The sequence below is a fragment of the Bacillus sp. FSL M8-0071 genome, from assembly GCF_037975455.1.
In the GTDB taxonomy this organism is placed as follows: domain Bacteria; phylum Bacillota; class Bacilli; order Bacillales; family Bacillaceae; genus Bacillus; species Bacillus subtilis.
This window is the reverse complement of sequence record NZ_CP150256.1, coordinates 2,092,812-2,204,012: the sequence shown is the minus strand read 5'-3', so window position 1 is coordinate 2,204,012 and position 111,201 is coordinate 2,092,812. Positions and strand designations below refer to the sequence as shown.

Annotated in this window: 129 protein-coding genes, 1 other RNA gene, 2 pseudogenes and 1 riboswitch (2 of these 133 running past the window's edge); of the genes and pseudogenes, 95 read left to right on the top strand and 37 right to left on the bottom strand. The window is 42.9% G+C overall.

Going from position 1 to position 111,201, the window contains the following annotated elements; genetic code table 11:
• Positions 1-324: the 3' portion of an endonuclease III gene (gene nth, locus MKX71_RS11085; RefSeq protein ID WP_339231068.1), read on the top strand. 336 nt of this gene lie to the left of the window's left edge; 324 of the gene's 660 nt are visible here — the last part of the coding sequence; its start codon lies off the left edge, out of view; its stop codon occupies positions 322-324.
• Positions 321-815, top strand: a complete 495-nt coding sequence (locus MKX71_RS11080; protein ID WP_009967579.1) for a YpoC family protein — start codon at positions 321-323, stop codon at positions 813-815. The genes nth and MKX71_RS11080 overlap by 4 nt, the downstream gene beginning before the upstream one ends.
• Before the next feature lie 75 nt (positions 816-890).
• Here the strand turns inward: MKX71_RS11080 and MKX71_RS11075 are convergent, their stop codons facing one another.
• Positions 891-3,635, bottom strand: a complete 2,745-nt coding sequence (locus MKX71_RS11075) for a PBP1A family penicillin-binding protein (protein WP_004398589.1) — start codon at positions 3,633-3,635, stop codon at positions 891-893.
• Between the two features lie 21 nt (positions 3,636-3,656).
• Positions 3,657-4,277: a Holliday junction resolvase RecU gene (gene recU / locus MKX71_RS11070; RefSeq protein WP_004399067.1), complete on the bottom strand. Its 621-nt coding sequence runs from the start codon at positions 4,275-4,277 to the stop codon at positions 3,657-3,659.
• A gap of 40 nt (positions 4,278-4,317) precedes the next feature.
• Here recU and MKX71_RS11065 point away from each other — a divergent pair, with 40 nt between their 5' ends.
• Positions 4,318-5,280 (top strand): DUF2515 domain-containing protein, encoded by a 963-nt coding sequence (locus MKX71_RS11065; RefSeq protein ID WP_080529462.1) that lies wholly within the window; start codon positions 4,318-4,320, stop codon positions 5,278-5,280.
• A 24-nt stretch (positions 5,281-5,304) separates the two neighbouring features.
• Here MKX71_RS11065 and sspM read toward each other — a convergent pair whose 3' ends face one another.
• Complete coding sequence (gene sspM / locus MKX71_RS11060) at positions 5,305-5,409, bottom strand: acid-soluble spore protein SspM (RefSeq protein ID WP_003225606.1); 105 nt, start codon at positions 5,407-5,409, stop codon at positions 5,305-5,307.
• 198 nt (positions 5,410-5,607) lie between these two features.
• On the opposite strand from sspM, the gene MKX71_RS11055 reads away from it, so the two are divergent.
• Both MKX71_RS11055 and MKX71_RS11050 read left to right on the top strand, forming a co-directional pair.
• Positions 5,608-5,853 (top strand): YppD family protein, encoded by a 246-nt coding sequence (locus tag MKX71_RS11055; protein ID WP_004398488.1) that lies wholly within the window; start codon positions 5,608-5,610, stop codon positions 5,851-5,853.
• 45 nt (positions 5,854-5,898) lie between these two features.
• A complete protein-coding gene (locus tag MKX71_RS11050) occupies positions 5,899-6,270 on the top strand; it encodes a YppE family protein (RefSeq protein ID WP_003246080.1) in 372 nt (123 codons plus the stop codon).
• A 38-nt stretch (positions 6,271-6,308) separates the two neighbouring features.
• Here MKX71_RS11050 and MKX71_RS11045 read toward each other — a convergent pair whose 3' ends face one another.
• On the bottom strand, positions 6,309-6,497 hold the full coding sequence (locus MKX71_RS11045; RefSeq protein ID WP_003230690.1) for a YppF family protein: 189 nt from the start codon (positions 6,495-6,497) through the stop codon (positions 6,309-6,311).
• A 187-nt stretch (positions 6,498-6,684) separates the two neighbouring features.
• Between MKX71_RS11045 and MKX71_RS11040 the strand changes: the two genes are divergently transcribed.
• Complete coding sequence (locus tag MKX71_RS11040; RefSeq protein ID WP_339231065.1) at positions 6,685-7,062, top strand: YppG family protein; 378 nt, start codon at positions 6,685-6,687, stop codon at positions 7,060-7,062.
• A 20-nt stretch (positions 7,063-7,082) separates the two neighbouring features.
• Here the strand turns inward: MKX71_RS11040 and MKX71_RS11035 are convergent, their stop codons facing one another.
• Positions 7,083-7,502 carry an Hsp20/alpha crystallin family protein gene (locus MKX71_RS11035; protein WP_339231062.1) on the bottom strand — a complete coding sequence of 140 codons (420 nt, stop codon included), beginning with the start codon at positions 7,500-7,502 and terminating at the stop codon, positions 7,083-7,085.
• A 137-nt stretch (positions 7,503-7,639) separates the two neighbouring features.
• Here MKX71_RS11035 and MKX71_RS11030 point away from each other — a divergent pair, with 137 nt between their 5' ends.
• The 9 genes from MKX71_RS11030 (at position 7,640) to MKX71_RS10990 (ending at position 15,006) form a co-directional block, all read left to right on the top strand.
• Entirely contained in the window at positions 7,640-8,146 is a 507-nt protein-coding gene (locus MKX71_RS11030) for a PTS glucose transporter subunit IIA (RefSeq protein WP_029317998.1), read from the top strand.
• 102 nt (positions 8,147-8,248) lie between these two features.
• On the top strand, positions 8,249-10,498 hold the full coding sequence (gene mrfA, locus MKX71_RS11025; RefSeq protein ID WP_339231058.1) for an ATP-dependent helicase MrfA: 2,250 nt from the start codon (positions 8,249-8,251) through the stop codon (positions 10,496-10,498).
• A 15-nt stretch (positions 10,499-10,513) separates the two neighbouring features.
• Positions 10,514-11,755 (top strand): metal-dependent exonucleaseMrfB, encoded by a 1,242-nt coding sequence (gene mrfB, locus MKX71_RS11020; protein WP_047182788.1) that lies wholly within the window; start codon positions 10,514-10,516, stop codon positions 11,753-11,755.
• Positions 11,756-11,855: 100 nt separating this feature from the next.
• Entirely contained in the window at positions 11,856-11,984 is a 129-nt protein-coding gene (locus MKX71_RS11015) for a hypothetical protein (protein WP_003230707.1), read from the top strand.
• Positions 11,985-12,067: 83 nt separating this feature from the next.
• Positions 12,068-12,295: a spore coat protein CotD gene (gene cotD / locus MKX71_RS11010; protein ID WP_010886551.1), complete on the top strand. Its 228-nt coding sequence runs from the start codon at positions 12,068-12,070 to the stop codon at positions 12,293-12,295.
• An 88-nt stretch (positions 12,296-12,383) separates the two neighbouring features.
• Entirely contained in the window at positions 12,384-12,929 is a 546-nt protein-coding gene (locus MKX71_RS11005) for a DUF1273 domain-containing protein (RefSeq protein ID WP_339232039.1), read from the top strand.
• 75 nt (positions 12,930-13,004) lie between these two features.
• A complete protein-coding gene (gpsB, locus tag MKX71_RS11000; protein WP_003225629.1) occupies positions 13,005-13,301 on the top strand; it encodes a cell division regulator GpsB in 297 nt (98 codons plus the stop codon).
• 65 nt (positions 13,302-13,366) lie between these two features.
• Positions 13,367-13,748, top strand: an RNA gene (gene rnpB / locus MKX71_RS10995) — RNase P RNA component class B.
• A 100-nt stretch (positions 13,749-13,848) separates the two neighbouring features.
• Positions 13,849-15,006 (top strand): class I SAM-dependent RNA methyltransferase, encoded by a 1,158-nt coding sequence (locus MKX71_RS10990; protein ID WP_339231055.1) that lies wholly within the window; start codon positions 13,849-13,851, stop codon positions 15,004-15,006.
• Positions 15,007-15,058: 52 nt separating this feature from the next.
• Here the strand turns inward: MKX71_RS10990 and MKX71_RS10985 are convergent, their stop codons facing one another.
• Positions 15,059-15,211 carry a YpzG family protein gene (locus tag MKX71_RS10985; protein ID WP_010327933.1) on the bottom strand — a complete coding sequence of 51 codons (153 nt, stop codon included), beginning with the start codon at positions 15,209-15,211 and terminating at the stop codon, positions 15,059-15,061.
• Between the two features lie 163 nt (positions 15,212-15,374).
• Between MKX71_RS10985 and MKX71_RS10980 the strand changes: the two genes are divergently transcribed.
• Entirely contained in the window at positions 15,375-15,566 is a 192-nt protein-coding gene (locus MKX71_RS10980; protein ID WP_003246090.1) for a hypothetical protein, read from the top strand.
• Positions 15,567-15,668: 102 nt separating this feature from the next.
• Entirely contained in the window at positions 15,669-17,594 is a 1,926-nt protein-coding gene (locus tag MKX71_RS10975) for an ATP-dependent DNA helicase (protein ID WP_015251842.1), read from the top strand.
• A 41-nt stretch (positions 17,595-17,635) separates the two neighbouring features.
• On the opposite strand, the gene kduD is transcribed toward MKX71_RS10975, so the two are convergent.
• Positions 17,636-18,400 (bottom strand): 2-dehydro-3-deoxy-D-gluconate 5-dehydrogenase KduD, encoded by a 765-nt coding sequence (kduD, locus tag MKX71_RS10970; protein ID WP_077671375.1) that lies wholly within the window; start codon positions 18,398-18,400, stop codon positions 17,636-17,638.
• A 1-nt stretch (position 18,401) separates the two neighbouring features.
• A complete protein-coding gene (kduI, locus tag MKX71_RS10965; protein ID WP_339231051.1) occupies positions 18,402-19,229 on the bottom strand; it encodes a 5-dehydro-4-deoxy-D-glucuronate isomerase in 828 nt (275 codons plus the stop codon).
• A gap of 221 nt (positions 19,230-19,450) precedes the next feature.
• Here kduI and kdgR point away from each other — a divergent pair, with 221 nt between their 5' ends.
• The 14 genes from kdgR to exnP all read left to right on the top strand — a co-directional run bounded on the left by kdgR (position 19,451) and on the right by exnP (position 34,086).
• A complete protein-coding gene (gene kdgR, locus MKX71_RS10960) occupies positions 19,451-20,470 on the top strand; it encodes a pectin utilization transcriptional regulator KdgR (RefSeq protein ID WP_174222970.1) in 1,020 nt (339 codons plus the stop codon).
• A gap of 37 nt (positions 20,471-20,507) precedes the next feature.
• The gene (gene kdgK, locus MKX71_RS10955; RefSeq protein WP_015383934.1) at positions 20,508-21,482 is read left to right on the top strand and encodes a 2-dehydro-3-deoxygluconokinase; all 975 of its coding nucleotides are present in this window, start codon (positions 20,508-20,510) and stop codon (positions 21,480-21,482) included.
• A gap of 1 nt (position 21,483) precedes the next feature.
• Positions 21,484-22,074: a bifunctional 4-hydroxy-2-oxoglutarate aldolase/2-dehydro-3-deoxy-phosphogluconate aldolase gene (gene eda / locus MKX71_RS10950; RefSeq protein WP_029726795.1), complete on the top strand. Its 591-nt coding sequence runs from the start codon at positions 21,484-21,486 to the stop codon at positions 22,072-22,074.
• A gap of 44 nt (positions 22,075-22,118) precedes the next feature.
• Positions 22,119-23,111: a 2-keto-3-deoxygluconate transporter gene (gene kdgT, locus MKX71_RS10945; protein WP_014477146.1), complete on the top strand. Its 993-nt coding sequence runs from the start codon at positions 22,119-22,121 to the stop codon at positions 23,109-23,111.
• 111 nt (positions 23,112-23,222) lie between these two features.
• On the top strand, positions 23,223-24,728 hold the full coding sequence (ypwA, locus tag MKX71_RS10940) for a carboxypeptidase (protein ID WP_046160506.1): 1,506 nt from the start codon (positions 23,223-23,225) through the stop codon (positions 24,726-24,728).
• A 140-nt stretch (positions 24,729-24,868) separates the two neighbouring features.
• A riboswitch (purine riboswitch) is annotated at positions 24,869-24,968 on the top strand.
• A gap of 89 nt (positions 24,969-25,057) precedes the next feature.
• Entirely contained in the window at positions 25,058-25,642 is a 585-nt protein-coding gene (gene xpt, locus MKX71_RS10935) for a xanthine phosphoribosyltransferase (RefSeq protein ID WP_024572344.1), read from the top strand.
• Positions 25,639-26,955, top strand: a complete 1,317-nt coding sequence (gene pbuX, locus MKX71_RS10930; RefSeq protein ID WP_339231046.1) for a xanthine permease PbuX — start codon at positions 25,639-25,641, stop codon at positions 26,953-26,955. The genes xpt and pbuX overlap by 4 nt, the downstream gene beginning before the upstream one ends.
• Positions 26,956-27,027: 72 nt before the next feature.
• Positions 27,028-28,125: a type III polyketide synthase gene (gene bpsA, locus MKX71_RS10925; RefSeq protein ID WP_230488220.1), complete on the top strand. Its 1,098-nt coding sequence runs from the start codon at positions 27,028-27,030 to the stop codon at positions 28,123-28,125.
• A gap of 3 nt (positions 28,126-28,128) precedes the next feature.
• A complete protein-coding gene (gene bpsB / locus MKX71_RS10920) occupies positions 28,129-28,635 on the top strand; it encodes an alkylpyrone methyltransferase (protein WP_004398552.1) in 507 nt (168 codons plus the stop codon).
• 70 nt (positions 28,636-28,705) lie between these two features.
• Positions 28,706-28,795 (top strand): Fur-regulated basic protein FbpC, encoded by a 90-nt coding sequence (gene fbpC, locus MKX71_RS10915; protein ID WP_100069434.1) that lies wholly within the window; start codon positions 28,706-28,708, stop codon positions 28,793-28,795.
• A 175-nt stretch (positions 28,796-28,970) separates the two neighbouring features.
• The gene (dynA, locus tag MKX71_RS10910) at positions 28,971-32,552 is read left to right on the top strand and encodes a dynamin GTPase (protein ID WP_339231041.1); all 3,582 of its coding nucleotides are present in this window, start codon (positions 28,971-28,973) and stop codon (positions 32,550-32,552) included.
• Positions 32,553-32,616: 64 nt separating this feature from the next.
• Positions 32,617-32,874: a YpbS family protein gene (locus MKX71_RS10905; protein ID WP_003230757.1), complete on the top strand. Its 258-nt coding sequence runs from the start codon at positions 32,617-32,619 to the stop codon at positions 32,872-32,874.
• A 74-nt stretch (positions 32,875-32,948) separates the two neighbouring features.
• Positions 32,949-33,095, top strand: a complete 147-nt coding sequence (locus tag MKX71_RS10900; protein ID WP_003230761.1) for a hypothetical protein — start codon at positions 32,949-32,951, stop codon at positions 33,093-33,095.
• 100 nt (positions 33,096-33,195) lie between these two features.
• On the top strand, positions 33,196-34,086 hold the full coding sequence (exnP, locus tag MKX71_RS10895) for a 5'-3' exonuclease ExnP (protein ID WP_003230763.1): 891 nt from the start codon (positions 33,196-33,198) through the stop codon (positions 34,084-34,086).
• 7 nt (positions 34,087-34,093) lie between these two features.
• Here the strand turns inward: exnP and sspL are convergent, their stop codons facing one another.
• From sspL to MKX71_RS10880, 3 genes are read right to left on the bottom strand one after another with little or no spacing between them, the layout of a single operon-like run.
• Positions 34,094-34,222 (bottom strand): small, acid-soluble spore protein L, encoded by a 129-nt coding sequence (gene sspL / locus MKX71_RS10890; RefSeq protein ID WP_033884785.1) that lies wholly within the window; start codon positions 34,220-34,222, stop codon positions 34,094-34,096.
• A gap of 41 nt (positions 34,223-34,263) precedes the next feature.
• Positions 34,264-34,662, bottom strand: coding sequence for a reverse transcriptase-like protein (locus tag MKX71_RS10885; RefSeq protein ID WP_336154343.1), 399 nt, complete (start codon positions 34,660-34,662; stop codon positions 34,264-34,266).
• Positions 34,662-35,351 (bottom strand): queuosine precursor transporter, encoded by a 690-nt coding sequence (locus MKX71_RS10880; protein WP_014477139.1) that lies wholly within the window; start codon positions 35,349-35,351, stop codon positions 34,662-34,664. The genes MKX71_RS10885 and MKX71_RS10880 overlap by 1 nt, the downstream gene beginning before the upstream one ends.
• Before the next feature lie 82 nt (positions 35,352-35,433).
• Here MKX71_RS10880 and MKX71_RS10875 point away from each other — a divergent pair, with 82 nt between their 5' ends.
• Together MKX71_RS10875 and MKX71_RS10870 are read left to right on the top strand one after the other, a co-directional pair.
• Entirely contained in the window at positions 35,434-36,114 is a 681-nt protein-coding gene (locus tag MKX71_RS10875; RefSeq protein ID WP_212060678.1) for a ribonuclease H family protein, read from the top strand.
• Positions 36,107-36,289: a zinc-finger domain-containing protein gene (locus tag MKX71_RS10870; protein WP_339231036.1), complete on the top strand. Its 183-nt coding sequence runs from the start codon at positions 36,107-36,109 to the stop codon at positions 36,287-36,289. The genes MKX71_RS10875 and MKX71_RS10870 overlap by 8 nt, the downstream gene beginning before the upstream one ends.
• A 27-nt stretch (positions 36,290-36,316) precedes the next feature.
• On the opposite strand, the gene MKX71_RS10865 is transcribed toward MKX71_RS10870, so the two are convergent.
• Positions 36,317-36,586 (bottom strand): DUF2564 family protein, encoded by a 270-nt coding sequence (locus MKX71_RS10865; RefSeq protein WP_015251856.1) that lies wholly within the window; start codon positions 36,584-36,586, stop codon positions 36,317-36,319.
• A gap of 155 nt (positions 36,587-36,741) precedes the next feature.
• Here MKX71_RS10865 and degR point away from each other — a divergent pair, with 155 nt between their 5' ends.
• Positions 36,742-36,924, top strand: a complete 183-nt coding sequence (gene degR / locus MKX71_RS10860; protein WP_003230774.1) for a transcriptional regulator DegR — start codon at positions 36,742-36,744, stop codon at positions 36,922-36,924.
• A 51-nt stretch (positions 36,925-36,975) separates the two neighbouring features.
• Here degR and cspD read toward each other — a convergent pair whose 3' ends face one another.
• The 4 genes from cspD to metA form a co-directional block, all read right to left on the bottom strand.
• Complete coding sequence (gene cspD / locus MKX71_RS10855) at positions 36,976-37,176, bottom strand: cold-shock protein CspD (RefSeq protein ID WP_003230776.1); 201 nt, start codon at positions 37,174-37,176, stop codon at positions 36,976-36,978.
• A gap of 30 nt (positions 37,177-37,206) precedes the next feature.
• The gene (locus MKX71_RS10850; protein ID WP_125121253.1) at positions 37,207-37,338 is read right to left on the bottom strand and encodes a hypothetical protein; all 132 of its coding nucleotides are present in this window, start codon (positions 37,336-37,338) and stop codon (positions 37,207-37,209) included.
• Positions 37,339-37,418: 80 nt separating this feature from the next.
• Entirely contained in the window at positions 37,419-38,567 is a 1,149-nt protein-coding gene (locus MKX71_RS10845; protein WP_015483359.1) for a diglucosyl diacylglycerol synthase, read from the bottom strand.
• A gap of 230 nt (positions 38,568-38,797) precedes the next feature.
• Positions 38,798-39,703 carry a homoserine O-succinyltransferase gene (gene metA, locus MKX71_RS10840; protein ID WP_004398721.1) on the bottom strand — a complete coding sequence of 302 codons (906 nt, stop codon included), beginning with the start codon at positions 39,701-39,703 and terminating at the stop codon, positions 38,798-38,800.
• 342 nt (positions 39,704-40,045) lie between these two features.
• On the opposite strand from metA, the gene MKX71_RS10835 reads away from it, so the two are divergent.
• The 11 genes from MKX71_RS10835 (at position 40,046) to MKX71_RS10785 (ending at position 49,099) form a co-directional block, all read left to right on the top strand.
• Entirely contained in the window at positions 40,046-40,528 is a 483-nt protein-coding gene (locus MKX71_RS10835; RefSeq protein WP_339231032.1) for a glutathione peroxidase, read from the top strand.
• A gap of 15 nt (positions 40,529-40,543) precedes the next feature.
• Entirely contained in the window at positions 40,544-41,161 is a 618-nt protein-coding gene (hdhQ, locus tag MKX71_RS10830) for an Mn(2+)-dependent (deoxy)ribonucleoside pyrophosphohydrolase (RefSeq protein WP_339231029.1), read from the top strand.
• Between the two features lie 59 nt (positions 41,162-41,220).
• Positions 41,221-42,354 (top strand): conserved virulence factor C family protein, encoded by a 1,134-nt coding sequence (locus MKX71_RS10825; RefSeq protein ID WP_032722021.1) that lies wholly within the window; start codon positions 41,221-41,223, stop codon positions 42,352-42,354.
• 288 nt (positions 42,355-42,642) lie between these two features.
• Positions 42,643-44,319 carry a dihydroxy-acid dehydratase gene (gene ilvD / locus MKX71_RS10820; RefSeq protein WP_009967560.1) on the top strand — a complete coding sequence of 559 codons (1,677 nt, stop codon included), beginning with the start codon at positions 42,643-42,645 and terminating at the stop codon, positions 44,317-44,319.
• Between the two features lie 106 nt (positions 44,320-44,425).
• The gene (gene brxA, locus MKX71_RS10815; protein WP_003230794.1) at positions 44,426-44,860 is read left to right on the top strand and encodes a bacilliredoxin BrxA; all 435 of its coding nucleotides are present in this window, start codon (positions 44,426-44,428) and stop codon (positions 44,858-44,860) included.
• Positions 44,861-44,901: 41 nt separating this feature from the next.
• Positions 44,902-45,675, top strand: coding sequence for a class I SAM-dependent methyltransferase (locus MKX71_RS10810; protein ID WP_042976327.1), 774 nt, complete (start codon positions 44,902-44,904; stop codon positions 45,673-45,675).
• A gap of 259 nt (positions 45,676-45,934) precedes the next feature.
• On the top strand, positions 45,935-46,546 hold the full coding sequence (locus tag MKX71_RS10805) for a YpjP family protein (protein WP_009967559.1): 612 nt from the start codon (positions 45,935-45,937) through the stop codon (positions 46,544-46,546).
• Positions 46,547-46,563: 17 nt separating this feature from the next.
• Positions 46,564-47,097, top strand: a complete 534-nt coding sequence (locus MKX71_RS10800; RefSeq protein WP_087961595.1) for a phosphatidylglycerophosphatase A — start codon at positions 46,564-46,566, stop codon at positions 47,095-47,097.
• An 83-nt stretch (positions 47,098-47,180) separates the two neighbouring features.
• Complete coding sequence (locus MKX71_RS10795; RefSeq protein ID WP_024572096.1) at positions 47,181-47,975, top strand: thymidylate synthase; 795 nt, start codon at positions 47,181-47,183, stop codon at positions 47,973-47,975.
• Complete coding sequence (gene dfrA / locus MKX71_RS10790; protein WP_088326321.1) at positions 47,972-48,478, top strand: dihydrofolate reductase DfrA; 507 nt, start codon at positions 47,972-47,974, stop codon at positions 48,476-48,478. The genes MKX71_RS10795 and dfrA overlap by 4 nt, the downstream gene beginning before the upstream one ends.
• Positions 48,479-49,099 carry a 1-acyl-sn-glycerol-3-phosphate acyltransferase gene (locus tag MKX71_RS10785; RefSeq protein WP_339231026.1) on the top strand — a complete coding sequence of 207 codons (621 nt, stop codon included), beginning with the start codon at positions 48,479-48,481 and terminating at the stop codon, positions 49,097-49,099.
• A 39-nt stretch (positions 49,100-49,138) separates the two neighbouring features.
• Here the strand turns inward: MKX71_RS10785 and MKX71_RS10780 are convergent, their stop codons facing one another.
• Together MKX71_RS10780 and MKX71_RS10775 are read right to left on the bottom strand one after the other, a co-directional pair.
• Positions 49,139-49,780 (bottom strand): hemolysin III family protein, encoded by a 642-nt coding sequence (locus MKX71_RS10780; protein ID WP_004398522.1) that lies wholly within the window; start codon positions 49,778-49,780, stop codon positions 49,139-49,141.
• A 20-nt stretch (positions 49,781-49,800) separates the two neighbouring features.
• A complete protein-coding gene (locus MKX71_RS10775) occupies positions 49,801-50,796 on the bottom strand; it encodes a sigma-54-dependent transcriptional regulator (RefSeq protein WP_033884735.1) in 996 nt (331 codons plus the stop codon).
• A 248-nt stretch (positions 50,797-51,044) separates the two neighbouring features.
• Between MKX71_RS10775 and ilvA the strand changes: the two genes are divergently transcribed.
• From ilvA to MKX71_RS10740, 7 genes are all read left to right on the top strand, one after another.
• Positions 51,045-52,313, top strand: a complete 1,269-nt coding sequence (ilvA, locus tag MKX71_RS10770) for a threonine ammonia-lyase IlvA (RefSeq protein ID WP_014480067.1) — start codon at positions 51,045-51,047, stop codon at positions 52,311-52,313.
• 85 nt (positions 52,314-52,398) lie between these two features.
• Positions 52,399-52,650, top strand: coding sequence for a DUF2535 family protein (locus MKX71_RS10765; RefSeq protein WP_004399020.1), 252 nt, complete (start codon positions 52,399-52,401; stop codon positions 52,648-52,650).
• A gap of 146 nt (positions 52,651-52,796) precedes the next feature.
• Positions 52,797-53,378 carry a cytochrome c oxidase assembly accessory protein ScuA gene (gene scuA / locus MKX71_RS10760; RefSeq protein WP_326237227.1) on the top strand — a complete coding sequence of 194 codons (582 nt, stop codon included), beginning with the start codon at positions 52,797-52,799 and terminating at the stop codon, positions 53,376-53,378.
• A gap of 77 nt (positions 53,379-53,455) precedes the next feature.
• Positions 53,456-54,223, top strand: coding sequence for an SGNH/GDSL hydrolase family protein (locus tag MKX71_RS10755; RefSeq protein ID WP_003245956.1), 768 nt, complete (start codon positions 53,456-53,458; stop codon positions 54,221-54,223).
• A gap of 9 nt (positions 54,224-54,232) precedes the next feature.
• Complete coding sequence (locus tag MKX71_RS10750) at positions 54,233-54,796, top strand: YpmS family protein (protein ID WP_015251867.1); 564 nt, start codon at positions 54,233-54,235, stop codon at positions 54,794-54,796.
• Positions 54,797-54,808: 12 nt separating this feature from the next.
• Positions 54,809-55,003 carry a protein YpmT gene (gene ypmT / locus MKX71_RS10745; RefSeq protein WP_003230808.1) on the top strand — a complete coding sequence of 65 codons (195 nt, stop codon included), beginning with the start codon at positions 54,809-54,811 and terminating at the stop codon, positions 55,001-55,003.
• Between the two features lie 71 nt (positions 55,004-55,074).
• Positions 55,075-56,412: an MATE family efflux transporter gene (locus tag MKX71_RS10740; RefSeq protein ID WP_038429191.1), complete on the top strand. Its 1,338-nt coding sequence runs from the start codon at positions 55,075-55,077 to the stop codon at positions 56,410-56,412.
• 49 nt (positions 56,413-56,461) lie between these two features.
• On the opposite strand, the gene MKX71_RS10735 is transcribed toward MKX71_RS10740, so the two are convergent.
• Positions 56,462-56,887: a MarR family transcriptional regulator gene (locus MKX71_RS10735; protein ID WP_004398634.1), complete on the bottom strand. Its 426-nt coding sequence runs from the start codon at positions 56,885-56,887 to the stop codon at positions 56,462-56,464.
• Positions 56,888-57,018: 131 nt separating this feature from the next.
• On the opposite strand from MKX71_RS10735, the gene msrA reads away from it, so the two are divergent.
• Both msrA and msrB read left to right on the top strand, forming a co-directional pair.
• The gene (msrA, locus tag MKX71_RS10730) at positions 57,019-57,552 is read left to right on the top strand and encodes a peptide-methionine (S)-S-oxide reductase MsrA (protein ID WP_003230812.1); all 534 of its coding nucleotides are present in this window, start codon (positions 57,019-57,021) and stop codon (positions 57,550-57,552) included.
• On the top strand, positions 57,553-57,987 hold the full coding sequence (gene msrB, locus MKX71_RS10725; RefSeq protein WP_014480061.1) for a peptide-methionine (R)-S-oxide reductase MsrB: 435 nt from the start codon (positions 57,553-57,555) through the stop codon (positions 57,985-57,987).
• Between the two features lie 43 nt (positions 57,988-58,030).
• Here the strand turns inward: msrB and MKX71_RS10720 are convergent, their stop codons facing one another.
• Positions 58,031-59,056, bottom strand: coding sequence for a nucleoside-diphosphate sugar epimerase/dehydratase (locus MKX71_RS10720; protein ID WP_003230816.1), 1,026 nt, complete (start codon positions 59,054-59,056; stop codon positions 58,031-58,033).
• A gap of 370 nt (positions 59,057-59,426) precedes the next feature.
• On the opposite strand from MKX71_RS10720, the gene MKX71_RS10715 reads away from it, so the two are divergent.
• Positions 59,427-60,575: a phytase gene (locus MKX71_RS10715; protein ID WP_128480799.1), complete on the top strand. Its 1,149-nt coding sequence runs from the start codon at positions 59,427-59,429 to the stop codon at positions 60,573-60,575.
• Positions 60,576-60,645: 70 nt separating this feature from the next.
• Here MKX71_RS10715 and cgeB read toward each other — a convergent pair whose 3' ends face one another.
• Positions 60,646-61,599: a spore maturation protein CgeB gene (cgeB, locus tag MKX71_RS10710; protein ID WP_015251872.1), complete on the bottom strand. Its 954-nt coding sequence runs from the start codon at positions 61,597-61,599 to the stop codon at positions 60,646-60,648.
• 6 nt (positions 61,600-61,605) lie between these two features.
• A complete protein-coding gene (gene cgeA / locus MKX71_RS10705; RefSeq protein ID WP_003230824.1) occupies positions 61,606-62,007 on the bottom strand; it encodes a spore crust protein CgeA in 402 nt (133 codons plus the stop codon).
• Between the two features lie 204 nt (positions 62,008-62,211).
• Here cgeA and cgeC point away from each other — a divergent pair, with 204 nt between their 5' ends.
• From cgeC to MKX71_RS10635, 14 genes are all read left to right on the top strand, one after another.
• A complete protein-coding gene (cgeC, locus tag MKX71_RS10700) occupies positions 62,212-62,517 on the top strand; it encodes a spore maturation protein CgeC (protein ID WP_003230826.1) in 306 nt (101 codons plus the stop codon).
• Positions 62,518-62,581: 64 nt separating this feature from the next.
• Positions 62,582-63,862, top strand: a complete 1,281-nt coding sequence (gene cgeD / locus MKX71_RS10695) for a spore maturation glycosyltransferase CgeD (protein ID WP_339231021.1) — start codon at positions 62,582-62,584, stop codon at positions 63,860-63,862.
• Positions 63,863-63,890: 28 nt separating this feature from the next.
• Complete coding sequence (gene cgeE, locus MKX71_RS10690) at positions 63,891-64,670, top strand: spore maturation N-acetyltransferase CgeE (RefSeq protein WP_038429179.1); 780 nt, start codon at positions 63,891-63,893, stop codon at positions 64,668-64,670.
• Between the two features lie 79 nt (positions 64,671-64,749).
• Complete coding sequence (gene yoyG, locus MKX71_RS10685; protein ID WP_003218179.1) at positions 64,750-64,863, top strand: YhzE/YjcZ family sporulation protein YoyG; 114 nt, start codon at positions 64,750-64,752, stop codon at positions 64,861-64,863.
• The gene (locus MKX71_RS10680) at positions 64,857-65,012 is read left to right on the top strand and encodes a hypothetical protein (protein ID WP_003230835.1); all 156 of its coding nucleotides are present in this window, start codon (positions 64,857-64,859) and stop codon (positions 65,010-65,012) included. The genes yoyG and MKX71_RS10680 overlap by 7 nt, the downstream gene beginning before the upstream one ends.
• The gene (locus tag MKX71_RS10675; protein WP_273796641.1) at positions 64,993-66,327 is read left to right on the top strand and encodes an aspartate aminotransferase family protein; all 1,335 of its coding nucleotides are present in this window, start codon (positions 64,993-64,995) and stop codon (positions 66,325-66,327) included. Before MKX71_RS10680 ends, MKX71_RS10675 begins: the two co-directional genes overlap by 20 nt.
• Positions 66,328-66,333: 6 nt before the next feature.
• Complete coding sequence (locus MKX71_RS10670) at positions 66,334-67,023, top strand: CoA transferase subunit A (RefSeq protein ID WP_029318023.1); 690 nt, start codon at positions 66,334-66,336, stop codon at positions 67,021-67,023.
• The gene (locus MKX71_RS10665) at positions 67,008-67,661 is read left to right on the top strand and encodes a 3-oxoacid CoA-transferase subunit B (protein ID WP_116316637.1); all 654 of its coding nucleotides are present in this window, start codon (positions 67,008-67,010) and stop codon (positions 67,659-67,661) included. Before MKX71_RS10670 ends, MKX71_RS10665 begins: the two co-directional genes overlap by 16 nt.
• 8 nt (positions 67,662-67,669) lie before the next feature.
• Positions 67,670-68,980 carry a peptidase gene (locus tag MKX71_RS10660; RefSeq protein WP_116316638.1) on the top strand — a complete coding sequence of 437 codons (1,311 nt, stop codon included), beginning with the start codon at positions 67,670-67,672 and terminating at the stop codon, positions 68,978-68,980.
• Positions 68,958-69,785: a putative beta-lysine N-acetyltransferase gene (gene ablB, locus MKX71_RS10655; protein ID WP_015251880.1), complete on the top strand. Its 828-nt coding sequence runs from the start codon at positions 68,958-68,960 to the stop codon at positions 69,783-69,785. The genes MKX71_RS10660 and ablB overlap by 23 nt, the downstream gene beginning before the upstream one ends.
• A 28-nt stretch (positions 69,786-69,813) precedes the next feature.
• Positions 69,814-71,229 (top strand): lysine 2,3-aminomutase, encoded by a 1,416-nt coding sequence (ablA, locus tag MKX71_RS10650; protein ID WP_326132166.1) that lies wholly within the window; start codon positions 69,814-69,816, stop codon positions 71,227-71,229.
• Positions 71,226-71,504 (top strand): YokU family protein, encoded by a 279-nt coding sequence (locus MKX71_RS10645; RefSeq protein ID WP_004399539.1) that lies wholly within the window; start codon positions 71,226-71,228, stop codon positions 71,502-71,504. Before ablA ends, MKX71_RS10645 begins: the two co-directional genes overlap by 4 nt.
• 86 nt (positions 71,505-71,590) lie before the next feature.
• On the top strand, positions 71,591-71,815 hold the full coding sequence (locus MKX71_RS10640) for a YozE family protein (protein ID WP_003231160.1): 225 nt from the start codon (positions 71,591-71,593) through the stop codon (positions 71,813-71,815).
• A gap of 147 nt (positions 71,816-71,962) precedes the next feature.
• Positions 71,963-72,643: a hypothetical protein gene (locus MKX71_RS10635; RefSeq protein ID WP_014477102.1), complete on the top strand. Its 681-nt coding sequence runs from the start codon at positions 71,963-71,965 to the stop codon at positions 72,641-72,643.
• Here MKX71_RS10635 and MKX71_RS10630 read toward each other — a convergent pair.
• Positions 72,640-72,783 carry a hypothetical protein gene (locus MKX71_RS10630; RefSeq protein WP_003231164.1) on the bottom strand — a complete coding sequence of 48 codons (144 nt, stop codon included), beginning with the start codon at positions 72,781-72,783 and terminating at the stop codon, positions 72,640-72,642. The two genes, MKX71_RS10635 and MKX71_RS10630, sit on opposite strands and share 4 nt — an antisense overlap.
• Positions 72,784-72,901: 118 nt before the next feature.
• Here MKX71_RS10630 and MKX71_RS10625 point away from each other — a divergent pair, with 118 nt between their 5' ends.
• The 3 genes from MKX71_RS10625 to yodL all read left to right on the top strand — a co-directional run bounded on the left by MKX71_RS10625 (position 72,902) and on the right by yodL (position 74,141).
• Complete coding sequence (locus MKX71_RS10625; protein ID WP_003231166.1) at positions 72,902-73,078, top strand: YozD family protein; 177 nt, start codon at positions 72,902-72,904, stop codon at positions 73,076-73,078.
• Between the two features lie 76 nt (positions 73,079-73,154).
• Positions 73,155-73,766 carry a phosphatidylglycerophosphatase PgpB gene (gene pgpB / locus MKX71_RS10620; protein WP_192857783.1) on the top strand — a complete coding sequence of 204 codons (612 nt, stop codon included), beginning with the start codon at positions 73,155-73,157 and terminating at the stop codon, positions 73,764-73,766.
• A 60-nt stretch (positions 73,767-73,826) separates the two neighbouring features.
• Positions 73,827-74,141, top strand: coding sequence for a shape determination protein YodL (gene yodL, locus MKX71_RS10615; RefSeq protein WP_004399431.1), 315 nt, complete (start codon positions 73,827-73,829; stop codon positions 74,139-74,141).
• A gap of 39 nt (positions 74,142-74,180) precedes the next feature.
• Here yodL and MKX71_RS10610 read toward each other — a convergent pair whose 3' ends face one another.
• On the bottom strand, positions 74,181-74,306 hold the full coding sequence (locus tag MKX71_RS10610) for a hypothetical protein (protein WP_003231174.1): 126 nt from the start codon (positions 74,304-74,306) through the stop codon (positions 74,181-74,183).
• A 201-nt stretch (positions 74,307-74,507) separates the two neighbouring features.
• On the opposite strand from MKX71_RS10610, the gene deoD reads away from it, so the two are divergent.
• Together deoD and ldcB are read left to right on the top strand one after the other, a co-directional pair.
• On the top strand, positions 74,508-75,209 hold the full coding sequence (gene deoD / locus MKX71_RS10605; protein WP_339231012.1) for a purine-nucleoside phosphorylase: 702 nt from the start codon (positions 74,508-74,510) through the stop codon (positions 75,207-75,209).
• Positions 75,210-75,291: 82 nt separating this feature from the next.
• Positions 75,292-76,113 (top strand): LD-carboxypeptidase LdcB, encoded by an 822-nt coding sequence (gene ldcB, locus MKX71_RS10600; RefSeq protein WP_014480046.1) that lies wholly within the window; start codon positions 75,292-75,294, stop codon positions 76,111-76,113.
• A gap of 70 nt (positions 76,114-76,183) precedes the next feature.
• Here ldcB and MKX71_RS10595 read toward each other — a convergent pair whose 3' ends face one another.
• Both MKX71_RS10595 and MKX71_RS10590 read right to left on the bottom strand, forming a co-directional pair.
• Positions 76,184-76,435: a hypothetical protein gene (locus MKX71_RS10595; RefSeq protein ID WP_014477099.1), complete on the bottom strand. Its 252-nt coding sequence runs from the start codon at positions 76,433-76,435 to the stop codon at positions 76,184-76,186.
• 87 nt (positions 76,436-76,522) lie between these two features.
• Positions 76,523-77,224: a class I SAM-dependent methyltransferase gene (locus tag MKX71_RS10590; RefSeq protein WP_015251882.1), complete on the bottom strand. Its 702-nt coding sequence runs from the start codon at positions 77,222-77,224 to the stop codon at positions 76,523-76,525.
• A gap of 152 nt (positions 77,225-77,376) precedes the next feature.
• Between MKX71_RS10590 and ctpA the strand changes: the two genes are divergently transcribed.
• Positions 77,377-78,777 carry a carboxy-terminal processing protease CtpA gene (gene ctpA, locus MKX71_RS10585; RefSeq protein WP_003231186.1) on the top strand — a complete coding sequence of 467 codons (1,401 nt, stop codon included), beginning with the start codon at positions 77,377-77,379 and terminating at the stop codon, positions 78,775-78,777.
• 34 nt (positions 78,778-78,811) lie between these two features.
• On the opposite strand, the gene MKX71_RS10580 is transcribed toward ctpA, so the two are convergent.
• Together MKX71_RS10580 and MKX71_RS10575 are read right to left on the bottom strand one after the other, a co-directional pair.
• The gene (locus MKX71_RS10580) at positions 78,812-80,302 is read right to left on the bottom strand and encodes a sodium:solute symporter (RefSeq protein ID WP_029318028.1); all 1,491 of its coding nucleotides are present in this window, start codon (positions 80,300-80,302) and stop codon (positions 78,812-78,814) included.
• Positions 80,302-80,502 carry a DUF3311 domain-containing protein gene (locus tag MKX71_RS10575; RefSeq protein WP_003231189.1) on the bottom strand — a complete coding sequence of 67 codons (201 nt, stop codon included), beginning with the start codon at positions 80,500-80,502 and terminating at the stop codon, positions 80,302-80,304. The genes MKX71_RS10580 and MKX71_RS10575 overlap by 1 nt, the downstream gene beginning before the upstream one ends.
• Before the next feature lie 183 nt (positions 80,503-80,685).
• Between MKX71_RS10575 and MKX71_RS10570 the strand changes: the two genes are divergently transcribed.
• Positions 80,686-81,597, top strand: a complete 912-nt coding sequence (locus tag MKX71_RS10570; RefSeq protein WP_339231008.1) for a ring-cleaving dioxygenase — start codon at positions 80,686-80,688, stop codon at positions 81,595-81,597.
• A 15-nt stretch (positions 81,598-81,612) separates the two neighbouring features.
• The gene (locus MKX71_RS10565) at positions 81,613-82,215 is read left to right on the top strand and encodes an alpha/beta hydrolase (protein ID WP_014480039.1); all 603 of its coding nucleotides are present in this window, start codon (positions 81,613-81,615) and stop codon (positions 82,213-82,215) included.
• A 42-nt stretch (positions 82,216-82,257) separates the two neighbouring features.
• On the opposite strand, the gene MKX71_RS10560 is transcribed toward MKX71_RS10565, so the two are convergent.
• Complete coding sequence (locus MKX71_RS10560; protein WP_003231196.1) at positions 82,258-82,866, bottom strand: nitroreductase family protein; 609 nt, start codon at positions 82,864-82,866, stop codon at positions 82,258-82,260.
• Between the two features lie 129 nt (positions 82,867-82,995).
• On the opposite strand from MKX71_RS10560, the gene yodB reads away from it, so the two are divergent.
• Positions 82,996-83,349 (top strand): transcriptional regulator YodB, encoded by a 354-nt coding sequence (gene yodB, locus MKX71_RS10555; RefSeq protein ID WP_163130759.1) that lies wholly within the window; start codon positions 82,996-82,998, stop codon positions 83,347-83,349.
• Between the two features lie 364 nt (positions 83,350-83,713).
• On the opposite strand, the gene MKX71_RS10550 is transcribed toward yodB, so the two are convergent.
• Positions 83,714-84,103 carry a tautomerase family protein gene (locus tag MKX71_RS10550; RefSeq protein ID WP_339231005.1) on the bottom strand — a complete coding sequence of 130 codons (390 nt, stop codon included), beginning with the start codon at positions 84,101-84,103 and terminating at the stop codon, positions 83,714-83,716.
• 364 nt (positions 84,104-84,467) lie between these two features.
• On the opposite strand from MKX71_RS10550, the pseudogene MKX71_RS10545 reads away from it, so the two are divergent.
• A pseudogene (locus MKX71_RS10545) lies at positions 84,468-85,824 on the top strand (gluconate:H+ symporter).
• A gap of 84 nt (positions 85,825-85,908) precedes the next feature.
• Positions 85,909-86,145, top strand: a complete 237-nt coding sequence (locus tag MKX71_RS10540) for a hypothetical protein (RefSeq protein ID WP_015251888.1) — start codon at positions 85,909-85,911, stop codon at positions 86,143-86,145.
• Between the two features lie 33 nt (positions 86,146-86,178).
• On the opposite strand, the gene gerT is transcribed toward MKX71_RS10540, so the two are convergent.
• Positions 86,179-86,652, bottom strand: coding sequence for a spore germination protein GerT (gene gerT / locus MKX71_RS10535; protein WP_024573595.1), 474 nt, complete (start codon positions 86,650-86,652; stop codon positions 86,179-86,181).
• Positions 86,653-86,750: 98 nt separating this feature from the next.
• Between gerT and rarD the strand changes: the two genes are divergently transcribed.
• From rarD to bshB2, 4 genes are all read left to right on the top strand, one after another.
• The gene (gene rarD / locus MKX71_RS10530; protein WP_021481479.1) at positions 86,751-87,647 is read left to right on the top strand and encodes an EamA family transporter RarD; all 897 of its coding nucleotides are present in this window, start codon (positions 86,751-86,753) and stop codon (positions 87,645-87,647) included.
• Between the two features lie 75 nt (positions 87,648-87,722).
• Positions 87,723-88,001, top strand: a complete 279-nt coding sequence (locus tag MKX71_RS10525; protein ID WP_003231211.1) for a hypothetical protein — start codon at positions 87,723-87,725, stop codon at positions 87,999-88,001.
• Positions 87,998-88,348, top strand: coding sequence for a YojF family protein (locus MKX71_RS10520; RefSeq protein WP_003231213.1), 351 nt, complete (start codon positions 87,998-88,000; stop codon positions 88,346-88,348). The genes MKX71_RS10525 and MKX71_RS10520 overlap by 4 nt, the downstream gene beginning before the upstream one ends.
• An 18-nt stretch (positions 88,349-88,366) precedes the next feature.
• Positions 88,367-89,032 (top strand): bacillithiol biosynthesis deacetylase BshB2, encoded by a 666-nt coding sequence (gene bshB2 / locus MKX71_RS10515; protein WP_003231215.1) that lies wholly within the window; start codon positions 88,367-88,369, stop codon positions 89,030-89,032.
• A 25-nt stretch (positions 89,033-89,057) separates the two neighbouring features.
• Here bshB2 and rsbRC read toward each other — a convergent pair whose 3' ends face one another.
• Together rsbRC and MKX71_RS10505 are read right to left on the bottom strand one after the other, a co-directional pair.
• Positions 89,058-89,906 (bottom strand): RsbT co-antagonist RsbRC, encoded by an 849-nt coding sequence (gene rsbRC / locus MKX71_RS10510; protein WP_014480032.1) that lies wholly within the window; start codon positions 89,904-89,906, stop codon positions 89,058-89,060.
• 15 nt (positions 89,907-89,921) lie between these two features.
• Positions 89,922-91,280 (bottom strand): MATE family efflux transporter, encoded by a 1,359-nt coding sequence (locus MKX71_RS10505; protein WP_106073492.1) that lies wholly within the window; start codon positions 91,278-91,280, stop codon positions 89,922-89,924.
• 265 nt (positions 91,281-91,545) lie between these two features.
• Here MKX71_RS10505 and cdaS point away from each other — a divergent pair, with 265 nt between their 5' ends.
• From cdaS to odhB, 8 genes are all read left to right on the top strand, one after another.
• The gene (gene cdaS, locus MKX71_RS10500; protein ID WP_015251893.1) at positions 91,546-92,169 is read left to right on the top strand and encodes a cyclic di-AMP synthase CdaS; all 624 of its coding nucleotides are present in this window, start codon (positions 91,546-91,548) and stop codon (positions 92,167-92,169) included.
• 235 nt (positions 92,170-92,404) lie between these two features.
• Complete coding sequence (locus MKX71_RS10495) at positions 92,405-93,622, top strand: macrolide family glycosyltransferase (RefSeq protein WP_339231001.1); 1,218 nt, start codon at positions 92,405-92,407, stop codon at positions 93,620-93,622.
• Positions 93,623-94,003: 381 nt separating this feature from the next.
• A complete protein-coding gene (gene cwlS / locus MKX71_RS10490) occupies positions 94,004-95,248 on the top strand; it encodes a D-gamma-glutamyl-meso-diaminopimelic acid endopeptidase CwlS (RefSeq protein ID WP_004399265.1) in 1,245 nt (414 codons plus the stop codon).
• Positions 95,249-95,340: 92 nt separating this feature from the next.
• Complete coding sequence (locus MKX71_RS10485; RefSeq protein WP_019712213.1) at positions 95,341-95,931, top strand: superoxide dismutase family protein; 591 nt, start codon at positions 95,341-95,343, stop codon at positions 95,929-95,931.
• Between the two features lie 63 nt (positions 95,932-95,994).
• Entirely contained in the window at positions 95,995-96,909 is a 915-nt protein-coding gene (locus MKX71_RS10480) for a MoxR family ATPase (protein ID WP_010886530.1), read from the top strand.
• Between the two features lie 10 nt (positions 96,910-96,919).
• The gene (locus MKX71_RS10475; RefSeq protein ID WP_213420412.1) at positions 96,920-98,836 is read left to right on the top strand and encodes a nitric oxide reductase activation protein NorD; all 1,917 of its coding nucleotides are present in this window, start codon (positions 96,920-96,922) and stop codon (positions 98,834-98,836) included.
• A gap of 228 nt (positions 98,837-99,064) precedes the next feature.
• Positions 99,065-101,899, top strand: coding sequence for a 2-oxoglutarate dehydrogenase E1 component (sucA, locus tag MKX71_RS10470; protein WP_159376842.1), 2,835 nt, complete (start codon positions 99,065-99,067; stop codon positions 101,897-101,899).
• 15 nt (positions 101,900-101,914) lie between these two features.
• Positions 101,915-103,168 carry a 2-oxoglutarate dehydrogenase complex dihydrolipoyllysine-residue succinyltransferase gene (gene odhB / locus MKX71_RS10465; protein ID WP_003231234.1) on the top strand — a complete coding sequence of 418 codons (1,254 nt, stop codon included), beginning with the start codon at positions 101,915-101,917 and terminating at the stop codon, positions 103,166-103,168.
• Between the two features lie 49 nt (positions 103,169-103,217).
• Here the strand turns inward: odhB and MKX71_RS10460 are convergent, their stop codons facing one another.
• A complete protein-coding gene (locus MKX71_RS10460; RefSeq protein ID WP_019712212.1) occupies positions 103,218-104,183 on the bottom strand; it encodes a bile acid:sodium symporter family protein in 966 nt (321 codons plus the stop codon).
• Positions 104,184-104,401: 218 nt separating this feature from the next.
• Here MKX71_RS10460 and MKX71_RS10455 point away from each other — a divergent pair, with 218 nt between their 5' ends.
• On the top strand, positions 104,402-105,739 hold the full coding sequence (locus tag MKX71_RS10455) for a sodium-dependent transporter (protein ID WP_339202710.1): 1,338 nt from the start codon (positions 104,402-104,404) through the stop codon (positions 105,737-105,739).
• Between the two features lie 33 nt (positions 105,740-105,772).
• Here the strand turns inward: MKX71_RS10455 and MKX71_RS10450 are convergent, their stop codons facing one another.
• The 3 genes and pseudogenes from MKX71_RS10450 to dhaS all read right to left on the bottom strand — a co-directional run bounded on the left by MKX71_RS10450 (position 105,773) and on the right by dhaS (position 110,094).
• Positions 105,773-106,618, bottom strand: coding sequence for a superoxide dismutase (locus MKX71_RS10450; RefSeq protein ID WP_015251901.1), 846 nt, complete (start codon positions 106,616-106,618; stop codon positions 105,773-105,775).
• Positions 106,608-108,506, bottom strand: a pseudogene (sqhC, locus tag MKX71_RS10445) (sporulenol synthase). Before sqhC ends, MKX71_RS10450 begins: the two are co-directional and overlap by 11 nt.
• A 100-nt stretch (positions 108,507-108,606) precedes the next feature.
• Positions 108,607-110,094, bottom strand: coding sequence for an aldehyde dehydrogenase DhaS (gene dhaS, locus MKX71_RS10440; RefSeq protein WP_015714095.1), 1,488 nt, complete (start codon positions 110,092-110,094; stop codon positions 108,607-108,609).
• Between the two features lie 229 nt (positions 110,095-110,323).
• Between dhaS and MKX71_RS10435 the strand changes: the two genes are divergently transcribed.
• Together MKX71_RS10435 and MKX71_RS10430 are read left to right on the top strand one after the other, a co-directional pair.
• Positions 110,324-110,527, top strand: coding sequence for a DUF6501 family protein (locus MKX71_RS10435; protein ID WP_003231245.1), 204 nt, complete (start codon positions 110,324-110,326; stop codon positions 110,525-110,527).
• Between the two features lie 356 nt (positions 110,528-110,883).
• On the top strand, positions 110,884-111,201 hold the 5' portion of the coding sequence (locus MKX71_RS10430) for a PH domain-containing protein (protein WP_003220141.1). Its footprint extends 27 nt past the window's final position; the window shows 318 of its 345 coding nt (coding positions 1-318); it begins with the start codon at positions 110,884-110,886; its stop codon lies off the right edge, out of view.

Sequence of the window (111,201 nt, the reverse complement as noted above, 5' to 3'; positions counted from 1 at the left end):
GTCAAACTGCCAGGGGTCGGGAGAAAGACCGCAAACGTAGTGGTATCCGTTGCGTTTGGCGTGCCGGCCATAGCCGTAGATACCCATGTGGAGAGAGTCAGCAAACGATTGGGCATTTGCCGGTGGAAGGACTCGGTTCTGGAAGTTGAAAAGACGCTGATGCGCAAGGTTCCCAAAGAAGATTGGTCCGTTACGCATCACCGGCTTATTTTCTTCGGCAGATATCACTGTAAAGCCCAATCTCCGCGCTGTGCGGAGTGTCCGCTGCTTTCTTTGTGCAGAGAAGGGCAGAAGAGGGATAAAAAAGGACTGGTGAAACGATGACGCAAGCAAAAGAAGTGTTGGCTTCCTATGAGCAATACTTGCGCAGTCTTGGCCAGAAGAGTTCCTCGGATATGAAGAAAACCTTGCAGACCAATCCCGTGTATTTTGATTTCTGCACGGAATTACAAGGCGATTTGCCATGGGAGGACAGCGGGAAATACGTTCCGCTTTTATTTGAAGTGTGGGATGACATCAAAGCATCACTTCTCCCAGTCTTTCAAACACGAAAATCGAGATGTGACCAAAACGAAATGTTAAAGGGCATTGTGTGTTTGCTGGCTTCGTTACATTGGACAGCAGGTGAGCCGGTGAAATCGCTCGATTGGCAAGAACTGAGGGAGAAATCATATCCCGCAAAGCCGATTAATTGGGCTGAACGAGTGGAATTTATTCTTCTTAAGCCGACCCAATACCATTGCTTTATTCAGCTTGATGAGCTGATTACCGAAATGAAAAAGCATTTTTATAAATATCATGCGATGAATCGATAAAACCTCCTGTTAAAACGGGAGGTTTTTTATTGTGTACCAAAAAAGCCATCACCCCAAAGGTGACGGCTTTTTTGTTTAATTTGTTTTTTCAATGGATGATGAGTTTGTTTGTGTTTTATTAGATGTGTCTGTTTTATTTTTATTCGTGTCAGAACCTGTTGAATCATTCTTACCAGAGTTCGAATCACCATCCGACGTATCCTGGTTGTTACTGTTGTCGTTATCATTATCGTTTGATTGGTCTTGGTTATTGTTGTCGGACGGATTGGTGTTCGTATTGTCTTGTTTTTTGTCTTGATCGTTTGTTGAATCATCTGTCTGATCTTGATCCGTCTGACCGTCATCTTTTTGAGAATCATCAGTTTGTGTATCATCCTGAGTCTTCTCATCATCTTGTTTTTCATCATCCGTTTGTTGCTGGTCTTTTTTATCTTCATCGTCTTCAGCTTTTGGCACCTCATAAGATGTGGAAGCTGTACTTTTGCCATCATCACTGACGGCTGTTACTTCGAATTTGTATACAGATCCTGGCTGCACACCCGAAATAACTGCCTCTTTTGCAGAGCTGTTTTGAATTTCCGAGTAGCTGCCGCCGTCAACAGATTGCTTAACAGCAAAGGTCGCATCTCCGTCGTAATTCCAGCTTAACGTTAAAGATTGATTGTCTTTATCGTATTTCACGTTTAAACCAGACAGTTTAGCTGTTTCCTCTTTTTCTTCTTTCTCATATGTTTTAGAAACAGTAGAAGGAGCTGTGCCTTTAACAAAGTACTCTGTGAGCTTCTTATCGCTTGGCGTATTTGGCCCTGCCAGTTTTGCCGGATTAGAACCTTTTTCTACGGTGGCTTCCACTACGCTGTCAGGCTTCTCAAATGATCCGCTTCCGTCATCGACATCGGCGATGAGCTGGGCGAAGATGCGCTTTGCAACTTTTTGCTCTTCAGCTGAAAGTGATTTCTTTCCAGCCTCGTTTTCTCCCATTCCCGTCCAGACGGCAGCTGTATATTGCGGTGTGTAGCCAACGAACCAAGAATCTCGGGCGCCACCGCTAGCGATATTGTACCTTTTGACTTCATTATCATCAAAGTTAGTCGTTCCTGTTTTTCCTGCAACTTCTACACCAGGTACTTGTGCAAGCTGTCCAGTACCTGTCTTCACAGCTGTTTTCAGCATATCTGTAATCATAAACGCAGTATAATCACTCATGGCTGATTTTGATTTTGGTGTTAAGTCAAGCTTCGTGCCATCGTTAAATTCGATAGATTTTACAAAATGCGGTTCATTATACGTTCCGTTATTTCCAAACGCGCTGTATGCACCTGCCATTGTCAGAGGAGAAACACCATCGTTCCCACCGAAACCGCCAATAGAATAGGCCTCTGTTACATTATCTTTTGTTAAACCAAGCCCGAGTCCATTTGCAAAGTCTACAGCAGTATCTTTACCGACTGCCTGGAATGCTTTTAAAGCAGGTATATTTCTTGATTGGGCCAGAGCGTAACGCATTGAGATAGGCCCTAGATATTTGCGGTCCCAATCACGAATCGGTTTTCCGTTAGAATACGTATAAGCTGAGTCATCAATTTGTTCGTATGTGGACCATTTCTTATTTTCAATAACTGGTCCGTAGTCCAAAATCGGTTTTATGGTCGAACCAGGCTGTGCCTTAGTTTGAGTAGCATAGTTAAAGCCTCCGACAGGCTGATTGCGTCCCGCACCAATCGCTCGGACTTCTCCGTTTTTGGTATCGAGAAGCGTCACACCGCCCTGCATGCCTTCAGTAAATCCGACGGTGTCTCCGTCCATTAATTCATCTAGTTTATCTTGTGCTTTTGTATCTAATGTCGTATAGATCTTTAATCCGTCAGCAGATGGATCGACATCAGATTTTTCATCAATTTCCTTCATAACCTCTTCAACAAATGCGCTGTATTTGTTTGTACTTGCTTTTTCATATTCCTTCTGTGACACGACGCCTTCGTCTTTCACTGCCACTTTTTTCGCTTTGTTATATTGAGAATCAGAAATAAATCCTTGCTTTTTCATCAGACTGAGTACGATGTTCCGTCGTTTTTCCGCTTTATCCGGGTTTTTGACCGGGTTGTACGCTGTTGGGCTCTGCGGCATTCCTGCAAGCGTCGCAGCCTGTTCGACAGTCAATTTGCTTAAATCAGTAACGCCGAAAAATTCTTCCGCCGCTTTTCCGATTCCGTATGCTCTAGGAGAAAAATAAATCCGGTTTAAATACATTTCTAAAATTTCATCTTTAGAGTAATTGCGCTCCAGCTGAATCGAAAGCCATACTTCCTGCACCTTCCGTTTCAACGTCTTCTGATGTGAAAGAAGGGAGTTTTTGACGACCTGCTGGGTGATCGTACTTCCGCCTTCAGCCCCGAAGCCGTCTTTAAAGTTGGCAACTAATGCACCGCCGATACGGACAGGGTCAATCCCGTGGTGCTCATAAAAACGAGCGTCTTCTGTCGCGATAAAGGCTTCTTTTACAACATCGGGAATTTCATCTATCGAGACGTAGGTCCGTTTTTCGGCGCCGACTTCGGCGATCTCTTTTCCATTTTTATCATAAATCGTTGATGAATAAGGCGTCTTCAATTTGCTTTCATCAAGGGACGGCGCATCAGAAACCATGACGGCAAATGTAACAGCACCGCCAACTACGCCTAAAACAAACAGAATGAGTAAAGTGAAAAGGGTCTTTTTAAACAATCCGCCCTTTTTTCGTTTCTTGCCTTTTTTCGGTGAAGGACTCGACTTGCTGTTCGCTTTTCGTCGAGCTTCACGGCTGTTAAATTGATCTGACATAACATCTCAACCTTTCGTTAATCAACCTTTCGCACCAGATGATGGCGAAAAATAAAGCTGTTCAATAATACTAATATAATCAATTCTGGGTGCGTATCCAAGAGAAATCGGATAAGCTGTTTCTTCCAACTCATCTTTTCGAATTGATTTTCTGCCGTTTTTTTCTTTTCTGTCCCAGAAATAAAACAGCTTATCGGCTTCCAAAAAATAAACCTGGTCGAAAGCGGATATAATAACAAAACAAATACCGTCTTGAGCCTTTACCTGCTTCATATGCTCGATTTGATGGTCATGAAAATTCTGCAGGGGGAAAGAGGTCTTGTTTTTCGTTTCTTTCGCCTCAAAATCAATATACCGCCCTTTGTAAATCCCATTGTAGTCTGTTGTCGATGATTGTTTAAAGTAAGCTTCTTTAATCACTGCGGCACTTCTTTTTGGATAATGGACATTTACAATTTGAACAGGTGTCGGCTTTTTGTGTATAACGGCAATTTGGTTTGTCAGATAATACTTATTCGTTTCGTTTAAGTCATCTTCGAGGGTCATTCCGCGATTACTGTAAGACGGGGCCCTTTTCTGACTGTTTTGGGATGAAACCGAATGTTTCGGCTGAAATGTTTTTCCATTAGGATACCGAATCACTTTCTCATCCTCCTTATTAAACTAATCATGACGGAAGTGAATGAACGTGCAAGAACAACAGGCCATCAGAAAGATTCTGAGCCGGATTGAGCGGCAGACAAAAATAAAAAACGCGGATAACATTTCAAGAACAAATGCTTATAAAGCATTTTACGACCGTCACCCGGAAATCAAATGGTCGCTTTTGGCTTCTTTCGTTTCTCGTAATGCCGGCTGGTCAATGACTGACTTAAAAGGCAGTCTGTTTCAGCTTGGACTCCGTGAGAGACAGCAAGAATGGTTCTTTTTAGCCTATGAAAGAGCGAACTGGCTTATTTTTTCGGATGCCTATCCGCAGCTTCTTTTATACCACTGGTCAAAAAGAGTCGGGAAACCGCTGTTTCATCTTCTGCATGTGTTTGGCGTCTCACAATTTATGTCGGAAGAATGGACCCGTTTTTGGCATGAGCGAAATACGGAGCGGCTAATGTATGCCCTCATTATAAATGAACAAAACACTATCCAAACACCTATTATACAAAATCCTTCGTTTAAAAAGAATGTTTTTGACACGATTCCTTTTTATTTAAGTGACTGGTTTCATTTTAACACCGTTATTTTTCCTTCCTCAAATGGGTTTCTTTATGGCATTTCAGTGAAACGCTTTTCAAAGGCGGAGGAAAGGATAAGGCTGGGTAAGCAGCTGTCTCAATTGCTGTTCAATCCAGAATTGTTCTCCTCTTTTTATCACTTTTTGCACACAGTGCCGCACTCAGGTTCCCGTTTTGATATGGAAAAGATGATCGGGATTACAAAAAGAACATCTCCTATGCTAAGGACATGCTACCCTGAGTTAATCCACTCATTAGACGGAACGAAAACAGATTGGTTTCATGGAAAGATAAAGAAAACGTTCTTTAGGCGCGAGGAATTGCCGAAGCAGATTGAATTGACAGACTGGTATTTACATAAAAAGCGCCAGCTTCATGCGCTTTTTGCGGTGGAGCAGTGGCTGAAAAAATAAAGAAGCAAGGAAATTCCTTGCTTCTTACGTAGAAGGGCGGTTCGGGCCGCCTAATTTTTTATCTAAAGAATCGATTGCCTTTGATTCAGTCTTTTTTTGCTGGCCGGCTTTTTTCGGTCTTGTTTTCATACGGCACCTCCTCACAAGTATCGTTTGCATTAACGAGGAGGATCATACAATTTTTGCGGGTGTTTTTGTCGAAAACTTCAGCTTTTCGTGGAATACCTGTTTGTTTGGCGATTTGCTTCTAGTTTTGTCATGAGGAAGGAAAGAGCCTTGAGAGCAAAGAATGTTAACCGGGAGAGACAAGGAAAGGGAGGTACACGAATGTCCGGTTATGTATGCAAGACAGATATTCTCCGTATGCTTTCTGATATAGAAGATGAATTAACGCGAGCTGAGCAAAGCCTGAATCATTCTGTAAATGCATTAGAGGCTGAGATGCGGGAAACGGAAAACGATCGCCTAAGTGTGCTCGAAGAAGAAATCATAGATCTTCATATTTGTATAAATGAGCTGTATCAATCACCTGAACACAGGTATGCGTTTGAGAAGGTATACCGCATCGGCTGAATTTGTGAGTGAAATTTGGTACGATAGGCATTGAGGTGAAAGGTATTGCTATCACAAACATTGCTGGAAATGACCGAACAAATGATTGAAGTTGCTGAAAAAGGCGCTGATCGGTATCAGGAAGGAAAAAACAGTAATCATTCTTATGATTTTTTTGAGACGATAAAGCCTGCAGTTGAAGAGAATGATGAACTGGCTGCTCGCTGGGCAGAGGGTGCTCTTGAATTGATAAAAGTCCGCCGGCCAAAATATGTGCATAAAGAGCAAATTGAGGCCGTAAAGGATAATTTCCTGGAATTGGTCCTTCAATCTTATGTTCATCATATTCATAAAAAACGATTTAAGGACATCACTGAGTCAGTCCTTTATACATTGCACGCAGTAAAGGATGAAATTGCAAGAGAAGACAGCCGGTAAAAGGCTGTCTTCTTTTCGTTTTTATAGGGGGCCGGACGTTAATTCATCTCATATGCCGGGCTTTCTGCTCCATTTGCTTCGAGAACCTTCATACTGTTACGAAACTCAGTTATGCTGAGATGTCCTTGAATATAGAGGAACTTGGCAAAGTCCATCAGTTTATTCATACAGTCTGTTTCATATTTCTTCATTTCTGCAAAACGTTTGCTTAAGTATGATACGTTCATTATGGTGCATCCCCTCTCATCTGTATTGAAAATATGGTACCATAATGATTCGACTTTTTTCTGTTTTTAAAAAATTTAAACTTTCGACACAATTTGACAAATGCTAATCATCACTTGTGACACAAACAATAGAAGTCATTCATACATATATAGAAGAGAAATATGTTGTGTTTAGGGGGGAATCGCAATGAACGGGAGCTCTCGAAGCTATCCTCGGCAAATGGGCTATTATTATCCTCAGCATATGCAAGGATATTATCAGCAGGCTGCACCCGGTTATTTAGAGCAACAACTGCCTCAGCAGCATTATGGACAGCAGGATTATTATCAGCCTTATGCTCCGATCCAGCCTATGTCTATGCAGCCGCCTGTATTTTCTAACCCTTATCCTATCCCAAGGCCTAATCAACAGCAGCCTTCGCAATTTCAAAGCATTATGTCGCAGTTCAAAAAAGCCAATGGGCAATTTGATTTTAATAAAATGATGGATACGACAGGTCAAGTAATGAGTGCAATGAATCAGGTCGGATCTTTAATAAAGGGATTTACCAGCTTTTTTAAATGATAGAAGCATGAATGAATCGTTCATTCATGCTTATTTTTTGGAAAGAAAAGTGTCATTGTCTGCTCGTTCCAAGACGTTTCCATATCTTCTTGGCGAACTTCATAAGGCAGCTGAACCGTTCTTGTCATGCTTGTAAAGGTAGCCTCATTTTGGTGTTTCTGTTTTTCTTGGAGTGTTACATGGAGATACCTCGATTTAACATCAACGACGATCTCGCCATCTCGAAACGTCGCCGGAATGGTAATATCGATATACAGCCCAGTATCTCTTTCTCTGACATGTATGGTCGTCTGCACATCCTTTAAACTCGAGTTGATTAGGTTCTGAAATCTGTTTATAAGGTTGCCGAACGCTGAGGATTGAAAAAGAGTGTCGATTGCCTCCGTTATGATTTCTTCTTTCTTTTGCAGTTCGTTCTTTTTGTCATCATGGAATTCCAATATCGCCACCGCCTTTTTTAACCAGATTATGCGTCTATGCCAGATGTTGTTATAAATTGAAGCAAAATTGAAAGTGTGGTTAAATAGTGGTGAATGAAGGGATAACGGTTGAAGTGAATGAGAAGGGAGAAAATACATTGCTGAAAAAATTATTCGGAATGGGCAAAATTCAGGAAAAGGTGACAGAAGAGGTTATTTATTCTCCGGCAGACGGTACAGTAATGGACCTGTCAGATGTGCCGGACCCTGTTTTTTCACAGAAAATGATGGGAGAAGGAATAGCGGTGGAACCTTCTAGCGGTGAAATCGTTTCTCCCGCTGAAGGTGAAGTCATTCAGATTTTCCACACCAAACACGCCGTTGGCATTCGGACTCGCTCGGGAATTGAGCTGTTAATTCATGTCGGGCTGGAGACAGTCAATATGAACGGAGAAGGATTTACTGCCCACATTAAAGAAGGGGATAAAGTGAAGGTCGGTGACCCGCTGATTACATGTGATTTGGAATTAATAAAAGAAAAAGCGAGCAGCACAGTCATCCCAATCGTTATAATGAATGGTGAGGCTGTAGGATCAATGGTACCGGCAGGCGAAAAGGCTGCTCGTAAAGGCGAATCAAAGCTCCTTACAATAAAAGCGAAATAAGCAGGGCATATGCCTTGCTTTTTTTATTCAACTGTATAAAATTTGCACCTAGCCATGCAAACAAATATTCGGTAAACTGTACTTGACAAAGAGGTGTAAAGAATGAAAAAGAAATCACTGACTGAACTCATTTCTGATTTAAAAGGAAATGAAAACGTTGTGAATTGGCATGAAATTGAGCCTCGGGAAGCAAAAACAAGGCCTATGCCCGAAAGTATAGACGAGAGAATCAAAGCGGCCCTTTCGAAAAGGGGCATTGATGAACTATATACTCACCAATATTCCGCTTTTCAATATGTGCAAAAAGGAGAGAGCATCGTTACCGTAACGCCAACAGCATCAGGAAAAACGTTATGCTACAACCTCCCAGTCCTGCAGTCCATCGCCCAAGATGAAACAAACCGGGCGTTATATTTATTTCCGACTAAAGCGCTGGCACAAGACCAAAAGAGCGAGCTAAATGAAATTATTGATGAAATGGGCATTGATATTAAAAGCTTTACATATGACGGGGATACGTCTCCGGCAATCAGACAAAAGGTGAGAAAAGCAGGTCATATTGTCATTACAAACCCCGATATGCTGCATTCTGCCATTCTACCGCATCATACGAAATGGGTCAGTTTGTTTGAAAACCTTAAGTATATCGTCATCGATGAGCTTCATACGTATCGAGGTGTGTTCGGCAGCCATGTGGCAAATGTGATCCGGCGGCTAAAGCGGATCTGCCGGTTTTATGGAAGTGATCCGGTTTTTATTTGTACTTCCGCAACAATTGCCAACCCAAAGGAATTGGGAGAGCAGCTGACAGGCAAACCGATGCGGCTGGTCGATGACAACGGCGCACCGAGCGGACGCAAGCATTTTGTGTTTTACAATCCGCCAATTGTGAACAAACCGCTGAATATTAGAAGGAGCGCAACCGCAGAAGTGAATGAACTGGCGAAAGAGTTCCTTAAAAACAAAGTGCAGACCATTGTTTTTGCCAGAAGCAGAGTTCGGGTGGAAATTATTTTAAGCCATATTCAGGAGCTTGTGAAAAAAGAGATTGGAACAAAATCAATCAGAGGCTATCGGGGAGGCTATCTGCCGAAAGAGCGAAGAGAAATCGAAAAAGGCCTGAGAGAAGGCGACATTTTAGGAGTGGTCAGTACGAATGCCTTAGAGCTTGGTGTTGATATCGGCCAGCTGCAAGTGTGTGTAATGACGGGGTATCCCGGAAGTGTTGCAAGTGCTTGGCAGCAGGCGGGACGAGCCGGCAGAAGACACGGTGAATCTTTGATTATCATGGTAGCCAATTCAACACCGATTGACCAATATATTGTGCGGCATCCTGAATATTTCTTTAATCGTTCGCCGGAATCTGCAAGAATCAATCCGGAGAATTTGATTATTTTAGTAGACCACTTAAAGTGTGCGGCTTATGAGCTTCCTTTTAGAGCTGATGAAGAATTTGGAGCCATGGAAGTCAGTGATATTCTTGAGTATCTTCAGGAAGAGGCTGTTCTTCACCGCAACGGCGAACGGTACCATTGGGCAAGTGAGTCGTTCCCTGCTTCAAACATCAGTTTGCGTTCCGCCTCCCAGGAAAATGTCGTTATAGTTGATCAGTCGGATATAGCAAATGTAAGGATTATCGGTGAAATGGACCGTTTTAGCGCGATGACGCTTTTACATGATGAAGCAATTTATTTGCATGAAGGTGTTCAGTATCAAGTTGAGAAGCTCGATTGGGACCATAAAAAGGCGTATGTCAGAAAAGTCGATGTCGAATATTATACGGATGCAAACCTGGCAGTTCAGCTGAAGGTATTAGAAATCGATAAAACGAAAGAAAAAAGCCGTACGTCATTGCACTACGGAGACGTCACTGTCAATGCCCTGCCGACCATTTTTAAAAAAATAAAAATGACCACTTTTGAAAATATTGGGTCTGGACCTATTCATTTACCGGAAGAAGAACTGCATACAAGTGCAGCTTGGCTCGAAATCAAAACAGCGGATGAAGACATCGGGGAAAAGACACTGGAACAGCTGCTTCTTGGCATCTCGAATGTGCTGCAGCATATTGTCCCTGTGTATATCATGTGTGATCGAAATGATGTTCATGTTGTTTCTCAAATTAAAGCAGCCCATACCGGAGTGCCAACCATATTTTTATATGATCATTATCCGGGCGGTATCGGTTTGGCGGAGGAAGTCTTTAAATGTTTTTCAGACATTAATGAAGCGGCGAAACAACTGATTACACATTGTCCTTGTCATGACGGCTGTCCGTCTTGTATAGGTACGGAAATAGAAGGGATAAAAGCAAAGGAAAGAATTTTGCAGCTGTTGGATCAAATGTCGTAAGGAGGGGGGCCGGATATGTCATTAAAAGGGAAACTCCAGCGGATGAAAAAGCACATGGTGCTCGATGAAGGAGAACAAAAAATAGAAGCAGGCAAACAAGAAAACCACTTTGATGACATCCCGTTTTTAGAAGAGTGGGAGGCTTTTGGCATGAAGCCTTTCATCTTCGAAGATGAATATTGCCTTATCAGAGAAGTGGAATATCCGCTTTCTCACCGCCATGGGTTATACAGCTTTTCTGAGCTTGAGGAAGTGATCACACTGTGGAATCAAAGCGGCCTGTCGCATACATTGTCAGCAAAAGGGTATAACAAAAACAACCTCTTTTTCTTTGATACAGAAACAACCGGTCTTGGGGGTGGAGCTGGGAATACCATTTTTTTGCTTGGGCATGCGAGAGTATATGAAGACCGAGTGACAGTCAAACAGCATCTTTTGCCCAAACCGGGGAACGAAGTCGCCTTGTACCAAAGCTTTTTAAGCGAGGTTGACATTACATCACTTGTGACCTACAACGGCAAAGCCTTTGATTGGCCGCAGGTGAAAACAAGGCACACCTTGATCCGTGACAGACTTCCGAAGCTTCCGGAGTTTGGCCACTTTGATCTTTTGCATGGAGCTAGACGCCTGTGGAAACACAAAATGGACCGCGTATCTCTTGGCACGGTTGAAAAAGAGGAGCTCGGCATCCGCAGATTAGAAGACACACCGGGCTACTTGGCGCCAATGCTTTACTTTCATTTTATCAAGGCGCAAGAGCCGGATCTTTTAAAAGGTGTCCTGCATCATAATGAAATGGATGTGTTATCGCTCATTTCATTGTACATCCATATGTCTAAAAAAATCCTTTCAGAATCACATGCGCCAAAAGAACACAGTGAAGCCTATGCTATGGCGAAATGGTTTATGGCTCATAAAGAAACGGACCAAGCGATCAAGCAGTTGGAAAGGCTTATAGAAAAATCGTTTGAGGACCAGGATAGTGCACGGCTGGATTTATCGCTCCTGTACAAAAAACAAAACCGCTTGGAAGAAGCAGTGCCGCTTTGGGAAAAGCTGTCCCGCTCGCAAAACCAGAAGTGCAGATACGCTGCTGTAATAGAGCTCGCGAAATATTTTGAGCATAAGAAAAAAGAATTCGGAAAAGCATTGCAAATAGCAGAGCAATTGCTTAGTGATGCGGCATGCTTATCAGAAAAAGAAACTGAAAAACTGCATGTGAGAATTGCCCGTCTGAAGAGGAAATATTCCTCTTAAATATTCCCCGGGAAAGCGCAAAAGACGACTTGTTTCGCCATGAATTTTTTTTGCTGAATTCACATTGATTTTGTTGTAGAATAGCGGCGAATCCTGTAAAATGACGTTAGTTATTTTTAAAGGGAGAGTTGGTATGTATAAGGGTGTTTTTTACTTGTTCTTTGTTGTGGTATTTTTGATTGCTTTTGTGTTTTCAAACTTTAAAGACAGCTTAATTGCACACTTTTAAAATAGGTCTTTGCATCAGAACATGTACCCCTTATTTTTCATAGCTTAGTATTGTAATAAAGTTTATGGAAAGGGGATTTTATCATGCATCACTGCAGACCGCATATGATGGCGCCAATTGTCCATCCTACTCATTGCTGTGAACACCATACGTTTTCGAAGACTATCGTGCCGCACATTCACCCACAGCATACAACAAACGTAAACCACCAGCATTTTCAGCACGTTCACTACTTTCCACACACTTTCTCAAATGTTGACCCGGCTACGCATCAGCATTTTCAAGCAGGAAAACCTTGCTGCGACTACTAGTATGGAAAACGTGCAGCTTGATGGTGTAAACAATGCAGCACAACAAATGGGGCCCACGGGAGCCCCATTTTTTAAAGCAGGTGAAATGATGAAAGTATTGGCAATAACGGGCTATAAACCGTTTGAACTCGGGATATTTAAGCAGGATGACAAGGCGCTGTATTACATAAAAAAAGCCATTAAGAACCGGCTGATTGCTTTTTTGGATGAAGGATTAGAATGGATTTTAATTTCGGGCCAGCTTGGAGCAGAGCTGTGGGCGGCAGAAGCTGCAAATGATTTGCAGGAAGAATACCCTGACTTAAAGGTAGCTGTCATCACACCATTTTACGAGCAGGAAAAGAACTGGAAAGAACCGAATAAGGAACAGTATGAAGCAGTTCTGGCTCAGGCAGACTATGAAGCAAGCCTGACTCACCGTCCTTATGAAAGCCCGCTTCAATTCAAACAAAAAAATCAGTTCTTCATTGATAAGTCCGACGGGCTTCTGCTTTTATATGACCCGGAAAAGGAAGGCTCCCCTAAGTATATGCTTGGGACAGCGGAAAAAAGGCGCGAACAGGATGGCTATCCCATCTACTTTATTACAATGGATGACTTGAGAGTGACAGTAGAGGAAGACAGCTACTCATAGCAATAAGAGAAATTTGACAACCGTACAGATTTCTGAAAAAATATATGTGATGATTCACGATACGAGGTGAAAAAGATGCTTGCTGATAAAGTAAAGCTTTCTGCGAAAGAAATTTTGGAAAAAGAATTTAAAACAGGCGTTAGAGGCTACAAGCAAGAAGACGTTGACAAATTTTTAGATATGATTATTAAGGATTATGAAACCTTCCATCAAGAAATTGAAGAACTGCAGCAGGAAAATCTGCAGCTGAAAAAACAGCTTGAAGAAGCCAGTAAAAAACAGCCTGTGCAATCTAACACAACAAACTTTGATATTTTAAAACGGCTGTCTAACTTAGAAAAACACGTTTTTGGCAGCAAGCTTTATGATTGATCACGCTTGAAAAAAATGGCGCTTGTAAATTGTAAACAGTTGTTATATAATAATTCATGTTCTTAACGTTCGGGTAATCGCTGCAGATCTTGAATCTGTAGAGGAAAGTCCATGCTCGCACGGTGCTGAGATGCCCGTAGTGTTCGTGCCTAGCGAAGTCATAAGCTAGGGCAGCCTTTAGAGGCTGACGGCAGGAAAAAAGCCTACGTCCTTCGGATATGGCTGAGTATCCTTGAAAGTGCCACAGTGACGAAGTCTCACTAGAAATGGTGAGAGTGGAACGCGGTAAACCCCTCGAGCGAGAAACCCAAATTTTGGTAGGGGAACCTTCTTAACGGAATTCAACGGAGAGAAGGACAGAATGCTTTCTGTAGATAGATGATTGCCGCCTGAGTACGAGGTGATGAGCCGTTTGCAGTACGACGGAACAAAACATGGCTTACAGAACGTTAGACCACTTACATTTAAAATGATGAAAACAAGCTCTCCCGTATAAGGAGAGCTTTTATCTTGAAAAGAGAAAAGTTTTAAAAGACAGGGTGATACGATGACGAAGTATACACTAATTGCAACGGCGCCGATGGGCATTGAAGCTGTTGTCGCAAAGGAAGTACGAGATTTAGGATACGAATGCAAGGTTGATAACGGGAAAGTTATTTTTGAAGGTGATGCACTTGCCATCTGCCGTGCGAACCTTTGGCTTAGAACAGCCGACCGCATAAAGGTTCAGGTTGCTTCTTTTAAAGCGAAAACATTTGATGAACTGTTTGAAAAAACGAAAGCGATTAACTGGCGCTCATTTATACCTGAAAACGGGAAATTCCCTGTCATCGGAAAATCGGTAAAATCAACACTTGCAAGCGTTCCCGACTGTCAGCGGATCGTCAAAAAAGCAATTGTCGAAAAGCTCAAGCTGCAGTCCGGCAAAGCCAATGATTGGATTGAAGAAACAGGTGCTGAGTATAAAGTGGAAATATCTTTATTGAAAGATCAGGCTTTGATTACACTGGACTCATCAGGGACGGGCCTTCACAAACGAGGATACCGTGTCGATCAGGGCGGTGCGCCGATTAAAGAAACACTTGCTGCCGCTTTGGTGCAATTAACCAATTGGACGCCGGACCGCCCGTTTGTTGATCCTTTCTGTGGCTCCGGAACAATCGTGATAGAAGCGGCGTTAATCGGCCAAAACATCGCCCCGGGATTCAACCGCGATTTTGTATCAGAGGATTGGGAATGGATCGGTAAAGATCTGTGGAACAAAGCGCGGCTTGAAGTCGAAGAAAAGGCAAATTATGATCAGCCGCTTACAATTTTCGCTAGCGACATAGACCACCGCATGGTTCAAATCGCAAAAGAAAATGCAGAGGAAGCAGGACTGGGAGATCTAATCCAGTTCAAACAGATGCAGGTCAAAGACTTTACCACAAATCTGGAGTTTGGCGTAATTGTCGGCAACCCGCCATATGGAGAGCGTCTCGGCGAGAAAAAAGCCGTTGAGCAGATGTACAAAGAAATGGGGCAGGCGTTCGAGCCGCTTGATACTTGGTCTGTGTATATGCTGACATCAAATGAAAACTTTGAGGAAGCATATGGCAGAAAAGCAACGAAGAAACGAAAACTCTTTAACGGGTTTATTAAAACGGATTATTATCAATACTGGTCAAAAGTAAGACCGCAGCGCAAGAAAACAGAAAACGCATAAAAAGAAGACGCTCTGCATGCGTCTTCTTTCATCTTTCAGCCCTATTCTATCGTTACCAACGGTGAGCTTTCGCGTTGCTTCTCAATATAATGTTGGTTTGGGACATTTCAGTGTGACCGTTTACTTGAGACTTAGAACGTTTAGGCCGCGTCCAATTGTGATGAAACAGTTCAGAATGCTGATCTAATCGGTTTCTATAACTCATGTCAACATCACTCCCTGATAGAATATTGTTGATAAGACGGATAATCCGGAGACGGAATATCAAGTGTAGTTTGTGCATGTTTCGGTGATAACATGCGGTAAAGCATGTATATAAAATGAAAAGTTCGCATACAATGATGATTATTTCCATCAGAGGTGATCTCATGCTGAACAGCGAACATTTTAATCTTATTCAAAGGGCGCTTGACGCAACAGCAAACGAGCTGAAGGAGCTCGGGACTGATTCGTCTCCGTCTGTGATTTCGCATGCGCAAACTGATTTAGAAAAAGCGGTAGAACATATTTATTCAACAGACCATCCTTTTTTATCGTCGCATGTGATCAATCGTAAGTAAACTGCAAAAAACTTGGCATTGCCAAGTTTTTTTATTGTATTCATCAGCGGAAAATGATATTATTGGTGGTCTGAATGTCGAATAGTTGGGGGTTGGAACTAGGTGACAACATCACGTTTGCCTTTTTCTTTAACGAAAACAAAGAATTTTTATGAAGAATTGAACAATTGGATTGGTGACGTGTTTTACGATATCCTTCCCGAAAAAGGGTTTGATCTTCGGGACGAGCAAGTATTTATGGCTTTTCAGCTGGAGCGGGCGTTTAAAGAGAAAAAAGTCATGTTCGCCGAAGCTGGAGTGGGAACGGGGAAAACGCTGGTATATCTTCTTTTTGCAATCAGCTATGCAAGGTATGTCGGCAAACCTGCCATCATCGCTTGTGCGGATGAAACATTAATTGAACAGCTGGTGAAAAAAGAGGGCGATATTTCTAAGCTGGCTGAGCATCTTGACCTGAAAATTGATACAAGGCTGTCAAAATCACATGAGCAATATTTATGCTTGAAGAAGCTTGAAAAAACAATGCAGCGTTCTGATGATGATAAATGGCTGGATCTTTATGAGTCGTTACCGTCATTTGTCCACGAGTCCCAGGCGATGCAGCGCTTTTATCCGTATGGCGACCGTAAGCAGTACGCAAATCTATCGAATGAAGAGTGGTCTGACGTAAGCTACGACTCGTTTCAGGACTGTCTGACTTGTGATATGAGACACAGATGCGGTCTGACACTTTCCAGAGATTACTATCGCAAGTCAACGGACTTAATCATTTGTTCCCATGATTTTTATATGGAGCATGTGTGGACGGAAGAATCACGCAAACGAGAGGGCCAGCTGCCGCTCTTGCCTGATCATAGTGCAGTTGTATTTGATGAGGGGCATTTGTTAGAGTTTGCTGCGCAAAAAGCGCTAACCTATAGAGTGAAGCAGTCTACTCTTGAATTGTTTTTAGAACGTTTGCTGCAAAATGACATCAGAGAAGAGTTTGCAGAATTGATTGAAGATGCGCTTCTCGCAAACGACGAATTTTTCTATGTTCTTTCTGAAGAATCAAAGGAAGTAGCCGGTTCACACCGTTTAGAAATAAAAAATGACCATCGTGTCAAAAAGGCGGCGGACGAGCTTTGCCGTTTACTTGATAAAATCGGTGAGGCACTTGTATTTGAGTCTGAAATGTATACGATTGATCAATACGAGCTGTCAGTAGTGGAAGAATATGTTGAACAAATGGCGTATTCATTATCTCTATATCAAAAGGATGCGATCAGCTGGCTGGAGAAAAAGGAAGCAGAATCAACTTTTGTCGTGATGCCGAGAACGGTAGCAGAAGTACTTGGCGAAAAAGTGTTTTCTAAGAAAATTCCTTATATCTTCTCTTCTGCTACGCTGTCAGAAGGCGGTTCGTTTGATTATATTGCCGACAGTCTTGGGATTCATGATTATTTGTCATTAACTGTTGATTCCCCTTATGATTATGACGAGCAAATGAGTATTAATCTATACGCAAAAACAGATATGGCCGCTGAACAAAAAACGGCTGAAACGATTGAAACAATCAAACGTTACAAAGGAAGAACGCTGGTGCTTTTCCCTTCTTTTGAAGAATTAAACGAGTTTAAAGAGCTGTCGGCGGCATGGGAGCTGCCGTATCCAATTTTCTTCGAAGGTGATGAGGAAATCAGCAGCTTAGTAGAGAAATTCCAAGAGGAAGAAGAAACAGTACTTTGTTCAGTTCACTTATGGGAAGGACTCGACATTCCCGGTGACGCATTGAAGAATGTTACCATTTGGTCATTACCGTTCCCGCCACACGATCCTGTATTTACAGCGAAGCGCAACGGAGCGAAAAAAGATCCGTTCGAAGAAGTTGATCTGCCATATATGTTGTTACGTGTACGGCAGGGCATCGGGCGCCTGATTCGCTCGAATCAAGACAGCGGCTCGATTCACATTTACGCTGGCGGAGAAAATGAACGCATCATTGATGAGGTCAAAAAGGTCTTGCCTGTTGAACCGCACATGATGTAATGGAAAAAAGCTGACGATCGTTCGTCAGCTTTTTTTATTTGTCAGCGGGATAGCCAGCCGCCATCAACTGCTAAAATATGTCCATTTACATAATCTGAAGCACGTGATGCCAAAAAGACTGCAGTCCCCCCGATATCATCTGCTTGGCCCCAGCGGCCGGCAGGAATTCTCTTTAAAATGTCCTCATTTCGCTTTTCATCATCCCGAATAGGCTTTGTATTCGCAGTAGAAATATAGCCTGGGGCGATTGCGTTGACCTGAATACCCGACGCTGCCCACTCATTTGCAAATGATTTTGTCAAACCGGCAACAGCGTGTTTGCTCGCGGTGTAAGCCGGAACGAGGATGCCGCCTTGAAAAGACAGGAGAGAGGCAATATTAATAATCTTTCCATGACCTCTTTTCAGCATGTGCCTGCCAGCAAGCTGTGTCAGAATAAACAGGCTGTTTAGATTGACATTCAGTACGTGCTGCCAGTTCTCTTCTGAAAAATCTTCCGCTTTTTCCCGATGAATAATGCCGGCATTATTGACAAGGATGTCGATCTGCCTGTTTTCAAACAGCTCAGCTGCAGAATCCTTTATCGCTTCCGGCTTGCTCATGTCCAATGTAAAAGATGTAAATATCCGGCCTTCCTGTTCCACAAGCTGCTGTGTTTCAGACAGGCTGCTTGTATGTGATGTGCCGATAATATCAGCGCCAGCACCGGCTAGGGCTTTGGCAATTCCTTGACCGATCCCTGTTCCAGGGCCTGTCACCAGCGCTGTTTTTCCTTCTAATGAAAAGGCGTCATGTAGATAACCCATCTTATTTCAGCCCATCCATCGGAACGAGATCCATGTCCGTAAATGTGTAATTTTCTCCAGCCATCGCCCACACAAAGCTATAGTTTGATGTTCCTGCGCCAGAATGAATAGACCAGGCGGGAGAAAGGACAGCCTGCTCATTTCCAACAACAAGATGGCGTGTTTCGTCCGGCTGGCCCATGAAATGAAATACCTTTGAATCCTTTTCAAGATCCAGATAAAGATAAGCCTCCATCCGACGGTCATGAACGTGTGCTGGCATGGTATTCCAGTTGTTGTTTTGATCTAACATCGTTATTCCCATCATCAGCTGACAGCTTTTAATGCCATCCTGATGAATAACTTTGTACAGACTTCTGACATTAGACGCTGCATCATCACCAAGGCGGTCGGGTGTCAGTTCAGGTAGGGCGGCTTTTTGTGTCGGATAGCTTTTGTGGGCGCAAGCGGAGACGAAGTAAAACTTCGCTTTTTCCCCGTTCAGGCTTGAAAACGATACATCCTGATTGCCCATTCCAATATAGAGAAAATCCTTTGTTTGAAGCACATATTCATCATCGCCGACTCTAACGGCACCAGGCTGGCCGACATTAATAATCCCGATTTCACGCCGTTCCAAAAAGAAGTCTGTTTTTAGAAAATCACCTGCATCAAGCTTCAGTTCACTTTGCCCTGGAGCCGCTCCGCCGATGACAACCCGGTCTTCATGTGAGTAATACATCGTAAGTTTGTTTTCTGTAAATAAAGAATCCATTAAGAAATGAGTGCGAAGCTCCTCTGTTGTAAAGCGTTTTACTTGTTCAGGATGTACAGAATAACGATTTTCCATTATATTTCCCCCTTGGTTAGGATTTCAGCATCACTTGAATGAAAATATTTTGGTAACGGTTTCAAAGAAAATTTTAGGATAAATAGTGAAAAGAGTCAACGAAAAAATAATGAATTGACACATTATTAAAAAAACTCTTCCCAAATTTTAAAATTATGGTATTCTTTTGTTGTAACGGTTTTGAAATCGATTTCAAATATATGAGATACAGGAGCACTTGAATGAAAAAGAAAACAACAGGCCATACAACCATCAAAGATGTAGCTGAATGTGCAGGAGTTTCGAAATCGACAGTTTCCCGCTATATTAACGGAAAAATTGACGCGATTTCTCCTGAAAAAGTGAAAAACATTAAAAAGGCAATCGCAGAATTGAATTATCGGCCGAGTAAAATGGCACAAGGTTTGAAAATAAAAAAAAGCAAGTTAATCGGATTTGTTGTAGCTGACATTACAAATCCTTTTTCGGTCGCTGCTTTCAGGGGAGTCGAAGAGGTTTGTGATCAATATGGTTACAGCATTATGGTGTGCAACACAGATAACAGTCCTGAAAAAGAGCGGGAAATGCTCTTAAAGCTAGAAGCCCATTCGGTTGAGGGCTTGATTTTAAACGCAACAGGGGAAAACAAGGATGTACTGCGCGCTTTTGCTGAACAGCAAATTCCAACAATCTTAATTGACCGGAAACTGCCGGATCTGAAACTTGATACCGTAACGACTGACAACAGATGTATCACAAAAGAGATTCTTCAGAAGGTGTACAGCAAAGGGTATACTGATGTCGCGCTGTTTACCGAACCGATTTCCTCTATCAGCCCTCGTGCAGAAAGAGCAGCTGTGTATCAGGAAATGGCTTTGGTTCATAATGTGAACGGGCTTGTCAGATTGCATGAAATTGACGTAAAGGACAAGGAGCAGCTTAAGGCGGCGCTCCGTTCTTTTCACAAGGAAATGCCGGAGCAAAAAAAAGCGATTCTGGCTTTGAATGGCTTGATTATGCTGAAAATCATCAGCTGTATGGAAGAGCTTGGCCTGCGCATCCCTCAAGATATAGGGATTGCAGGATTCGATGATACGGAATGGTATAAACTGATCGGTCCAGGCATTACAACGATCGCCCAGCCGTCACATGATATGGGCAGGACGGCGATGGAACGTGTATTAAAAAGGATTGAAGGTGACAAAGGAGCGCCTCAAACCATTGAATTAGAGGCAAAAGTCATCATGAGAAAGTCACTTTAATCCTAGGTGCCCTCAACTAAGAGGAGGTTGGGAAGAGATGAAGCTTGATGCGGTGACATTCGGGGAATCAATGGCCATGTTTTATGCAAATGAGTATGGAGGCCTTCATGAAGTATCCACTTTTTCTAAAGGGCTTGCCGGAGCAGAAAGCAATGTCGCCTGCGGCCTTGCCAGACTCGGATTTCGAATGGGATGGATGAGCAAGGTCGGCAATGATCAGCTCGGAACGTTTATTGTACAGGAACTTAAAAAAGAGGGAGTGGATGTGTCCCGCGTGATCCGCTCGCAGGACGAAAATCCCACCGGGCTGCTGCTGAAGTCAAAAGTGAAAGAAGGCGACCCGCAAGTTACCTACTATAGGAAAAACTCAGCTGCAAGCACATTAACTTCAGCTGAATATCCGAGAGATTATTTTCAATGCGCAGGCCATTTGCATGTGACAGGCATTCCGCCTGCCTTGTCAGCCGAGATGAAAGACTTCACGTATCATGTCATGAACGACATGAGAAACGCAGGGAAGACCATTTCATTCGACCCTAATGTAAGACCTTCGCTTTGGCCTGATCAAGCAACAATGGTACACACAATCAATGATCTGGCTGGGCTTGCAGACTGGTTTTTCCCGGGTATCGCAGAGGGAGAGCTATTGACCGGAGAAAAAACACCTGAAGGCATTGCCGACTATTATTTGAAAAAAGGTGCCAGCTTTGTTGCTATTAAACTTGGAAAAGAAGGCGCTTACTTTAAAACGGGGACAAGTGAAGGATTTCTAGAAGGCTGCCGGGTCGACCGGGTGGTTGATACGGTCGGCGCCGGAGACGGATTTGCAGTAGGTGTAATCAGCGGTATCCTAGACGGTTTGTCGTACAAGGATGCGGTGCAAAGGGGAAATGCGATTGGCGCTTTGCAAGTGCAGGCACCGGGGGATATGGACGGTTTGCCGACCAGGGAGAAATTAGCTTCTTTTTTATCTGCTCAAAGAACGGTTCACCAAAAGAAAGGGGATTATTAATATGGAGTCCAAAGTCGTTGAAAACCGTCTGAAAGAAGCAAAGCTGATTGCAGTCATTCGTTCAAAGGATAAGCAGGAGGCCTGTCAGCAGATTGAGAGTTTATTAGATAAAGGGATTCGTGCAGTTGAAGTGACGTATACGACCCCCGGGGCATCAGATATTATCGAATCCTTCCGTAATAGGGAAGATATTTTAATTGGCGCGGGCACGGTCATCAGCGCGCAGCAAGCTGGGGAAGCTGCTGAGGCTGGCGCGCAGTTTATTGTCAGTCCGGGTTTTTCAGCTGATCTTGCTGAACATCTATCTTTTGTAAAGACACATTATATCCCCGGCGTCTTGACTCCGAGCGAAATTATGGAAGCGTTGACATTCGGGTTCACGACATTAAAGCTGTTCCCAAGCGGTGTGTTTGGCATTCCGTTTATGAAAAATTTAGCGGGTCCTTTCCCGCAGGTGACCTTTATTCCGACAGGCGGGATACATCCGTCTGAAGTGCCTGATTGGCTTAGAGCCGGAGCTGGCGCCGTCGGAGTCGGCAGCCAGTTGGGCAGCTGTTCAAAAGAGGATTTGCAGGCTGTTTTCCAAGTGTAAGTGGAATTGTTTTTTCATAACCGGAGGATGGGAGAATCCACAATATGAAAATCAAGGCGACAATTGAACGGGTACCTGGCGGAATGATGATTATTCCGCTATTTCTTGGAGCGGCGCTCAACACGTTTGCGCCTGGAACAGCGGAGTTCTTTGGAGGGTTTACGGGTGCTTTGATTACCGGAACGCTGCCGATACTGGGTGTTTTTATCTTTTGCGTAGGAGCAACGATTGATTTTCGTTCTTCAGGCTATATCGCAAGAAAAGGAATCACATTATTATTGGGAAAGGTCGGATTTGCGGCGCTGCTCGGCGTGATCGCAGCGCAATTTATACCTGACGAAGGCATACAATCCGGCTTTTTTGCAGGCCTTTCTGTTTTAGCAATTGTCGCGGTAATGAATGAAACGAACGGCGGACTGTATTTGGCGCTCATGAATCACATGGGAAGAAAAGAGGATGCGGGCGCTTTCGCCTTTATCAGTACAGAATCTGGTCCTTTTATGACCATGGTGACGTTTGGTGTGACGGGACTTGCCGCATTCCCATGGGAAACGCTGGCAGCGACAGTCATCCCGTTTTTACTTGGATGTATACTTGGAAATCTGGATCACGATCTCAGAGACTTATTCAGCAAGGTTGTGCCGGCGATCATTCCATTTTTCGCCTTTTCGCTCGGCAATACCTTGAATTTTGGAATGCTGATCCAATCAGGGCTGCTTGGCATTTTTATCGGAGTTTCTGTCGTCATTTTATCGGGCAGTTCTTTGTTTTTGCTTGATCGTTTTATTGCGCGGGGAGATGGTGTCGCGGGAGTGGCCGCTTCTTCTACGGCAGGGGCGGCTGTAGCCGTGCCATATGCATTAGCGGAAGCGAATGCCTCATTTGCGCCAGTTGCTGAGTCGGCAACTGCAATTATCGCGACAAGCGTTATTGTCACCTCGCTCTTAACCCCGCTGGCAACAGTGTGGGTAGATAAAAAAATCAAGCAGAAAAAGCGGAGAACACCTCCGCCAAAAAATCAAATGACGATCAACTGAATAAAAAGGCTGCCACAAAACATACCGGCAGCCTTTTATACAAACAATTTGACTTTCATACCCCCTTCCATTAGCCTGTAATGGAACGGCTAGAATAGGGAGGGAATGGATATGGAGATACATACATATGAAAAAGAATTTTTTGATCTTTTAAAAAGAATCTCACATTACAGCGAAGCAGTTGCGTTAATGCACTGGGACTCCAGAACAGGCGCGCCGAAAAATGGCTCAGAGGATCGTGCCGAAAGTATCGGCCAGCTTTCAACAGATATATTCAATATCCAAACATCAGATCGAATGAAGGAGCTTATCGATGTCCTGTATGAACGATTTGATGACTTGTCGGAAGATACGAAAAAAGCAGTGGAACTGGCGAAAAAAGAGTATGAAGAGAATAAGAAAATCCCTGAGGCTGAATACAAAGAATACGTGATTCTGTGTTCAAAGGCAGAAACAGCGTGGGAGGAAGCGAAAGGAAAATCTGATTTCAGCTTGTTTTCTCCTTATTTAGAACAGCTGATTGAATTCAATAAACGTTTTATTACGTATTGGGGATATCAAGAGCATCCTTATGATGCATTGCTTGATTTGTTTGAGCCCGGCGTCACGGTAAAGGTGCTTGATCAGTTGTTTGCTGAGCTGAAGGAAGCGATTATCCCTCTTGTTAAACAGGTGACAGCTTCCGGAAATAAACCAGATACAAGCTTTATTACAAAAGCGTTCCCGAAAGAAAAGCAAAAAGAGCTCAGTCTGTATTTTTTACAGGAGCTTGGCTACGATTTTGATGGCGGAAGACTTGATGAAACCGTTCATCCGTTTGCAACTACGCTGAATCGGGGAGACGTTCGGGTCACGACGAGATATGATGAAAAAGATTTCCGGACGGCGATCTTTGGCACCATTCATGAGTGCGGGCACGCGATTTACGAGCAAAATATTGATGAAGCACTCAGTGGCACGAACTTGTCAGACGGCGCATCAATGGGAATTCATGAATCGCAATCATTATTTTACGAGAATTTTATCGGCCGCAACAAGCATTTTTGGACACCGTACTATCAGAAGATTCAAGAGGCATCACCTGAACAGTTCAAGGACATCTCCCTGGATGATTTTGTCCGGGCAATCAATGAATCAAAACCTTCATTTATCAGGGTCGAAGCGGATGAATTAACGTATCCTCTTCATATCATCATCCGTTATGAAATTGAAAAAGCGATTTTTAGCAATGAAGTGTCTGTGGAAGATCTGCCGTCGCTTTGGAATCAAAAATACCAGGATTATTTAGGGATTACACCGCAGACCGACGCAGAGGGGATTTTACAGGACGTCCATTGGGCAGGTGGAGATTTCGGCTACTTCCCATCCTATGCGCTCGGCTACATGTATGCGGCTCAGCTGAAACAAAAAATGCTTGAGGATCTCCCTGAATTTGACGCTCTCTTGGAAAGAGGAGAGTTCCATCCGATAAAGCAATGGCTGACGGAAAAGGTGCACATTCACGGAAAACGGAAAAAGCCGTTAGACATTATTAAAGATGCAACAGGAGAAGAGCTGAATGTTCGCTATTTAATTGATTATTTATCAAACAAATATTCAAATCTCTATCTGTCATAATCAAAAGCCTGGCGGCGCGTCGTCAGGCTCTTTTATATCGAATCCCCTTGAAATACGAATGATATCTAAAAAAACAAAATTAAAGTTCGGGAATTTTTATTTTCAGCCTATGCAAGAGATTAGAATCTTGATATAATTTATTACAATATAATAGGAACACTCATATAATCGCGTGGATATGGCACGCAAGTTTCTACCGGGCACCGTAAATGTCCGACTATGGGTGAGCAATGGAACCGCACGTGTACGGTTTTTTGTGATATCAGCATTGCTTGCTCTTTATTTGAGCGGGCAATGCTTTTTTTATTCTCATAACGGAGGTAGACAGGATGGAAGCACTGAAACGGAAAATAGAGGAAGAAGGCATCGTATTATCTGATCAGGTATTGAAAGTGGATTCTTTTTTGAATCACCAAATTGATCCGCTGCTTATGCAGAGAATTGGTGACGAATTTGCGTCCAGGTTTGCAAAAGACGGTATTACCAAAATTGTGACAATCGAATCATCAGGTATCGCTCCCGCTGTAATGACGGGCTTGAAGCTGGGTGTGCCAGTTGTCTTCGCGAGAAAGCATCAATCGTTAACACTCACCGACAACTTGCTGACAGCGTCTGTTTATTCCTTTACGAAGCAAACAGAAAGCCAAATCGCAGTGTCTGGGACCCATCTGTCGGATCAGGATCATGTGCTGATTATCGATGATTTTTTGGCAAATGGACAGGCAGCGCACGGGCTTGTGTCGATTGTGAAGCAAGCGGGAGCTTCTATTGCGGGAATTGGCATTGTTATTGAAAAGTCATTTCAGCCGGGAAGAGATGAACTTGTGAAACTGGGCTATCGAGTGGAATCTTTGGCAAGAATTCAGTCTTTAGAAGAAGGAAAAGTGTCCTTCGTACAGGAGGTTCATTCATGAGAAATGGATTCGGCAAAACGCTGTCTTTAGGGATTCAGCATGTTCTTGCCATGTATGCCGGCGCCATTGTTGTTCCTCTGATTGTCGGAAAAGCAATGGGACTGACCGTCGAGCAGCTGACTTATTTAGTATCAATTGATATTTTTATGTGCGGTGTGGCTACACTTCTGCAAGTGTGGAGCAACCGATTTTTTGGGATCGGGCTTCCGGTAGTGCTTGGCTGTACCTTTACAGCTGTATCGCCGATGATAGCGATTGGATCTGAATATGGGGTTTCAACAGTTTACGGCAGCATTATCGCTTCAGGCATTCTTGTCATTCTTATTTCATTTTTCTTTGGAAAGCTCGTATCGTTTTTTCCGCCGGTCGTGACAGGCTCTGTTGTTACGATTATCGGTATTACACTGATGCCGGTTGCCATGAATAACATGGCCGGCGGAGAAGGAAGTGCAGATTTCGGAGATCTCTCCAATCTTGCTCTTGCTTTTACCGTGTTGAGTATCATTGTGCTTCTATACCGTTTTACAAAAGGCTTTATCAAGTCCGTCTCGATTTTGATCGGTATTTTGATTGGCACCTTCATCGCATATTTTATGGGAAAAGTTCAATTTGATAATGTTTCGGACGCGGCAGTTGTTCAAATGATTCAGCCATTTTACTTCGGAGCGCCGTCTTTTCACGCAGCGCCTATCATTACGATGTCCATCGTTGCAATTGTCAGCCTTGTGGAGTCAACTGGTGTTTACTTTGCTTTAGGTGACCTGACAAACCGCCGTTTGACAGAGAAAGATCTGTCTAAAGGCTATCGAGCTGAAGGACTGGCTGTGCTTCTGGGCGGTATTTTTAACGCTTTTCCTTACACGGCATTCTCTCAAAATGTCGGGCTTGTTCAGCTCACAGGGATCAAAAAAAATGCCGTCATTGTGGTCACAGGTGTGATCCTAATGGCATTTGGGCTGTTTCCAAAGATCGCTGCTTTCACGACCATTATTCCATCCGCTGTTTTGGGCGGTGCAATGTTGGCGATGTTTGGAATGGTGATTGCTTACGGAATTAAAATGCTCAGCCGCATTGATTTTGCGAAACAGGAAAATCTGCTGATTGTTGCCTGCTCAGTGGGATTGGGGCTCGGTGTGACCGTTGTGCCGGATATTTTCAAACAGCTTCCGAGTGCCTTAACGCTGCTTACAACGAATGGCATTGTGGCGGGCAGCTTTACTGCAGTCGTCTTAAATATTGTATATAACGTTTTTTCTAAAGCTAAAAAATCAGAACAAGAAGCTGACCTCGCTGAACAAAAAACAGCAGTCTAACTCCGCCGCGGCGGAGTTTTTTTGCATATAAAAAAGATTGTTGCGGCACAATGTATGCAAAGAGGTGATCGCATGGCGTTTATTTTATCCATTGGAACAAGTCTTCCTGCGTATAATGTAAACCAAGAGAAAGCGGCCGAGTTCGCCCGCTATATGTTTCAGCATTCTTTTAAGGATATTGACCGGCTGTTATCCTCCTTTAAAAACGGGCAAATCCATTCGAGACAGTTTGTTAAGCCGATTGAATGGTATAAAGAGGGGCACAGCTTTGAAGAAAAAAATCAAATATACATAGAAGAAACACTTAAACACAGCAGAGCGGCTGTTCGTGAGTGCCTCTCTCATCCGGAATTTTTTCAAGAAGCCATTCCTTATGAGAAAGTGGAAGCTGTTTTTTTCGTCTCCAGCACAGGCCTTTCCACACCGAGTATCGAGGCGCGGCTTATGAATGAACTTCCGTTTTCTCCATATACGAAGCGGATTCCGATTTGGGGGCTTGGCTGTGCAGGAGGAGCCAGCGGACTTGCGCGTGCAGCCGAATACTGTAAAGCGTATCCTAAGGCTTTTGTGCTTGTCATTGCTGCCGAGCTGTGCAGCCTGACATTCCAGCCGGAAGATAAAACAAAAAGCAATCTGATCGGCACCTCGCTTTTTGGTGACGGCATTGCCGCAGCTTTATTATGCGGAGAGAAGGCGGACCGCAGGATGTCAAAGCTGAAGCTTGCGCCGAAGATAATGGACGCCCAATCTGTTTTGATGAAACAATCAGAAGATGTCATGGGTTGGGACTTTACCGATCAAGGATTCAAAGTCATTTTCTCACGAGACATTCCGACCTTGGTGGAAAAATGGCTCAAAACAAATGTACAGATTTTTTTGGACAAACATAAGCTGTCATTCCATGATATCAGTGTTTTTTTGGCGCATCCAGGCGGAAAAAAAGTGATCGATGCATACATCAAAAGTCTCGGGCTGTCGTCAGAAAAGCTTTCATCTGCGCAAAGCATTTTGCAAAAGCACGGAAATATGTCTTCAGCTACAATCTTGTATGTGATCAAAGACCATCTGCAGAACGGACATAAAAAGGAAGCTGAACGAGGAATGATTGGCGCATTAGGGCCGGGTTTCTCATCAGAGTTGCTGTTATTCAGCTGGGAAAAGGGGGCTTGACTCATGTTTTGGTTGTTGATCGCCATTCTCATTGTTCAAAGAGCAGCAGAAATGGCAGTGGCCAGGCAAAACGAACAAAAGGTAAAGAAGCAAGGAGCAATTGAATTTGGCGAGAGCCACTATCCGTATATCATTACGATGCATATCCTTTTTTTCCTGTCCTTAATTGCCGAGGTGCTGCTGATGAATAAACAGCCGTCCAGCTGGTGGCTCGGTATCGCTGCAGTTATTTTAAGCGTACAGATCGTACGGTATTGGGCGCTTTGTTCCTTAGGGGCATATTGGAATACGAAAATCCTTGTTGTTCCAGGTGTAGAGCTTGTAAAAAAAGGTCCATATAAATGGATGAAACATCCAAACTATGCCGTTGTTATACTCGAAATTTTGCTGATTCCGCTGCTTTATCAAGCATACGTCACCATGTGTCTGTTTTCCATTTTCAATGCCGTGTTGTTAAGCGTCAGAATTCGCGCAGAAGACAAAGCATTACAGGAATACAGCGTAAAATAGCGATTGAAAATCATTCTCAACCATGTTAAAATGGATTTGAAAAAGATTCTCAATCAGGATGGTGAAGCAAATGACAATGCTGTTTTTGCTTGGAGCGGTTTGTACATATAGTGTATTAATTGGTTTTGTATTAAAAGGAATCTCTAATAAATCTGTTTGATGAATCTGGAACTTGTAAAAGTTGCAGATTTTCTTTTATAGAAGCTGCCGTAATGGCGGCTTTTTTCTATTCTCCTAAAGAAATTTGGTTTATTCTTGTGTAAAATGAAAAGGGAATGATTTCAGATCTTTCGAAAAAGGTTCACAATTGAAACGGCACAAAGGGGTTCAGACTTATGACAGATCAAAACAGAAAAAAGCTTTTGCATAAAACCGGGGAACTTTATAAGCAATTTATTGAGAATCAAGATGAACAAAGGGCTGCTAAACTGGCTGCGGTCATGAAAAAAGCGGCTGATGAAGAGGTTTATATCGCGTTTACCGGGCATTATTCAGCGGGGAAATCGTCACTGCTGAACTGCCTGTTAATGGAGAATATTTTGCCGACAAGCCCGATTCCGACAAGCGCTAACCTTGTTGTGATCAGAAACGGGGAAAAGCGAGTTCGGCTTCATACAACAGACGGAGCGTGTGCTGAGCTGGAAGGGACTTACCAGAAAGACAAGGTGCAGCAATATTGTAAAGACGGGGAACAGATTGAAAGCGTCGAAATTTTTGACAGGTATACTGAGATCGATTCCGGGGTTGCGTATATTGATACTCCAGGGATAGATTCAACAGATGATGCTCATTTTCTATCGGCTGCTTCTATTCTTCACCAAGCGGATGCGCTGTTTTACGTCGTTCACTATAATCACGTGCACTCTGAGGAAAATGTAAAGTTTCTCAGATCAATAAAAGAAAGCATTCCGAATGTGTATTTTATCGTCAATCAAATTGACCGCCATGATGAGACGGAGACGAAATTTGGAGACTATCAAGCGCAGGTAGAGGAGATGCTTTGCAATGAAGGGATTTCAAGGGAAGCGCTCTATTTTACATCAGTAACAGAACCGGATCACCCGTTCAATCAGATGGGGGCCCTGAGAGAAGAGTTAAGCAGAATAGAACAGCAATCAAAAAGCAATATGCAGGCTTTAACCGAACAAAAAGTCCGTAATCTGCTAAAGGAACATACGGAAATGCTGAAGAAAGACGAAACAGGCGCTCCGAGTTTCGCTGAACAGCTTAATATCCATACTGGACTGGTCCAATCGCTGCGTGATCAATTGGATGAGGCCGAAAAACAAATGACTGAGGCAGAGAAGAGGATGCAGGAAGAAATCAATCGTATTTTAAAAAACGCCAACCTGACGCCTTTTGAAATGCGTGAATTGGCGGCTGCATTTTTAGAATCACAAGAGCCTTCCTTTAAAACCGGCTTTTTCTTTTCTAAAGCGAAAACTGCACAGGAAAGAGATAAAAGGCGGAATGCTTTTTTCTCTGATGTGGCAAAACGAACAGAGGCCGAAGCGGATTGGCATATAATAGACACGCTTCATAAACTCGCCAAGGTATTTGATGTCTATACCGCTGAAAGTGAAAAGCTGATTCAGGCCTATCGCACACCGCTTGATATAAGCATCATTGAACGCGCGGTCAAGTATGGTGCAGCCTTTTCCTCTGAATATGTATTGCAATATACAAAAGACTTGGCAGAGCTCATCCGGAAAGAGGCGAAAAGAGAAGCCGCAGACATCATAAAGGTGCTCTCCGCTATGGTGAAAGAGCGTGTTTCCAAAGATGTGCAAACAATTAACGACCGGCTCGTCCAAGAATCAGAAAAACTTGTCTTTCTTCAAGAACAGGCGCGTTTAGAGAATAATGCTCGAGAGAAAACCGATCGCCTGTGGGCCATTTGGGAAGAAGAGTCCGCATGCCCAATGCATATAGACACAGAATGGTTTAAATCGAAGAAAACAAGAGTGGCGGCTCCAGAGCAGAAACAAGGCCGAAGCCAGCTGACGGCGCAGCCGATGCCGAAATCAGAAATCAAAATGGAACAAGAAATGCCGCTTCAAGACCAAATCAAACGCTTTTACACTTTGTCTGACATTTTAGGCGAATGCAGCATGTTGTTAAAGCAAACTTCAGCGTTTCGTGAAAGGGTGAAAAGGCTTGAGGAACGGAAATTTACACTCGCTCTTTTTGGAGGCTTTAGCTCGGGGAAATCATCATTTGCCAATGCGCTTGTCGGCGAAAGAGTGCTGCCATCCTCACCAACGCCAACCACAGCGACAATTAACAAGATCACAAAGCCAATCAATGGCAACTTAAACAAAACAGCGAATGTAGTGTTTAAGACAGAGGATGACTTAACGGCTGAAATTTTGCAGCTCACCGGAATACCAAAGGAGCCGGCAGGCCGTTCCTTCACAGAGAAGTGGGAAAAGGCAGTCAAAAAAAACAGGCTGCAGGAAGAACACGTGAAATTGATCAGCAATTTCCTGCTTGCATACGAGAAGTATCAGCAGTATATACAGGAACAGAAGAAATTAACGATTCCGCTCTCTGAATTAAAGCCGTATGTAGCAGAGGAAACAACGGCCTGTGCTGTGAAAGAGGTAACGGTCTACTATACATGCCCGCTCACTGAAAAAGGGATTACGATCGTTGATACACCCGGCGCGAGCAGCATGAATAAACGGCATACAGAACTGGCATTCCAATATATCAAAGATGCTGATGCATTTTTTTATATGACTTATTATCAGCACTCTTTTTCAAAAGGAGACCGTTCATTTTTGCGAAAGCTTGGACTTGTGAAAGAATCGCTCAGCATGGATAAAATGTTTTTTATTATTAATGCTGCAGACCTTGCAAAAGATAAAACAGAGCTCGAAACAGTGACCGATTATGTCAGCGCAGAGCTTGTAAAAGAAGGGGTTTATGAGCCGCAGCTCTTTACCGTATCAAGTAAGGAGGAACTGGTGGGAAAACCGGAGTCATTTTATAATCAGTTCTCGAAAGTAAGAAAACACTTAGACCGGTTTATCGAAGTGGATGTAAAAAAAGCGTCAGCAGCGCAGCTCAGTTCGGAGGCAGACAAACTATGCGAAACTGTTTTTCAGCTTCACCAATCCCAGCATCAGTCCCGAGAAGAGAAGGAAGCGCAGAAACAGTGCCTTATGCTGTCATTTGAGCGGACAGCGGCCGATATCGAGAAACGGCGGAACTCAAAAACCATCATTGAAAAAGTAAAAAAAGATACAAGAGAGCAGCTATATCACATTGCACAGCGATTATCATATTTTGCAAATGATTTATTAAAATCGGCATTTCATCCCGGGCTGCAAAACGGGGATTGGAAAAAGAACGTCAGTAAAGCGATGACAACAGCCTTACATGAATATCTATTTGAATATATTCAGGAAATCAAAACGCTTGATGTTCGCATGAGCGGTTTCATCGAACGGCATATCAATGAAGAATGGCTGGATCATTTTCAAAAAACATTAAACGAGGACGGTTATTTTTCCGTTTATGCGGGTGATCAGCATTCGAACGGCATACAGTTGAAGGAAGTTGAACCGGAAATAGAAGAACGTGCTTTTGAGCAGGAACTAAAAGAGATCAAATCACCGAAGCAGTTTTTTGAGCAGAAAGGAAAAGCGACCTTTATCGAAGCTGTACGGATGAAACTTACGAAAATCACAGAGGCATGGATAAAAAATGAAGAAGAAAGCCTGATATCTCATTACACTGCTCACCTCAGACGCTTACAGGAAGATATGGGTGAAAAAGCAATCGCGCAAATAACGGATCAAAAAGAGACATATTTAAGAGGATATGCGGAAGGGGAACATGCGAAAGAGATTGAAATGGCGTATCAGGCGTGCATCTCCTGGAAAAATTCAGACAATACAATAAAAATGTAAAATTCAGTTGGCTTGTATTTCAAGTCATGATAGACTAAATAGAAAAAAGCGAGATGAACGATTAATGTCAGAGGTACATAAAGCAATTTCAGCACATTCATCAAAACAGCACGAGCATATCAAAGCATTTATGCGTCTTGAAAATATGCGTGAATTGGCGATTGAAGAAGCTGTTGCTAAATGCAGAAACGATGAGCCTTATACTACAGATGCAATTAATGAAATTACCGAGCAAATGAATCAGCTCGCTAAAAAAGGCATCGTCCCGACAAGACGGCTTGTATCAAAAGAAATGGTCAGAGAATACGTAAGCCGCATGTAAGCTGGATGATCCTGTCGCGAGTGAACCTCCTGCCGGAAGCATATACTATATGCATCCGACGTAAGGGGGGATTCATGTTGGGCAGAACAAAGCTCGGAAACAGAAATGCACAGGCGAATAACAATGCCAAAAAGAAAAACGGATTTCAAACCCATTTTGACTCTTACGCAGGACGCGAAGCTGAAAAGCTGATCGCCAGCAACAAAAGACACAACGATTGATAAATATTCAAACAGTATCTCTAATTAAAGAGATACTGTTTTTTATTTTTGGGCTGCTTTATGATAAAATAGAAGGAATGAAAGAAAAGGGAGTTATTTGATGAATAATAATAAACTATTGCTGGTTGACGGCATGGCTCTTTTATTCCGGGCCTTTTTTGCCACGGCCGTACATCGCAACTTTATGATAAATGACAGCGGGGTGCCGACGAACGGCGTCAACGGCTTTTTAAAGCATTTGATTACAGCTGTGGAAACATTCCAGCCGACACACGTCGTCTGCTGCTGGGACATGGGGAGCAAAACGTACCGAAATGACTTGTTCCAAGATTATAAGGCCAACCGCAGCGCGCCGCCTGTGGAGCTGATTCCGCAGTTTGATTTGGCAAAGGAAGCAGCCGCAGAGCTTGGAATCATGAATATTGGCTTTGCCGGCTATGAAGCGGATGACTGTATCGGTACTCTTGCCGATTTATTTGCGAATGAAGCGGACATTACGGTGGTAACAGGGGACAGAGATTTACTTCAGCTGTTAACGGATAAAGTAAGCGTTGCTTTGCTTCAAAAAGGAATCGGAAATTATAAAGTCTATACAAAAGAGACTTTTTATGAAGAAACAGGCGTAATGCCGAAGGCTTTGATTGATATTAAAGCGCTTATGGGTGATTCCAGTGATAACTATCCCGGAGTCAAAGGCATTGGAGAAAAAACAGCCTACAAACTGATTCGTGAATACGAAACGATTGACCGTTTATTGGAAAATCTTTCTCTTCTTCCAAAAGGACAGCAGGGAAAAATTCAGCAAGGTTTAAGCGATTTGGAGATGTCGAGGAAGCTTGCGGAAATCCATTGCTCAGTGCCGCTGGCCTGCACACTGAAAGACGCTTTATTTACTTTGCAAATGGAGCAGGCGGCTGACATGCTTCGCCGCCACCAAATTAAAGGAATTGAGCGTATGCTTGAAAAGCTGAACGCTAGAGAGATCGTTTAGATCCTCTCTAGCGTTTTGTATTGCTTTTTTTTGCTCTCTCCTCAAGCTCTGTTTTAGGGTCATTATGTGTATTGCCTTCCAGGTCGCCTTGCGGAGTAACACCGCCGGTCAGCTGGCCTTTATCTTTCTTTTTCATGTTAGTTCACCTCGCCATTAGGATGAACCAATGATCAAGATTTAATTCTTTTCATTCAGCCGAATCGCTTCTTTTGCCAGAAGATCGGCTTTTTGGTTTTGCTTGCCCGGTATCCATTTGATGAAAAAAAGAGGGAATGCCGCTTTTAATCGGATGATCTCTTCTACAAACGGTTGAAACGTTATATTTTTAACCATTTCAAGCTCAGTGGCGCGTTCCACAATATCTGAATCGGTTCGAAAGGAAACTGATTGATACCCGCGCGTTGCACATAGCTTCATCCCTTCAATTAATGCAAGAAATTCCGCTTCCTGGTTTGTATGCACTCCGATTGGAATAGAGAAGGATTCTGCTGTTCCCTCATGTTTGATAAAAATGCCGATACCGGAAGGTCCGGGATTACCAGCGCTTGCGCCGTCTACGTATATTTCTGTAGGCATTATGAACTCCTTTCATCTTTAGGTATCATTTTTTTGGCTGCATAAGCATAAGGCAATGAAATCAAAGATACCGCAAACTTAATCAAATATGTAGAAATAAAAATATGAAGCCACACGCCTGCCGGATAAATGCCGAGAAAGGCGACTGCAGTGAATATGAATGTATCAAACAGCTGGCTGACTGCTGTACTGCCGCCGTTTCTGAGCCATAAAAGCCGATCAGAAGGAAATATCCTTCTAATTGCCGAATATACATAAACATCCAGCGTTTGGCTGAAGATAAAGGCAAGCAGACTTCCTAACGCAACTCGCGGAAGGAATCCGAAGATCGTTTCCAGCGCTGTTTGTGATATGTCGCTGGAAGCCGGTTCGAAAAGCAGCACGCCCTGCATGACAAAAGTCAGCGTCAGGAGCGTTGAGAATCCGAGCCATACCGCTTTTCTGGCTTCAGCTGGTCCGTATTTTTCATTCAGCACATCTGTCGCAAAAAAGATTGTGCCATACATCACATTCCCGAGTGTCGCTGTTAAGCCAAACAGTTCGACTGTTTTGACGACTTGGAGGTTGGCGCAGACTGTCGCAAAACCGATCCAAACAAACAGTCCCATTTTGCCAAATCCTTTATAAAATAAAAGAACAATGATAAAATGAATGATCGCAAAAAAGATCCAAAACGAATTATTAAACAAGATGAAAAAGCTTCCTTTCCGGGGTAAGATTGGTTTGATTATAGCATAAGCCCGGCAACTAATGAATGGTAAGGTGATTGTAATGAAGCTCAGACCGCATTTGAAAATAGAAGCAAAAGGAACGGGATCCGTCTCATTTTTTAGCGAAGACTGGCTGACAGCACAGCAGGCACGTATGCTTGCCAGAGAACTTGGCCGTTTTCCATCCATGAAGGAGCTAGAGTTCGAAGACGAGAAAGGCGGCAGCTGGACGCTGAAGGATTTGGAAAAGCTGACAGAGGAGCTTGCTCAAGAGCCTGATGACATTACTGTTTATTTTGACGGCAGTTTCGATAAGGAGAGCGAATTGGCCGGTCTCGGGATCGTCATCTATTATTCATTGGGAGGAACCCGGCATCGCTTGAGAAAAAATAAAAGCTTCCGGCTGAAAACCAATAATGAAGCTGAATACGCAGCGCTTTATGAAGCAATAAGAGAAGTAAGAGAGCTTGGGGCAAGCAGAAATTCAATTACAATCAAAGGGGACTCGCTTGTTGTGCTGAATCAGCTTGACGGCAGCTGGCCTTGTTATGATCCATCTCATAATGAATGGCTGGACAAAATAGAAGCACTCCTTGAATCGCTGAAGCTTACTCCAACCTACGAAACAATACAACGAAAAGACAATCAGGAAGCTGACGGCCTCGCTAAAAAAATTCTATCCCATCAATTCGTAGAAAGCCACACGAAATTAGACCGTAACGGAGATGACGATATTGGATAAGAAAATGATCTTTAAAGAACTGACAGAACTGCACGATGAATATTGCAAGGACTGTTTTATTAAGAAGCAGTTTCGCAAAGAATTTGGCAAAACTTATGCGCATTCATTTTGTATCAATAAATGTACGGTTGGTGAAAAGTTGAAACGATACGGAGATGTCTTAACCAATCACTAAAAATAAAAACCGCAGAAGCTGCGGTTTTTATTCTTTGAATTCATCCAGCTGATGCTCGCTGTCATCTAGCAGCTGCTGTTGCTGCTTTACAAATTCAGGATCATCGAGAGCTGCCAGCTCTTCAGATTGTGACAGTTCTCTAGCATCCTCAATGGCTTGGTATGCAGAGTCGACTAATGTTTTGCTTTGGCCTCTCGTCGCAGCTCCTGTTGTTTTCTGCGCTGTTTCCACCGCTAGTTCCAGCCGCCGCTTATCCGTAAAGCCAGTCTGATCCTCATTATGAAATTCTGAAGTCACAAAAAACACCTCCGCCATTATTTTGCAGAGTTTTTTTGAAATTTATGTACCAAAATAGAAAAGAAAATAAAAATAAGCCGATATAACTATTGAACCAGAATAAATAGGACTGTTTTACTATTTTAGGTATCTTGATAGAGAAGGGGAACGCAGCTATGGATGATAAAGACTTGAAGTTGATCCTTCACAAAACATTTATAGAAATATACAGTGATTTAGAAGAACTGGCGGATATCGCGAAAAAAGGAAAACCGTCAATGGAAAAGTATGTTGAAGAGATTGAACAGAGGTGTAAACAAAACATTTTGGCGATTGAAATCCAGATGAAAATCAAATAGGAGAGGCGAATGCCTCTCCTCTATTTGTCATCTCATCATCATGTATTGAGTTTAGAGTTTTACAACATTAGAAGCTTGAGGTCCACGATTACCTTCGACAATTTCAAAAGAAACTTCTTGTCCTTCTTCTAATGATTTGTATCCATCTCCTTCGATAGCTGTGAAGTGAACAAATACATCGTCTCCGCCTTCAACTTCAATGAAGCCGAATCCTTTTTCGTTGTTGAACCATTTTACTTTACCGTTTTGCATATTGCTTAATTCCTCCTAGTACTGTAGCACTCATGTGCTAAAAAAAATTTTGTCATCATCTAACTTTGATTCATTGTTAAATGATGGTTCAACTATACACCATCTGGGAGCACCCGTCAAGTTTCGAAACGGCTTATTTTTCAAAAGAAGGGTAAGTTTCATAAAAAAATGTAACCGCTTTTATTAATGGCTGAATATAAATAAAAAGAGCACACGATTTTCGTATGCTCTCAAGTACGCCATTAAGATAGTGCTTTGGCTTTTTGTTTGGCAGTCATCATTTCTGATTCCTTCAGGATATCCTCTAAAATCACTTCAGAGGAGTTTGCTAAATGAAGGTCCTTAATGTTTTTCTTCATGCGATGCAAGGTATCTTCATCTGCAAGAAGGGAAGTGACTGACTCGAGAATCTCTTCATGACGGTTCACAACGATGGCAGCTCCGCGGTCTTCAAAGAAGTTTGCATTTTCTTTTTCCTGGCCAGGCACGGGTTTGTACAGAATGACAGGCACTCCAATGGCTGTGGCTTCTGTCAAAGTAATGCCGCCGGGCTTGGTAATCATGCAATCTGTGATTCGGAATAGCTCATCAATGCGCTCCACATAGCCCAGAACTTTTAATTTGTCACCATTTTCCGCCTCAAGCGCACTCAAAGATTCTTTTAAAGCCGTATTTTTCCCGCACACGACAACCACTTGCACTTGGTCATCTTTGACAAGGTTTTCGCACAGCTCTTTTACGTTCTTTAATACACCGTGAGCACCTGCCATGATCAGAAGCACTTTTTTGTTTGGTGAAAGATTGTACTTTTTATATATCGGGCCAACCGGCATGGATTCTTCAAATTGCGGCCTGATTGGAATTCCCGTGATTTTTACGTTGCTTGGATGAGTGCCGATCTCCAGCAGTTTTTCCTTCACGTAATCTGTCGCCACATAATATTTATCCACGTTTTCGTGAACCCAAATTTTATGAAGACAAAAATCAGTCATAACGTTGAAGGTAGGAATGACTCTTCCAGTTCGGCGTCTGTATTCAGGCACGACGATCATCGGAAATGTATTAATAATAATATCGGGCTGATGTTCATCGACAAGTTCGCCCAATCTTTTATTACCCATTTTAAAGTAAATATTGAATTTACGTTTATTATAGATTTTGTCAACTCCGTAATAAAACAAACGATAAAACTGTTTCCCGATTGAGAAGCTTTTTAAATAAAGGTATTGAGTTACCTCTGAAACAATCGGATTTGACTCTTGGTACAAATTAGAAACTGTTACATGCTGAAAGCCGAGCCGTACACATTGTTCATATAGTGTTTTGGCTACCTGCACATGTCCATTTCCGTAATTTGCAGTCAAAATTAATACTCTTTTATTGGTATTCAAGTAAATTCACCTCAATGTAATCAACAACAAGCAAGCTTCATGCATCGTAAGGAGTTATTGTCTATACATAAACATAACACAAATACATAATCGAATTATTAATGCAGTGAAAAAGTTAAGCTAATTTTAAATGATTTGGATTCCAGTATTTTAAATTTTTGTTATACGCAGACTGAATCAGATGTATTTTATCATATTTTTTGCTCAGCGTATCACTAAAAAAAGAAAAATTAGTCCCATTCATAAGGAGTTTCTTGGTAAACGTAATAATTCAGCCAATTCATAAACAATAATGTGGCATGCGCTTTCCAGCGATTCACTGGCTCGTTGCTGCCTTTTGCAAAATAATGTTTAGGCGCCTCGACAGTAGAAAGGTTTCGTTCCAAATCTCTTTCATACTCTTGAAGAAGCGTATTTGTATCATATTCAGGGTGCCCTGTCAAAAAGACTTGTTTTTCGTCTTTGGACACAATTAAGCAAACCCCGGCTTCCTTTGATGCGGTAAGAATGTTTAACTCGGGCACTGCTTGAAGCTGTTCCATATTTATATCTGTATGCCGGGAATGCGGCACGTAGTATAGCTCGTCAAAACCTCTTACCAATCTTTCGTGTTTTGAAAGAACGGTATGTTCGAACACACCGAAGATTTTTTTCGGCATTTGAATTTTTTCCACACCGTAATGGTAGTACAAACCTGCTTGAGCACCCCAGCAAATATGCAAGGTTGAAGTGACATTTGTTTTGCTCCACTCCATGATTTCCTTGAGCTCTTCCCAATATGAAACCTCTTCAAACGCCAAATGCTCGATCGGCGCACCGGTGATAATCATGCCGTCAAACCTCTTGTGACGGATATTGGAAAAAGTCGTGTAAAATTCGTCAAGGTGTTCTCTCGCAGTATTTTTCGGCGTGTGTGTGCTTGGGATTAAAAATGTGAAATGAACCTGTAAAGGCGAATTTCCAAGCAATCTGAGAAGCTGAGTCTCTGTTTGGATTTTTTTCGGCATCAAATTTAATATAATAATTTTTTGCGGCCGGATATCCTGATGAAATGCTCTGCTTTCATCCATTACAAATATATGTTCACTTTCAAGCACCTGTTTTGCCGGCAGGTGTGTTGGTATATTAATAGGCAACGTGCCACCTCCATTATTTCCCCGTTTAATTTTCTTCATTATAGGAATTTTCACGCCAATTTTCAATCTATCTATACGTGTTGAGGGGGAAACAACAGAAAACTCTTTAAATAAAACGCACTGACACGCCTTTTGGTTTCACAGTAAAATGATTTTCAAAGATGTCAGAGGGAATTGTAATGTTTTATAGAATGATAAGATAAAAAACGAGCCATATGAATTGATAATGAACGGACGCTTATATCGTTAGGTTTCTTATGAGTTCTTAATTGATGTTTACATTTTGAATTGCGATTTAAAAAAGGTAAAATAATCAGCACCAGGGACATAGGAGGGACTTACATGTCTATTTATCATATGAAGGTACGTACAATCACAGGGAAAGACATGACACTTCAGCCTTTCGCGGGAAAGGTACTGATGATCGTGAATACAGCAAGTAAGTGCGGTTTTACTTCCCAATTGAAGCAGCTGCAGGAATTATATGATACATATCAGCAGGAGGGGCTGGAGATCTTAGGGTTCCCCTGCAATCAATTCATGAACCAAGAGCCTGGTGAAGAGGCTGACATACAGGAATTTTGTGAAACAAATTACGGTGTTACATTTCCTATGTTTTCAAAAGTGGATGTAAACGGGAAAAACGCCCACCCGCTGTTTGTGTATTTGACAGAACATGCGAAAGGGGTGCTGGGAACTAAGGCGATCAAGTGGAATTTCACGAAATTTATAGTGGATAGAAATGGAGAAATCGTTGGCCGTTATTCACCAAATACAAATCCGAAAGAGCTGGAAGACGATATCGTGAAGCTATTAGAGCAATAAAAAGAGGGTGTTTTTGTGAAGGAATTGAAGCAGGCAGAGCAAATCAGGACATGGGTTCAATCTATCCTGACTGACGAAAGCTCTGGACATGATTGGTATCATGTATCAAGAGTAGCAGATCTTGCAGCGTATATTGGAGAAAAGGAAAAAGCGGATTTGTTCATTGTTGAAATGGCGGCTTTGGTTCATGATTTAATTGATGTGAAGCTGCCTGACACGGTCAGGCTTTCTGTGAACGAAGTATATGACCAGCTCGTTTTTTTCGGAGTAGGAAAAGAGAATGCTGACAGAGTGATTCATATTATAACAAGGATGTCCTTTCGAGACAGGGAAAAGCTGGCGAAGGAGCCGCTCTCAATTGAGGGAAAAGCCGTACAGGATGCTGACAGACTTGATGCGATTGGTGCTGTCGGCATTGCGAGAGCTTTCATGTTTGCGGGCGCAAACGGGCATAGCCTTTATGGAGATGATCAAAGCGCCTACGCTCATTTTTTTCATAAGCTGCTGCGGCTGAAAGATATGATGAATACAGACACTGCACGGGAACTGGCAGAAGAAAGACACTATTTTATGCTTCAGTTTGTCCGCCAATTAGAAAAAGACATACCCGGGATTGATGCCAAAACGTCGTAATAGAAGGCTTGGAGCGACTATGATAGAATAAGTCACAGATATGCTATAGGAGGACGATCATGAAGATAAAATCAATTGAACCTACACCAAGCCCGAATACAATGAAAGTCATCTTAACGGAAGAGCTTCCGGCGGGCAAAAGCAATAACTATAAACCTGAGCAAGCAGAAGGCGCACCGCCTGTTATAGCGGAAATCCTTAAAATAGATGGAGTTAAAGGGGTCTATCACGTCGCAGATTTTCTTGCTGTTGAACGGAATGCAAGATACGACTGGAAAGACATTTTACCGCAAGTCCGCACTGCATTTGGGATGGAAAGTGCTGAAAGCGGAGAAGAAAATCGTTCTGATCAAGAATCTTTTGGAGAGGTAAAAGTTTTTGTGCAGATGTTCAGCGGCATTCCTATGCAAGTTAAATTAACCGATGGAGAGCGGGAAGAACGCTTCGGCTTACCTGAACGCTTTCAGCAGGCGATCTTAAAACTTAGATCTGAAGCTTCCAATGTTGTGTTTGAGCGGGCTTGGAAAGAACAAGGTGTCAGATTCGGTGACTTTGATGAAATCGGCCATGACGTGACAGAAGAGCTTCAGGCGGCATACAGTGATGAACGGCTGAAACGACTGACTGAAGCAGCCGCTCAAGGAAAGGGCGAAGCAAAACAAGCTGTACAGCGCAAAGCGTATAAAGTAACGCTTGACATGCTGGATGATGAGGACTGGAAAAAGCGTTATGCACACTTGGAACAGATGGATCCGAAAGAAGAGGATATCCCGGTTTTACAGAAGGCATTGGATGATCCAAAGGTGTCCATCAGAAGACAGGCTGTTGTGTACTTAGGAATGATTGAAACACCTGATGTTCTTCCTCTATTGTATAAAGCACTTGAGGACAAAGCTGTATCAGTCAGAAGAACGGCCGGAGACTGCCTGTCTGATATCGGCGATCCTCAAGCCATTCCTGCTATGATCAAGTCGTTAAGCGACTCCAGCAAGCTTGTTCGCTGGCGTGCGGCCATGTTCCTGTACGAAGTCGGCGATGAAAGTGCAATTGAAGCTTTGCGCGCTGCCGAAGATGACCCCGAATTTGAGGTCAGCCTTCAAGTCAAAATGGCGCTTGAACGTATTGAGCATGGAGAAGAAGCAAAAGGTTCTGTTTGGAAACAAATGACGGAAAGCAGAAAAAAAGGCGAATAGAAATAAAAAAGGTGCAGATCATGCACCTTTTTTATGTGAATTCACTTTTTATAAAAATTATTTCGAATATTGTTGAAAAATATCCGAAAACTATTTATAGTAAGTAACAATATTAATAGTTGGAGGGTTCAAATCGAAAGAAAGCTATATAAATATAAAAACACGAAAGAACAAAACAAGGTGAGGGCGGCCTGAATTTATCTTATTTGCAAAAACAGCTCATAAATAAACTGAAAATTGTCAAAATAAAATCCAATCAAACAATTGAAAGAATTTAGGAGGATCACCATGGCAGAATTACGCAGTAATATGATCACACAAGGAATCGATAGAGCTCCGCACCGCAGTTTGCTTCGTGCAGCAGGAGTAAAAGAAGAGGATTTCGGCAAGCCGTTTATTGCGGTGTGTAATTCATACATTGATATCGTTCCCGGTCATGTTCACTTGCAGGAGTTTGGGAAAATCGTAAAAGAAGCAATCAGAGAAGCAGGGGGCGTGCCGTTTGAATTTAATACCATTGGGGTAGATGATGGCATCGCAATGGGGCATATCGGTATGAGATATTCGCTGCCAAGCCGTGAAATTATCGCAGACTCTGTGGAAACGGTTGTATCCGCACACTGGTTTGACGGAATGGTCTGTATTCCGAACTGCGACAAAATCACACCGGGAATGCTTATGGCGGCAATGCGCATCAACATTCCGACGATTTTTGTCAGCGGCGGACCGATGGCGGCAGGAAGAACAAGTGACGGGCGAAAAATCTCTCTTTCCTCAGTATTCGAAGGGGTAGGCGCCTACCAAGCAGGGAAAATCAACGAAAACGAGCTTCAAGAACTAGAGCAGTTCGGATGCCCAACGTGCGGGTCTTGCTCAGGCATGTTTACGGCGAACTCAATGAACTGTCTGTCAGAAGCACTTGGTCTTGCTTTGCCGGGTAATGGAACCATTCTGGCGACATCTCCGGAACGCAAAGAGTTTGTGAGAAAATCGGCTGCGCAATTAATGGAAACGATTCGCAAAGATATCAAACCGCGTGATATCGTTACAGTAAAAGCGATTGATAACGCGTTTGCACTCGATATGGCGCTCGGAGGTTCTACAAATACCGTTCTTCATACCCTTGCCCTTGCAAACGAAGCCGGCGTTGAATACTCTTTAGAACGCATTAACGAAGTCGCTGAGCGCGTGCCGCACTTGGCCAAGCTGGCGCCTGCATCGGATGTGTTTATTGAAGATCTTCATGAAGCGGGCGGCGTGTCAGCGGCTCTGAATGAGCTTTCCAAGAAAGAAGGAGCGCTTCATTTAGACGCGCTGACTGTTACAGGAAAAACTCTTGGAGAAACCATTGCCGGACATGAAGTAAAGGATTATGACGTCATTCACCCGCTGGATCAACCATTCACTGAAAAGGGAGGCCTTGCTGTTTTATTCGGTAATCTAGCTCCGGACGGCGCTATCATTAAAACAGGCGGCGTACAGAATGGGATTACAAGACACGAAGGGCCGGCTGTCGTATTCGATTCTCAGGACGAGGCGCTTGACGGCATTATCAACCGAAAAGTAAAAGAAGGCGACGTTGTCATCATCAGATACGAAGGGCCAAAAGGCGGACCTGGCATGCCGGAAATGCTGGCGCCAACATCCCAAATCGTTGGAATGGGACTCGGGCCAAAAGTGGCATTGATTACGGACGGACGTTTTTCCGGAGCCTCCCGTGGCCTCTCAATCGGCCACGTATCACCTGAGGCCGCTGAGGGCGGGCCGCTTGCCTTTGTTGAAAACGGAGACCATATTATCGTTGATATTGAAAAACGCATCTTGGATGTACAAGTGCCAGAAGAAGAGTGGGAAAAACGAAAAGCGAACTGGAAAGGTTTTGAACCGAAAGTGAAAACCGGCTACCTGGCACGTTATTCTAAACTTGTGACAAGTGCCAACACCGGCGGTATTATGAAAATCTAGATAGCTGGGGACACTTTCTTTTATTTTAAGGCGTGAACATTTGAAATCCGGCCCTCTCTATAGTATCCTTTACTTCAGATGAAGGATACTAGAGGGGGCTTTTTTTATGTCAATGGCTTATGAAGAATACATGCGCCAGCTTGTCGTACCGATGCGCCGCGAGCTGACTGGAGCAGGTTTTGAAGAGTTAACAACAGCGGAAGAAGTAGAAAACTTTATGGAAAAGGCAGAGGGCACAACTCTTGTAGTCGTTAACTCTGTATGCGGCTGCGCGGCAGGCCTTGCGCGTCCTGCGGCTACACAGGCAGTCCTCCAGAATGACAAAACACCTGACAATACGGTGACTGTATTTGCGGGCCAAGATAAAGAAGCTACTGCGAAAATGCGTGAGTATTTTACTGGCCAGGAGCCTTCTTCACCATCAATGGCTCTTTTGAAAGGCAAAGAAGTCGTACATTTTATTCCGCGTCATGAAATTGAAGGACACGATATGGAAGAAATCATGAAAAATCTGACTGCTGCCTTCGATGCGCACTGCTAAATGCCCGTTCTCCGGGCATTTTCTTTTTGGGAGTACAGAAGATGATAACAACAAGCTATAGACCGTCTGAACACACCATAAAAACCGCAAAGCAGCTTTCTAAAGAGCTAAATATGCCATACTGCGGCCGGAATAAACAAACGGTTGAACACCTGCTGAAGTCAGCTGAACGCGATTTGCTTGTGGTCGGCAAAGAGCGGTTTGAGCTGTATACGAAACAAGGTGCCAAATTCTTTTTTCATCCGAATACAGCGATGTTTAGAGCCAAACGCTTCTTACAGGGAGAGCAAGAGCCTATGCTTCGGGCTGCCGGCTTATCTGAAGGGGATACGTTTTTAGATTGCACACTCGGGCTGGGGTCAGATGCCATTATCGCAAGTATGGCAGTAGGCGAAACGGGTTCTGTTGTTGGGATTGAAAAAAACCATCTTGTGTCTGTTTTAGTGAGGACGGGGCTGCATTCATGGGAAACGGGTATAGAAGAGCTTCAAGCTGCGATGAGAAGAATCCAGGTGAAGAATGGTGATTGCTTTGAACACATCAAGCAGCTTCCTGACAACTCTGTTGATGTGGTTTATTTCGATCCAATGTTTCATGAACCTGTAGAAACCTCTGACGGCATCGCGCCTTTACGTGATTTGGCAGAGGATTCAGTTTTGCACGAAGGATGTATCAATGAAGCGGTACGAGTCGCCAGAAAAAGCGTTGTGCTAAAAGACCACTGGAAAAGCCCGCGGTTTGAACAGTTTGGTTTTAACGTCATGAAAAGAAAAACAGCACTGTTCCATTATGGCGTCATTCAAACAAGCCCGTGATTCATATCACGGGCTTTCTGTTAATCGGTGACCTCCATGACGACAAAGTATAATAATGTTAAGAGTGAAACTGTGGCAAACAGAGCGTCAATCATGCGGAAAGCCTCCTTTCATGAAATATTGTAAGCGTTTTTACACAAAGTGCATAGCAACGAATCTCCTAATTTGCATATCAGTTTCATATAGTACATGACTTGCATGTTTTGGATGTGCTAAAATAAGAGAAACATGACAATAAAATAGAGAGGAATAAGCAGTCATGAAATTGTGGATGAGAAAGACCCTTGTGGTTTTATTTACCATTGTAACGTTCGGGCTCGTATCTCCTCCGGCTGCCCTTATGGCGGACAAGCCTTCCGGACAGCCGAGCAGTCTTGAGCAGAATGATTACACCGCTTTTTATGATGAGCATGACCTGTACGATGATGAGTCGGATGACAGGCGAGATCCTGAACTGCTTTTTCAATCGTACAAGGAACAGCTCCTTGACAGCGCTGAGGATCAGTCCTTTTTAAAATTCGGCAGCAGAATCGCTCCTGTCATTGAGGATGACTATCGGAAAGAGATCCTGCCAAAAATCGAAAATGTGATTAGTGATTATTTAGCGACATTGCAAGATGATGAGGCGTACCAAGATGTTGTGATCTCAAGCATGCCTTCAGCGGGCAAAACGGAAAAAATTTTCAACGTTTATAATCGGACAACTGGAGAAGATCTTCTCAGATTCCATGTGCGAAGAGACCACCCGCCTCATGACGGCTACTGGTTTAATTTTCATTATCATACAGCAGAAGATGGATTTCAATCACATCATGAGCTTGGGAGCATTTATTGGGACCGCAACACGCCTCCCAACTGGATGAGTGCCTAAAGGAGATGCCATTAGACATGAAAAAGTACACAATGAATGAAATGGTCGATATAACAAAGGATATGCTGAACAAACGGGGCGTTATGATAGAAGATATTGCACGGATTGTTCAAAAACTTCAGGAAAAATACAATCCAAATCTGCCGCTCAGTGTTTGCATGGAGAATGTAGAAAGAGTCCTGAACAAACGTGAAATTATTCATGCTGTTTTGACAGGCCTTGCACTCGATCAGCTTGCAGAACAGAAGCTTCTCCCCGAACCGCTGCAGCACCTTGTTGAAACAGATGAACCGCTTTACGGCATAGATGAAATTATCCCGCTTTCAATCGTTAATGTGTACGGGTCGATCGGTTTGACCAATTTCGGTTATTTGGATAAAGAGAAGATTGGAATTATTAAGGAACTTGATGAAAGTCCAGACGGTATTCACACCTTTTTGGATGATATTGTGGCAGCTCTTGCTGCAGCAGCGGCGAGCAGAATTGCACATACGCATCAGGATCTGCAAGATGAAGAAAAAGAACAGGATGAAAAGCCTGTCGTCAGCTGACTATAAAAAAATCATTTCTGGGTTCAGAAATGATTTTTTATTGTGTTACACTACTAGAAGACTACTTTTAAAGGATGAAAAAAATGAAACAGTATAAGGATTTATGCAGACATGTTTTAGAGCATGGTGAGAAAAAGGGAGACCGGACAGGGACCGGAACAATCAGCACTTTCGGATATCAAATGAGATTTAATTTACGGGAAGGCTTTCCGATGCTCACCACTAAAAAACTCCACTTTAAATCAATTGCGCATGAACTGCTGTGGTTCTTAAAAGGAGATACGAATGTACGCTATTTGCAGGAAAACGGAGTGCGAATCTGGAATGAGTGGGCTGATGAAAACGGTGAACTTGGACCTGTATATGGCTCCCAATGGCGTTCTTGGCGGGGAGCTGATGGAGAAACCATTGATCAAATTTCCCGTCTTATTGAAGATATTAAGACAAATCCGAACTCCAGACGCTTAATCGTCAGCGCCTGGAATGTTGGTGAAATTGATAAAATGGCGTTGCCGCCGTGCCATTGCCTGTTCCAATTCTATGTGTCTGACGGCAAGCTGTCCTGTCAGCTGTATCAGCGCTCTGCCGATGTTTTCTTAGGTGTGCCGTTTAATATTGCATCTTATGCCCTCCTAACCATGATGATTGCTCATGTGACTGGGCTTGAACCGGGCGAGTTCATCCATACGTTTGGTGATGTTCATATTTATCAAAATCATATTGAACAAGTCAATTTGCAGCTGGAAAGAGATGTTAGACCGCTTCCGCAGCTTCGTTTCGCCAGAAAGGTTGATTCTATTTTTAACTTTGCATTTGAGGACTTTATCATCGAGGATTATGATCCGCATCCTCATATAAAAGGGGCGGTCAGCGTATGATTTCATTCATTTTTGCGATGGATGCCAACAGGCTTATCGGCAAAGACAATGATTTGCCGTGGCATTTGCCCAATGATCTTGCATACTTTAAGAAAATAACATCGGGCCATTCAATCATTATGGGCCGGAAAACATTTGAATCGATCGGACGTCCGCTTCCAAATCGGAAAAATATTGTCGTTACCTCAGCGCCGGATTCAGAATTTCCGGGATGCACGGTTGTCAGTTCATTAAAGGATGTACTGGACATTTGTTCAGGCCCTGAAGAATGCTTTGTGATCGGAGGGGCTCAGCTCTATACGGACCTGTTCCCTTATGCGGACAGACTGTATATGACGAAAATTCATCACGAGTTTGAGGGTGACCGTCACTTTCCTGAATTTGATGAATCCAATTGGAAGCTGGTTTCTTCTGAGCAGGGGACCAAAGACGAAAAAAACCCGTATGATTACGAATTTCTAATGTATGAAAAAAAGAATTCTTCTAAAGCGGGAGGATTTTAATTGGTTCGCTACAGCCTTCTAGTGGTTTATATTGTGTATATGCTGTTAAAAAATATGAAACAATTATTTAATCAAACAATGCTCGATCCCCGTCTGTCATACAAAAAACAGATGGCTCTTGTGTACGAACAGCCAAAGGCGTTTTTAGAAGGCTGTATCGGCATCTCCGGTTCAGTTGTGACGATCCATCAGCCAGAGCCAATACCACACGGTCCTGTTTTGTATGTGCATCCCCGTTTGCGTTTGGCTGAACTGGCCTTAATTGCTGGATATATTGAGGAACCGGCCGGCTTTATCGCTAACCCAAAAGTGTTCCGCTTGCCTTTTATCGGGCAATGGCTGGATCGGATGGATGTGATTTCAGACGGGGATTCAGAAAAGGTATATGAAGATGTGACAAAACAGCTGGAAAAGGGACAAAGCCTGATTCTTTCACCAGATGGTTCTATTGATCCTGTAGAACTTGCGGCCCGCTATCATCTTCCGTTGGTGATGGTGGAAACGAAAGGAACAGATAACATGCAAAAGGGCTCGTTTTTTAAACGCTTAAAACCGGCAGACATTGAATTGTCCTTTTCAAAAGCTTATATACCTGCCAATGAAAAACAATTACGTGCATAAAAAAAGCGCAGTCGTGAAGACTGCGCTTTTCTGTTACTGTTACGAAAGGAAAGGCACCTTTACACAATAGAAGAGCACGCAGAAAAACATGGCAGCGCTCCCGCCCAATACAAAGCTGTGCCAAATGGCGTGATGGAAGGGGATCTTTTTCCAAATGTAAAAGATGGTTCCGACAGAGTATAAAATGCCGCCGAGAAAAAGGAGGCTGAATCCCGCTCCGCTCAGTGAAGCATATAAAGGTTTAACTGCAATAATCATCAGCCACCCCATGACTAAATACACGAAGGTTGACAATAGGATAAACCGTTTCACAAAGAAAATTTTAAAAACGATTCCGCCTAGGGCAAGTGACCATACGATAACCAACAGGGTAAAGCCGAGTGTGCCTTTCAGCGGCCCAAGCAAAAAAGGCGTGTAGGTTCCGGCGATGAGTACGTAAATTGCGCTATGATCAATAATCTCCAAAATGTCCTTCGTTTTTTTATGTGTGATGCTGTGAAGCAGGGTGGAGCTCAAATATAACAGCAGCATAGAGACACCGAATATTGTAAAGCTGACAATGTCCCATGCAGACCCGTAATTAGCCGCAAATATGATTAGAAACACTAATGCTGGGATGGATAAGAGGACACCGATGCCGTGTGTAATCGCATTGGCGATCTCTTCTTTGATTGTAAACAAGTACATTCTCCTTTCGATCGCTAGATCATTTGATTTTTTAACGTCTCTATAAAGCTCAAGCCCTCAAAGGTAATTTTTGTGCCTGCGCGTCCGCGGCTTTTGGTGACATAATCTTTTTTCTCCAAATAGTCGAGACGGCTTCTGACCTGCTGAGGAGTTAACGAGGTTTGGGTATTTTTGCTGTGTTCAGAAATGATCCGTCTGCTGGCAGGTTCTCCTTTTTCGTTCAATACTTTTATTGTTTCCAAAATAAACAAAAACTCAGCTTTTTCCATTAAAGTCAGCAGCTTCGCTTTTTTCTTCGACGTTTTTCCGTCTATCGCGCCTCTAATATATGGCGGCAGGTCATATGGCTGGATCGTTCCTCCGCTTGATACTGCCGCCATATAATCTGCAGCGTTTTTTAATTCCCTGACATTGCCTTCAAATGCATGCTTCTCAAGAACCGGAAAAACGGAGGGATCGATTAACAATTGCTGACCGGAATTTGAGAGAAAATGCTGTGTCAAAAGCGGAATATCGCTTTTTCGTTCCGATAATTCGGGCAGTGTGAGCGTTAAAATGTTCAGTCTGTAGAATAAGTCTTGCCTGAATGTATGTTCCACGGATCGGTCTGCAGAAGCACAGATCATTCGCGGTTTCTCCGTGTCTGAATCAAGCGCTTTTAACAGCTGAGCTTGTACAGAAGCAGGCATGCGCCATACATCATCAAGAAAAAGGGTTCCTCGTACCGCTTTTTGAAAAACACCTGTGTTTCCGTTAGGGCCAAAAAGCTCATGAATAAGGGTTTCTTCCGAATGGGTGCTGCAATTGACGCTTATAAACGGTTCATTGCTTCTCGAAGATTCCAAGTGTATGGCATGTGCGAAGTGATTTTTGCCTGTTCCGATTTTTCCTGTTATTAAGACAGGAAGCTCCGATAACGAGAACTGCTTGGCGATTCGCTTCGCTTCCAGGAAAGTTTGATGTTCTCCGATTAGATGTTGAAATGTATTGAGTTTTGGTGCACTATTCATCAATTGGCTCCTTTTGGTTCTAATTGGTTTCATTATATCATGCCTTTTGGTTGAAAACACCCTTTATTTTACGATCATCTTTTTTCTTGGCTCTGCAGGATAATGGTTGAACAGAAGTTACCACAAGATGTGGTGGACATAGTCTGTATTTTTTTAATTATTAAATAAAAATAATTGTCTTATTTTTTGAATATTCATGTTATAATGGCATATTAAATAGGGATTTAAAACAAGAAAGGAATCTGTACATGAAACCGTTGCTTAAAGAAAACTCTCTCATCCAAGTGAAAGACATTTTGAAGGCTCACCAAAACGTAAAGGACGTTGTCATTCACACACCTTTGCAGAGGAATGACAGACTTTCTGAGAGATATGAATGCAATATCTATTTAAAACGCGAAGACTTGCAAGTTGTCAGATCTTTTAAGCTCAGAGGGGCTTATCATAAAATGAAACAGCTTTCCAGCGAGCAGACAGAGAACGGAGTTGTGTGTGCAAGTGCCGGAAACCACGCTCAAGGTGTGGCATTTTCGTGTAAACATCTTGGCATTCACGGGAAAATTTTTATGCCGTCTACTACACCGAGACAAAAAGTATCTCAAGTTGAACTATTCGGAAAAGGATTTATCGATATTATTTTGACAGGCGATACGTTTGACGACGCGTATAAAAGCGCTGCTGAATGCTGTGAGGCGGAATCTCGGACGTTTATCCATCCGTTCGATGATCCGGATGTGATGGCCGGACAGGGAACGCTCGCAGTCGAGATTTTAAACGACATTGATACAGAACCGCATTTTCTTTTTGCAAGTGTCGGAGGCGGCGGCCTTCTCTCTGGGGTAGGTACATATTTGAAAAACGTGTCTCCTGATACAAAGGTAATTGCTGTTGAGCCGGCGGGAGCGGCATCCTACTTTGAATCAAACAAAGCTGGGCATGTCGTCACACTTGATAAAATTGACAAGTTTGTAGATGGTGCGGCTGTTAAAAAAATTGGCGAGGAAACCTTCCGGACGCTGGAAACTGTCGTTGATGACATTCTCCTTGTGCCTGAAGGAAAAGTATGTACATCCATTCTTGAATTATATAACGAATGTGCGGTTGTTGCTGAACCGGCTGGAGCTCTTTCTGTCGCAGCGCTTGATTTGTACAAGGATGAAATTAAAGGGAAAAACGTGGTGTGTGTGGTAAGCGGGGGCAATAACGATATCGGAAGAATGCAGGAAATGAAGGAGCGTTCCTTGATTTTTGAAGGTCTTCAGCATTATTTTATCGTCAACTTTCCGCAAAGAGCGGGGGCGCTCCGCGAATTTCTTGACGAAGTCCTCGGGCCGAATGATGACATTACAAGATTTGAATATACGAAGAAAAATAATAAAAGCAATGGACCTGCTCTTGTCGGCATCGAGCTGCAGAACAAAGCCGATTATGGGCCGCTGATTGAACGGATGAACAAAAAACCGTTTCATTATGTAGAGGTGAACAAGGATGAGGACTTGTTCCATTTGCTGATCTAATTTTTTTACACAACCGCGCAAAATGACAGACAGCCCGGCTGGCATCATATATAATAGAAGAAAAACAAAAAAGAGGATTGATAGCTTGTTACTCAAAAGCCTAGAGTTCAAACGCGGTGACGGGATTCAGGTGAAAGTGACAGAAATACCTGTATTAAAGGAAGATGAGCACTATTTCTTTATGTTACATCACCATTTGCAATTCTACTTAAAAGAAGTGTTTTCATCAAACAGCAGGGCAAAAGTGTATTCTTTCCGACATTATATGAAGCGCCGGATGAAGTGGGCAGATTATCAGGCTGTATTTCATCAAGAGGTGTTAAAGCACAACGCGTAACATGCCGTTTTTTACCTGCATGCCCTCCTTTGTAATCGTTAATGGGAGGCATGCAGGATTTTTTTTGCTCAGTATCGAATACAAACATGGGACAGTAAGGACGGTTTTAGAAAGCGTTTTTATGATGGCTGGAAAGGGTGGATGTCATGAAGGTTATCAACGGGTTAACGGCTGGGCTGATTTTTCTGTTTTTGTGTGCATGCGGAGGACAGCAGATTAAAAATCCGCTCAATTACGAGGTGGAGCCTTTTACATTTCAAAACCAAGACGGCAAGAACGTTTCTTTAGAGAGTTTAAAAGGAGAAGTATGGCTGGCGGATTTTATTTTTACCAATTGTGAAACTGTATGTCCGCCAATGACCGCTCATATGACCGATCTGCAAAAAAAACTGAAAGCCGAAAATATAGATGTCCGCATCATATCATTTAGTGTTGACCCAGAAAACGATAAGCCGAAACAGCTGAAGAAATTTGCCGCAAATTATCCATTATCTTTTGATAACTGGGATTTTCTCACGGGATACAGCCAGAGTGAGATTGAGGAGTTCGCACTTAAGAGCTTTAAAGCGATCGTAAAGAAGCCGGAGGGAGAGGACCAAGTGATTCATCAATCTTCTTTTTATTTGGTAGGTCCGGACGGTAAGGTGCTGAAAGATTACAATGGAGTAGAGAATACACCGTACGATGATATCATTTCCGATGTGAAGTCAGCCACTACACTCAAGTAAGCTAAGAGACTAGGCATTTGCAAATCTTCTAAAACATGATACACTTTCCACTAGTAGAATGGGAAGGAGCAACAAGATTGAAGCTGCGCATTTTTTCAATCATGGCCAGTTTGATTTTGCTTCTTACTGCGTGTACGAGCATACGTACATCATCTGAGGGAAAACAAAAAGCCCATGAAACGAAAACAAAAGAACACATTGTCATAGCGGCTGTCGGAGATTCGCTGACAGAAGGAGTCGGAGATCCCGACGGAAAGGGATATGTCGGCAAGGTGGCGGATTCTATCCGGTCAGATAAACAAGTCAAAACGGTCGACGTGAAAAATTATGCCGTAAAAGGGAACCGTTCGGATGATTTATTAGAAAAACTAAAAGATAAAAAGGTTCAAAAAGGCATAAAGGACGCAGATTATGTCTTTTTTACAATTGGCGGTAATGATTTGATGAAAATCCTTCGCCAAAACTTTCTGCAATTAACCGTTGAACCGTTTCAGGAAGCGGAAAAACCGTACGAAAAGCGCTTTGAAAAAATCATTTCTGAAATTCGCGAGCTGAATGATCACGCTGAGCTGATTTATGTTAGCATGTACAATCCGTTTACGTTTACGTTATCAGAACTAAATGAAATAAATGGTGTCGTCACGGATTGGAACCATATTGCTGAAAAAGAGCTGAAAAAAGATAAACATGCAAAAATCGTTCATATCGAAGATTTGTTCAATCAAAAAAGTGACAGCAGCCGAATTTCCGAGGAAGATGATTTTCATCCTAATGGTACGGGTTATTCTCTTATCGCAAAGCGCGTCTATCAAGCCATTAAAAAAGAAGGATTACCGAAAGAGTAGGGTGACAGTATGAATAAGTGGAAGCGACTGTTTTTTATATTGCTTGCAATCAATTTTATCCTCGCCGCCGGGTTTGTGGCACTTGTTTTGCTCCCGGGGGAACAGGCTCAGGTGAAGGATTCATCTGAGAGCGAGTATGGATTTCAAGTGACAAGCACAAAAGAATCATTAGCTGCGTTTGTTAACTCATATTTAAACGACAAAGCATCAAACAAGCTTGATTATAAAGTAGAGATTGATGATGATGTTCATGTCGCAGGGAAAATCAAGGCATTTTCCACGTCTATTGATGCGTTTATCGCTTTTGAGCCGACCGTGAAAAAAAACGGTGATGTAGAGCTGAATGTCACGAAATTTTCGTTAGGGAAATTGAGTATACCAATTAGCTTTGTGTTAAATTATATGGACAGCTTTTATGAATTGCCGTCATTTGTCCATGTTCACCCCGGAGATAAAAGCATTGAAGTGCGTTTGTCAGAAATGCCTTTAACGAATGGAATGTATGTCAAAGCGGATAAGATAAATTTAGAAAAAGATGAAATTGAGTTTTCCTATTACCATCCTAAACAATAGAGGTGACTGAAAATGAAACGGATTTACCAGTATTTCAGTTTATTATCCTTTACATTTTCCCTGTATTTCGGCTGGCTTGCTTATCATCATCTGGCTGCTGAAGACATGGATCAAATGTATTTGAATGTTTCCTATTGTGCCTTGTTCCTAAGTGTGATGGTGTTTACATTCGGTATGCGAGACCGAAAAAAAACCGATAAGTCATGAAAAAAGAGACATGAAACAACGTCTCTTTTTTCGTGCGGTCCGAAGAAAATTTGAGAACACAAGGAGAAAAGATGAAAGCATACGATTTTACACAGGGGAATGTGCTGAAACAGCTTGTACTGTTTTCAATGCCTATTATGCTCGGAAACGCATTGCAGGTTTCCTTTCAATTTATAGACAGCTTGTGGATCGGCAATTTACTGGGGGCAAAGGCCCTTGGGGCAGCCGCGGTATCAAGCACGATTGTTTTGACCGTGCTGTCTTTTATTTTGGGCCTTAACAATGCGACGTTAACCATTTTATCTCAGCAAAAAGGAAAAGATGATATAAAAGGAATGGCGTCGTATATTAACGCTTTTGTTGTTTTATTAACAGGCCTAAGCATCGGATTCGGCGCGGCCGGTTTTTTTCTCTCAGAGCTTTTGCTGCGTCTTCTAAAAACGCCGGAGTCAATGATACCGCTTGCTGAGACGTATTTACAGATTCAATTTATCGGCATTTTATTTTTGTTTGGTTATAACTTTATCAGTACTGTGCTTCGTGCGCTGGGCGACAGCAAGACACCTCTCCGGTTTATTGCGTTTGCTGTTGTACTGAATACAGTGCTTGCACCGCTCTTTATTTCTGTGTTCCGCATGGGAATAGCGGGAGCGGCTTATTCAACGATTTTGTCACAGGGCATTGCGTTTTTGTATGGGTTGTTTTATGTCATCAAACACAAGCTTGTGCCATTCTCGATTCCGAGAATGCCCAAGTGGGAAGAGTCCGCGCTGATTTTGAAACTCGGGATTCCGGCAGGTCTGCAGATGATGGTGATTACAGGCGGTATGATGGCGATTATGAGTGTTGTTAACTCATACGGGGATCACGTGGTATCAGGCTTTGGCGCGGTGCAGCGGCTTGATAGCATCATCACGCTTCCAGCAATGGCTGCCGGTACGGCCGTCAATAGTATGGCAGGGCAAAATATGGGAATCGGAAACGAAAAAAGAGTGGGAACAATTGCAAGGCTAGGTGTGATAGCTGTTATTTCCTGCATGCTGGTGATTGCGGTTATGATTTGGGTATTTGGTAAATATCTCATAAGGTTATTTATCAGTGAGCCTGATGCGGTCGCATTTGGTGAACAATATTTGAAGTGGATCGCGTTTTTCTACCCTTTTATTGGGATTAATTTTGTGCTGAACGGAATCGTCAGGGCCGCGGGAGCGATGCTGCAGGTTCTGGTATTAAATTTGATCTCGTTTTGGGTGTTGAGGTATCCTTTCACAGCTCTATTTTCAGCTTGGCTTGGACAAAAAGGAATCGGGCTTGGAATCGGAATGAGTTTTTTATTTAGCAGCTGCGCGGCATTTTTGTATTATAGATATGGCCGCTGGAAAGCAATGAAGCTGTTTACTGAAAAATAAGTGAAGCACTGCGAAAAGCACATACCTATATATCGGTATGTGCTTTTTTTCACCGTTTTTTATCAAGTTTGCTGAAGAGCTCGATTAACGTGGCAAGTTCAGCATCAGTGTAGCAGTCAAAGCGTTTAAAGAAATATTCCGTTTTTTTCTCGTTAAAGTGCTGAAGGACTTTTTCGCCCGCTTCAGTGATATGAATGCGGATGATGCGTCTGTCTTCCTTCGATCTGATTCTCGTAATCCATTCCTTTTCTACCAGCGCATCGGTCACAGCCGTAATGTGGCTTGCCGATACCTCTAAAATAGGCGCAAATTCAGTGACTTTTTTAGGCCCTTGTTCACTGAGGATCCGAAGAATGGTGAATTCATTCCGCGACAGCTCTTTATCTAAAATTTCATTGATTTCATTGCGTATTTGTTTAAAGACTTTACGGAGTAAAGTTTCCATATCGTACATCATCTGTGTTCTTACTTTCAAATTTGTGAACCTCCATTACATAAGCATATTGCTTAAAACCTATAGATTTTATTGAAAAGCAGAATCATTTTCATTCTATTTTTACATGCTATAATATAATAATACCACGTATTAACAAAGGAGGCACCAGTATGTCTGAAAAAAAAGAAATCGCCACATTTGCAGGAGGCTGTTTTTGGTGTATGGTTAAACCTTTTGACGAACAGCCGGGAATTGAAAAAGTGGTGTCCGGGTATACAGGCGGCCATACTGAAAACCCTACGTATGAAGAGGTGTGCAGTGAAACGACGGGACATCGTGAAGCCGTTCAAATCACGTTTCATCCTGATGTATTCCCTTATGAAAAACTGCTTGAATTATTTTGGCAGCAAATCGATCCGACAGATGCCGGAGGGCAATTTGCTGATCGCGGCAGTTCCTATCGCGCAGCCATTTTTTATCATAATGATAAACAAAAGGAGCTTGCGGAAGCTTCCAAGCAACGTCTGGCGGAAAGCGGCATCTTTAAAGATCCGATTGTAACGGACATTTTAAAAGCTGAACCTTTCTATGAAGCGGAAGGCTACCATCAGCATTTTTATAAAAAGAATCCAGCACATTATCAGCGCTACCGGACAGGTTCCGGACGAGCGGGATTTATCAGCGAGCATTGGGGGGCTAAATAAATGGCGTACAATAAAGAAGAAAAAATAAAGTCATTAAATCGCATGCAATATGAAGTAACGCAAAATAACGGCACGGAGCCGCCGTTTCAAAATGAATATTGGGATCATAAGGAAGAAGGGTTGTATGTAGACATTGTGTCAGGCAAGCCATTGTTTACATCCAAAGATAAATTTGATTCCCACTGCGGCTGGCCAAGCTTTACAAAGCCGATTGAAGAAGAAGAAGTGGAAGAAAAACTGGACACGAGCCACGGCATGATTCGCACAGAAGTAAGAAGCCGAACTGCTGATTCTCATCTTGGCCACGTATTTAATGACGGACCTGGTCCAAACGGACTTCGTTACTGCATAAATTCAGCAGCGCTGCGGTTTGTTCCGAAGCATAAGCTAAAAGAAGAAGGATACGAAAGCTATCTGCATCTCTTTAATAAATAAACTGTTAAAAACAGGCCTGCCTAATGGATAGACAGGCTTGTTTTTATGCCTTTTTCTCTTGATGCAATTCTTCAATAATCTGTGCAATTCTTTCTTTCGTAATGAGCGGGGCTTGATCTGATTGATACCCAGGCAGATTAACTTTGCGAAAGTCAGGATGTTTTTCCGGCTCTGGAAGGATCGCATAAAGGTTGCCCCATTCATACAGTGATTCAATTTCATGTGGAGATGTTAATTCTTCGTGAAGCTTTTCACCTGGACGCTTGCCCACTTCTACTGCAGCCGGCCGCGGGAGCCCGTGCTGCGATGCATATTCTTCAAACCCATGAATCAGTTCTTCAAGTTTCAGTGATTCCATTTTGAAAATAAAGGTTTCTCCGCCTTTTGTAATAGCAGCCGATTGTAATGTCAATGTAGCTGCATCGTCTATTGACATGAAAAATCTGGTCATGTTTTTGTCTGTGATGGTCAGGGGTTCACCCTCCATCATCTGTTCAAATAATATGGGGATGACCGAACCTCTGGAACCGAGAACATTTCCAAAGCGGACCGAACAAAACAAGGTTCCTTTGTTTTGGACGTGGCGGTTTGCTTGATGAAACAGCTTTTCAGATAACAGCTTGGTGGCACCCATTGTGTTCACAGGAGATACAGCTTTATCTGTACTGATATTAATGACATGCTGCACTCGGTGTGAAAGGGCAGCTTCCACCACATTTTGTCCGCCGATGAGATTGGTCTGGATCGCTTCAAATGGATGGTCCTCACATGTCGGAACCTGTTTCAGCGCAGCCGCGTGAAAGACGATATCGACGCCTTTCATCACCTGATTCACCCTTCTGTGATCGCGTACATCTCCAAGTACAAATAATAGCCGCTTATCCTCCGCATACTTTTGGCTCATGACATACTGTTTACTGTCGTCTTTGCTGAATACAATCACCTGTTTAGGTGTAAGCATCAAAAGGCGTTTGACAATTTGACTCCCGATTGAACCCGTTCCGCCAGTGACTAAAACTGTTTTGTTATGGAAAAATGGTTTTAGTTCTGCTGTTTGCTGTTTAGGCATGGCTTATCCTCCAACTCTCGTTTCTCTACCATGCATCATATGTTCAACTTTGTAATCGAATTAATGAAAGCAACCAATAAAACAAAATTTAGGGGAATGATCATGTCACAAAGTGTTCTTTTTTAATAGAAAATGGAAAAACGGACGTAACTAGGGAACAACAAAACTAAATAAACAATGTACTAAATTTTCAACATATTTTTATTTCGATCCGCAAAAGCAAATCTGGCAAAGTCATCTCACGTACCTCTTTGGGGAATAAGTTGTTTATGAGTCAGAAACCCTATAAAAAAAGGTTCATTTTCCTCACGGTAATCACCTGTATATATTTTACAATAGTAGTGATAGTGATAAAAGAGGAGGGTACCAAATGAAGGTTTCAAAAACAATGCTGCTAAGCACTGCCGCGGGTTTATTGCTTAGCCTGACAGCAACCTCTGTGTCGGCTCATTATGTGAATGAGGAACATCTTTTCAAAGTGACTGCACACACGGAGACAGATCCGGTCGCATCTGGCGATGACGCAGCAGATGACCCGGCCATTTGGGTTCATGAAAAACACCCGGAAAAAAGCAAGTTGATTACAACAAATAAGAAGTCAGGGCTCGTTGTGTATGATTTAGACGGAAAACAGCTTCATTCTTATGAGTTTGGCAAGCTCAATAATGTCGATTTGCGCTATGATTTTCCATTGAACGGCGAAAAAATTGATATTGCTGCAGCATCCAACCGGTCCGAAGGAAAAAATACAATTGAAGTATATGCAATAGACGGGGATAAAGGAAAATTGAAAAGCATTACAGATCCGAACCATCCTATTTCCACCAATATTTCTGAGGTTTATGGATTCAGCTTGTATCACAGCCAGAAAACAGGAGCATTTTACGCATTAGTGACAGGCAAACAAGGGGAATTTGAGCAGTATGAAATTGTTGATGGTGGAAAGGGTTATGTAACAGGGAAAAAGGTGCGTGAATTTAAGTTGAATTCTCAGACCGAAGGCCTTGTTGCGGATGATGAGTACGGAAACCTATACATAGCAGAGGAAGATGAGGCCATCTGGAAATTTAACGCTGAGCCCGGCGGAGGATCAAAGGGGCAGGTGGTTGACCGTGCGACAGGAGATCATTTGACAGCTGATATTGAAGGACTGACAATCTATTATGCACCAAATGGCAAAGGATATCTCATGGCTTCAAGTCAAGGAAATAACAGCTATGCAATGTATGAACGGCAGGGGAAAAATCGCTATGTAGCCAACTTTGAGATTACAGATGGCGAGAAAATAGACGGTACTAGTGACACGGATGGTATTGATGTTCTCGGTTTCGGACTTGGCCCAAAATATCCATACGGGATTTTTGTGGCGCAGGACGGCGAAAATATCGATAACGGACAAGCCGTCAATCAAAATTTCAAAATTGTATCGTGGGAACAAATTGCACAGCATCTCGGCGAAATGCCTGATCTTCATAAACAGGTAAATCCGAGGAAGCTGAAAGACCGTTCTGACGGCTAGAATAGAAAGCAGCTTGTGCAGCTGCTTTTTTCTATGAATAAAAAAATCGTTCATAGCAATGAACGATTTTTCAAGAAAGCGCCAGATGAATCGCTTTTAGTTTTGCAGGAAGCTCATCAAACGTAAATGCGGGTACGGTCTCTTTATAATTGGCTGCTGCAGCTTTTTGCCGTTCTTCAGGGTGGTAGATATAGAAAGCGGCTTTTTCCTTAAAGTCGTTCATGCCGTGATAAGAAATAAAGGATGAAAAAGGATGTGCCGCGGGTAAATCTGTTAATTGAAATGCTTCGCATGCAGCGATATCAAACGTTCGGTTATTAAAACTGGTATTTTTGATGCGCATAGTATTTTGGTTGAAAGCAAAATGATAGGGACGATGCGCATTAATTACGATGTCTGCCCCATTATAATAATGAACGGCCTGTTCGGGTGGAACCCATGTGCTGACGACATCAATATGCGGCTGTTTGAGCACTTTTTTAGGCAGATATTTTCCCCATTCCTTGCCGATTACCCGAACCGTGAATGGCAGATGGACCGCTTCTTTCATAAGCTGAACCCGATTAGGGTAAGGATAGCCGATGATTAACAGATTTGAATGATAGGAATGTTCGGTGCCCATTTTTTTAAACAGCCGATGGTTAACTGGTATCGGAACATAATAGACGTTCTGGTAGCCGAGCTCTTGATAGTAGAGAGCTGCATTTTGTTCTATCGTTAATATGGCGTCAGCAAGCTTAATTACCTGAAGGCTGATATCCATATAAAATGGGTCTTCGGTCAGCCAAACATACACGGGGATATCCTTACCCTTTAACCAGGTCAGCCAGTCGTGAGGAACGCGGTCTCCAACCATCATAAGTGTGAAATCCGGCTGAAACGCTTCGATCTTCATCAAAGATTCTGCTTCAGGTTTATCTGCAATCATATACTCTGTATGAGTGTTCTGAAAACATTCTTCAGCCCAGCGATCAAAATAACTGTATATTCCTCCGTATCCCGACTGGATATACAAGACTTTCATCGGATGTTATGAAAAGAACGTAACGCTTTCTACTTTGTCTACATCAATTAATGTTGTAGCTTGGCCTGCCGGAGTGACGGAGCTTTCCTGTGTTACAAATACGATCCCGTGAACCTGATCGAAAGCAACGAAAACAACCGGTCCGATCATGTCACCTGAATCAGTCACAATGCTGATTGTCGTGCCTGGCGTAATTCTGGCAAAAATCCATCTTGCCGGAAGAGAAGGGTCTAAAATAGATTCTGCCGTAACCGTTTCACTTTCATCTACTTTTTGATCGATGGCAGCATCAAGCAAGGCTTTAAGATTACTATCCATATTTTCTCCTCCTTCTGTTGCAGTTGGAAATAAAGGGCTTAAAACGGCTTTAATTAAATCCTTTTTTAACTGTGCATTTTCAGAGCTCATTACACACACCTCCTATTCGATAGTGAACTCACGTTATTCATATTCTTCCGGCTGTTATTTGGTATGAGTCGAACGCCGTACCTGATCTATTTTTCATCTATTTAAGGAAAATGCTGATTTTTTAATGGAGTGGACATAGCCTATACCATAAATCGAAGTCGCACATATTGTGAAACAGAGATAAGGATAAGGGAGAGGGATGATTTGGATTTAGAGAAACAAGTGGATCGAGAAGAAAACCAAGATGATCTGCATTTTATTTTGCTTTTGCTGATTCTGCTTATACGTCAATCGTCTTCTGAAGGAAATCCATCTGACCTCAGACGCCAGCTTGTTTTTGCAAAAGAGCTGGGCGTACCGGTTTCAAAAGTCAATTTGATCAACGGAGATACACTTCAAAATGTCATCGTAAAAGAAGTTCTGACTGATTTGGTTATTTTCCAAAACCCGTTAAATAACACGAGATCTCATGTTTCACTCTCAAGTGTTGTAAGCTGGGGTGCTTTTTAAATGATGACAGAGGCTCTGCTTGCTGCGGAGCCGTTTTTATGTTTGACGGCGGGAGGCGGTATAGATGGGAGAGAAAGTGTCTATTATTTTAACAAGTTACAACAAACCCGATTATTTGCAAAAAGCGATCGAAAGCGTGATACAGCAAACGCATGATCTTTGGGAGCTTTTTATCATGGATGATCATTCGAATGCAGAAACAACTGCGGTGATTCACAAGTATCTCCATGACCGGCGCATTCAATATCATAACAGTTTCGTGCATCCTGCAGATCGATTAAAAACAGCCCGTTATGCCACATTAATTAACAGTGCGCTCCCATTTGCAGACGGCGATTACATTTCCTATCTTACTGACGACACTGTTTATCATCCTGAGCGGCTGAGCCGTATGGTGCAAGAGTTTTCACATAAGCCTGAAGCGCAGGCGGTCTATTCAAAACAAAAAGTTGTACATGTAAACGAAAGGGGAGAGGAAATCTCACATTTCTACAGAAATGCCAATGCAGTGCTTGATCAGGCCGCTTTTCAAGTTGATCATTGCTCCGTTATGCATCGCCATTCGTTACTTAATCTCATCCACCATAAATTTGGAGGCTACTGGGATGATGATATGAAGCATTGGAATCATGGCGACGCAATTTTTTGGGCGAGACTCAACAACTTTACCCCATTTCTGCCGATAAATGAAGTATTAGACACAACCTATAAAACCCCAGATTCATTTCAAAATGCATATCGGTTTCTGCCCGCCGATTTGATTGACGGCTCTTTTGTAAAAGGTTCAGATCAAAATGTGTATTTTTTTGATCAGGGTGTAAGGCATCCTGTTGGAGAAAAGTGGGGTTTTTTGTATCTAAATCGGACTGTCGCTGTTCCAGACCCATATTTATTCCAATATAGGATTGGCAAAATTTTAAACATTCCGAATTATATTTTAGTAAAGGAAGCTGACCATCCTGCAATATTTTATATCGAAGCCGGAAAAAAAAGGCGAATTGTGGACCAGTATGCGTTTCAATTTTATCAATTTCAAAGAAAAGACATAGTGACAATTGGAAAAGAAGAAATGGAGGCGCTTCCGGAAGGGCCGCCGATTACGTGGAAACGATCTGAATTGATCAAAAATCCGCCTGGCCGACGTCTGTTTTTCATCGAACGCGAGCCGTTTTTGTTTCTAAACGGCGTCTTTCACCCGATTAGTGAACAAGTAACAAGGAAGTTTTTTTTACATCAGAAGCCAATCTCCGCTTCTTTCCTAAATATTCAGCAATTTCCAATTGGAAAGCCGTTTTATCCGGTGTACGATGAGATTATAAAGAAATTGAATATTGCAACAGAGTAAAGGTATAGGTCATAAAAAGGAGACGTTCATGACAGGACATTATTCAAAAACGGAACATCAATATATATTGTTAACGTCTGAATCGGCATCGTTTGATCATTACAGCGTATACAGAGATCCGCAGCTTCCACACATTTTTTCTCATAACTTTGTTCAGCTCCATGATACGTTTCCATTGGAGCGGTTATTGAATTTTTTGCCCTCCGTACCAAAGCTGCTTGATGCGAATTATCTCCATTTAAAAGCGTCGCCGCAGCATGTTTTTCCGCTCGGTTTGAAGCAGTCGCTTGTAAAAAGCGGTTTTGTCGTCGAGGATGAGCTACTATATGACATGAAGCTTAGTGACTGGAAGGGGCAGATGGGACATCCTTTAACCGCATGGGGGACGGCAAAAAGTCTTTTCGACGGATCTTCTATTATGAAAATTTACGATTCCATTTATATTGGAGAAGCAATCGCTGAACAAAAATTAAAAAGAAAATATCCTTTCTATGAAGCAGGTATAATCATTCTTGTTGTTTGTTACAGCGACCAGGCACAGAAAGTTCCCATTGGGTGCGGCGAGCTGTTTATCGATCATCAAGAGAAAACGGCTAAAATCGAAGAAGTGGCAATTTTAGATCAGTTTCAAAGGAAGGGCTACGGCAGTATCTTAGTGAAAGAAATGCTGTCCATCGCCAAATCACTAGGAATGGAAGCAGCCTACTTAGTGGCTGCAAGCACTGACGGTGCAACTCAGTTTTACGAAAAGCTGACGTTTAAAAAATATGAGCGGGTGCATACTGTATTTCATTATTTCCTTACATGAAATAGGCGTTTGCACAAACCATTTGGGACTTGGCCCGCATAAAATGCCGTATATCGTGATAAGAAAGGATGAAAACAGCATGTATGGATACTCTGGGTACGGTTACGGATTTGGCTGCGGGACAAATACATTTGTGTTAATTGTTGTCTTGTTCATTTTATTAATTATTGTTGGAGCCGCTTTTATTTGCTAGATGCTGAAATTTCAAAAGAGCCTTCCCTATTAGGAAGGCTCTTTTTATGTGAAAAAGTTTTTGCGGGGAACGTCATGCCGCCATTTGGACACTCATACAATATGGTAAAAGGGGTTTTGAGGTGGGAGCATGAGCAGTTATTTGATTAAGCCAGAGCTTAGCTCGGCCTATCCGGTTGTCAGTTATGCGAAGGGTTCATATGTTTATGATCAGACCGGAAAAAAATATCTCGACGGCTCGTCAGGTGCGGTGACATGTAATATCGGCCACGGAGTTCGTGATGTGACTGAGAAGCTGAAAGAACAGCTTGATCAGGTGTCTTTTGCTTACCGCTCACAGTTTACGAGTGAGCCCGCCGAGCAATTAGCCGCTCTCTTGGCACAGGAGCTGCCCGGAGATGTGAATTGGTCTTTTTTTGTCAACAGCGGGTCAGAAGCGATAGAAACAGCTATGAAAATCGCCATTCAGTATTGGCAGGAAAAAAAGCAAACACAAAAATCCATCTTTTTGTCTCGATGGAGCAGTTACCACGGAATAACTTTGGGAGCGCTTTCATTGTCTGGTTTTTATGAAAGGAGATACCGGTTCACCCATCTCATTGAGCGGTATCCAGCTATCTCAGCTCCACATATTTATCGGCTGAATCACGAGACGGAAGAAGAATTTGTTCAGACTGCAGCTGATGAACTGGACACCATGATCAAAAGAATCGGAAGCCAATTCATCGCCGGCTTTGTGGCTGAGCCTATTATTGGTGCTGCAGGAGCAGCGATTACTCCGCCTCCGGGATATTATGAGAGATTAAGTGAGGTATGCCGCACACACGATGTGCTTTTTATTGCAGATGAAGTGATGACGGGGCTTGGGAGAACAGGAAGGATGCTCGCGACAGAGCATTGGGATACCGTACCTGATATTGCTGTACTGGGGAAGGGACTCGGTGCGGGGTATGCACCTATTGCTGCTGCCGTCGTATCTGATTCTATTATTGAAACCATAAAACAAGGGTCAGGTGTGATTATGAGCGGTCACACATATAGTGCACATCCCTATTCAGCCAAAGCTGCTCTTGAAGTTTTGCGATATGTGTTAAAGCACGGCTTGATCAAACAATCAGAAAAAAAGGGCGCTGTGCTGAAGAAGAAGCTTGATGAGGCGGCATCTCAAAGCGGCATTATAGGTGAGGTGCGCGGAAAAGGACTGCTATTAGGCATTGAATTTGTGGCAGACCAAAAAACGAAGAAAGTGTTTCTGCCAGAGCAGGCGATAACCCAGCTTATTGTCAGCGAGGCGAAAAAACGCGGGCTGATTGTTTATCCTTCCAAAGCTGGAATAGACAGTGGAGAAGGAGATGCTGTCATTATTGCTCCTCCTTTTACTATTTCAGACGGTGAAATGGAAGAGCTTATCTCTATTTTTTCAGAAACAGTTGCAGCGGTCGAAAAAAACTTAAAAAAGGATTGACATTAAATGGCGCCATTTCAAAAAGCAATCAGCATTGACACAGCAATTGCAGATGTTCGGGATGGATCGGTTCTGATGTTTGGCGGTTTTGGGGGAGTCGGGTCGCCTCCTTCATTGATTGAAGCGATATTGGACAGCGGTGTAACGGATTTAACTGTGATTTGCAATGACGCCGGTTTCCCGGATATCGGGATCGGCCCGCTTATTGTTAATCAACGGGTCAAAACCCTGATCGCCTCGCATATCGGTTCCAATCCTGTAGCCGGAAAACAGATGACAGAGGGGACGTTAGAGGTTCAATTTTCACCTCAGGGAACGCTTGCGGAACGGATTCGCGCCGGCGGAGCGGGGCTTGGCGGTATTTTAACCGACGTGGGCATTGATAATCAAATGGTTTGCGAAAAAAAGGACATCGTAACAGTGGCGGGAAAACGATACTTGATTGAAGAGGCGCTGACGGCTGATTTTGCTTTCATCAATGCTTACATTGCAGATGAATTCGGCAATCTAACGTATGACAAAACCGCGCGCAATATGAACCCGCTTATGGCAATGGCCGCCAGGAGAACCTTTGCCGAAGCTGAGCGTATCGTTCCGAAAGGTGAGATTTCTGAAGAAATGATTGTCACACCGGGGGTTTTTGTTGAGGGGGTTGTACGAAGCGAGGGAGTGAAGTGGAAATGGGCTTGGGAGTAGCAGAAAGAGAACAGATTGCAAAACGCGCTGCTGCTGAAATTAAGCAGGGCATGATTGTGAATCTCGGTATCGGTATCCCATCCTTGGTACCGAACTTTTTGAAGCCTGACATGCAGGTCATGTTTCAAGCGGAAAACGGTGTCCTTGGCATTGGAGAAAGTCCCGAAAAGGGAGAAGAGGATGCGCATTTATGCAACGCCGCGGGATATCCTGTCCGCGCTGTAAAAGGGGCTTCTTATTTTGATGCAACCATGTCTTTTGCGATGATCAGAAAAGGCAAAATTGACATTACGATTTTAGGCGCCCTGCAGGTGAGCCAATCAGGAGATTTGGCAAATTGGCTTGTTCCGGGAAAAAAGGTGCCTGGTATGGGCGGGGCGATGGAGCTTGCCCAAAAAGCGAAAAAAGTGGTTGTTGTCATGAGTCATACAGATCAAAAGGGAAGGCCTAAATTAACAGAAAGATGTACGCTGCCATTAACTGCTGCAGGCTGTGTAGATTTGATTATTACCGAAAAAGCGGTTCTTGAGGTCGATAGCCATCACTTCATTTTAAAAGAGCTGATGAATGGCTCGACAATCGATGAGGTGACGAGGCTGACAGAAGCTGAAATCAAAATAGATATGCCTTTTTCTTAAGAGGGGGAATGAGGATGCAAGACATTGAAAGAAAAGTAATCGGGTGGCTTGAGCAGCATTCGGCCAAAGCCATTCGTCTTCTCAAAAGGCTGATTGGGGAAAAAAGCACATTGGGGTCAGAGTTTAACGCCCAAGCTGTTGTGCTTGAAAAGCTGCGGCAATTTCATATGGACATTGATGTATGGGAGCCAAGCATAAAGCAATTAAAGCAGCATCCCTACTTTAAATCTAACCGATCCGATTTTCATGAGAGCCCGAATATCGTGGCTAAAAAAACGGGAGCCGGCGGAGGCAGGTCCCTGATTTTGAACGGCCATATCGATGTTGTGCCTGAAGGAAGCGTAAAGGATTGGAAGTATGAACCGTATCAAGCTGTCGAAGAAAACGGTAAAATATACGGCCGCGGCTCAACGGATATGAAGGGAGGCAATACAGCCCTTCTTTTTGCTTTAGAAGCCCTGCACGCCTGCGATGTCAAACTGAAGGGAGATGTATTGTTTCAGAGTGTTGTAGATGAAGAGTGCGGCGGCGCCGGTACACTGTCCGCCATCATGAGAGGCTATCGTGCTGACGGGGCGCTGATTCCTGAACCGACGAATATGAAACTATTTATTAAGCAGCAGGGTTCGATGTGGTTTCGGATCACTGTGAAGGGATTATCCGCACATGGGGGCACACGCTATGAAGGGGTAAGCGCGATTGAAAAAAGCATGCACGTTATCACAGCGATACAAGAGCTGGAGAAAGTCCGCAATGCGAGAATTTCAGATCCGCTGTATGACAATATCCCAATACCGGTACCGGTGAATATCGGCACCATCTCAGGCGGTGCCTGGCCATCTTCAGTTGCAGACCGTGTCGTCATAGAAGGGAGATGCGGAATTGCTCCCCATGAGAAACCAGAAGCTGTAAAACTTGAATTGGAAAACTGGCTGAAGGATTTAGAATACCATGACGAATGGTTTAAACGTCATCCCGTACAAGTAGAATGGTTTGGCGCTCAATGGCTGCCGAATGATTTACCTGATGATCACCCTTTAATTTCTGTGCTGCAATCAGCCTATCAAAAAATGAAACAGACAGAGCCGATTATTGAGGCTTCCCCGTGGGGAACGGATGGAGGGCTTTTGTACCATGCAGGAGATACACCAGTAATCGTTTTCGGGCCGGGGGAAACAAAAACGGCTCATCAGGCCAATGAATACATTGAGGTTGAAGCCATGATAGAATCTGCTAAAATTATTGCACTTTTTGTCATGGATTGGTGCGGGCTTCATACAGATGGGGAGGATGCGGATGCTCAAGTCAATAAAGAGTAGCGGTGTCACAGCAGTTTTGGACCATGACGGTTTTAATAAACGAATCAGAGTGGTCCGTTATGACGGAGCCATTGAGAAGGCCCTGCCGGATATCGTGGCAGCGGCAAAAGAAGAGAATGCAGAAAAAATCATCGTCTATGCGAAGCAGCATGATGAGCCAATGCTTGCCAAACAATTATTTGCGCCGGAGGGCTATCTAAAGGGCTATTATCTCGGCCATTCGGCTTGTGTCATGGTACGTTACCTTTCAGAAAGCCGGAGACAAACAGATTCTTATACAGAGGAACAGGAGATCATCGAAGCCATATATCGCACAGCGCCCCGTCTTCGCAACGACAGTACACCCGTTTTTACGATGAGAAAAGCAGAAACAAACGACATGTACCAGCTATCGATGCTGTATAAAAAAGTATTCCGCACGTACCCAACACCGGTATTTGACCCCGCTTATATTGAAAAGACGATGAATGCAAATACGGTGTATTATATCATGCTTGATCATGACCGCCTGATCAGCGCAGCAAGCGCAGAAATCAATCCAGAGCTTGGGCATGCAGAAATAACCGATTGCGCTGTGCTGCCGGAATATCGCGGCCATTCGTTAACAAGCTTTTTAATCGAGGCGTTAGAAAAAGAAATGGCTGGAAAGGATATCTTTCATGTATTTTCTCTCGCCCGTGCTTCGTCTTTTGGGATGAATGCTGTGTTGTACCATTCAGGTTATCAGTATGGCGGAAGGCTGATCAATAATTGCTTTATAGCCGAAGGCCTTGAAAACATGAATATTTGGTGCAAGCAACTGTAAGTCAAAATATGCGCGAGGAGGAATTCGTTTGAAAAACAAATGGTATAAACCGAAACGGCATTGGAAGGAGATCGAGTTATGGAAGGACGTTCCGGAAGAGAAATGGAACGATTGGCTTTGGCAGCTGACACATACTGTAAGAACGTTAGATGATTTAAAGAAAGTCATCAATCTGACTGAGGATGAAGAGGAAGGCGTCAGAATTTCTACTAAAACGATCCCCTTAAATATTACACCTTACTATGCTTCTTTAATGGACCCCGACAATCCGAGATGCCCGATACGCATGCAGTCTGTGCCGCTTTCTGAAGAAATGCACAAAACAAAATACGATCTGGAAGACCCGCTTCATGAGGATGAAGATTCACCGGTACCCGGTCTGACACACCGCTATCCCGACCGTGTGCTGTTTCTTGTCACGAATCAATGTTCCATGTACTGCCGCTACTGCACAAGAAGGCGCTTTTCCGGACAAATCGGAATGGGCGTCCCTAAAAAACAGCTTGATGCTGCAATTGCTTATATCCGGGAAACACCTGAAATCCGCGATTGTTTAATTTCAGGCGGTGATGGGTTGCTCATCAACGACCAAATTTTAGAATATATTTTAAAAGAGCTGCGCAGCATTCCGCATCTGGAAGTCATCAGAATCGGAACAAGAGCGCCCGTCGTCTTTCCGCAGCGCATTACCGATCATCTGTGCGAGATATTGAAAAAATATCATCCGGTCTGGCTGAACACCCATTTTAACACAAGCATCGAAATGACAGAAGAATCCGTTAAGGCATGTGAAAAGCTGGTGAACGCGGGAGTGCCGGTCGGAAATCAGGCTGTCGTATTAGCAGGTATTAATGATTCGGTTCCAATTATGAAAAAGCTCATGCATGACTTGGTAAAAATCAGAGTCCGTCCTTATTATATTTACCAATGTGATCTGTCAGAAGGAATCGGGCATTTCAGAGCTCCTGTTTCCAAAGGTTTAGAGATCATTGAAGGGCTGAGAGGTCATACCTCAGGCTATGCGGTTCCTACCTTTGTCGTTGACGCACCAGGCGGAGGAGGTAAAATCGCCCTGCAGCCAAACTATGTCCTGTCACAAAGTCCTGACAAAGTGATCTTAAGAAATTTTGAAGGTGTGATTACGTCATATCCGGAACCAGAGAATTATATCCCCAATCAGGCAGACGCCTATTTTGAGTCCGTTTTCCCTGAAACCGCTGACAAAAAGGAGCCGATCGGGCTGAGTGCCATTTTTGCTGACAAAGAAGTTTCGTTTACACCTGAAAATGTAGACAGAATCAAAAGGAGAGAGGCATACATCGCAAATCCGGAGCATGAAACATTAAAAGATCGGCGTGAGAAAAGAGATCAGCTCAAAGAAAAGAAATTTTTGGCGCAGCAGAAAAAACAGAAAGAGACTGAATGCGGAGGGGATTCTTCATGAAAACATGCGAATGGTGCGGCGAGCTTGAAGCGGTGCCCGGCAGGAACACGGTGTACTGGGAGCTTCCTGATGGAACGAGGGCTATAGAACTGACAGACACTCCTGCCATGGTATGTTCTTCCTGCGGTATGACCTATCAAGAGGAAAACACGGTTAAGGAGATTGAGGATCAGCTGCTTTTAATTCAAACAAAAAAACTGCCTGAAAGCCTGACATATCAGCAGCTCATGGAGACAGAAAGAATTTTGAAACGCAACTATTTTGACTTCTCCTGAGTCATGTTTCAGTATTCTTTTGTTGTAATTTTACACTTGAACTGTATAATAGAACAACAAAAGACAGACACCAGGAGGGGAAACCCATGAAATCCTTTTATCACTATTTATTGAAATACAGACACCCTAAGCCGAAGGACAGCATCAGTGAATTTGCCAATCAGGCGTATGAGGATCACAGCTTTCCAAAAACTTCAACCGATTATCATGAAATCAGTTCATATTTGGAGCTGAATGCTGATTACCTTCACACGATGGCGACGTTTGATGAAGCTTGGGATCAATACGAGTCTGAAGTGCACGGCAGATAATAGCTGTTTCATCCGCAGATCACTGCGGATTTTTTTATGTCCCCCATACCATAATTGGATATTTCCTTTGGTTTTCATGCCCATGCGAATTGGCTTCACCCGGCATACGATAGCGTATGAGAAATGTTGCGGCGAGGGGGAGACACCATGAAGCAAAATAAACCGAAATTCCAAGTAGGGGATATCGTAGTCGTCATTATGTATGGAACAGTCGGCACCATCACAAAAGTACACCAAATTGATAAACACTATCTTTATGAAGTCAATCATAACGAAGTTTTATACTTTGAATCATCTATTCAGCTTTATAAAGATTATGAGGGTGTCATTGTCGACATGGAGAAGCTTGATATTGAGTATGAATTCCTTATTGGGGACGTTGTTTATGTTAAAGATTATGGAAAAGAACTCTTTCGCATTATCGGCCATAGAACAGAAATTTGGAGATATTTAGAAGATGGCTGGGAAGATATCATTTATGAGCTGACCCGTTTAAAGGATGGAGAGTGGCTTGAAACGGAGGAAGAGGATCTCACGCTGGTGCTTAGAAAATATGAAATGGACCAGTTTGTGCATCAGCTGTTGTTTGTCCATTATGTCGGAGAAACTGGCCATGAGATCGGCGAAGATATCGCATCGTCTGCTCTTCTTCAGTTTGAAGGCGATGATGAAGATCAAGATACCCTTCACATCCTTGCTGTGTCAATTGTTGATGAGCTTCTGGATATTTATAATGACTACAAAATTCTGTACGAAATGTTTCAGGATGAAGAATATAAAGACATGATGATGTTTGTTTTGGAAAGTTTAAAAGAGCATTTCAGTTAATTTGTGAACATACGGATCAAGACATATAAAAAATATGGCAGACAGCCCCAAATCATCACACGCGTCATTCCTTTGAGCGTTTTTTCCATTATGATATCAAATCTTTCTCCGTCCAGTGCTTCCATCATTTTAGCAATCATAGCGTCAGCCTCCCATGGCTCGTTTTTTATTCAATATATGACTGAAAGAATTGTTTAGAACACCGGGTATAATTCAGCCTGTTTTTTCATAAAACATAAAAAAGGAGGCGGTACGGAGATGAAAGAAATAGATCTTGTGATTGATACGGAAGAAATCGCTGAATTTTTTTACAGAGAGCTTGCAAGACGGGGCTACATACCGAGTGAGGATGAGCTGTTTGAAATCGCTGATATTACCTTTGATTATTTGATAGAAAAATGTATGATAGATGAAGAGCTGGATGAAGATGAGTGAGGCTTAAAACCGGAGCGGTCAGCTCCGGTTTTATTATTCGTGTTCTATGACTTCTGTGAAAATTGAGGTGGTTAAATTGTACAAGCCCGTTAGCTTGTTTCTTTTCTTTCTCATTCTAGCTGCGGCCATTCATACAAATGCTGTTCAATCTGCAGATGAAGCAATAAGCAAGGCAGCTGTTTTGATCCGTCAGCCATGGCTTAATGAAGTCATGACGGGGATCACGCATCTTGGTGCTTCTTCTTTTCTGCTCCCTCTAATTGCCATCATTGGAGCAGGCATGTTTTTCTACAGAAAAACATGGGACGGCCTGTTGATGCTCTTAGTATTCGGCACAGATCGGCTGTTAAACAAAGTCTTAAAAGAATGGATCGAAAGAGTGAGGCCTGATTTTGCACCGCTGGTTCATGAATCATCCTTCAGTTTTCCGAGCGGCCATTCCATGAATGCTGCTTGTGTCTATCCTGTTATTGCTTACTTTTTAGTGAAACACCTCCCGTTTTTGTCCAAGCATAAAAAAATGGTATATATCATAGCCGGTGTAATTACTGTTTTGGTCGGCATAAGCAGAGTCTATCTGGGGGTTCATTTTTTGACGGATGTGTTAGGAGGCTTCAGTCTCGGCTTGCTTCTGTTTTTCCTGGTAAAAGGTTTTGACGAAAAGATTAAGCGGTTTCGACAAAAATAGAGAGAGGAAAACACAGCAAAAACGCCAATATGTTAAAGAAATAAGAGGGAGGGGATCTTGATGATGTTATCCGTGTTTAAAAAGAAGTCTTGTTCCTATGACGTGACAATATTTCAGACACCCCGGTTTGGCGAAAAAAAGGGCTACAGAGCCGTCTATCGAACTGAACTGAACGGGAGCGATCATCAAGACGTGCTGAAAAGAGCATTCTCTTTGTTTAATGTATTCGACACTGTTCCGAGTGATTATGATGCAAGATTCATGGCCACAGGGGACGTGATCCTGATTGATGAAGGCAGAAAAGGGAAAACATATTATCAACTGCTTCCCGCCGGCTGGAGGAAAATCAATCGTCTGATTGTACAAACGACATAATGAAAAGAAAACTGCGGAAACCCGCAGTTTTCTGCAGTTTTAAGGCTTGCGTTTGGCAGCAGAATATTCTTTCCCGTGTGCTTCTTCAGCTGCAATGATATCTTTTTCAGGTATATGATTGTTCTTTTTTTGGCCGGTGATCCGGTTACGATGTTTTTTACCCATGTCCTACCCCTCCTTCCTGCGGTTAGGTTTTCAAATTAACACCCCGATTATCCGTTTTTCTGAGGAAGTGCCTAACAGATCCTCGAACATTTCTTTTTTCGACATATTCCTTTATAATCAATGCTGAAGTTTGTTTCATCATGACATTCGTTGTAAAATGGACGGGCTGGATGATAATTTAGATTTACAGGAGGATATGAGATGAGTGTACATATAGGTGCTGAAAAAGGACAAATTGCGGATACAGTGCTTTTGCCGGGAGATCCTCTCAGAGCAAAATTTATTGCAGAAACGTATCTTGAAAATGTAGAATGCTACAATGAAGTCAGAGGCATGTATGGATTTACGGGTACATATAAAGGTAAAAAAATCTCAGTACAAGGCACGGGAATGGGCGTTCCGTCTATTTCAATTTATGTGAATGAATTAATTCAAAGCTACGATGTGCAAAATCTAATAAGAGTCGGTTCTTGCGGCGCTATTCGTAAAGATGTCAAAGTGCGAGACGTCATTTTGGCGATGACCTCCTCAACTGATTCACAAATTAACAGAGTCGCTTTTGGAAGCATTGATTTTGCGCCTTGCGCAGATTTCGAGCTTTTAAAAAATGCCTATGATGCCGCAAAGGATAAAGGTGTGCCGGTGACTGTAGGAAGCGTATTTACAGCTGACCAGTTCTACAACGACGATTCGCAAATTGAAAAACTTGCAAAATACGGTGTGCTTGGCGTTGAAATGGAAACAACTGCATTGTATACATTAGCAGCGAAGCACGGAAGAAAAGCCCTGTCAATTCTCACCGTGAGTGATCACGTATTAACAGGAGAAGAAACGACAGCGGAAGAGCGTCAAACGACATTTCATGATATGATAGAAGTGGCTTTACATTCCGTATCACAATAAAATATATCAAGAGGCGTGCTGGGTGCCGGCAGCCTCTTCTTTATGAATGCGGAAACGATTGATAAAAGGAAGGTAATGTAATATGAAAAAGTCCGGTAAATGGTTCTCACTGGCTGCCGCTCTGAGTGTAACGGCAATAGTCGGAGCCGGCTGCAGTATGTCGAACGGAGATGCTCAAAAGGATACGAAAACCACAGCAGAAACAAAGCAAACAGAACAAAAAACAGCTGACAGCAAAAAATCAAACACTCAAAACAGTGAGTTTTCATTGGAAAGCCAGTATTTCAATGATATTAAAAAAGTCGATGGTCTGGAAACCATTCAAAATCCAGAAAATATACTCGCGCTTGTCAATAAACAATATGCACTGCCCGGAAACTATGAACCTAGCGATCTTGTCATACCAGATGTAGAGTTTTCTTTTGAAGAAAAGATTCAAAAACGTTACATCAGAAAAGAAGCGGCCGACGCATTAAAAACAATGTTCGATGCTGCCAAAAAGGAAGGCTATGAACTGGCAGCTGTCTCAGGGTACCGTTCGTATGACAGACAGAAAGTTATTTTTGACAATGAAGTAAGCCTAAAAGGGGAAAAGAAGGCAAAGGAAGCGGTCGCTTACCCGGGTGAAAGCGAGCATCAAACAGGCCTTGCGATGGACATTTCGAGCCGGAGCAATGGCTTTGAGCTAAATGAAGCGTTCGGAAGCACGGCAGACGGGAAATGGGTGCAGGACAATGCTTATAAATATGGCTTTATCATTCGCTATCCGAAAAATAAAGAAGATATCACGAAATATGAATATGAGCCATGGCATCTGCGCTATGTAGGCAAAAAAGCCGCAAAGGTCATCCAAGATAATGATTTAACGCTTGAAGAGTACTTTGAAAAAGTGAAGAAAATTTAAAATGAAAAGCCCGCTTACACTAGATAAGCGGGCTTCATTGTGTCTGGTGAATCTAGCATTTGTTCTATGCTTACCAGAAGAATAAACCAGCAAGAGCGACCCCTGTAATTAAACCGAGGGAAATACCGTAAGCTGCTCCGTATCCCCAATAACCGCCCCAATATCCGTAACCGAAACCTCTTGGCCCTCCGCCGGTCGGAGCTATAAAAACTCTGTCTCTTGTTACACGGGTAATTCTGCCGACGTGAACTCTCCCGCCTCTCTCTGTAATTCTGACGACTTTACCTTGATGGTTTTTGCAAAGATGATAATATCTCTCCAATATTGTTCCCCTCCTATCCTGACTTTCTATCAGCATATGATAGATAGGAAAAAAAGGTTGGACGAAAACAGGGGGCGATACGCCGTTTTACTTGTACGCGATAAAAATACAATGACCCATGTACTCACTATATAACTGCATGAGCTGATAATGTGTTTGAAGCGTATCGTAATAGATGGGATCAATCGTTTGCGATAAATCCATTTCTGTGGTTGGTTCAAATTCCATGTCTTCCGGAAGAAGTGTCATCGCTTCTGTTTTTTGAAAGCCATAGGATCTTAGGAGTTTATGCCATTCGCTTTCTTCATGTAAGCAAGTAAATCCGTAAAAATCCATCATTTGCTTCTTTTCTGCAGGGGGCATCGGTTTTTTTAAAGCAGCTTCGATACCAATCAGCATCCCGCCGGGTTTTAAAACTCTTGAAATTTCTTGAAGAGAGGATGTCAGGCGTGAAAAACTGAGGACCGATTCTGACAGGACGCAGGAAAAGGACTCAGCAGAAAACGGGAGATGTTCCAGCTCCGCCTGATATGCAGGGATGGCAAGCCCTTCATTCGCAAATCTTTTTTTCGCTTTCTCAAGCATAATAGGATCTTTATCAACGACTGTTACAGGATACAGCAAATGTCCTAAATAAGCCGCCGTTTGCCCTGTTCCGCATCCGGCATCAAGAATCGGCTGATCCGGGGAGGGCGCAGCCTTTTGCAAGACCGCTTTTGAAAAAGCCAGCCCGCCTGGGTGCGCCCCTGCGACACCGAATAAGGACAGCATTTCTAAATATCGGCTCAATATCGAATCCTCCTTTTTCCTTATCATATGTCGTATAAAGACATAGGTTTATGAAAAGCAAAAGAAGGGCGTTTCTCTTTCATTTCTGCTCCGAGTTGACGAATAAGAATTCGTCCATGATAATAATGTAAGAAGAAAAAGGTGGTGTTTAATTGAAACGGCAGTTAAAACTGTTTTTTATTGTGCTGATCACTGCAGTTGTCGCTTCGGCGCTTACTTTATTTATTACGGGCAATTCCAGTATCCTGGGCCAAAAATCAGCAAGCACAGGAGACAGCAAGTTCGACAAATTAAATAAAGCGTATGAGCAAATCAAAAGTGATTATTACCAAAAAACAGATGATGACAAATTAGTAGACGGAGCAATTAAAGGAATGATTCAATCACTGGATGATCCGTATTCTACATATATGGATCAAGAGCAAGCGAAATCATTCGACGAGACGATTTCAGCATCTTTTGAAGGAATCGGAGCCCAAGTAGAGGAGAAAGACGGAGAAATCCTTATTGTATCCCCAATTAAAGGTTCACCTGCTGAAAAAGCCGGTATCAAACCGAGGGACCAAATCATTAAGGTAAATGGAAAAAGCGTAAAAGGCATGAATGTAAATGAAGCCGTCGCTTTAATCCGAGGCAAAAAGGGCACAAAGGTGAAGCTTGAACTGAACAGAGCGGGAGTGGGGAATATCGATCTTTCCATTAAGCGCGATACCATTCCTGTAGAGACTGTCTATTCAGAGATGAAAGACAACAACATCGGAGAAATTCAAATCACTTCTTTCTCTGAAACAACAGCTAAAGAGCTGACAGATGCGATTGACAGTTTAGAGAAAAAAGGCGCCAAAGGCTATATTTTAGACTTGAGAGGCAACCCGGGCGGCTTAATGGAACAGGCGATTACGATGAGCAACCTGTTCATTGATAAAGGGAAAAACATCATGCAGGTTGAATACAAAAACGGTTCAAAAGAAGTCATGAAGGCCGAAAAAGAACGGAAAGTGACCAAGCCGACCGTCGTTTTAGTAAATGACGGTACAGCAAGCGCAGCCGAAATTATGGCCGCTGCCCTTCATGAATCGTCAAACGTACCGTTAATCGGCGAGACGACATTCGGCAAAGGTACAGTACAAACGGCAAAAGAATATGATGATGGCTCTACCGTCAAACTGACAGTTGCCAAATGGCTGACTGCTGATGGCGAATGGATTCACAAAAAAGGCATCAAGCCTCAAGTGAAAGCAGAGCTGCCTGATTACGCGAAGCTGCCGTATTTGGACGCAGATAAAACGTACAAATCAGGTGATACAGGCACAAACGTCAAAGTGGCTCAGAAAATGCTCAAAGCACTTGGTTACAAGGTAAAGGTTAACAGTATGTATGACCAGGATTTTGTATCTGTCGTCAAACAGTTCCAGAAAAAAGAGAAGCTGAATGAAACAGGCATACTGACTGGCGATACAACAACGAAATTAATGATAGAACTTCAAAAGAAGCTGTCTGATAATGATACGCAAATGGAAAAGGCAATTGAAACACTGAAAAAAGAAATGTAAAAAAAACCATACGCGGCTGCCGCGTATGGTTTTTTTATGCGCCCTTTTGATTTGGATTAGCGTCTTGTTTTTTGCCAAATAAACCTTCAATGACAGGATTGGATCCCGCGTTTTTAACGAACAGCGGATTCAGGATCACCACAGCGATCATGTTGGCGGCCAATCCCCAGAATCCTTCATAAATGCCATGTGCGGATTGAGTGGTATACACAATAAACGTTACCGCAAGGCCGACTAATAATCCAATAACTGTCGCTTCTTTCGTTTGACGCTTCCAGAACAGGCTGACAGCAATCGCAGGAAAGATTTGCACCATGCCGGATACACCTAATAGCTGGAGTGTCACTAAGGCAGTCGGGAACAGCATTCCAAACAGCAGCGCAAGACCGATGACAACAAACACCATTGAACGTGTGACAAGGGTCAGCTTGCTTTGCGACACAGTCGGGTGAATCAAGTCGCGGTACAAGTTATTGGCGAACAAATTCGATGCCCCGATTGCCATGATGGAACAAGGTATTAATGAAGCAAGAGCGATAGTGGCATATGCAAAGCCTTGTGCCACGCCGCCGTAAGATGTTTGAATCAAATGCAGCAGCGCCAGTCTTGGATTTGTATCTTCCGGCAGAACAAGAAAGGCGATAAAGCCAAGAAAAATAACCAAAATTAACACGATATTATAAAGCGGCAAAAACATGCTGTTTTTTCTTACTGCATCAGCGCTTTTCGCCGTGAAAACACCTGTAGCGGCATGTGCCCACATAAAAAGTGCCAGAGCGGAAACAATAGATGCTGTGATAAACCAAGGGATGCCTTTTGGCCCTTCTGCCGGTATCGTCAGCATTTGCGGCGCTTCCTTCACTAACGTGTCAATCATTGGCGTCCAGCCGTTAAAATGAATGAGAGGGAGGGACACCACCATAAACAGCATAATGACCCATACTAAAATGTCCTTAATGATGGCTGTATATGTGGGCCCTTTAATCCCGCTGAAGAATGTGTAAAGAGCAACAAGAATAAATGAAATGATCACAACGAATTTTACGTTAATATAGCCAGTGCCGGCAACCTGAAGCGTGTCTTGAATGCCGCTCAGCTGAAGGCATATGTACGGAATAAGCATGAGTACCCCAACGATGGCAACGAGGCTTGCCAAAAGCTTACTGTTAAAACGTTCCCGGGCATAATCCGCGAGTGTTGTTAATTTATGAATTTTCGCAACTTTCCAAAGTTTTGGCAAGAAGAAGTAGGCGATAAAGTAGGCCAACACAGAATAAGGAATGGCGAAAAATGCAACACTTCCGCCTGTAAAAGCAGTACTGGTCAACCCTAAGAAAGTATAGGCCGTATAAAGGTCAGCGCCTACTAAAAACCAGACGAGAAGACCGCCGAAGCGTCTGCCGCCGACAGACCATTCTTCCACAGAAGTGCGTGAGGATTTGTCTCTTCCGGCGAGAAAGCCGATACAGACAACGGTTAAAACAATAATAGCAGTAATGAGAAGTGCAGTCAGATTCCCTTGCATTATTCAAGTCCTCCATCTTTTTTTTGCATCTGATAAATGCCAAACGAGCATAACGGCGTAACAATAATCCACAGCAGCAGCCAAAAGTGGAAAAACGGCAGGCCGAACATAATCGGTTCTATTCGATTCACAAGCGGCAAAAGCGCGAGCTGAACGAATGGCAAAAGAATGAGAATAACAATAAGTGCTTTTTTAACCATTTACTTTCCTCCTGAAACATGATAATGCTCACTATAATAGCAGTTGTAAGAAAAGATCACAAGATAATTATTAGAAAAAAATGATTTTTTCAATTATTTAATCAAAACACATGGTTTGCATCCTTTTCAATAAAGGTTTAAAATAATAAATATCTTGAAATCGAGATAAATAGGAGTGAGAAAATGAAAACAGAAGGATTGCACCATGTCACAGCATTCGCCAGAGATCCGCAAGAAAACTTGCGATTTTATACAGAAGTGCTTGGGCTCAGGCTTGTTAAAAAAACAGTAAACTTTGATGATCCCGGAACGTATCATTTTTACTTTGGGAATCAAAACGGAGATCCCGGTACAATAATGACCTTTTTTCCGTTCCAAGGAAGCGGACAGGGAACGGTAGGAAAAGGCCAAGCGGGCCGGGTGTACTTTTCAGTTCCCTCAGACTCCCTGTCTTTTTGGAAGGAGCGTCTTGAGAAAAGCGGGCTGAGCCTAGAGGAAAAAACGTTGTTTGGTGAAAAAGGTCTTATTTTTGATGATACAGAAGACCTTCCGCTGGCGATCATGGAGGATGCGAAAAGCGGCAAAAGCGAGTGGACGCCTGACGGGATCACAACAAATGAAGCAATTACGGGAATGAAAGGTGTGCTGCTATATTCCTACGACCCGCAGGCGACCATACAATTGTTAATGGAAAGCTTTGGATACACCAAAGTGGCCGAAGAAGACCAGATTGTCAGACTGGCAACCTCAGCGGCCGTCGGCGGTGTCATTGATGTCCATTTATACCCTGAAAAAAGAGGAGTCGGAGGATATGGTACGGTACACCATGTAGCGTTTCGGACAAAGAAAAAGGAACAGGCGAAATGGCTGCCGATTATTGCTGAAAACCATCTGCCTTCGTCAGAAATTCTCGACAGGGAATACTTTACATCAGTTTATTTCAGGGAGAAAGGCGGTATCTTATTTGAAATTGCCACAGATGAACCGGGCTTTATGACAGATGAAACGTTTTCTGAGCTAGGGACTTCCTTAAAACTGCCTGAATGGCTGGAGAAACATAGACACCAAATTACAGACATTTTACCTGAACTTTAAAAGGGGGAATTTATAATGAAGCATATTTATGAAAAAGGAACATCTGACAACGTACTTTTGCTGTTGCATGGCACGGGCGGTAATGAACACGATCTGCTTTCATTGGGGCGGTTTATAGACCCTAATGCCCATTTGCTTGGTGTCAGAGGATCGGTGCTTGAAAATGGAATGCCGCGATTTTTCAAACGTCTGAGTGAAGGAGTTTTTGATGAAAAAGATCTTGTGGTGCGGACAAGAGAATTGAAAGATTTTATCGACGAGGCTGCAGAAACGCATCAGTTTGATCGCGGCAAAGTGATTGCAGTCGGTTATTCAAACGGCGCAAACATTGCGGCAAGCCTGCTTTTTCATTATAAAGATGTGTTAAAAGGGGCTATTCTGCATCATCCAATGGTTCCGATTCGGGGTATCGAGCTGCCTGATATGGCGGGGCTCCCTGTTTTTATCGGTGCCGGGAAATACGATCCTCTTTGCACGAAGGAAGAATCAGAAGAGCTTTACCGCTATTTGCGTGACAGCGGGGCATCAGCCTCCGTTTTCTGGCAGGACGGGGGCCATCAGCTGACTCAGCATGAAGCTGAACAGGCTCGTGAATGGTACAAAGAGGCGATTGTATAAAAAAACCTTAGTCCGGATTTCGGACTAAGGTTTTTCATATCCTTACAGCCAAGTTGATACTTTTGAAAGTGGCAGACGGTTGCTTTGATGCGCAGGCTTCACTGCTTTTCCGATTGAAATTAGCATAACCGGAACATAGCGCTCACTGATATCAAATTGCTTTTGGAACTGCTCTTTGTTAAATCCGCCAATTGCGCAAGTGTCATAACCTTTTGCTTTTGCGGCAATCATAAGCTGCATAGCAGCTAAAGAAGCATTTAAGAAAGCGGAATCACGTGCGAATTGCTCGCTTTGGTAAGCACCGTTGATTTGGCCGAGCAATGTTTGTTTGATTTCATCCGTAATATAGCCTTGGCTTGCTAATTCAGCATAAACTTCTTCACCGTTTTCATTTGCCTTTAAATCGCCTAAAATGGCAACAACAGCAGAAGACTCAACGATTTGTTTTTGATTATACGCTACAGGAAGAAGCTCCGCTTTTGATTCATCGCTGTGGAATACTGTAAAATGCCAATGCTGAAGGTTCCAAGCAGAAGGCGCTTTAGTGGCAAGGTCTAATAGCTCAGTCAGCTCCTCCTTAGAGATCGGGGCATTTGTATCATATTCCTTTACAGATGCACGTGCTTTTAAAACATCCAGAGTATTCGTCATAGTGTTTCCTCCTTCGGATAAACGTGGTATGATAATAGAAAAGTTAGAAGCTTACTAAATGTAACTTGAAAGATTATTGTAATGGATCATTGAATACATGTCAATCAATAGATGAAGGGATGAAGACTTGTGGGAAATACGATGTGCCCTAAAATGGAATCCGCATTCTCATTGCTGGGAAAACGATGGAACGGTCTGATCATCCATGTGCTAATGGATGGGCCGAAACGGTTTAAAGAGATAACGGAAACAATACCGATGATCAGCCAAAAAATGTTGGCAGAGCGCTTGAAGGAGCTTGAACAAAACGAGATTGTCGAACGGCAGGTTCTCCCTGAAACGCCGGTCAAAGTCATCTACACGCTAACTGAAAAAGGAACAGCGCTTCAAGCTGTATTTCAAGAAATGCAGGCATGGGCCGATCAATTTTGCGAGCCTGGTGACACAGTGTGTGAAGAAGGAAATAAGGAAAGCGGCACCTGAAAAAGAGCCTTTGTTTCCATGGTGAGTCATGTAAGTACGGTTCACACCCGTTTACATGACTTTTTATATTTGTCAGACTGACATTTCCGGATTGGCAAAAGTGTCATGTTCATGGAAATGATCAATAAGTTATAGCATCCAACCTGTTGTAAATGGGGATTATGATGTATCTTATTATGCAAATCAGCAAAATTTTATATTTTCGGCCAAAGTCAGCTTCCAATTGGCATTTAAACCGGATCTAAAAGGAGATCCAGGTTTTTCGTATTGCTGGATGCTTCTAGACTGATGACTTCCGCATTTATGAAAAAAAGAGAGAGCTTCTTGGAGCTCTCTCTTCTTTTTTTTGTGGGGAGACGAAATCTTATAGTTTTCCATTCAAAAATTGCGCCTCACCAAGACCGAAACTCCAGTCTGCGTCACCATTCTCAGTAATAGATACCATGAGGTCTTCAGGGGAAATTCCGCATTTTTCTTCTAGCCTTTCAGCAAGCAGAGTATACAATTTTTCCTTTTGGCTTTCGGTTCTTGCTTTGCTTGTCATACTAATGATGACCAGATCCTTGGTTCTCTGAAACCCTAATCCCGTATCTTGGATTATAAGCTCGTTTGCGGGATGCTGATGGACAATTTGATAACGGTCTCTTTCCGGAACACCAAATGCTTCAACCATCGCTTGGTGAGCAGTATCTAATAACAATTGCAGCGATTTTTCATCACGGCCCTCAATTACATCAAAACGCAATAATGGCATGTGTACTCCTCCTCTTATGAAGTTGTTATCCGTCTGTTCTCATATTGTCTCATTTGCTTCCAGACAATGGAGAGATATAATGATTGGCAGTCAACTTTAAAAAACATAACATATAACCAAAAGTTAATCAACATATAACTAATAAATCATTGGGTTAGGCGGTAGGTAATCGAGACAAGCTCATAAAAACGATTGACAGTCATTGATTAGGAGATTAGTATGAACATATTAGTTGATCAAAAGATAACAATCATATAACCAAGACGTTTTTAGTTATTAATGAAAGCGCTTTCTGTTCATCTAGGCATGAAAAGCGCCAAAACATTGTCGCGAGAATCATATAAAACACTTTTGGAGGGGTACCATGCCGATTTTAATTGTAGCTGTCGGAGTGCTGATTCTGTTATTTCTCATTATTAAAGTAAAATTAAATACCTTTGTCTCACTGATTGTCGTTTCATTTTTAGTAGCCATCGGACTTGGAATGGATATCAATAAAATTGTTCTTTCAATTGAGGCTGGAATTGGCGGGCAACTGGGGCATTTAGCTTTAGTGTTTGGACTTGGCGCGATGCTTGGGAGGCTTGTCTCAGATGCTTGGGAGGCTTGTCTCAGATGCTGGGGGCGGCTACCGGATTGCCATTACGCTGATTGACAAATTCGGAAGGAAACGAATACAGGCGGCGGTTGTGGTTGCCTCTTTTATTATCGGGATTGCCCTATTTTTTGAAGTCGGTCTTGTTCTGTTGATACCGATTGTTTACGCGATTGCTAAAGAATTAAAAATGCCTTTTCTGTATCTGGGAATCCCGATGGCCGCCGCCTTAAATGTTACTCACGGATTTTTGCCCCCGCATCCTGCTCCAACTGCTATCTCAGTTGCATACGGTGCCCATATTGGCCAGGTGCTGCTTTTTGGAATCATCATCGCTGTTCCGACAACTGTGATTGCCGGGCCTTTATTTAATAAATTTGCGATGAAACGGTTTCCTGGTGCGTATCAAAAGCATGGAAACTTATCGGGGTTAGGACCGAGGAAAGAATTTCAGCTGGATGAAACACCGGGCTTTGCGATCAGTGCTGTCACGTCTTTATTCCCGGTTATCTTTATGGCAATGGCAACAGTTTTTTCTTTATTATTGAGTGAACATTCAAAAGGAAAAGACATTATAGAATTTATCGGCACTCCGGGAACGGCAATGCTCATTTCGCTGTTGCTTGCACTCTATACGATGGGATATGCCCGTAAAATATCTATGCAGGAAATCAGCAGATCTATTTCAGAATCAATTTCCCAAATTGCGATGATGCTGCTCATCATAGGAGGGGGAGGAGCGTTTAAACAGGTGCTGATTGACGGCGGGGTCGGCGATTATGTCGCTGATTTTTTCCGTCAAACAAACATGTCGCCGCTATTCGTTGCATGGACCGTCGCCGCGGTTCTGCGTCTGTGTCTAGGCTCTGCTACCGTGGCTGCGCTTACCACAGCGGGAATGGCAGCTCCGCTTATGGAGGCTGGCAGTGTAAACCCCGCGTTAATGGTGCTTGCAACAGGAGCCGGCAGTGTCATTGCGTGTCATGTAAATGATGCAGGATTTTGGATGGTAAAGGAATTTTTCGGCTTGAGCATGAAAGAAACATTTCAAACCTGGACGTTGCTTACAACAGTTCTTTCGGTTACAGGGCTCGGCTGTGTGTTATTGGTAGGGCTTGTGATGTAACAATCATAGACAGTCCGTAGCCCAATCGTTTTTCTTCCTTGCTGAATACTTTACGTATAGGCAGACATAAAGGAGGAAAAAATCATGTACCCTCATCATTCGTATTATCGCGGAATCCCAGGTTCAGCCGGATATCCGGCGCGTAGTCCTTTTTTGTTTGGCGCTCCTCTAGTCGGCGGTTTATTAGGCGGTTTTCTCGGGAGTGCGTTGTTTAACTATTCTCGTCCCTATGCCTATCCTCCTGGCCCTTATGGATACGGAGGCGGACCGTACGGTTTTGGTGCCGGTGTGCCATACGGGGGATATCCTGGCTTCTATTAATAAAAACGGCCTGCATCGATTGCAGGCCGTTTTTTATCGGATGATTTCTACCTCGGACATATTGTAGTCTTGCTGTTTTTGAAACATGACTTCCAGAAGGCCATCCTTATAGACGGCTTTTGTTCCTTTGCGTTTGACTAAACAAGGAAGATTTACTTTTTTCGGATGATCTGCTCTTGGGAAGTTTTCCAACCATAATTCGTGAGATGTGTGTTTGATTCTCACTTGTTCCAGCCATTCTTCGCTGATTGGCACCTTTACAAACACATGGTCTGCAGTTTCGAATATATCAATATCAGGTTTGACATCAGGTTTTGCATCAGGTTTGGCGGGATGTTCTTTTTGGGGGAGAGGATCGCGGAAAGGAAATTGAGCCGCATAATCACTGCCGAACACACTTTCCATCACACGATTGACATACGTTTCAACTTCTTTCGGATCAGCTTTTTTTAATGCTTCTTTAGAAAATTGATTGTGGAAAGGAAAGTACTTGTTCCACTCAAACATTGTCTTCACATCCTTTCTTCACGGACAAAATAGTATATGCCCGCCAGATCTTTCACGTGATATAATATAAGATGCTCTAAAGAAAGGCAGGGATATAAATGCAATATTCAGAAACAAAAAAAGGCGTTATTTACACAGCCGTTTCCTTTATCATGTGGGGCCTGTTTCCGCTCTATTGGAAGCTTCTCGAACAGCTGCCGGCTCTTGATATTTTGGCTCATCGTATTATATGGTCTTTTGTTTTTATGTGTATCGTACTTTTTTTCTTGCGGCAATGGAAAATAGGATGGCAGGAGTTGCGCTCTCTGAAAAAGAACGGAGGGATCCTCTCTTTATTTCTTGCTTCTATCCTGATTTCGATCAACTGGTTTGTATACATATGGGCTGTCAACCATGGCTTTTTGCTTGAGGCTAGTCTTGGCTATTACATTAATCCGCTTGTATCAGTGCTCCTTGGGATTTTATTTTTAAAGGAAAAACTGAATCGCCTGCAATTAGTGGCCGTTTCGATTGCGGCAGCCGGTGTCATCATCTCAGCGTTCCAATACGGCTCCATTCCTTATGTTGCGCTTCTGCTCGCATTCAGCTTTGGGCTGTACGGGTTAAGCAAAAAAAGAACAAGCCTGCCGAGCGCCATCGGTTTAACGCTGGAAACATTCATGATTATGCCGATTGCATTAGGGTATTTGCTGTTCAGCGGACATGTTCAGCCAGCGGGTGCAGAAAGCGGAGGGACGTGGCTGCTTCTCTTTTTGGCCGGTGTGTTTACGGCTTTGCCGCTCTTATTGTTTGCGGAAGGAGCGAAACGGCTGCCACTGTATCAAGTCGGTATCTTACAATATATTGCGCCGACCATTACCCTTCTGATCGGGCTGTTTGTTTACAATGAGCCATTTTCCAGCTCGAAGGCTTTTACATTCAGCTGTATATGGGCTGCGCTGATCTTGTTTACGTTTTCACAAGTGAAGTGGAAACGGGCGTCAAAAAGCCATTGAGGCCTTTGGCTTTTCAGCTGATGCATATATTATGTATAATCATTTCATGTATGTAAGACATAAAGGAGCAAGACGATGGACAATGATAAAGAGATAGTGAAAGCATATGCTTCACTTTGGAATAACCGATCTCTCGCACATGATGACGCAGAAGCGGTAGCAGAGGCGATTGATCTTGAGCTCTTGGATAAACGAACACATCCAAGACTCCGAAAACCGATGCTGGAAAAATATTTTGCCGCGATTCAGCGCATTGTGAATTCACAGCTCGAACCGGCTGTGAAATATCAGCTGGTCAAATTACATACAGAACGTGCAGAGTATTTAAAAGAAGAAAGAGGGGAGCAATCATGAAAGCGATCATAAAAGAAGATGTGCAAGCATCTTTAGAACGATATGCGGACCGCCCTGTATATATCCATTTAGAAACCACCACAGGTTCTTATTCAGCGCACTTAAATGAAAAGAACATGACGGTTGTTGCGTATATCCGCAATGCAAAAGTCACTTATCATCAGGCAAAAATCAAAGGCAACGGGCCTTACCGCGTTGGCTTGAAAACAGAAGAAGGCTGGATTTATGCTGAAGGCTTGACTGAATACACGGTAGATGAAGAAAACCGTTTATTAATGGCGGGACACCTGCCGGGCGGTAAACTGGCTATTTCTCTGCAAATCAGCGAAAAACCGTTCACAGTTTAAAGAAAAGGGTGAATAATAATGAAAGAACATGTACTAGTAATCCTGCCTCACCCTGATGACGAATCATATGGAGTGGCAGGCCTCATTGCCTTAAACAGAAAAAAAGACATTCCCGTTACGTATGCCTGCGCCACTTTAGGTGAAATGGGCAGAAATATGGGCGATCCATTTTTCGCGAATCGTGAAACGTTGCCGCTGCTAAGAAAACAAGAGCTCATCAATGCTTGCAAAGAAATGGATATCAATGACCTTCGTATGCTTGGACTCCGTGACAAAACGCTCGAATTTGAAGACGATGAGTATTTAGCTGATATCATGGAAGAGATCATAGATGATGTAAAACCAAGTTTAATTGTCACATTTTATCCCGGACACGGTGTGCACCCTGACCATGATGCATGCGGGGAAGCGGTTATCCGTGCATTATACCGCAAAAAGAAAGAAGACCGTCCGCGTACAATCTGCATGGCCATTACCCGCAACAGAGAAGAGGTTCTCGGCGAAGCTGATGTCGTACTTGATATCAAAGAAGTAGCTGATATTAAAATGAATGCGTTAAGAGCTCACCGCACACAAACAGAAGGCATGCTCAGAGAGCTTGAAGAGAAATTGAAAAATAATGAACCTGTTATGGCAACATGGTTTGAAGAAGAAATATATTGGACGTATCAATGGAATGATTAATCAAAAAGGTATAAGGCCTTAAGCCTTATACCTTTTTTAATTTTAAGTCCGATGCAATTGCTGAAGCGAGAGTGGATCTCAAGGAAATACCTTCGAAAGACAAACCTAGCTGAACCGCTGTTTGCGCGATTTCCGGACGGATTCCAGACAAAGTTGAAGAAACACCGATTAAACGAAGTGCCTCAATCAGACTGAAAAGCTGATGGGCAACCATCGTATCAATCACAGCTACTCCTGACAAATCAATATACAGTTGTGTCACCTTTTTTTTCGCACATTGATGCAGTGTGTTTTCCATAATCAGCTTGGCGCGGACTGTATCAATATCTCCGATTAAAGGCAGCAGTCCGACGCTGTGAAACAGCACGATGACCGGAGCGCTCAATTCAGTAATCATATCTTTTTGGGCCTGAAGCTGAAGGCTTGTGTTTTTGTACATTTCTTCTATAAAAATATGAATCACAAGATCAAACGCTTTTATAAGGGCGTGATACAGGTCTTCGGCTTCTTCGCTTTTCACAGTATCCTGATTGAGATGGACAAATTCTTTCACATAAGAAACATATAAATCTCTCACTCTGACAAACTCCCGAATAATATAGTGGATAGGAGTTTTTAAATGCTCTTGATCCTGTGTGACTTCAAAGGCCCATTCTTTCAGTATAGGCAAGTATACGTCCTCATCATCTATAAAAATACGGTTTATTTTATAGTTAAAGGCAAGATTCTGGCTCTTTAAATTGTGAATGACAACAGGATCTGTTGAGGCATAAATGGAATTGGGATCAGTCTCCTCGATTGTTTCATACCACGTTGAACTGATGGTTTCCGCATGCTGGGAAAGATACTCGAATAATTTTTTGTTTTTTGCCATGATTGATCACCTCTTTTAAATGTGTTGTTTTTGCGAATAACGTTTTTGCAGTTTTGCCAGCCTGAAAAACAGCCCAACTGCTCCGGCGGCGAGTCCTGCTATTAATCCAATCCAATAGCCGAATGCACCGAGGCTTGTAAACGTACCGACCATATAACCGACCGGAAGGCCAATGACCCAGTAAGAGACAAAAGCTGCCGCAAGCGTATAGTTCACATCTTTGTACCCTCTGAGTGCTCCCTGGATCGGTGCGGCAACAGCATCGGAAAGCTGAAAAAATAGCGCATAAATTAAAAAGTGCTGTGTCAGCCGGAGCACATCGGGGTCAGAAGTGTACATGCCCGCAATTTGCTCTCTGAATAAAAGGATACAGGCGGCAGTGAACAAAGAAAAGCCGATCGCCATCATGATGCCGATTAAGCTATATGAGCGTGCGTCCTTAAAACGGGCTGCACCCGCTTCAAACCCGACAACAATTGTTAGAGCCATGGACACGCTAAGCGGCAGCATATATAAAAGAGACGCAAAATTCATGGCTGCCTGGTGGGACGCGATGGTCACTGTATGAAAATGGCTCATGAGAAGCGTGACAGCTGCGAAAATGCTCGTTTCAAAAAACACGGCGAACCCAATAGGCAGCCCGATTTTGAGCAAATTTTTGCATGCTTTCCAAGAGAACTTATACATGGTAAGGAAAATCCCGTATTCAGAAAACGGTGCGTTTTTATGAATAATGAAAAAACTGATGATGCAGATACACCAGTAAGTTAACGCGGATGCCAGCCCCGCGCCTACACCCCCAAGTCCCGGCATTCCGAACTTCCCGAAGATAAATACATAATTCAATACAAAATTGATTGGAAGAGAACTGAGTGTAATCATCATGGTGACTCTCGTTTTTCCTAATGAGTCGATGAATGATCTCAACACGGTGTAAACAAATAAAGGGAAAATTCCCAGTGATAAAAAGCCTAAAAAGTGTTTAGCAATCTGATGCACGTGAATATCAAGGTTCAATCGGCCAAGAATAAGGTCAACTGCAGCATATCCAATCAATAAAACGGCGATGCTAAGTAGCGCGGCCACGTATACAGCCTGTAAAACAGTAAAGGGGATCTTCTGTTTTTTCTCTGCGCCTAATAGCTGAGCGACAATCGGGGTGACCGCCATTAATATACCTGCAAGTCCTGTGTAAACAGGGGTCCAAAGGCTTGAGCCAATCGCGACACCCGCTAAATCAGCGGGGCTGACTTTCCCTGACATCACCGTATCTAGAAAAGTCATAAGAGAAAGCCCCGCCTGGGTAATGAATATCGGTATTAAAATGTGCAAGAGCTGTTTGATTTTTTCCCGGGCGTTTTGAGTTTCTTTCATACATTGATCTCCGTTTCTTTTTCATAACGAGAGAAATTATAACATTTTATGTATAAAAAGCAATGAACGCCGGGCCTATTCTTTTTTTGTTGGTTTCGTTTTTCTAAACATTTGGGCATAAATAAAAGAAAGCGAAATCACGCCTAAAAAGGTGCAAATATACTGAATGATTCTTTCGATTTCCATTCTTTACATCCCTCCTTTACCAATAGAATGTGCATCAATAAGATAAGCATTCGTGAAAAGTTGGAAATTTGAACAGGAGATGAAGATTATGCGCTATGAGCAGATATCAGAAAATGCGTTCAAGGGGAAAATACAGGTGTACCTAGAGCAAATATTAGGTGATGCATCTCTAATCTTGAAAACGCTTCACGAAAAAGACCAGTGTCTCCTTTGTGAATTAGATGATTTGGGGCACATATTTCAGGACATGCAGGGGATTGCATCCTCCTTTTATTTGCAATCATACATTGAGGAATTTACGCCGGCATTTATTGAGCTGGCCAAGGCGATTAAAGCCTTATCGGAACATAAGCATGGAGCTTTAATTGTGATTGAAAGAGCAGACCCGGTTGAACATTTTATTCAAAAAGGCACCTCCCTACACGCCGAGATCAGCTCTTCATTAATTGAAAGCATCTTTTTTCCCGGAAACCCTCTTCATGACGGCGCTTTATTAGTGAGGGAAAACAAACTCGTGTCAGCAGCCAATGTGCTCCCGCTGACGACGAAGGAAGTGGATATCCATTTGGGAACCCGGCACCGGGCGGCTCTCGGTATGTCGGGCTATACGGATGCACTGGTGCTCGTGGTTTCAGAGGAAACAGGGAAGATGTCGTTTGCCAAAGACGGTGTATTATATCCGTTAATTTCACCAAGAACGTAAAAATAATAAAAAGGGCCTGATTAAGAATCCTATCATGAGACAAAATGACTGAATTCGTATCTTTATTAAAGCATTCGCTTCAAGCTGAATGCTTTTTGTCTTGAAGACAGGGAATATAAACTGGTAGAAAAGTTATATGTGATGAATATTAATCAAGTGAAATACTTTACCTGTTTATGTATTTATAGTACCGTATAAAATATTATATAAATTTTCAAAGGAAGGGTGCTGCCGCATGGCAAATGTATTAATGATCGGTTTCCCCGGTGAAGGGCATATTAATCCCTCTATCGGTGTGATGAAGGAGCTGAAATCCCGGGGAGAAAACATTACGTACTACGCAGTGAAGGAATATAAAGAAAAAATCACAGCTCTTGATATAGAGTTTCGTGAGTATTATGATTTCAGGGGAGATTACTTCGGGAAAAACGCAACCGGCGATGAAGAAAGAGATTTCACAGAAATGCTCTGCGCTTTTTTGAAAGCCTGTAAGGATATCGCGACTCATATTTATGAGGAAGTCAAACATGAATCGTATGATTATGTCATATATGATCACCATCTTCTCGCGGGTAAAGTCATTGCCAACATGCTGAAGCTGCCAAGATTTTCATTGTGTACAACCTTTGCGATGAATGAGGAATTTGCGAAGGAAATGATGGGAGCGTACATGAAAGGATCACTTGAAGATTCACCTCATTATGAATCATACCAGCAGCTTGCAGAAACGTTAAATGCTGATTTTCAAGCAGAGATCAAGAAGCCATTTGATGTTTTTTTAGCTGATGGTGACTTGACAATCGTCTTTACATCAAGGGGATTTCAGCCACTGGCTGAGCAATTTGGCGAGCGATATGTATTTGTCGGTCCTTCCATTACAGAAAGAGCCGGAAACAATGATTTCCCATTTGATCAGATTGACAATGAAAACGTGCTGTTTATTTCAATGGGAACCATTTTTAATAATCAAAAGCAGTTTTTTAATCAATGCCTTGAAGTGTGTAAGGACTTTGACGGTAAAGTTGTGCTTTCCATCGGCAAGCATATTAAAACAAGTGAGTTAAACGACATTCCGGAGAATTTCATTGTACGCCCGTATGTCCCTCAGCTTGAGATCTTGAAAAGAGCCAGCTTATTTGTGACCCACGGCGGAATGAACAGCACAAGTGAAGGTTTGTATTTTGAAACCCCGCTCGTTGTCATTCCGATGGGAGGCGACCAATTTGTTGTCGCAGATCAGGTAGAAAAAGTCGGCGCAGGAAAAGTAATTAAAAAGGAAGAATTGTCTGAAAGCCTACTGAAAGAGACGATACAAGAAGTAATGAATAATCGTTCGTATGCTGAAAAGGCAAAAGAAATTGGACAATCACTGAAAGCGGCAGGCGGCTCTAAAAAAGCAGCCGACAGCATTCTTGAAGCTGTAAAACAAAAAACTCAATCAGCAAATGCATAGTGTAAAAGCCTGTTCTTATCGAAAGAACAGGCTTTTTGCCATTTCATAAGAATGCAGAGGAAGGGATTTGACACGCCGATAGAGAATTGATTAGAAAAATAGACAAGAAAGGAGGAGAAACTGCTTCGTTCATCGATAGAAAACCATCATTTTTACCCCCGCTTAAATAGTTCCTTAGACTTTCGAAAAACATATCGTGCTTATGTAAAATGTTAGATGTTTATTTGAAGGTTTAAAGGTCGAACGATGCTGAAAATGCTGCGCCAAATGTTTGAAAAGGGTTTAACTTGCTGAAAAATTGACGATAAAACAGTTGTGTGCCATTTTTGGAAACAAAATACTAGCTGTTTTTACAAAAAAACAGTTTAGGAGGTTGAATGAATGAAAAAGAAGATTGTAGCCGGCTTGGCTGTTTCTGCAGTTGTTGGGTCGTCGATGGCCGCAGCACCCGCGGAAGCAAAAACGATAAAAGTAAAAAGCGGTGACTCTCTTTGGAAACTTTCCCGCCAGTATGATACGACAATATCAGCTCTGAAATCCGAAAACAAATTGAAATCAACGGTGCTTTATGTCGGACAAAGCCTTAAGGTTCCTGAAAGCAGCAAAAAAAGCACGACATCCCCATCTAACTCAAGCAAAACATCAACATACACAGTTGCATATGGTGATTCCCTATGGATGATTGCTAAAAATCATAAAATGAGTGTTTCTGAGCTTAAAAGCTTAAACAGCCTGAGCAGTGACCTGATTCGTCCGGGGCAAAAGCTTAAGATCAAAGGGACAAGCAGTTCAAGCGGATCAAATGGATCAAAGAAAAACAGCGGTTCCAATTCTTCAGGTTCTTCAAAAAGTACATATACGGTCAAGCTTGGTGACTCACTGTGGAAAATCGCAAACAGCTTAAATATGACTGTAGCCGAATTAAAAACCTTAAATGGCTTAACATCAGATACACTTTATCCTAAACAGGTGCTCAAAATAAAAGGAAGCAGTTCACCTAAGAACGGAAACAGCGGCTCCAAAAAGCCGTCAAACTCCAATCCCTCAAAAACAACGACGTACAAGGTAAAAGCAGGCGATTCGCTGTGGAAAATTGCAAATCGGCTCGGAGTCACTGTCCAAAGCATCCGTGATAAAAACAATTTATCATCGGATGTGCTGCAAATTGGGCAGGTACTGACTATTTCGGGAGCATCAAAATCTAATCCTTCAAATCCGACAAAGCCAACAAAGCCAAAAGATAACTCAGGGTCAAACATTCAAATAGGCTCGAAGATTGACAGAATGATAACGGAAGCGAAAAAATATGTCGGAGTGCCGTACCGATGGGGCGGAAACACGCCTGCCGGTTTTGATTGCAGCGGCTTCATTTATTACCTTATTAATAATGTATCATCTATATCAAGATTGAGTACGGCAGGATATTGGAATGTCATGCAGAAGGTCAGCCAGCCGTCAGTAGGAGACTTTGTCTTCTTTACCACATATAAATCCGGCCCGTCTCACATGGGGATTTATCTAGGCGGCGGTGATTTTATTCATGCAAGCTCATCGGGCGTCGACATTTCCAATCTCAGCAATTCGTATTGGAAACAGCGGTACTTGGGCGCAAGAAGTTATTTTTAAAAATGAGTATGACAAAAAGCCTTTTATAGGCTTTTTTGTTTATACCAGACAATGATTGACCACACTGTTAGAAAAAACAAGGGGGAGACAGTATGCACCGTCTCTTGCTGTTGATGATGCTGACGGCAATGGGAGTTGCCGGATGCGGACAAAAAAAAACTCCAGACCCTCCTAACCGGGTGCCGGAAAAAAAAGTGGTTGAAACATCAGCGTTTGGTCATCATGTCCAGCTGGTCAATCGTGAAGGGAAAGCAGTCGGTTTTATAGAGATCAAAGAATCAGATGATGAAGGCCTCGATATTCATATTTCCGCAAACAGCCTGCGTCCAGGTGCTTCTCTCGGTTTTCATATTTATGAGAAAGGTTCTTGTGTCAGGCCGGATTTTGAATCAGCGGGCGGTCCCTTTAATCCACTGAACAAAGAACACGGCTTCAATAATCCGATGGGGCATCATGCCGGAGATCTGCCGAACCTTGAAGTCGGTGCTGATGGAAAGGTAGATGTCATAATGAATGCGCCTGACACTTCACTGAAAAAAGGAAGTAAACTAAATATTCTCGACGAGGACGGAAGTGCATTTATTATTCATGAACAAGCGGACGATTATCTGACAAACCCAAGCGGCAATTCCGGTGCGCGTATTGTCTGCGGAGCCCTTTTGGGAAATAACGAGAAGCAGTAATATCATCCAAGCCCTTTTGTATTGAGCATACAGGGGCTTTTTTAGTATACTCGTTAATGGAATATGAATAGGAAAGGGAATCTGTCTATGACAACTCAACTACAGCACTTAACATTGCCGGAAGATATACAACAAAAGCTTTTATCATATAAAGAGCAGCCTATTTCCCCGGAGTTTCAATCGCTTATAGGAACATCAGGCTATGAGGCGGAGGATGAAGCCATTTTATTTGACGCCATTATTGCATTAGCCATGGGGAAAAATGTCCTGCTGAAAGGGCCTACAGGTTCAGGAAAAACAAAGTTGGCAGAAACATTGTCCAGCTATTTTCATAAACCGATGCACAGCGTCAACTGTTCAGTCGACTTGGACGCTGAGGCATTGGTCGGTTATAAAACGATTGAAAATCAATCTGGCCAGGCGACAATCGAGTTTGTTTCAGGACCTGTTACAAAGGCAATGAAGGAAGGCCATTTTCTTTATATAGATGAAATCAATATGGCGAAGCCAGAAACACTGCCTATTTTAAACGGTGTATTAGATTACAGAAAAATGATGACAAATCCGTTTACAGGCGAGGTCATACGGGCTAAAAGCGGTTTCGGAGTCATTGCAGCCATCAATGAAGGCTATGTCGGAACTGTTCCTCTGAATGAAGCGTTGAAAAACCGTTTTGTCATCATTGATGTGCCTTATATTAAAGGCGAGCTGCTGAAACAAGTGCTCATGTCTCAGTCAGCCTTGAAAGACGAGAAATTGATTGACAGATTTATCACGCTTTCCTCTGACTTGATCGTTCAGGCCAATAACGGACAGGTGTCTGAAGAAGCGGCATCCATCAGAGCTTTAATCGATACATGTGATTTAGCTGCTTATATTCCGCCGCGTCGTGCCATTGAGCGGGGAATTGTAGAAAAGCTTGATGATGATCGGGAAAAAGCGGCTGTCCGAAATATTGCAGAAACTCTGTTTGAATGAGGGGGCTGCGATGAAATTTATCAAATTTAACGACAGCACGATTGATTCATTTTTATTTATGATGCTGACTGATTTGGCCAAAACACTCACCAAGAGTGAAGCGGTAGAAGTGGAGTATGGCGTTCAGTCCTATTACAATCCATTTGAAAAGAAAATCTATATGAGCCACTTTTGGAAAGACAGGGCAGCTGAGGACATGGAAGCGGGTCTGAAAAGCGACGTCTACCTGCGTTCAGTCGGAACAAGATATAGCTCGCTGCATGAGTTTGCGAACTTTTTGAATGATATCCATCGTCATCTTACCTTTAAAAGTTTTGCCAAGCAGCTCTTTATGCTGCTTGAAGACATTAGGATCGAAGAATGCATCAAACGTGAGCGTCCGGGTACGAAACATGTATTTGCGAAGCGAAAAGACATGTACAGAAAACATTTCTCAACCCAGCTGACCTTAAATTTGGAACGAAGCATTTTTACCGATGCGCTCTTTTGCGCGATCTATGTCAAGCTCACAGCGGAATCGCCGCTCGAGACCCTTCCATCCATGCGTGAAGATATCGATCTGATGCGCCCGTTTATTGAGCAGCAGCTCTTGCGTGTGTATGAAGTAGATTCGACACGGCAGGTTCTGAAAATTGTTGAGGACCTCATGGACGGACTTGAAGAGGTGCTCGATAAAGACATGTTGAACACCTACTTCTTTTTGCCTGAGCTTGACTACGCAAAAGCTGCAGAACAGCCGTTATTTGAAGAAGAGAAAAAAGCGCCGAAGCTGAGTGATGACATCACGCTTCCAAAAAAATCAGACGGTGATGAGGATATCCATGAAGAAGAAATGCCGACATGGCACCGGGAAACAGAAGCACCGTCTAAAAGCTTCCTTCAATTTGATATTGAACACGGCGCAAAATCAGATTTAGGAAAAGATGCTTCAAGGGAAGGCGACGATGGAGATCAGGCCCTTGGCTCTGTTCAAGGATCAGCCAGACAAACGAAACGGAAAGACTATTCCAAGCTGGAAGCGCTGGAGTCTCAAAAAGACCAGCCGAACGGAGCGGGTATGGCTGACGGCAAAGAAAATAAATATGCATTTCCAATTTATAAAGAACCGCAGCCGGCAACTAGTGAAGAGGAGCTTTCTTATAAACAGCAGGCAAAAACGATTGAATCGTATCAAAAGCGTTTGAAACAAATGATTCAAAAAACGCTGGAGCATAAAAAAACATTGCCGAGAACAGATCTTCATGCCGGGAGACTGAATAATAAGCTTCTTCGCTACTTCACTGAGCGAAATCCGCGCCTATTCTACAAAAAGCAAGAACCATCTTCAGAAATAGACGCAGTTTTTACATTGCTGGTCGATTGTTCAGCCAGCATGTTCGACAAAATGGACGAAACAAAACGAGGAATCGTGCTGTTTCACGAAGCGTTGAAATCGGTAGCGGTTCCGCATCAGATTGTCGGGTTCTGGGAGGACACAAATGATGCAACCGAAACAAGCCAGCCAAACTATTTCAATACGGTTATTCCCTTCCAATCATCATTAAGACAAGAGTCTGGACCGGCCATTATGCAGCTTGAGCCAGAAGAAGATAACCGTGACGGGTACGCAATTAGGCAGATGACGAAAAAAATGCTGCATCGCAGCGAGGCGCAAAAGTTCTTAATTGTTTTCTCAGATGGAGAGCCGGCCGCATTTGGCTATGAACAAAATGGGATCGTCGATACAAGTGAGGCGGTTATCGAAGCCCGAAAAAGAGGAATAGAAGTGATAAATGTTTTTCTCTCCAACTCAGAAATAGAAGAATCGCAAATGAAGACGATCCAGGATATGTACGGAAAATTCAGTATATTTGTCCCGGATGTTGATCAGCTACCGGATGTTTTGTATCCGCTGCTGAAAAAACTGCTTCATAAAAGCATAGGATAGCCCTTAATCCTATGCTTTTTGGCGTTTGTTTTTTCGAATGATTAAATTTTTTGTTTTTTATAAAGGTTTTTTACTATTTTGTGAACAATCAAGGTAGAATCAAATTGCAAACAGTGGTAAAATATCGTTGGAAGCGTTTTTATTACATAATTTTGGACACAGCGTTCGAAAGTTATTTCAAGATAGTGAATCAATCACTTGATTATTTAAGTTGGGGGTAATATTCAAATGTTTCAAAATAGTATGAAACAACGAATGAATTGGGAAGATTTTTACGGTCCGAACCTCGGCTATGCGCTGGAGCTTTACGATCAGTATACCCAGGATCCGAACAGCATTGACCCGGATTTGAAGGAAATGTTCGACGAGCTCGGTGCTCCGCCAAGCGATATAAAAGAGGCCTCGGGAACAAAAGAAAAGGGACGTGTTACAGCCGATCTGATTCAAAAGATCGCATCCGCAGTCAGACTTGCAGAAGATATCCGAACCTATGGCCATTTGAACGCTTCCGTCAATCCGCTCAGAAAGGATGGGAAAAAGAGCGAACTTTTTCCATTATCCGATTACGGGCTAACAGAAGAGGAAATAAAAGCAATACCTGCGTCTGTCATCTGCAAAGACGCTCCTAAAAACATTACGAACGGTTTAGAAGCCATTCAGTATTTACGAAATACGTATAAAAGAACCATCTCTTTTGAATTTGACCATGTGCATGACTTCAAAGAGCGCGAGTGGCTGACAAGAAAAATTGAATCTGGCGAGCTGTTCCAGAAGAACTCAGCTGAAAAGCTGTCAGCTGTGCTGGAAAGATTGACAGAAGTAGAGGGCTTTGAGCAGTTTTTGCACCGCACATTCGTCGGGCAGAAGCGCTTTTCCATTGAGGGTCTGGACGCTCTTGTTCCAGTGCTTGATGACATTATTGCACAATCTGTCAAATCAGGCACGACAAGTGTCAACATCGGGATGGCGCACAGGGGACGCCTGAATGTCTTGGCACATGTGCTCGGCAAACCGTATGAAATCATCTTCTCTGAATTCCAGCATGCGCCGAATAAAGATCTTGTCCCGTCTGAGGGATCAATTGGAATCAGCTACGGATGGACAGGGGATGTCAAATACCATTTGGGGGCGAATCGGGAGCTTCAAGACGCTGAAACAAAATCAGCGCGCATTACGTTAGCGAACAACCCGAGCCACTTGGAATTTATCAATCCGATTGTTGAAGGCAGCACTAGAGCGGCACAGGAAACGCGGACACAAAGCGGATACCCGGTACAAGATGAAACAAAATCGCTGGCCATTTTAATCCATGGAGACGCTGCATTCCCTGGGGAAGGAATTGTAGCTGAAACATTGAATTTAAGCTCTTTAAAAGGGTATCAAGTAGGCGGTGCGATTCATATTATCGCCAATAACATGATCGGATTCACAACAGAAAGCGCTGAATCCAGATCGACAAAATATGCCAGCGACCTGGCCAAGGGTTATGAAATTCCGATTGTTCACGTGAATGCGGACGATCCTGAAGCTTGTCTTTCAGCTGTTAAGTTTGCGGTCGAATACCGAAAAACATTCAACAAGGATTTTCTGATTGATTTGATCGGGTACAGACGCTATGGACACAACGAAATGGATGAACCGTCAACCACTCAGCCAATGCTGTATGATGCTGTCAGAAAGCATCCGACTGTCAAACAAATTTTCGCTGAAAAGCTGGTAAAAGAAGGCGTGCTTACCGAGGAAGTCGTTCAAAACATCGAAAAATCGGTAACGAAGCGCATTGAGGATGCATATCAGAAAGTTCCGTCTAAAAAGGAACACACTGCCTGTGAAATTGAACTTCCAGAGCCTGTATCAAACGGTTTCCCAGATGTGGACACTTCGATTGATTTTGATGTGCTCCGCAAGCTGAATGGCGAATTGATCAACTGGCCGGAGTCATTTAATGTTTTCGGCAAGCTAAAACGCATTTTAGAAAGACGCGCCAAGGCGTTCGATGATGACAGAAAAGTGGAATGGTCTTTGGCAGAATCACTCGCGTTTGCTTCAATTTTGAAAGACGGAACACCGATTCGTTTAACAGGACAGGATTCCGAGCGCGGAACGTTCGCCCAAAGAAACCTTGTGCTTCATGACAGTGAGACGGGCAAAGAATTTGTGCCGCTTCATCACTTATCTGACTGCAGCACATCATTTGCTGTTCATAACAGCCCGCTGTCTGAAGGATCGGTTCTCGGTTTTGAATACGGCTATAACGTGCATTCACCGGAAACGCTTGTTTTGTGGGAAGCACAGTACGGAGATTTTGCCAACGCAGCTCAAGTGTATTTTGACCAATTTATTTCTGCCGGACGCGCCAAATGGGGCCAAAAATCCGGATTAGTCATGCTGCTTCCGCACGGTTACGAGGGACAGGGGCCTGAGCACTCAAGCGGAAGAATCGAGCGATTCCTGCAGCTTGCAGCGGAAAACAACTGGACGGTTGCCAACCTGACAAGCGCGGCACAGTATTTCCATATTTTAAGAAGACAGGCTAAAATGCTGCTTCGTGAAGAAATCAGACCGCTCGTCATTATGACGCCGAAGAGCCTTCTTCGCAACCCAAATACGGTGTCGGAAGTGCAGGAGCTCAGCGAAAGCCGCTTCCAGCCTGTTTATGAACAGTCGGGACTTTCTCATGACTATGAAAAAGTAACCAGACTTGTATTATCCAGCGGTAAAGTGTCTATAGACATTAGCGATCATTTTAATAAGTTAGAAGACGGTAAAGAGTGGCTTCACATTGCGAGAATCGAACAGCTGTATCCATTCCCGGCAAAAGGAGTCAAAGAGTTATTTGCAAAACTTCCGAACCTGAAAGAAATCGTTTGGGTGCAGGAAGAGCCGCAGAACATGGGGGCTTGGGGTTATATCAGCCCGTATTTGACAGAGATTGCACCAGAGGGAGTAAGCGTTCAATATATTGGACGAAGAAGACGATCCAGCCCTGCAGAGGGAGATCCGACAGTTCATAAAAAAGAACAGGAACGTATTGTATCTGATAGCTTGACTCGCAAAAACTAAGGGGGAAATGAAAAAATGGCGGAAATTAAGGTACCTGAATTAGCAGAATCAATCTCAGAAGGAACAATAGCCCAATGGTTAAAGCAGCCTGGTGACTATGTAGAACAGGGTGAATATCTGCTTGAACTAGAAACGGATAAAGTGAATGTTGAATTGACAGCAGAAGAATCGGGTGTACTTCAAGAGGTATTGAAAGATTCGGGTGATACCGTCCAGGTCGGAGAAATTATCGGTACGATTTCAGAAGGCGCGGGTGAAAGTTCTGCCCCTGCTCCTACAGAGAAAGCAGAAAGCAAGGAAAGCGTAAAAGAAGAGAAACAGGCTGAACCAGCTGCACAAGAGGTGAGCGAGGAAGCACAATCTGAAGCAAAATCAAGAACGATCGCTTCTCCGTCGGCCCGTAAGCTGGCGAGAGAAAAAGGAATTGACCTGTCTCAAGTTCCAACTGGAGATCCGCTTGGAAGAGTGCGCAAGCAGGATGTCGAAGCGTACGAAAAACCGGCATCAAAACCGGCTCCTCAGCAAAAGCAGCAGCCTCAGGCTCCAAAAGCACAGCAAAGCTTTGATAAACCTGTCGAAGTGCAAAAAATGTCACGCCGCAGACAAACGATTGCAAAACGCCTTGTAGAGGTGCAGCAAACATCGGCGATGCTGACTACATTTAATGAAGTGGACATGACGGCTGTTATGAATCTCAGAAAACGCCGCAAAGATCAATTCTTTGAGCAAAACGAAGTGAAGCTCGGCTTTATGTCTTTCTTCACGAAAGCGGTCGTTGCTGCATTGAAAAAATATCCGCTGTTGAATGCGGAAATTCAGGGCGATGAGTTGATCGTTAAGAAATTCTATGATATCGGAATCGCTGTTGCTGCTGATGAAGGTCTTGTCGTTCCGGTTGTGCGGGATGCGGATCGCCTGACATTTGCAGGAATCGAAAAAGAGATCGGCGAGCTTGCGAAAAAAGCAAGAAACAATAAATTAACCCTTAGCGAGCTTCAGGGAGGCTCCTTCACGATTACAAACGGAGGGACTTTCGGTTCATTGATGTCAACTCCAATTTTAAACAGCCCGCAAGTCGGTATACTGGGCATGCATAAGATTCAGCTGCGCCCTGTAGCCATTGATGAAGAGCGTTTCGAAAACCGTCCGATGATGTATATCGCTTTATCTTATGATCACCGAATTGTAGACGGTAAAGAAGCGGTTGGTTTCCTCGTGACAATCAAAAAATTACTGGAAGATCCTGAACAGCTTTTATTAGAAGGATAATAAAAAAGGGTACATCACGATAAAGTGATGTACCTTTTTTGATGCATATTTAAAGTGATAGATTGGTGCTTTTGGATCCAGCTTGTTTCTTTTTCACTTTTTTTGACCAATATGTTGCAAGCATAGAACCTGAAAGGTTATGCCACACACTGAATATTGCGCTTGGTACGGCAGATAGCGGTGAGAAATGAGCCGTGGCAAGTGCAGCCCCAAGTCCGGAGTTTTGCATGCCGACTTCGATTGCGATCGCTTTTTGAGACGGGTAATCCATTTTTAAAAGCTTTGCACAAAGAAACCCAAGTAAATAACCGATACCGTTATGCAGGATAACAACTGAAAAAATGAGCAACCCCGATTGAAGCAGATTTTCCCGATTGCCACTGACGACAGCTGAGACAATCGCAACGATGCCAATGACAGAAACAAGCGGAAGGGCATGTACGGCTTTTGCCACTTGTTTTCTGAAAAACATTTTGACAATCAGACCTGCAATGATCGGAAATAAAACCGCCTGTAAGATTGAGATAAACAAAGACCCCGGCGAGACAGGAAGCCATTCTTTGGCAAACAGCATAATCAACAACGGTGTTACAACAGGTGCCAATAAGGTAGAAATTGTCGTAACCGCAACAGAAAGGGCAGTATTTCCTTTTGCTAAGAATGTCATAACATTAGATGCAGTTCCCCCGGGACAGCAGCCGACAAGAATAACACCAACTGCGATTTCAGCTGGAAGATGAAGCCCAAATGCGAGGCCGAAAGCAACGAGCGGCATGATCGTATACTGAGCTATTACTCCAATAATAACTTGCCAAGGCTTTCTGACCAGCTCTTTGAAATCATCGGCTTGCAGTGTAAGGCCCATCCCAAACATGATAATGCCGAGAAAAATCGTAATATAAGAACTGATCCACGTAAATAAAGATGGGAAAGAAAATCCCAGCACTGCAAAAACAATGACCCATATGCCAAAGGTTTGTCCTGCAAAATGACTTATTTTTCTAATGATGTCCATAAAAACACTCCTAACACACTTATCAAGAACTTCAGCAGAAATTCTTACAAATTTCATAACATTCTCTTATTATAAATAATTTTCTGAATAATTCAATATTAGTTTTTGGCAGATGTCTATAGATATATGATGTAAACTAATTAAAATGTTCTTGACTATATAGGAAGATATTCTTACAATGAACCTTTATAATGGTTAGATCAAATAGGAGTGATACGGTGAAGGAAGCAAATCAATGGTCTTCGAAGCTCGGCTTTATTTTAGCCGCGGCAGGATCAGCTATCGGGCTTGGTGCGATATGGAAATTCCCATATGTTGCCGGAACCAGCGGAGGAGGCGCATTTTTACTTATTTTTATTTTATTTACGGTTTTAATCGGACTGCCTTTATTGTTAGGTGAATTCATCATAGGCAGAAGAACACAGAAAGATGCCGTTCAGTCCTATAAAACACTTGCTCCAGGAACGAAGTGGCATTGGATCGGTTATTTAGGCATGGTGACGTGCTTTATTCTTCTATCTTTCTACAGTGTCGTAGGCGGATGGATTTTAATTTATATTATAAAAGGCTTCACTGGCGGTTTATCGCAGACATCTGGTTTTGATACGATATTTGCAAGTACCATTTCAAATCCTTATTTGGCTGTAGGAGGCCAGCTGCTCTTTATGGTGGTAACAATTTTAGTTGTTGCAAAAGGGGTAAGCAGCGGAATTGAAAAAGCAAGCCAAGTATTAATGCCGGCGCTTTTTCTATTATTCATCATTTTAATGGTGCGTTCGGTTACACTTGATGGCGCGATGGAAGGAATCAAATTTTTCCTGATGCCTGATTTAACTGCAATTGATGCCAATACCATTTTATATGCAATGGGACAATCCTTTTTCTTATTAAGTGTCGGTGTATCTGTCATGGTAACGTATAGCGCTTATTTAGAGAAACAGGAAAATCTGGTACAGTCCGCTGTATCTGTAACTGTTATGAACATGCTTGTTGCTGTAATGGCCGGAATTGCGATTTTTCCAGCTGTCTTTTCATTCGGCCTCAAACCAGACCAAGGCCCGGTTCTGTTATTTAGCGTGCTGCCGACTGTGTTTAATCAAATGCCGTTCGGAATTATCTTTTTATTAGCATTTTTACTTCTATTTTTATTTGCTGCATTGACATCTGCTTTTTCAATGCTGGAAATTTTAGTCGCAGTACTTTCGAAAGGCGATGTCAATAAGAGAAAACGATTCGCTTGGTTAGGCGGAATTGCTATTTTTATTGTCGGTGTGCCGTCTGCATTATCATACGGTGTCTTAAGTGACGTCACTATATTTCATCTGTCTATTTTTGATGCGGCCGACTATCTTGTGAGCAATATTTTAATGCCGTTAGGTGCGTTACTGATTTCGATTTTTGTCCCGCTTAAAATACCGAAACAGGATTTGTTTGACGAGCTGAAAAGCGGTTCCAATCTCAAACGAAAGTGGTTTGCGGTTTGGCTGCTGCTCATTCGATATCTATCTCCTGTTGCCATCATCATCGTGTTTTTGCATGTGGTAGGGATTTTTTAAAACACGAAGCCCCCGGAGAAAGGGGGGCTTTTTTTAATAGAGCTTCCAAACGACTTCTTTTGCCTGCTCAAAACGTTTTTCAGCCTCGCGCCAATCCACGACATTCCACCAGTGATCGACATAGCTGGCCCGGTCATTTTTGTATTGCAAATAGTAGGCATGCTCCCATACGTCAAGCGGTAAAAGGGGGATCACATCCCATTGGCTAAAGAGCTGGTGTTTTTCTGCCGTTAAAATCTCCAGCCGTCCTGATCGAGGTGCCCAGACCAGAATGGCCCAGCCGACGCCTTCCACTTTTTTAGCGGCCTGGGTAAAATGTTCTTTAAAAGCGGAATAGCTTCCAAATGAAAGGTCTATCATTTGGAACAATGCCCCTGTAGGACGCCGTTTTCCGTTTGGATGCATAGAAAACCAAAAAATACTGTGCAAATAATGGCCTGCTCCATGGAACGCAAGCTCTCTTTCCCAATGAGTGATTAAGTCATAATTCTTTGTCGCTCTCGCTTTTTTAAGCTCTGATTCTGCTTTGTTCAGGCCATCGACATAGCTTTGATGATGTTTTGTATGATGAAGGACCATAATATCGCGTGAAATATAAGGTTCTAAGGCGGAGTATTTGTAGGGAAGCTTTGGCAGCACGTGTTTCCCTATAGGGACATAAGCGCGTCTTTCACTTGTATCATCTGATTCTGTTATATCCCGATAAAGGGCAGCGGCCTGTTTATACCAATCTTCTTCTGTTGTTTGATCATCTTCAAGAGCCTCAATCATCTTGTCGATTTGATCTTCAAACTGGTCAAGCTGACCTCGCTTTTGAATCTGGTCTTTCAGGGCTTCACACCAATTGAACATCTCCGTTTGATAAGATTCACGTTTCATTTGCTGTCTCCTTTTCAATAGAATCTAAATACTTCCCGACAGCCAGCAAAGAGAATACATATGGATAACTGTGATAGCGAATATAAAATTGCTTCGGCAATCCGATCCCTGCTGGATACGCGAGGCTATCGGCACTATGCGAACTGCTGTCGGTAAGGTATTGCATGCCATTCACAACTGACGGGTGTTCGGAATTTTCATATGTGAGCAAAGCGTCTAAAGCCCAGGCCGTTTGTACAATGGTTCCTCTATGAAGCGGTACATATGTTTTGATTTCGGCGCTTTTGCAGGATTCTCCCCAGCTTCCGTCATCATTTTGTATGGATTTGAGCCAACGCAGAGCCTTTTGTATACCGAGATGCTTTCGGTCAACCCCGCATGCATGCATACCAGTAAGAGCAGCCCAAGTGCCGTAAATGTAGCAAACACCCCATCTGCCGTACCAAGACCCATTTTGTTCCTGATGTTCGAAAAGCCACTTCACTGCGCGTTGAATATGTTGATGTTTTTCTGTGAAGCCAACTTTCTCGCCTAAAAAGTGCAGTACACGTCCGGTGAGGTCGGCGGTTGAAGGGTCAACTGCAGCGTCCTCGGCGGATTCAAGCGGCAGAAGGCGGATCAGTGGATGGTTCACATTTTTTTCGAAAGCAGAAAATCCGCCGTCATTGTTTTGCATCGATAAAAGCCAAGATACCCCCCGCTCCCATGCTGCAGGAGAATGATTGCGGGGAATCGCCTTTAAAACGGCTGCAGTGTCGTCACAGTCAGGGTTATTTGTATTAATGTTTGAAAACCCCCAGCCGCCAGGAACTTAATTTGGATTTTTGACAGACCAATCTGCTATTTTGGTATGCTGGCGTTCTAGCAAAAAGTCGGCTGCTTTTGTAACAGAGCCATCCGTTTCGGTCACACCATTTTTTTGAAGGGCATAGCTTATTAAAGCTGTATCCCAAACAGTTGAAGTAGAGTTTTCCAGATAAGGAATCCCGTTGCATTTAGTCACCAGTGATTTAATGCCGGTAATCGCCCTCCTGATAATAGGAGAATAGCGTGACACACCAAGTGACAGAAGGCTGTAAACCATATATATGGTTGCGCTCGCATAGCTGTATAATGTTCCATCTTTTTCAATCCGGTCCAGCATATACGTTTTAGCTGTCTGTAGGCCCAGCTGCTGAAAAGCAAATGGTGCATGAAAAACGCGTTTCCAATGTGACAAAATAGACGTGAGATCTCTTTCTTCGAAAGCATCAGACCGAAGCCAAGTGAAAGGATTTTTTGTCATGTGCGGATCGAGATGGTGAAGAGATGAAATATTGCGGTTAATAAGGACAAATCGCTGATTGAGTGTTACAGCCATAGGAGCAAAATGAATACGGGCATATGAGCTGAACTGATAGAAATGAATCGACAATGTTGGGGGGAGCGCCATGAGTGATAATGGTAAATACAAAGCAGGCCAAGGATAAAGCCCGTTCGCGGCAAGCATCCATTTTGTCATAAAATGAACATGTCTCAAACCGCCATGTGAGATGATAAATTGTTCAGCTTTCTTCATGTGCGGCTCAGTTCTGTGAAAACATCCTGAAGCCAGCATCCCGACATATCCTTGGACCGTAGCCGTTAGATTTCCGCGCGTTTCATCGGGATAGTTGATAAATGTGCCGTCTGGCTGCTGTTTTGCATGAATGCCGGCTGCAAGGGATGATATCAGTTCTTTTTCATTTTCGCCTTCATCTAGTGAGGTAAGGAGCAAAATAAAAAAGGAATTTGTCATGATTGGTCCTTCAAAGCAAAATGTCCATGATCCATCAGCATTTTGCCTATCTCTTAACTCCGTAATGGTTTTCTTTTGAAAACGCCTCACTTTCTCCTGAAGTGTGCCCATCACGCTCAACTCCTTCAGAAGCATATATATTCAGCGTCTTTTACTGCCATTACAGAAAGAAAAAAACTGCTGGCAGGCAGCAGTTTTTTAAACATACATGTTAGTCTTCAAGGTTTATCCATACACTTTTGACTTCTGTGTAATTATCCAAGGCATATGATCCCATTTCTCGTCCGAGTCCTGACTGTTTATAACCGCCAAATGGAGACGCCGCGTCAAACACATTATAGCAGTTCACCCAAACGGTTCCGGCTTGAAGTCGGTCCGCGATATAATGAGCCTGCTTGACGTTCTCTGTCCATAGTCCGGCCGCAAGCCCATATTCTGAATGGTTTGCCCGTTCAATAACTTCATCGACAGTTTCGTACGGAATTGCAGTCAGCACGGGTCCGAAAATTTCTTCTTTTGCGATGGTCATTTCGTCTTCAACATTCGCAAACACAGTCGGTGCGACAAAATATCCTGCTTCAAAAGGACAGCTTCCGCCGGTCACTGCTTTTGCTCCTTCATCTTTTCCTTTTTGAATATAGGAAAGAACGCGCTCATGCTGTTCCTTGCTTACGAGAGGCCCGATTTGAGTATCTTTATGAAGTCCCGCTCCTTGGCGGAGTGACTCAGCATAGGACGCCATTTCATCAACAACTTCATCATATTGGTCTTTATGAATGAAGACACGTGAGCCCGCACAGCAGACTTGGCCCTGGTTAAACATCACACCGTTTAAAGCGCCCGGGATGGCTTTTTTCAAATTCGCATCCGGCAGAAGAATATTAGGCGATTTTCCGCCCAGCTCCAATGTAACACGCTTAATGCTTTTCGCTGCGGTGGACATGATTTTCTTTCCGATTTCAGTGGAACCGGTAAAGGCAATTTTATCAACCGCTTCGTGGTTCGTCAGCGCTTCTCCCGCATCTTCACCGAATCCTGGGATGATGTTGATTACACCGGCAGGGAAACCGGCTTGGTCAATTAATTCTGCCAAATAAAGAGCTGAAAGCGGTGTTTGTTCAGCCGGTTTGAGGACGATTGTACAGCCTGTTGCAAGTGCCGCGCCCATTTTCCACATCGCCATCAGGAGCGGGAAATTCCATGGAATGATCTGGCCGACGACACCGACAGGCTCATGACGCGTATAATTAAAGTAAGCGCCGGAAACCGGAATCGTCTGTCCTGTTATTTTTGTACACCAGCCGGCGTAATAGCGCATATGCTCAATAGCCAGCGGAATATCTCCATTAGTCGTTTCATTGATCGGTTTCCCATTATCAAGTGTTTCAAGCTGAGCAAGCTCAGTTTTATGCTCTTCCATTAAGTCCGCCAGCTTATACATCAGTCTGCTTCTCGAAGCTGGAGACATTGTTCTCCATTCACCTTGGTCAAAGGCTTTCCGGGCAGCTTTAACAGCTTTGTCCACATCCGCAGCCTGGGCTTCATACAGCGTCATCAAGGTTTCGCCGGTCGCCGGGTTTGGAGTATCAAAGGTTGCCCCTGAGGCACTCGGAACAAACTTTCCGTCAATATAAAGCTTCTTTGTTCCCTGTAAAAATGTCTCCAGCCTTTTCGTCACTTGCATCGTTAAAGAACTCATCCGTAACAAACCTCCAGTCATTTTTTATGGTCTGTTCTGAGATTCTTGGTGATAGCACATTGATTTCTGGATTGAATAGCAGAAATAAGCTGTGATAGTTGCTTCAAACGTAAGCGTATACAAACATTCTATAATAGAAATCAAGGCAAAATCAATGAATAACCGATATTGCAATTTACAAAAGAAAAAAGCTACAATAAGCTTATAGATAAGAAAAGGAGATTTCATCATGATTCATAAAAATTGGCTTGAAAAAGAAACAATTAAAAAAGTAAAGTGTGTGCAGACAAACGCAAAAAAATATATCGTAAACCGCGTTTTAACGCCGGGAAAAGAATATGAAGTAAAAAATGAAACAGAGGAGTTTCTCTTTGTGGTCGACAATACGAATAAAGTCGGCGGCTATTATAAAGAATACTTCGAAGAGATGTAATGCTTCCTTGAAGCATCAAACAGATTTTGTTAAAAGCAGTCGATACATAAAACCGCAGCTCAGCTGCGGTTTTTTTGTGGTTAAAACAGGAAATATAAAACAAAATTAAAAAAATCATTAAAAACCACTTTTTTATAAAAACATTGCTGAATATTGAAACTTTTTTCTCTATATGTGCGTATTACTTGATGACAACAGCTTAAAAGCCAAAAAACAAATCAAAAATTTGAAAAATGTAATCTGTTCGTAATGGTTTAAATGTCTTCTATGTCGTATTCTTATATAGGGATAAAGGACTTATTTTTATGTAGTGAATGATAAAACAAATAGATAAATGCAGAAAGAGGGGTTCTTCATTGGGTATTTTTTCTGTTAGCAGATCAACGGACGCAAAGAAGCTTGAGGCTTTGCTCGTTGAAGGGGAAAGAATAGAATCGATTTATAAGCTCCGAGTGGACCAAATTTGCTTTACAAATAAGCGGATCATTTTCTTTGACAATAAAATGTTTTCTAAAAAGAAGGTTCGTGTATTTCTTCCATATAAAACAATTGAAAGCTTTGCCATCCAAGAAGCGGGAATGTTTGATCCGGACACTGGGCTTTTATTGATGACAAGAAGCAAAACGTTCGAATTAGAATTTGCGAAAGACACCGATTTAAGCGAGGTTCAGGCG

What these genes read in the sequence shown, in the direction of transcription:
- mrfA (WP_339231058.1), top strand. Translation starts at nt 8,249, where the DNA reads ATGAAAAAGAAATCACTGACTGAACTCATTTCTGATTTAAAAGGAAAT.
- MKX71_RS10750 (WP_015251867.1), top strand. Translation starts at nt 54,233, where the DNA reads ATGAATAAGTGGAAGCGACTGTTTTTTATATTGCTTGCAATCAATTTT.
- fbpC (WP_100069434.1), top strand. Translation starts at nt 28,706, where the DNA reads ATGACAATGCTGTTTTTGCTTGGAGCGGTTTGTACATATAGTGTATTA.
- gerT (WP_024573595.1), bottom strand. Translation starts at nt 86,652, where the DNA reads ATGTTTGAGTGGAACAAGTACTTTCCTTTCCACAATCAATTTTCTAAA.
- pbuX (WP_339231046.1), top strand. Translation starts at nt 25,639, where the DNA reads ATGAGAAATGGATTCGGCAAAACGCTGTCTTTAGGGATTCAGCATGTT.
- MKX71_RS10715 (WP_128480799.1), top strand. Translation starts at nt 59,427, where the DNA reads ATGAAGGTTTCAAAAACAATGCTGCTAAGCACTGCCGCGGGTTTATTG.
- dynA (WP_339231041.1), top strand. Translation starts at nt 28,971, where the DNA reads ATGACAGATCAAAACAGAAAAAAGCTTTTGCATAAAACCGGGGAACTT.
- MKX71_RS10560 (WP_003231196.1), bottom strand. Translation starts at nt 82,866, where the DNA reads ATGACGAATACTCTGGATGTTTTAAAAGCACGTGCATCTGTAAAGGAA.
- cwlS (WP_004399265.1), top strand. Translation starts at nt 94,004, where the DNA reads ATGAAAAAGAAGATTGTAGCCGGCTTGGCTGTTTCTGCAGTTGTTGGG.
- MKX71_RS11045 (WP_003230690.1), bottom strand. Translation starts at nt 6,497, where the DNA reads ATGAACGTATCATACTTAAGCAAACGTTTTGCAGAAATGAAGAAATAT.
- MKX71_RS10610 (WP_003231174.1), bottom strand. Translation starts at nt 74,306, where the DNA reads ATGGGTAAAAAACATCGTAACCGGATCACCGGCCAAAAAAAGAACAAT.
- MKX71_RS10495 (WP_339231001.1), top strand. Translation starts at nt 92,405, where the DNA reads ATGGCAAATGTATTAATGATCGGTTTCCCCGGTGAAGGGCATATTAAT.
- MKX71_RS10850 (WP_125121253.1), bottom strand. Translation starts at nt 37,338, where the DNA reads ATGAAACTTACCCTTCTTTTGAAAAATAAGCCGTTTCGAAACTTGACG.
- cdaS (WP_015251893.1), top strand. Translation starts at nt 91,546, where the DNA reads ATGAAGATTATGCGCTATGAGCAGATATCAGAAAATGCGTTCAAGGGG.
- ablB (WP_015251880.1), top strand. Translation starts at nt 68,958, where the DNA reads ATGCTCAAGTCAATAAAGAGTAGCGGTGTCACAGCAGTTTTGGACCAT.
- ldcB (WP_014480046.1), top strand. Translation starts at nt 75,292, where the DNA reads ATGAAAAAGTCCGGTAAATGGTTCTCACTGGCTGCCGCTCTGAGTGTA.
- MKX71_RS11075 (WP_004398589.1), bottom strand. Translation starts at nt 3,635, where the DNA reads ATGTCAGATCAATTTAACAGCCGTGAAGCTCGACGAAAAGCGAACAGC.
- MKX71_RS10795 (WP_024572096.1), top strand. Translation starts at nt 47,181, where the DNA reads ATGAAACAGTATAAGGATTTATGCAGACATGTTTTAGAGCATGGTGAG.
- MKX71_RS10985 (WP_010327933.1), bottom strand. Translation starts at nt 15,211, where the DNA reads ATGAGTTATAGAAACCGATTAGATCAGCATTCTGAACTGTTTCATCAC.
- MKX71_RS10675 (WP_273796641.1), top strand. Translation starts at nt 64,993, where the DNA reads ATGAGCAGTTATTTGATTAAGCCAGAGCTTAGCTCGGCCTATCCGGTT.
- MKX71_RS10805 (WP_009967559.1), top strand. Translation starts at nt 45,935, where the DNA reads ATGAAATTGTGGATGAGAAAGACCCTTGTGGTTTTATTTACCATTGTA.
- sspM (WP_003225606.1), bottom strand. Translation starts at nt 5,409, where the DNA reads ATGAAAACAAGACCGAAAAAAGCCGGCCAGCAAAAAAAGACTGAATCA.
- eda (WP_029726795.1), top strand. Translation starts at nt 21,484, where the DNA reads ATGGAGTCCAAAGTCGTTGAAAACCGTCTGAAAGAAGCAAAGCTGATT.
- bpsA (WP_230488220.1), top strand. Translation starts at nt 27,028, where the DNA reads ATGGCGTTTATTTTATCCATTGGAACAAGTCTTCCTGCGTATAATGTA.
- yodL (WP_004399431.1), top strand. Translation starts at nt 73,827, where the DNA reads ATGATGTTATCCGTGTTTAAAAAGAAGTCTTGTTCCTATGACGTGACA.
- MKX71_RS10450 (WP_015251901.1), bottom strand. Translation starts at nt 106,618, where the DNA reads ATGAAACGTGAATCTTATCAAACGGAGATGTTCAATTGGTGTGAAGCC.
- MKX71_RS10550 (WP_339231005.1), bottom strand. Translation starts at nt 84,103, where the DNA reads ATGCCATTATTGCGTTTTGATGTAATTGAGGGCCGTGATGAAAAATCG.
- MKX71_RS10665 (WP_116316637.1), top strand. Translation starts at nt 67,008, where the DNA reads ATGGGCTTGGGAGTAGCAGAAAGAGAACAGATTGCAAAACGCGCTGCT.
- MKX71_RS10520 (WP_003231213.1), top strand. Translation starts at nt 87,998, where the DNA reads ATGAAAGCGATCATAAAAGAAGATGTGCAAGCATCTTTAGAACGATAT.
- MKX71_RS10775 (WP_033884735.1), bottom strand. Translation starts at nt 50,796, where the DNA reads ATGAATAGTGCACCAAAACTCAATACATTTCAACATCTAATCGGAGAA.
- MKX71_RS10825 (WP_032722021.1), top strand. Translation starts at nt 41,221, where the DNA reads ATGAAGATAAAATCAATTGAACCTACACCAAGCCCGAATACAATGAAA.
- MKX71_RS10900 (WP_003230761.1), top strand. Translation starts at nt 32,949, where the DNA reads ATGTTGGGCAGAACAAAGCTCGGAAACAGAAATGCACAGGCGAATAAC.
- MKX71_RS10670 (WP_029318023.1), top strand. Translation starts at nt 66,334, where the DNA reads ATGGCGCCATTTCAAAAAGCAATCAGCATTGACACAGCAATTGCAGAT.
- MKX71_RS10540 (WP_015251888.1), top strand. Translation starts at nt 85,909, where the DNA reads ATGTACCCTCATCATTCGTATTATCGCGGAATCCCAGGTTCAGCCGGA.
- deoD (WP_339231012.1), top strand. Translation starts at nt 74,508, where the DNA reads ATGAGTGTACATATAGGTGCTGAAAAAGGACAAATTGCGGATACAGTG.
- MKX71_RS10525 (WP_003231211.1), top strand. Translation starts at nt 87,723, where the DNA reads ATGGACAATGATAAAGAGATAGTGAAAGCATATGCTTCACTTTGGAAT.
- mrfB (WP_047182788.1), top strand. Translation starts at nt 10,514, where the DNA reads ATGTCATTAAAAGGGAAACTCCAGCGGATGAAAAAGCACATGGTGCTC.
- cgeB (WP_015251872.1), bottom strand. Translation starts at nt 61,599, where the DNA reads ATGAAAGTCTTGTATATCCAGTCGGGATACGGAGGAATATACAGTTAT.
- ypwA (WP_046160506.1), top strand. Translation starts at nt 23,223, where the DNA reads ATGGAGATACATACATATGAAAAAGAATTTTTTGATCTTTTAAAAAGA.
- MKX71_RS10630 (WP_003231164.1), bottom strand. Translation starts at nt 72,783, where the DNA reads ATGATTGCTAAAATGATGGAAGCACTGGACGGAGAAAGATTTGATATC.
- kduD (WP_077671375.1), bottom strand. Translation starts at nt 18,400, where the DNA reads ATGGGTTATCTACATGACGCCTTTTCATTAGAAGGAAAAACAGCGCTG.
- rarD (WP_021481479.1), top strand. Translation starts at nt 86,751, where the DNA reads ATGCAATATTCAGAAACAAAAAAAGGCGTTATTTACACAGCCGTTTCC.
- kdgK (WP_015383934.1), top strand. Translation starts at nt 20,508, where the DNA reads ATGAAGCTTGATGCGGTGACATTCGGGGAATCAATGGCCATGTTTTAT.
- dfrA (WP_088326321.1), top strand. Translation starts at nt 47,972, where the DNA reads ATGATTTCATTCATTTTTGCGATGGATGCCAACAGGCTTATCGGCAAA.
- msrB (WP_014480061.1), top strand. Translation starts at nt 57,553, where the DNA reads ATGGCGTACAATAAAGAAGAAAAAATAAAGTCATTAAATCGCATGCAA.
- MKX71_RS10720 (WP_003230816.1), bottom strand. Translation starts at nt 59,056, where the DNA reads ATGCCTAAACAGCAAACAGCAGAACTAAAACCATTTTTCCATAACAAA.
- MKX71_RS10660 (WP_116316638.1), top strand. Translation starts at nt 67,670, where the DNA reads ATGAGGATGCAAGACATTGAAAGAAAAGTAATCGGGTGGCTTGAGCAG.
- cgeA (WP_003230824.1), bottom strand. Translation starts at nt 62,007, where the DNA reads ATGAGCTCTGAAAATGCACAGTTAAAAAAGGATTTAATTAAAGCCGTT.
- kdgT (WP_014477146.1), top strand. Translation starts at nt 22,119, where the DNA reads ATGAAAATCAAGGCGACAATTGAACGGGTACCTGGCGGAATGATGATT.
- MKX71_RS10810 (WP_042976327.1), top strand. Translation starts at nt 44,902, where the DNA reads ATGATAACAACAAGCTATAGACCGTCTGAACACACCATAAAAACCGCA.
- MKX71_RS11055 (WP_004398488.1), top strand. Translation starts at nt 5,608, where the DNA reads ATGTCCGGTTATGTATGCAAGACAGATATTCTCCGTATGCTTTCTGAT.
- ypmT (WP_003230808.1), top strand. Translation starts at nt 54,809, where the DNA reads ATGAAACGGATTTACCAGTATTTCAGTTTATTATCCTTTACATTTTCC.
- MKX71_RS10485 (WP_019712213.1), top strand. Translation starts at nt 95,341, where the DNA reads ATGCACCGTCTCTTGCTGTTGATGATGCTGACGGCAATGGGAGTTGCC.
- MKX71_RS10505 (WP_106073492.1), bottom strand. Translation starts at nt 91,280, where the DNA reads ATGAAAGAAACTCAAAACGCCCGGGAAAAAATCAAACAGCTCTTGCAC.
- bpsB (WP_004398552.1), top strand. Translation starts at nt 28,129, where the DNA reads ATGTTTTGGTTGTTGATCGCCATTCTCATTGTTCAAAGAGCAGCAGAA.
- MKX71_RS11005 (WP_339232039.1), top strand. Translation starts at nt 12,384, where the DNA reads ATGAAAGTATTGGCAATAACGGGCTATAAACCGTTTGAACTCGGGATA.
- cotD (WP_010886551.1), top strand. Translation starts at nt 12,068, where the DNA reads ATGCATCACTGCAGACCGCATATGATGGCGCCAATTGTCCATCCTACT.
- MKX71_RS10570 (WP_339231008.1), top strand. Translation starts at nt 80,686, where the DNA reads ATGAAAACAGAAGGATTGCACCATGTCACAGCATTCGCCAGAGATCCG.
- sucA (WP_159376842.1), top strand. Translation starts at nt 99,065, where the DNA reads ATGTTTCAAAATAGTATGAAACAACGAATGAATTGGGAAGATTTTTAC.
- MKX71_RS10435 (WP_003231245.1), top strand. Translation starts at nt 110,324, where the DNA reads ATGATTCATAAAAATTGGCTTGAAAAAGAAACAATTAAAAAAGTAAAG.
- MKX71_RS10635 (WP_014477102.1), top strand. Translation starts at nt 71,963, where the DNA reads ATGAAGCAAAATAAACCGAAATTCCAAGTAGGGGATATCGTAGTCGTC.
- yoyG (WP_003218179.1), top strand. Translation starts at nt 64,750, where the DNA reads ATGTATGGATACTCTGGGTACGGTTACGGATTTGGCTGCGGGACAAAT.
- brxA (WP_003230794.1), top strand. Translation starts at nt 44,426, where the DNA reads ATGTCAATGGCTTATGAAGAATACATGCGCCAGCTTGTCGTACCGATG.
- MKX71_RS11015 (WP_003230707.1), top strand. Translation starts at nt 11,856, where the DNA reads ATGACGTTAGTTATTTTTAAAGGGAGAGTTGGTATGTATAAGGGTGTT.
- xpt (WP_024572344.1), top strand. Translation starts at nt 25,058, where the DNA reads ATGGAAGCACTGAAACGGAAAATAGAGGAAGAAGGCATCGTATTATCT.
- MKX71_RS10625 (WP_003231166.1), top strand. Translation starts at nt 72,902, where the DNA reads ATGAAAGAAATAGATCTTGTGATTGATACGGAAGAAATCGCTGAATTT.
- MKX71_RS10875 (WP_212060678.1), top strand. Translation starts at nt 35,434, where the DNA reads ATGAAGCTCAGACCGCATTTGAAAATAGAAGCAAAAGGAACGGGATCC.
- odhB (WP_003231234.1), top strand. Translation starts at nt 101,915, where the DNA reads ATGGCGGAAATTAAGGTACCTGAATTAGCAGAATCAATCTCAGAAGGA.
- MKX71_RS10480 (WP_010886530.1), top strand. Translation starts at nt 95,995, where the DNA reads ATGAATAGGAAAGGGAATCTGTCTATGACAACTCAACTACAGCACTTA.
- msrA (WP_003230812.1), top strand. Translation starts at nt 57,019, where the DNA reads ATGTCTGAAAAAAAAGAAATCGCCACATTTGCAGGAGGCTGTTTTTGG.
- kduI (WP_339231051.1), bottom strand. Translation starts at nt 19,229, where the DNA reads ATGGAAAATCGTTATTCTGTACATCCTGAACAAGTAAAACGCTTTACA.
- ilvA (WP_014480067.1), top strand. Translation starts at nt 51,045, where the DNA reads ATGAAACCGTTGCTTAAAGAAAACTCTCTCATCCAAGTGAAAGACATT.
- MKX71_RS10475 (WP_213420412.1), top strand. Translation starts at nt 96,920, where the DNA reads ATGAAATTTATCAAATTTAACGACAGCACGATTGATTCATTTTTATTT.
- MKX71_RS10905 (WP_003230757.1), top strand. Translation starts at nt 32,617, where the DNA reads ATGTCAGAGGTACATAAAGCAATTTCAGCACATTCATCAAAACAGCAC.
- degR (WP_003230774.1), top strand. Translation starts at nt 36,742, where the DNA reads ATGGATGATAAAGACTTGAAGTTGATCCTTCACAAAACATTTATAGAA.
- kdgR (WP_174222970.1), top strand. Translation starts at nt 19,451, where the DNA reads ATGAAAAAGAAAACAACAGGCCATACAACCATCAAAGATGTAGCTGAA.
- MKX71_RS10645 (WP_004399539.1), top strand. Translation starts at nt 71,226, where the DNA reads ATGAAAACATGCGAATGGTGCGGCGAGCTTGAAGCGGTGCCCGGCAGG.
- scuA (WP_326237227.1), top strand. Translation starts at nt 52,797, where the DNA reads ATGAAGGTTATCAACGGGTTAACGGCTGGGCTGATTTTTCTGTTTTTG.
- sspL (WP_033884785.1), bottom strand. Translation starts at nt 34,222, where the DNA reads ATGAAAAAGAAAGATAAAGGCCAGCTGACCGGCGGTGTTACTCCGCAA.
- MKX71_RS10885 (WP_336154343.1), bottom strand. Translation starts at nt 34,662, where the DNA reads ATGCCTACAGAAATATACGTAGACGGCGCAAGCGCTGGTAATCCCGGA.
- MKX71_RS10740 (WP_038429191.1), top strand. Translation starts at nt 55,075, where the DNA reads ATGAAAGCATACGATTTTACACAGGGGAATGTGCTGAAACAGCTTGTA.
- ilvD (WP_009967560.1), top strand. Translation starts at nt 42,643, where the DNA reads ATGGCAGAATTACGCAGTAATATGATCACACAAGGAATCGATAGAGCT.
- MKX71_RS10575 (WP_003231189.1), bottom strand. Translation starts at nt 80,502, where the DNA reads ATGGTTAAAAAAGCACTTATTGTTATTCTCATTCTTTTGCCATTCGTT.
- MKX71_RS10990 (WP_339231055.1), top strand. Translation starts at nt 13,849, where the DNA reads ATGACGAAGTATACACTAATTGCAACGGCGCCGATGGGCATTGAAGCT.
- MKX71_RS11080 (WP_009967579.1), top strand. Translation starts at nt 321, where the DNA reads ATGACGCAAGCAAAAGAAGTGTTGGCTTCCTATGAGCAATACTTGCGC.
- cspD (WP_003230776.1), bottom strand. Translation starts at nt 37,176, where the DNA reads ATGCAAAACGGTAAAGTAAAATGGTTCAACAACGAAAAAGGATTCGGC.
- dhaS (WP_015714095.1), bottom strand. Translation starts at nt 110,094, where the DNA reads ATGAGTTCTTTAACGATGCAAGTGACGAAAAGGCTGGAGACATTTTTA.
- MKX71_RS10565 (WP_014480039.1), top strand. Translation starts at nt 81,613, where the DNA reads ATGAAGCATATTTATGAAAAAGGAACATCTGACAACGTACTTTTGCTG.
- MKX71_RS10800 (WP_087961595.1), top strand. Translation starts at nt 46,564, where the DNA reads ATGAAAAAGTACACAATGAATGAAATGGTCGATATAACAAAGGATATG.
- bshB2 (WP_003231215.1), top strand. Translation starts at nt 88,367, where the DNA reads ATGAAAGAACATGTACTAGTAATCCTGCCTCACCCTGATGACGAATCA.
- MKX71_RS11040 (WP_339231065.1), top strand. Translation starts at nt 6,685, where the DNA reads ATGAACGGGAGCTCTCGAAGCTATCCTCGGCAAATGGGCTATTATTAT.
- rsbRC (WP_014480032.1), bottom strand. Translation starts at nt 89,906, where the DNA reads ATGGCAAAAAACAAAAAATTATTCGAGTATCTTTCCCAGCATGCGGAA.
- cgeD (WP_339231021.1), top strand. Translation starts at nt 62,582, where the DNA reads ATGGGAGAGAAAGTGTCTATTATTTTAACAAGTTACAACAAACCCGAT.
- MKX71_RS10835 (WP_339231032.1), top strand. Translation starts at nt 40,046, where the DNA reads ATGTCTATTTATCATATGAAGGTACGTACAATCACAGGGAAAGACATG.
- gpsB (WP_003225629.1), top strand. Translation starts at nt 13,005, where the DNA reads ATGCTTGCTGATAAAGTAAAGCTTTCTGCGAAAGAAATTTTGGAAAAA.
- exnP (WP_003230763.1), top strand. Translation starts at nt 33,196, where the DNA reads ATGAATAATAATAAACTATTGCTGGTTGACGGCATGGCTCTTTTATTC.
- MKX71_RS10580 (WP_029318028.1), bottom strand. Translation starts at nt 80,302, where the DNA reads ATGCAAGGGAATCTGACTGCACTTCTCATTACTGCTATTATTGTTTTA.
- MKX71_RS10640 (WP_003231160.1), top strand. Translation starts at nt 71,591, where the DNA reads ATGAAATCCTTTTATCACTATTTATTGAAATACAGACACCCTAAGCCG.
- MKX71_RS10460 (WP_019712212.1), bottom strand. Translation starts at nt 104,183, where the DNA reads ATGGACATCATTAGAAAAATAAGTCATTTTGCAGGACAAACCTTTGGC.
- MKX71_RS10980 (WP_003246090.1), top strand. Translation starts at nt 15,375, where the DNA reads ATGCTGAACAGCGAACATTTTAATCTTATTCAAAGGGCGCTTGACGCA.
- cgeE (WP_038429179.1), top strand. Translation starts at nt 63,891, where the DNA reads ATGACAGGACATTATTCAAAAACGGAACATCAATATATATTGTTAACG.
- MKX71_RS11065 (WP_080529462.1), top strand. Translation starts at nt 4,318, where the DNA reads ATGAACGTGCAAGAACAACAGGCCATCAGAAAGATTCTGAGCCGGATT.